The 115,343-nt window shown below is 44.0% G+C and carries 99 protein-coding genes, 2 tRNA genes and 5 pseudogenes (1 of these 106 running past the window's edge); 52 read left to right on the top strand and 54 right to left on the bottom strand.

Annotated features, from left to right (window positions below):
• Nucleotides 1-90: 90 nt before the first annotated feature.
• From tet to NGM44_RS03885, 4 genes and pseudogenes are all read left to right on the top strand, one after another.
• Nucleotides 91-2,010, top strand: a complete 1,920-nt coding sequence (gene tet / locus NGM44_RS03875) for a TetM/TetW/TetO/TetS family tetracycline resistance ribosomal protection protein (RefSeq protein WP_253224322.1) — start codon at nt 91-93, stop codon at nt 2,008-2,010.
• Between the two features lie 51 nt (nt 2,011-2,061).
• Nucleotides 2,062-2,235: a cysteine-rich KTR domain-containing protein gene (locus tag NGM44_RS03880; RefSeq protein ID WP_002779755.1), complete on the top strand. Its 174-nt coding sequence runs from the start codon at nt 2,062-2,064 to the stop codon at nt 2,233-2,235.
• Between the two features lie 490 nt (nt 2,236-2,725).
• Nucleotides 2,726-2,920 (top strand): annotated as a pseudogene (locus NGM44_RS10885) (sigma-70 family RNA polymerase sigma factor); the annotation flags it as partial.
• Nucleotides 2,921-2,964: 44 nt separating this feature from the next.
• Nucleotides 2,965-3,096 carry a multicopper oxidase domain-containing protein gene (locus tag NGM44_RS03885; protein ID WP_371923539.1) on the top strand — a complete coding sequence of 44 codons (132 nt, stop codon included), beginning with the start codon at nt 2,965-2,967 and terminating at the stop codon, nt 3,094-3,096.
• A 319-nt stretch (nt 3,097-3,415) separates the two neighbouring features.
• On the opposite strand, the pseudogene NGM44_RS03890 reads toward NGM44_RS03885, so the two are convergent.
• From NGM44_RS03890 to NGM44_RS03900, 3 genes and pseudogenes are all read right to left on the bottom strand, one after another.
• Nucleotides 3,416-4,748: pseudogene (locus tag NGM44_RS03890) on the bottom strand (IS3 family transposase).
• Between the two features lie 53 nt (nt 4,749-4,801).
• Nucleotides 4,802-4,966 (bottom strand): alcohol dehydrogenase catalytic domain-containing protein, encoded by a 165-nt coding sequence (locus NGM44_RS03895; RefSeq protein WP_013746103.1) that lies wholly within the window; start codon nt 4,964-4,966, stop codon nt 4,802-4,804.
• Between the two features lie 452 nt (nt 4,967-5,418).
• Entirely contained in the window at nt 5,419-7,494 is a 2,076-nt protein-coding gene (locus tag NGM44_RS03900; protein WP_253224621.1) for a copper-translocating P-type ATPase, read from the bottom strand.
• 195 nt (nt 7,495-7,689) lie between these two features.
• On the opposite strand from NGM44_RS03900, the gene NGM44_RS03905 reads away from it, so the two are divergent.
• On the top strand, nt 7,690-7,842 hold the full coding sequence (locus NGM44_RS03905) for a hypothetical protein (RefSeq protein WP_157019751.1): 153 nt from the start codon (nt 7,690-7,692) through the stop codon (nt 7,840-7,842).
• Between the two features lie 75 nt (nt 7,843-7,917).
• Here the strand turns inward: NGM44_RS03905 and NGM44_RS03910 are convergent, their stop codons facing one another.
• Nucleotides 7,918-8,661, bottom strand: a complete 744-nt coding sequence (locus NGM44_RS03910) for a DUF305 domain-containing protein (RefSeq protein ID WP_253224324.1) — start codon at nt 8,659-8,661, stop codon at nt 7,918-7,920.
• Between the two features lie 392 nt (nt 8,662-9,053).
• Between NGM44_RS03910 and NGM44_RS03915 the strand changes: the two genes are divergently transcribed.
• Nucleotides 9,054-9,458, top strand: coding sequence for a Cu(I)-responsive transcriptional regulator (locus NGM44_RS03915; RefSeq protein ID WP_253224325.1), 405 nt, complete (start codon nt 9,054-9,056; stop codon nt 9,456-9,458).
• A gap of 200 nt (nt 9,459-9,658) precedes the next feature.
• Here the strand turns inward: NGM44_RS03915 and NGM44_RS03920 are convergent, their stop codons facing one another.
• From NGM44_RS03920 to NGM44_RS03935, 4 genes and pseudogenes are all read right to left on the bottom strand, one after another.
• Nucleotides 9,659-10,069: a DUF411 domain-containing protein gene (locus tag NGM44_RS03920; protein WP_317485588.1), complete on the bottom strand. Its 411-nt coding sequence runs from the start codon at nt 10,067-10,069 to the stop codon at nt 9,659-9,661.
• A gap of 159 nt (nt 10,070-10,228) precedes the next feature.
• Nucleotides 10,229-11,833 (bottom strand): multicopper oxidase family protein, encoded by a 1,605-nt coding sequence (locus tag NGM44_RS03925; protein WP_078318301.1) that lies wholly within the window; start codon nt 11,831-11,833, stop codon nt 10,229-10,231.
• Nucleotides 11,833-12,069, bottom strand: a complete 237-nt coding sequence (locus NGM44_RS03930; RefSeq protein WP_025235801.1) for a DUF2933 domain-containing protein — start codon at nt 12,067-12,069, stop codon at nt 11,833-11,835. Before NGM44_RS03930 ends, NGM44_RS03925 begins: the two co-directional genes overlap by 1 nt.
• Before the next feature lie 132 nt (nt 12,070-12,201).
• Nucleotides 12,202-12,447: pseudogene (locus NGM44_RS03935) on the bottom strand (copper-transporting ATPase); the annotation flags it as partial.
• Between the two features lie 5 nt (nt 12,448-12,452).
• Between NGM44_RS03935 and NGM44_RS03940 the strand changes: the two are divergent.
• Nucleotides 12,453-12,629 (top strand): annotated as a pseudogene (locus NGM44_RS03940) (arsenical-resistance protein); the annotation flags it as partial.
• A 52-nt stretch (nt 12,630-12,681) separates the two neighbouring features.
• On the opposite strand, the gene NGM44_RS03945 reads toward NGM44_RS03940, so the two are convergent.
• On the bottom strand, nt 12,682-13,437 hold the full coding sequence (locus NGM44_RS03945) for a zinc-dependent alcohol dehydrogenase family protein (RefSeq protein ID WP_253224327.1): 756 nt from the start codon (nt 13,435-13,437) through the stop codon (nt 12,682-12,684).
• A gap of 4 nt (nt 13,438-13,441) precedes the next feature.
• Here NGM44_RS03945 and NGM44_RS03950 point away from each other — a divergent pair, with 4 nt between their 5' ends.
• The gene (locus tag NGM44_RS03950; RefSeq protein ID WP_233437163.1) at nt 13,442-14,140 is read left to right on the top strand and encodes an efflux RND transporter permease subunit; all 699 of its coding nucleotides are present in this window, start codon (nt 13,442-13,444) and stop codon (nt 14,138-14,140) included.
• Between the two features lie 49 nt (nt 14,141-14,189).
• On the opposite strand, the gene NGM44_RS03955 is transcribed toward NGM44_RS03950, so the two are convergent.
• The 11 genes from NGM44_RS03955 to uvrA form a co-directional block, all read right to left on the bottom strand.
• The gene (locus NGM44_RS03955; protein ID WP_253224328.1) at nt 14,190-14,600 is read right to left on the bottom strand and encodes a hypothetical protein; all 411 of its coding nucleotides are present in this window, start codon (nt 14,598-14,600) and stop codon (nt 14,190-14,192) included.
• A gap of 1 nt (nt 14,601) precedes the next feature.
• Nucleotides 14,602-15,549 (bottom strand): hypothetical protein, encoded by a 948-nt coding sequence (locus NGM44_RS03960; protein WP_253224329.1) that lies wholly within the window; start codon nt 15,547-15,549, stop codon nt 14,602-14,604.
• 425 nt (nt 15,550-15,974) lie between these two features.
• The gene (locus NGM44_RS03965; RefSeq protein WP_371923540.1) at nt 15,975-16,838 is read right to left on the bottom strand and encodes an IS3 family transposase; all 864 of its coding nucleotides are present in this window, start codon (nt 16,836-16,838) and stop codon (nt 15,975-15,977) included.
• On the bottom strand, nt 16,799-17,122 hold the full coding sequence (locus tag NGM44_RS03970) for a transposase (RefSeq protein WP_253222813.1): 324 nt from the start codon (nt 17,120-17,122) through the stop codon (nt 16,799-16,801). The genes NGM44_RS03965 and NGM44_RS03970 overlap by 40 nt, the downstream gene beginning before the upstream one ends.
• A gap of 138 nt (nt 17,123-17,260) precedes the next feature.
• Complete coding sequence (aph(2'')-If, locus tag NGM44_RS03975) at nt 17,261-18,118, bottom strand: APH(2'')-If/Ih family aminoglycoside O-phosphotransferase (RefSeq protein WP_253224623.1); 858 nt, start codon at nt 18,116-18,118, stop codon at nt 17,261-17,263.
• Nucleotides 18,119-18,137: 19 nt separating this feature from the next.
• Nucleotides 18,138-19,001 carry an IS3 family transposase gene (locus tag NGM44_RS03980; protein ID WP_371923540.1) on the bottom strand — a complete coding sequence of 288 codons (864 nt, stop codon included), beginning with the start codon at nt 18,999-19,001 and terminating at the stop codon, nt 18,138-18,140.
• Nucleotides 18,962-19,285: a transposase gene (locus tag NGM44_RS03985; protein ID WP_253222813.1), complete on the bottom strand. Its 324-nt coding sequence runs from the start codon at nt 19,283-19,285 to the stop codon at nt 18,962-18,964. The genes NGM44_RS03980 and NGM44_RS03985 overlap by 40 nt, the downstream gene beginning before the upstream one ends.
• A gap of 97 nt (nt 19,286-19,382) precedes the next feature.
• The gene (locus tag NGM44_RS03990; RefSeq protein ID WP_162857400.1) at nt 19,383-19,547 is read right to left on the bottom strand and encodes a hypothetical protein; all 165 of its coding nucleotides are present in this window, start codon (nt 19,545-19,547) and stop codon (nt 19,383-19,385) included.
• Nucleotides 19,534-20,820, bottom strand: coding sequence for a site-specific integrase (locus NGM44_RS03995; protein ID WP_253224330.1), 1,287 nt, complete (start codon nt 20,818-20,820; stop codon nt 19,534-19,536). The genes NGM44_RS03990 and NGM44_RS03995 overlap by 14 nt, the downstream gene beginning before the upstream one ends.
• Nucleotides 20,821-20,963: 143 nt before the next feature.
• Nucleotides 20,964-21,686 carry a single-stranded DNA-binding protein gene (gene ssb, locus NGM44_RS04000; protein ID WP_305884157.1) on the bottom strand — a complete coding sequence of 241 codons (723 nt, stop codon included), beginning with the start codon at nt 21,684-21,686 and terminating at the stop codon, nt 20,964-20,966.
• A gap of 188 nt (nt 21,687-21,874) precedes the next feature.
• Nucleotides 21,875-24,769: an excinuclease ABC subunit UvrA gene (gene uvrA, locus NGM44_RS04005; RefSeq protein ID WP_253224332.1), complete on the bottom strand. Its 2,895-nt coding sequence runs from the start codon at nt 24,767-24,769 to the stop codon at nt 21,875-21,877.
• 193 nt (nt 24,770-24,962) lie between these two features.
• On the opposite strand from uvrA, the gene NGM44_RS04010 reads away from it, so the two are divergent.
• The 4 genes from NGM44_RS04010 to NGM44_RS04025 all read left to right on the top strand — a co-directional run bounded on the left by NGM44_RS04010 (nt 24,963) and on the right by NGM44_RS04025 (nt 26,630).
• Entirely contained in the window at nt 24,963-25,313 is a 351-nt protein-coding gene (locus tag NGM44_RS04010) for a hypothetical protein (protein WP_253224333.1), read from the top strand.
• Nucleotides 25,314-25,316: 3 nt separating this feature from the next.
• Nucleotides 25,317-25,937 carry a nicotinate (nicotinamide) nucleotide adenylyltransferase gene (gene nadD, locus NGM44_RS04015; protein ID WP_253224334.1) on the top strand — a complete coding sequence of 207 codons (621 nt, stop codon included), beginning with the start codon at nt 25,317-25,319 and terminating at the stop codon, nt 25,935-25,937.
• 54 nt (nt 25,938-25,991) lie between these two features.
• Complete coding sequence (gene rsfS / locus NGM44_RS04020; RefSeq protein ID WP_253224335.1) at nt 25,992-26,360, top strand: ribosome silencing factor; 369 nt, start codon at nt 25,992-25,994, stop codon at nt 26,358-26,360.
• A gap of 114 nt (nt 26,361-26,474) precedes the next feature.
• Nucleotides 26,475-26,630 (top strand): hypothetical protein, encoded by a 156-nt coding sequence (locus NGM44_RS04025; protein ID WP_253224336.1) that lies wholly within the window; start codon nt 26,475-26,477, stop codon nt 26,628-26,630.
• A gap of 2 nt (nt 26,631-26,632) precedes the next feature.
• Here NGM44_RS04025 and NGM44_RS04030 read toward each other — a convergent pair whose 3' ends face one another.
• Complete coding sequence (locus tag NGM44_RS04030; RefSeq protein WP_253224337.1) at nt 26,633-27,385, bottom strand: CoA pyrophosphatase; 753 nt, start codon at nt 27,383-27,385, stop codon at nt 26,633-26,635.
• Nucleotides 27,386-27,473: 88 nt separating this feature from the next.
• On the opposite strand from NGM44_RS04030, the gene NGM44_RS04035 reads away from it, so the two are divergent.
• From NGM44_RS04035 to NGM44_RS04045, 3 genes are read left to right on the top strand one after another with little or no spacing between them, the layout of a single operon-like run.
• Nucleotides 27,474-28,061, top strand: a complete 588-nt coding sequence (locus NGM44_RS04035; RefSeq protein WP_253224338.1) for an NUDIX hydrolase — start codon at nt 27,474-27,476, stop codon at nt 28,059-28,061.
• A 24-nt stretch (nt 28,062-28,085) separates the two neighbouring features.
• Complete coding sequence (locus tag NGM44_RS04040) at nt 28,086-28,505, top strand: DUF6884 domain-containing protein (protein WP_253224339.1); 420 nt, start codon at nt 28,086-28,088, stop codon at nt 28,503-28,505.
• Nucleotides 28,506-28,508: 3 nt separating this feature from the next.
• The gene (locus tag NGM44_RS04045; RefSeq protein WP_253224340.1) at nt 28,509-29,210 is read left to right on the top strand and encodes a hypothetical protein; all 702 of its coding nucleotides are present in this window, start codon (nt 28,509-28,511) and stop codon (nt 29,208-29,210) included.
• A gap of 104 nt (nt 29,211-29,314) precedes the next feature.
• Here the strand turns inward: NGM44_RS04045 and dtd are convergent, their stop codons facing one another.
• The 7 genes from dtd to NGM44_RS04080 form a co-directional block, all read right to left on the bottom strand.
• Entirely contained in the window at nt 29,315-29,767 is a 453-nt protein-coding gene (gene dtd / locus NGM44_RS04050) for a D-aminoacyl-tRNA deacylase (protein WP_253224341.1), read from the bottom strand.
• An 86-nt stretch (nt 29,768-29,853) separates the two neighbouring features.
• Entirely contained in the window at nt 29,854-30,534 is a 681-nt protein-coding gene (bioD, locus tag NGM44_RS04055) for a dethiobiotin synthase (RefSeq protein WP_253224342.1), read from the bottom strand.
• A 69-nt stretch (nt 30,535-30,603) separates the two neighbouring features.
• Nucleotides 30,604-31,362, bottom strand: a complete 759-nt coding sequence (gene bioC / locus NGM44_RS04060) for a malonyl-ACP O-methyltransferase BioC (protein WP_253224343.1) — start codon at nt 31,360-31,362, stop codon at nt 30,604-30,606.
• 26 nt (nt 31,363-31,388) lie between these two features.
• Nucleotides 31,389-32,588 (bottom strand): 8-amino-7-oxononanoate synthase, encoded by a 1,200-nt coding sequence (locus tag NGM44_RS04065; RefSeq protein WP_253224344.1) that lies wholly within the window; start codon nt 32,586-32,588, stop codon nt 31,389-31,391.
• A 28-nt stretch (nt 32,589-32,616) separates the two neighbouring features.
• The gene (gene bioA / locus NGM44_RS04070; protein ID WP_253224345.1) at nt 32,617-33,915 is read right to left on the bottom strand and encodes an adenosylmethionine--8-amino-7-oxononanoate transaminase; all 1,299 of its coding nucleotides are present in this window, start codon (nt 33,913-33,915) and stop codon (nt 32,617-32,619) included.
• Nucleotides 33,916-34,148: 233 nt separating this feature from the next.
• Nucleotides 34,149-34,239: transfer RNA gene (locus tag NGM44_RS04075), tRNA-Ser, on the bottom strand.
• A gap of 46 nt (nt 34,240-34,285) precedes the next feature.
• Nucleotides 34,286-34,675 carry a YbaN family protein gene (locus NGM44_RS04080; RefSeq protein WP_371923541.1) on the bottom strand — a complete coding sequence of 130 codons (390 nt, stop codon included), beginning with the start codon at nt 34,673-34,675 and terminating at the stop codon, nt 34,286-34,288.
• A 192-nt stretch (nt 34,676-34,867) separates the two neighbouring features.
• Here NGM44_RS04080 and asd point away from each other — a divergent pair, with 192 nt between their 5' ends.
• Both asd and dld read left to right on the top strand, forming a co-directional pair.
• Nucleotides 34,868-35,701, top strand: a complete 834-nt coding sequence (gene asd / locus NGM44_RS04085; RefSeq protein ID WP_253224347.1) for an archaetidylserine decarboxylase — start codon at nt 34,868-34,870, stop codon at nt 35,699-35,701.
• Between the two features lie 9 nt (nt 35,702-35,710).
• The gene (gene dld / locus NGM44_RS04090; protein ID WP_253224348.1) at nt 35,711-37,390 is read left to right on the top strand and encodes a D-lactate dehydrogenase; all 1,680 of its coding nucleotides are present in this window, start codon (nt 35,711-35,713) and stop codon (nt 37,388-37,390) included.
• A 74-nt stretch (nt 37,391-37,464) separates the two neighbouring features.
• On the opposite strand, the gene gltS is transcribed toward dld, so the two are convergent.
• From gltS to NGM44_RS04110, 4 genes are all read right to left on the bottom strand, one after another.
• Nucleotides 37,465-38,736, bottom strand: coding sequence for a sodium/glutamate symporter (gene gltS, locus NGM44_RS04095; RefSeq protein ID WP_253224349.1), 1,272 nt, complete (start codon nt 38,734-38,736; stop codon nt 37,465-37,467).
• 343 nt (nt 38,737-39,079) lie between these two features.
• Nucleotides 39,080-43,024 carry a phosphoribosylformylglycinamidine synthase gene (gene purL / locus NGM44_RS04100; RefSeq protein WP_253224350.1) on the bottom strand — a complete coding sequence of 1,315 codons (3,945 nt, stop codon included), beginning with the start codon at nt 43,022-43,024 and terminating at the stop codon, nt 39,080-39,082.
• Between the two features lie 170 nt (nt 43,025-43,194).
• Entirely contained in the window at nt 43,195-43,983 is a 789-nt protein-coding gene (locus NGM44_RS04105) for a bifunctional 2-polyprenyl-6-hydroxyphenol methylase/3-demethylubiquinol 3-O-methyltransferase UbiG (RefSeq protein ID WP_253224351.1), read from the bottom strand.
• 206 nt (nt 43,984-44,189) lie between these two features.
• The gene (locus NGM44_RS04110) at nt 44,190-45,470 is read right to left on the bottom strand and encodes a transposase (protein WP_253224352.1); all 1,281 of its coding nucleotides are present in this window, start codon (nt 45,468-45,470) and stop codon (nt 44,190-44,192) included.
• Nucleotides 45,471-45,618: 148 nt separating this feature from the next.
• On the opposite strand from NGM44_RS04110, the gene tnpA reads away from it, so the two are divergent.
• On the top strand, nt 45,619-46,098 hold the full coding sequence (gene tnpA, locus NGM44_RS04115; protein WP_253224353.1) for an IS200/IS605 family transposase: 480 nt from the start codon (nt 45,619-45,621) through the stop codon (nt 46,096-46,098).
• 85 nt (nt 46,099-46,183) lie between these two features.
• Here the strand turns inward: tnpA and NGM44_RS04120 are convergent, their stop codons facing one another.
• Nucleotides 46,184-46,771 (bottom strand): DUF2799 domain-containing protein, encoded by a 588-nt coding sequence (locus NGM44_RS04120; RefSeq protein WP_253224354.1) that lies wholly within the window; start codon nt 46,769-46,771, stop codon nt 46,184-46,186.
• 96 nt (nt 46,772-46,867) lie between these two features.
• Nucleotides 46,868-49,786 (bottom strand): ATP-binding protein, encoded by a 2,919-nt coding sequence (locus NGM44_RS04125; protein ID WP_253224355.1) that lies wholly within the window; start codon nt 49,784-49,786, stop codon nt 46,868-46,870.
• A gap of 175 nt (nt 49,787-49,961) precedes the next feature.
• Here NGM44_RS04125 and NGM44_RS04130 point away from each other — a divergent pair, with 175 nt between their 5' ends.
• Entirely contained in the window at nt 49,962-51,425 is a 1,464-nt protein-coding gene (locus NGM44_RS04130; RefSeq protein WP_253224356.1) for an NAD-dependent succinate-semialdehyde dehydrogenase, read from the top strand.
• A gap of 89 nt (nt 51,426-51,514) precedes the next feature.
• Here NGM44_RS04130 and NGM44_RS04135 read toward each other — a convergent pair whose 3' ends face one another.
• Together NGM44_RS04135 and NGM44_RS04140 are read right to left on the bottom strand one after the other, a co-directional pair.
• The gene (locus NGM44_RS04135; RefSeq protein ID WP_253224357.1) at nt 51,515-52,420 is read right to left on the bottom strand and encodes an OmpA family protein; all 906 of its coding nucleotides are present in this window, start codon (nt 52,418-52,420) and stop codon (nt 51,515-51,517) included.
• Nucleotides 52,421-52,574: 154 nt separating this feature from the next.
• Nucleotides 52,575-57,224, bottom strand: a complete 4,650-nt coding sequence (locus NGM44_RS04140; RefSeq protein ID WP_253224358.1) for an ESPR-type extended signal peptide-containing protein — start codon at nt 57,222-57,224, stop codon at nt 52,575-52,577.
• Nucleotides 57,225-57,980: 756 nt separating this feature from the next.
• Here NGM44_RS04140 and cysM point away from each other — a divergent pair.
• Both cysM and NGM44_RS04150 read left to right on the top strand, forming a co-directional pair.
• Nucleotides 57,981-58,904, top strand: a complete 924-nt coding sequence (gene cysM, locus NGM44_RS04145) for a cysteine synthase CysM (RefSeq protein ID WP_253224359.1) — start codon at nt 57,981-57,983, stop codon at nt 58,902-58,904.
• A gap of 6 nt (nt 58,905-58,910) precedes the next feature.
• Nucleotides 58,911-59,687, top strand: coding sequence for a 3'-5' exonuclease (locus NGM44_RS04150; RefSeq protein WP_253224360.1), 777 nt, complete (start codon nt 58,911-58,913; stop codon nt 59,685-59,687).
• A gap of 281 nt (nt 59,688-59,968) precedes the next feature.
• On the opposite strand, the gene ahpC is transcribed toward NGM44_RS04150, so the two are convergent.
• Nucleotides 59,969-60,535: an alkyl hydroperoxide reductase subunit C gene (ahpC, locus tag NGM44_RS04155; protein ID WP_253224361.1), complete on the bottom strand. Its 567-nt coding sequence runs from the start codon at nt 60,533-60,535 to the stop codon at nt 59,969-59,971.
• Nucleotides 60,536-60,738: 203 nt separating this feature from the next.
• On the opposite strand from ahpC, the gene NGM44_RS04160 reads away from it, so the two are divergent.
• Entirely contained in the window at nt 60,739-61,638 is a 900-nt protein-coding gene (locus NGM44_RS04160) for a hydrogen peroxide-inducible genes activator (RefSeq protein ID WP_253224362.1), read from the top strand.
• Between the two features lie 103 nt (nt 61,639-61,741).
• On the opposite strand, the gene trxA is transcribed toward NGM44_RS04160, so the two are convergent.
• Nucleotides 61,742-62,062, bottom strand: coding sequence for a thioredoxin (trxA, locus tag NGM44_RS04165; protein WP_078317257.1), 321 nt, complete (start codon nt 62,060-62,062; stop codon nt 61,742-61,744).
• Nucleotides 62,063-62,234: 172 nt separating this feature from the next.
• Between trxA and NGM44_RS04170 the strand changes: the two genes are divergently transcribed.
• Nucleotides 62,235-62,963 carry an RluA family pseudouridine synthase gene (locus NGM44_RS04170; RefSeq protein WP_253224363.1) on the top strand — a complete coding sequence of 243 codons (729 nt, stop codon included), beginning with the start codon at nt 62,235-62,237 and terminating at the stop codon, nt 62,961-62,963.
• A 99-nt stretch (nt 62,964-63,062) separates the two neighbouring features.
• Here NGM44_RS04170 and NGM44_RS04175 read toward each other — a convergent pair whose 3' ends face one another.
• From NGM44_RS04175 to NGM44_RS04195, 5 genes are all read right to left on the bottom strand, one after another.
• A complete protein-coding gene (locus tag NGM44_RS04175; RefSeq protein WP_253224364.1) occupies nt 63,063-63,395 on the bottom strand; it encodes a beta-lactamase hydrolase domain-containing protein in 333 nt (110 codons plus the stop codon).
• A 122-nt stretch (nt 63,396-63,517) separates the two neighbouring features.
• Entirely contained in the window at nt 63,518-65,215 is a 1,698-nt protein-coding gene (locus tag NGM44_RS04180) for a SulP family inorganic anion transporter (protein WP_253224365.1), read from the bottom strand.
• Nucleotides 65,216-65,383: 168 nt separating this feature from the next.
• The gene (locus NGM44_RS04185; protein WP_253224366.1) at nt 65,384-65,779 is read right to left on the bottom strand and encodes a hypothetical protein; all 396 of its coding nucleotides are present in this window, start codon (nt 65,777-65,779) and stop codon (nt 65,384-65,386) included.
• 94 nt (nt 65,780-65,873) lie between these two features.
• Nucleotides 65,874-66,194 carry a BolA family transcriptional regulator gene (locus tag NGM44_RS04190; RefSeq protein WP_253224367.1) on the bottom strand — a complete coding sequence of 107 codons (321 nt, stop codon included), beginning with the start codon at nt 66,192-66,194 and terminating at the stop codon, nt 65,874-65,876.
• 38 nt (nt 66,195-66,232) lie between these two features.
• Complete coding sequence (locus NGM44_RS04195; RefSeq protein WP_253224368.1) at nt 66,233-67,051, bottom strand: M48 family metallopeptidase; 819 nt, start codon at nt 67,049-67,051, stop codon at nt 66,233-66,235.
• 308 nt (nt 67,052-67,359) lie between these two features.
• On the opposite strand from NGM44_RS04195, the gene pstS reads away from it, so the two are divergent.
• The 8 genes from pstS to NGM44_RS04235 all read left to right on the top strand — a co-directional run bounded on the left by pstS (nt 67,360) and on the right by NGM44_RS04235 (nt 75,271).
• Nucleotides 67,360-68,499, top strand: coding sequence for a phosphate ABC transporter substrate-binding protein PstS (gene pstS, locus NGM44_RS04200; protein WP_253224369.1), 1,140 nt, complete (start codon nt 67,360-67,362; stop codon nt 68,497-68,499).
• 199 nt (nt 68,500-68,698) lie between these two features.
• The gene (gene pstC, locus NGM44_RS04205) at nt 68,699-69,661 is read left to right on the top strand and encodes a phosphate ABC transporter permease subunit PstC (protein WP_253224370.1); all 963 of its coding nucleotides are present in this window, start codon (nt 68,699-68,701) and stop codon (nt 69,659-69,661) included.
• Between the two features lie 37 nt (nt 69,662-69,698).
• The gene (pstA, locus tag NGM44_RS04210) at nt 69,699-70,571 is read left to right on the top strand and encodes a phosphate ABC transporter permease PstA (RefSeq protein ID WP_253224371.1); all 873 of its coding nucleotides are present in this window, start codon (nt 69,699-69,701) and stop codon (nt 70,569-70,571) included.
• An 85-nt stretch (nt 70,572-70,656) separates the two neighbouring features.
• Entirely contained in the window at nt 70,657-71,463 is an 807-nt protein-coding gene (gene pstB, locus NGM44_RS04215) for a phosphate ABC transporter ATP-binding protein PstB (protein WP_253224624.1), read from the top strand.
• 301 nt (nt 71,464-71,764) lie between these two features.
• On the top strand, nt 71,765-72,457 hold the full coding sequence (gene phoB / locus NGM44_RS04220) for a phosphate regulon transcriptional regulator PhoB (protein WP_253224372.1): 693 nt from the start codon (nt 71,765-71,767) through the stop codon (nt 72,455-72,457).
• Nucleotides 72,458-72,486: 29 nt separating this feature from the next.
• On the top strand, nt 72,487-73,524 hold the full coding sequence (gene phoR, locus NGM44_RS04225) for a phosphate regulon sensor histidine kinase PhoR (RefSeq protein WP_253224373.1): 1,038 nt from the start codon (nt 72,487-72,489) through the stop codon (nt 73,522-73,524).
• A 1-nt stretch (nt 73,525) separates the two neighbouring features.
• Entirely contained in the window at nt 73,526-75,016 is a 1,491-nt protein-coding gene (locus NGM44_RS04230) for a Ppx/GppA phosphatase family protein (protein WP_253224374.1), read from the top strand.
• 179 nt (nt 75,017-75,195) lie between these two features.
• Nucleotides 75,196-75,271, top strand: a tRNA-Gly gene (locus NGM44_RS04235).
• Between the two features lie 277 nt (nt 75,272-75,548).
• Here NGM44_RS04235 and NGM44_RS04240 read toward each other — a convergent pair.
• Complete coding sequence (locus NGM44_RS04240; RefSeq protein WP_049237014.1) at nt 75,549-75,770, bottom strand: helix-turn-helix transcriptional regulator; 222 nt, start codon at nt 75,768-75,770, stop codon at nt 75,549-75,551.
• Between the two features lie 182 nt (nt 75,771-75,952).
• Between NGM44_RS04240 and NGM44_RS04245 the strand changes: the two genes are divergently transcribed.
• From NGM44_RS04245 to NGM44_RS04270, 6 genes are all read left to right on the top strand, one after another.
• Nucleotides 75,953-76,168: a hypothetical protein gene (locus NGM44_RS04245; protein WP_076555708.1), complete on the top strand. Its 216-nt coding sequence runs from the start codon at nt 75,953-75,955 to the stop codon at nt 76,166-76,168.
• A 15-nt stretch (nt 76,169-76,183) separates the two neighbouring features.
• A complete protein-coding gene (locus tag NGM44_RS04250; protein WP_253224375.1) occupies nt 76,184-77,365 on the top strand; it encodes an Arm DNA-binding domain-containing protein in 1,182 nt (393 codons plus the stop codon).
• A gap of 29 nt (nt 77,366-77,394) precedes the next feature.
• On the top strand, nt 77,395-77,694 hold the full coding sequence (locus tag NGM44_RS04255; RefSeq protein ID WP_253223572.1) for a hypothetical protein: 300 nt from the start codon (nt 77,395-77,397) through the stop codon (nt 77,692-77,694).
• Between the two features lie 224 nt (nt 77,695-77,918).
• The gene (locus tag NGM44_RS04260) at nt 77,919-78,473 is read left to right on the top strand and encodes a hypothetical protein (RefSeq protein WP_253223571.1); all 555 of its coding nucleotides are present in this window, start codon (nt 77,919-77,921) and stop codon (nt 78,471-78,473) included.
• Nucleotides 78,474-78,672: 199 nt separating this feature from the next.
• Nucleotides 78,673-80,760, top strand: coding sequence for a hypothetical protein (locus tag NGM44_RS04265; protein ID WP_253224376.1), 2,088 nt, complete (start codon nt 78,673-78,675; stop codon nt 80,758-80,760).
• A 292-nt stretch (nt 80,761-81,052) separates the two neighbouring features.
• Nucleotides 81,053-83,788 (top strand): site-specific integrase, encoded by a 2,736-nt coding sequence (locus NGM44_RS04270; RefSeq protein WP_253224377.1) that lies wholly within the window; start codon nt 81,053-81,055, stop codon nt 83,786-83,788.
• 530 nt (nt 83,789-84,318) lie between these two features.
• On the opposite strand, the gene NGM44_RS04280 is transcribed toward NGM44_RS04270, so the two are convergent.
• The 5 genes from NGM44_RS04280 to NGM44_RS04300 form a co-directional block, all read right to left on the bottom strand.
• Nucleotides 84,319-87,531: a type I restriction endonuclease subunit R gene (locus NGM44_RS04280; protein ID WP_253224378.1), complete on the bottom strand. Its 3,213-nt coding sequence runs from the start codon at nt 87,529-87,531 to the stop codon at nt 84,319-84,321.
• 58 nt (nt 87,532-87,589) lie between these two features.
• Nucleotides 87,590-88,417, bottom strand: a complete 828-nt coding sequence (locus NGM44_RS04285; protein ID WP_253224379.1) for a BRO family protein — start codon at nt 88,415-88,417, stop codon at nt 87,590-87,592.
• A 23-nt stretch (nt 88,418-88,440) separates the two neighbouring features.
• Nucleotides 88,441-89,631: a restriction endonuclease subunit S gene (locus NGM44_RS04290; RefSeq protein WP_253224380.1), complete on the bottom strand. Its 1,191-nt coding sequence runs from the start codon at nt 89,629-89,631 to the stop codon at nt 88,441-88,443.
• A complete protein-coding gene (locus NGM44_RS04295) occupies nt 89,628-91,184 on the bottom strand; it encodes a class I SAM-dependent DNA methyltransferase (protein ID WP_253224381.1) in 1,557 nt (518 codons plus the stop codon). Before NGM44_RS04295 ends, NGM44_RS04290 begins: the two co-directional genes overlap by 4 nt.
• A gap of 68 nt (nt 91,185-91,252) precedes the next feature.
• Complete coding sequence (locus NGM44_RS04300) at nt 91,253-93,007, bottom strand: N-6 DNA methylase (protein ID WP_253224382.1); 1,755 nt, start codon at nt 93,005-93,007, stop codon at nt 91,253-91,255.
• Between the two features lie 538 nt (nt 93,008-93,545).
• Between NGM44_RS04300 and NGM44_RS04305 the strand changes: the two genes are divergently transcribed.
• The 12 genes from NGM44_RS04305 (at nt 93,546) to NGM44_RS04355 (ending at nt 108,664) form a co-directional block, all read left to right on the top strand.
• Nucleotides 93,546-94,196 carry a LexA family transcriptional regulator gene (locus NGM44_RS04305; RefSeq protein WP_253224383.1) on the top strand — a complete coding sequence of 217 codons (651 nt, stop codon included), beginning with the start codon at nt 93,546-93,548 and terminating at the stop codon, nt 94,194-94,196.
• Nucleotides 94,197-94,303: 107 nt separating this feature from the next.
• Nucleotides 94,304-95,575 carry a Y-family DNA polymerase gene (locus NGM44_RS04310; protein WP_253224384.1) on the top strand — a complete coding sequence of 424 codons (1,272 nt, stop codon included), beginning with the start codon at nt 94,304-94,306 and terminating at the stop codon, nt 95,573-95,575.
• A 37-nt stretch (nt 95,576-95,612) separates the two neighbouring features.
• On the top strand, nt 95,613-95,714 hold the full coding sequence (locus tag NGM44_RS10890) for a transcriptional regulator (RefSeq protein WP_371923530.1): 102 nt from the start codon (nt 95,613-95,615) through the stop codon (nt 95,712-95,714).
• Nucleotides 95,707-95,865 carry an addiction module antidote protein, HigA family gene (locus tag NGM44_RS04315; protein ID WP_253224385.1) on the top strand — a complete coding sequence of 53 codons (159 nt, stop codon included), beginning with the start codon at nt 95,707-95,709 and terminating at the stop codon, nt 95,863-95,865. Before NGM44_RS10890 ends, NGM44_RS04315 begins: the two co-directional genes overlap by 8 nt.
• A 37-nt stretch (nt 95,866-95,902) precedes the next feature.
• On the top strand, nt 95,903-96,115 hold the full coding sequence (locus NGM44_RS04320; RefSeq protein WP_253224386.1) for a hypothetical protein: 213 nt from the start codon (nt 95,903-95,905) through the stop codon (nt 96,113-96,115).
• Nucleotides 96,116-96,147: 32 nt separating this feature from the next.
• On the top strand, nt 96,148-96,669 hold the full coding sequence (locus NGM44_RS04325) for a hypothetical protein (RefSeq protein ID WP_253224387.1): 522 nt from the start codon (nt 96,148-96,150) through the stop codon (nt 96,667-96,669).
• Between the two features lie 304 nt (nt 96,670-96,973).
• Nucleotides 96,974-98,929 carry an anti-phage ZorAB system protein ZorA gene (zorA, locus tag NGM44_RS04330; protein ID WP_253224388.1) on the top strand — a complete coding sequence of 652 codons (1,956 nt, stop codon included), beginning with the start codon at nt 96,974-96,976 and terminating at the stop codon, nt 98,927-98,929.
• A 2-nt stretch (nt 98,930-98,931) separates the two neighbouring features.
• Nucleotides 98,932-99,618, top strand: coding sequence for an OmpA family protein (locus NGM44_RS04335; RefSeq protein WP_253224389.1), 687 nt, complete (start codon nt 98,932-98,934; stop codon nt 99,616-99,618).
• Nucleotides 99,619-99,625: 7 nt separating this feature from the next.
• Complete coding sequence (locus NGM44_RS04340; RefSeq protein WP_253224390.1) at nt 99,626-101,095, top strand: EH signature domain-containing protein; 1,470 nt, start codon at nt 99,626-99,628, stop codon at nt 101,093-101,095.
• 14 nt (nt 101,096-101,109) lie between these two features.
• Nucleotides 101,110-104,217 (top strand): SNF2-related protein, encoded by a 3,108-nt coding sequence (locus NGM44_RS04345; protein WP_253224391.1) that lies wholly within the window; start codon nt 101,110-101,112, stop codon nt 104,215-104,217.
• Between the two features lie 162 nt (nt 104,218-104,379).
• On the top strand, nt 104,380-104,811 hold the full coding sequence (locus NGM44_RS04350) for a hypothetical protein (RefSeq protein WP_253224392.1): 432 nt from the start codon (nt 104,380-104,382) through the stop codon (nt 104,809-104,811).
• On the top strand, nt 104,762-108,664 hold the full coding sequence (locus NGM44_RS04355; protein WP_253224393.1) for a hypothetical protein: 3,903 nt from the start codon (nt 104,762-104,764) through the stop codon (nt 108,662-108,664). Before NGM44_RS04350 ends, NGM44_RS04355 begins: the two co-directional genes overlap by 50 nt.
• Nucleotides 108,665-109,096: 432 nt before the next feature.
• Here NGM44_RS04355 and NGM44_RS04360 read toward each other — a convergent pair whose 3' ends face one another.
• Nucleotides 109,097-110,347 carry a Fic family protein gene (locus tag NGM44_RS04360; protein WP_253224394.1) on the bottom strand — a complete coding sequence of 417 codons (1,251 nt, stop codon included), beginning with the start codon at nt 110,345-110,347 and terminating at the stop codon, nt 109,097-109,099.
• A 216-nt stretch (nt 110,348-110,563) separates the two neighbouring features.
• Here NGM44_RS04360 and NGM44_RS04365 point away from each other — a divergent pair, with 216 nt between their 5' ends.
• Together NGM44_RS04365 and NGM44_RS04370 are read left to right on the top strand one after the other, a co-directional pair.
• Nucleotides 110,564-111,775 carry an ATP-binding protein gene (locus NGM44_RS04365; protein ID WP_253223553.1) on the top strand — a complete coding sequence of 404 codons (1,212 nt, stop codon included), beginning with the start codon at nt 110,564-110,566 and terminating at the stop codon, nt 111,773-111,775.
• A 20-nt stretch (nt 111,776-111,795) separates the two neighbouring features.
• A pseudogene (locus tag NGM44_RS04370) lies at nt 111,796-111,879 on the top strand (IS3 family transposase); the annotation flags it as partial.
• 27 nt (nt 111,880-111,906) lie between these two features.
• Here NGM44_RS04370 and NGM44_RS04375 read toward each other — a convergent pair.
• From NGM44_RS04375 to NGM44_RS04385, 3 genes are all read right to left on the bottom strand, one after another.
• Nucleotides 111,907-112,176 carry a transposase gene (locus NGM44_RS04375; protein WP_253224395.1) on the bottom strand — a complete coding sequence of 90 codons (270 nt, stop codon included), beginning with the start codon at nt 112,174-112,176 and terminating at the stop codon, nt 111,907-111,909.
• 297 nt (nt 112,177-112,473) lie between these two features.
• Nucleotides 112,474-112,791 carry a type II toxin-antitoxin system RelE/ParE family toxin gene (locus NGM44_RS04380; protein ID WP_078255047.1) on the bottom strand — a complete coding sequence of 106 codons (318 nt, stop codon included), beginning with the start codon at nt 112,789-112,791 and terminating at the stop codon, nt 112,474-112,476.
• The gene (locus NGM44_RS04385; protein ID WP_253224396.1) at nt 112,791-113,099 is read right to left on the bottom strand and encodes a hypothetical protein; all 309 of its coding nucleotides are present in this window, start codon (nt 113,097-113,099) and stop codon (nt 112,791-112,793) included. The genes NGM44_RS04380 and NGM44_RS04385 overlap by 1 nt, the downstream gene beginning before the upstream one ends.
• A 589-nt stretch (nt 113,100-113,688) precedes the next feature.
• Here NGM44_RS04385 and NGM44_RS04390 point away from each other — a divergent pair.
• Entirely contained in the window at nt 113,689-114,855 is a 1,167-nt protein-coding gene (locus tag NGM44_RS04390) for an ATP-binding protein (protein ID WP_253224625.1), read from the top strand.
• A 363-nt stretch (nt 114,856-115,218) separates the two neighbouring features.
• Here NGM44_RS04390 and NGM44_RS04395 read toward each other — a convergent pair whose 3' ends face one another.
• On the bottom strand, nt 115,219-115,343 hold the final stretch of the coding sequence (locus NGM44_RS04395) for a helix-turn-helix transcriptional regulator (RefSeq protein ID WP_253224397.1). 148 nt of this gene lie beyond the right edge of the window; the window shows 125 of its 273 coding nt (coding positions 149-273); its start codon lies beyond the right edge, outside the window — the gene reads right to left on this strand; it ends in the stop codon at nt 115,219-115,221.

Here is a 115,343-nt window from a genome sequence, read left to right on the forward strand (position 1 = left end):
GAGCTATTGGAGTTATTTACCCAGTGATAGGAGTATTTATCACTGGGTATTTTTATGCCCTTTTTTGGGTGTTGATAGGAGGAAAATCACATGAAAATAATTAACTTAGGCATTCTGGCTCACGTTGACGCAGGAAAGACAACATTAACGGAGAGTTTATTGTATACCAGTGGTGCAATTGCAGAACCAGGGAGCGTAGATAAAGGCACAACAAGGACAGATACAATGAATTTGGAGCGTCAAAGGGGAATCACTATCCAGACAGCAGTGACATCTTTTCAGTGGGAGGATGTAAAAGTCAACATTATAGATACGCCAGGCCATATGGATTTTTTGGCGGAAGTATACCGTTCTTTATCCGTATTAGACGGAGCAGTATTATTAGTTTCTGCAAAGGATGGCATACAGGCACAGACCCGTATACTGTTTCATGCACTACAGACAATGAAGATTCCGACAATTTTTTTCATCAATAAAATTGACCAAGAGGGGATTGATTTGCCAATGGTATATCGGGAAATGAAAGCAAAGCTTTCTTCGGAAATTATAGTGAAGCAAAAGGTTGGGCAGCATCCCCATATAAATGTAACGGACAATGACGATATGGAACAGTGGGATGCGGTAATTATGGGAAACGATGAACTATTAGAGAAATATATGTCAGGGAAACCGTTTAAAATGTCAGAACTGGAACAGGAAGAAAACAGGAGATTCCAAAACGGAACGTTATTTCCCGTTTATCACGGAAGTGCTAAAAACAATCTGGGGATTCGGCAGCTTATAGAAGTGATTGCCAGTAAGTTTTATTCATCAACGCCTGAAGGTCAATCTGAACTATGCGGGCAGGTTTTTAAGGTTGAGTATACAGAGCGGAAAAAACGGCTTTCTTATTTACGCCTGTATCATGGGACGCTCCATTTACGGGATACCCTGCTGCTGTCAAAAAAGAAAAAAATAAAGATTACAGAAATGTGTATTCCGTCAAATGGTGAAATCGTCCCGGCTGACCATGCCTGTCCGGGAGAAATTGTTATTTTAGCTGATGATACTTTGAAACTGAACGACATTCTGGGAAATGAAAAACTCCTGCCTCACAAAACACGGATTGATAATCCCATGCCATTACTTCGGACAACGGTAGAGCCGCAAAAGCCGGAGCAAAGGGAAGCCCTGTTAAATGCCCTCGCAGAGATTGCTGATACAGACCCTCTTTTGCATTTTGACATTGATACTGTTACACATGAGATTATACTTTCTTTTTTGGGGAATGTGCAGATGGAAGTCATTTGTGCCATCCTTGAGGAAAAATATCATGTGGAGGCAGAAATAAAAGAGCCTACTGTTATATATATGGAAAGACCGCTTAGAAAAGCAGAATATACCATCCACATAGAAGTCCCGCCAAATCCTTTCTGGGCTTCTGTCGGGTTGTCCATAGAGCCGCTCCCTATTGGAAGCGGAGTGCAGTATGAAAGCAGAGTTTCACTTGGATATTTAAATCAATCGTTCCAAAATGCGGTTATGGAGGGGGTTCTTTATGGCTGCGAGCAGGGGCTGTATGGATGGAAAGTGACAGACTGTAAAATCTGTTTTGAATATGGATTGTATTATAGTCCTGTAAGTACCCCCGCAGACTTTCGGCTGCTTTCCCCTATCGTATTGGAGCAGGCTTTAAAAAAAGCAGGGACAGAACTATTAGAGCCATATCTCCACTTTGAAATTTATGCACCGCAGGAATATCTCTCACGGGCGTATCATGATGCTCCAAGGTATTGTGCAGATATTGTAAGTACTCAGATAAAGAATGACGAGGTCATTCTGAAAGGAGAAATCCCTGCTAGATGTATTCAAGAATACAGGAACAATTTAACTAATTTCACAAATGGGCAGGGAGTCTGCTTGACAGAGTTAAAAGGATACCAGCCAGCTATTGGTAAATTTATTTGCCAACCCCGCCGCCCGAATAGCCGTATAGATAAGGTTCGGCATATGTTCCACAAGTTAGCTTAACAGCTTGCAAAAGTCATATAAAATGAGATTTGAAAGGATTAGAGACTAATTATGATGAAATGCGAATGGATATTGTGTCCTGTTTGTGGGAGCAAAACCCGTAATAAAATTAGGAAGGACACTGTTTTGGAGAATTATCCCCTTTATTGTCCAAAATGCAGACAAGAAAGATTGATTAAAGTTGACAACTTGAAGATAACTGTCATCAAAGAGCCAGACGCTTAAGACGCAGAGCCGATGAAATTGTGGAACAATTCACGAATCATCGGCTCTTTTTGTTTCGTATTTGAAAGAACAAACTCACCAAATAAAAAAAACGATATTCGGGTGGGTTATTTTGTTATACCCTAAATTACCCTCTGAATTTGTTTTTAAATTTGGAGGGATTTTTTTATGTCCTTTTTTCGGGCAGTTATCTATCTGCTCATACGAAGCAAAATTTATCAATACATAGCATATCAGAGAACGGCAGGAAACCAGTTAAAAAAATTTCTGCCAGTGCAACGGTACTTCTCACCTTGAAAGTAGAAGTACAATCTCCATACAATAGAATTACTATTTCCTATAACCGTAAAGGTCACAGAGCCTTTGCGGTTTTTCTTTTGTCGATTTTTGTTGGAAAGTGCCGTAGGGCTGTTTCTGATATGCGGTGTCGTTCTCCGCCTCTCCATCTGGATTTTTTACATTTCAAAAATTCAGATGGGAGGTATTTATGGTGAAATATGCACCAAGAAAGGTATATATCAGAGAAAGTGGCGGCTATGTGGAATTATCCTACACGGAGTTCTGCCGTTGCAGGGAATCCGACCAGACCTATATGGACAAGCTGTTTATCCCCATTCAAGGCTGTCTGCTTGAAGTCGTGAGGGAGCAATACACAGACTTCTACCGTGACAAGGAACGGTGGCGTTAAACGGTAAAACCTTTAAGCCAGAAGGCAGAGCGTTAAAAGATGTGGTTAATTTACGCCCTTATGAAAAAGTGATTATTCGCTTTAAGCAAGGACATACTGGGTTGAAAATGTACCATTGCCATATTTTAGAACATGAAAATCTCGGTATGATGGGGATGTTTAAAGTGGAATAGTGGTATCTAACTATAAAAATAGAGGGATTTTCGTGAAAATTTGTAAATTGCGAAAATCCCTCTGCTTGTCATTATTTATTCCAACGGTTTAACAACGCAACAAGTGAGAGCATCACAGGCACTTCAACCAATACACCGATAACAGTGGCTACATATGAACTTATTTAATAACCTATCTGGTAATTCACTTTCCGGTTATATAGATAATATTTTATGGTCTTGATGCTTTAATAAAAGTGAGTATTTTCTTCTCTTGGTTTTTTATGATTTATTTTTACAAAATTTAATTATTGATCTGCCCCCAAAAAGTTAGACTACGTTAATTCAAGGACTGAGTTCTGTATTGCACAGGGCTTAGCCCTTTTAGTCTCACTTGAATACGCTCGTGATTGTAATAATGAATATATTTGTGAATAGTTTGTTCGAGTTGCTCAAATGTTTCAAATCGTTTACCAAAATAACATTCCGTCTTCAATCGCCCGAAAAAGCTTTCCATCGCACTGTTATCCAAGCAATTTCCTTTTCTTGACATACTTTGCACGATGCCATTTTGTTTCAATATCGCCTGATAACCTGCCATCTGATATTGCCATCCTTGGTCGGAATGTAAAATCGGGCTTGCTCCTTGCGGGAGCTTTGCGACAGATTGTTTCATCATTCGCATTATTTGCTCAAAGTTTGGGCTTCGGGCAAGGTCATAGGCGATAATTTCGCCATTAAATAAGTCCTTAATCGGCGAAAGATAAAGTTTTCCTTCCGCACATTTAAACTCGGTAATATCCGTGACGAGCTTTTCATTTGGAGCGTTTGTGTGAAAATCCTGTCGCAATAAATTCTCGGCAATTTTACCCACTTCGCCTTTGTAAGAACGATATTTTCTCTGCTTACATTTTCCTTTTAAATCAAGCTGTTGCATTATCGCTTGCACACGCTTATGGTTAATTGCACCGAACATTTTTCGCAATGCTAACGTAATACGACGATAGCCATAATTGCCGTCATTTTTGCGATAAATCTCAACAATTTCCTGCCTAATTGCCACATTTTTATCAATTTTAAGCTGTAAATGATAAAAGAATGAACAGCGTTTTAAACCTGTCAAATGGAGTAATATTTCCAAGGAAAAATTTACCCTCAACATTTTCATGATGGCTACTTTTCCGCATTTTTGCTTGGTTGAGTTCCCGCAACTTTTTTAGGTAAGCATTCTCCGCTTCCAGTTCCAAAATCCGATAACGCAAGCGTTCTTCTTCGGTTTTGGGTGGGGGAGGCATTTTCGGGTATTTCGGTTTCATTGCTGGTCGTCCTTTCGGCTTTGGAAATAAGCCGTTTATACCTTGTTTTTCAAAGGCTTGCAACCACTGGCTAATCACCCCTGAATTAGCAATACCAAAATGCAGACAAGCACTTTCTGCAGAAAATTGCCCCTTTTTGACTGCTTGTATGACGGTTAATTTAAATTCTGGGGAATATTTTTGCTTCTTACCCAGTACGGCTAAACTATTGATTCCATTATAGTTATATTGCGAAATCCAACGACGTAGCGTGGAGGCTTTAAGCTGAAATTGCTGGCGAGTGAGTGAGCAATTTTTCCCGTTTTGGAGAAAAAATGCGATCACTTCTTGTTTGAAAGATTGGTTGTATTTCGTCATAAAAAATCTGCACCTTAATCAGTTGGTTTTTAGTCCAACTTTTTGGGTGCAGATCAGACGCTCACTTTGTCGCCGATTTGAAATTCGCCAGCGTCATCGCCCACCGCCACGACCACGCCTGCCCCTGCATAACCCAAAGTCGCAGGGAACACAGGGTCAATCACATACGCCCCTTCCCGATACATCATCTCGGCACGGTTTAGTCCCAAAGCGTGCATTTGGATTTGCACTTCGCCCGATTTTGGGCGGGGATTTGTACATCAACGATTTGCAGGACATCAGGCGAACCTGTTTTTGTAAATTGGATTTGTTTGCTCATTGTTTTGACCTATATTAAAAATGGGCGTATTTTAGCGTTTTAAAATAACAATAAGAATGGCGAAAAATGGGAAGTTGGTTTTTAAAAATGGAAAGATTGGGCGTTTTAGTCCGTCTGAAAAAAATGCCGTCTTAAAAAAGCATCAAAGATGTAGGGTGCAACTTGTTGCACCATTTTCCTGATGAAATATTGGGTTGGTGCAATGACGCACACTGCGAAACTGTTTGAAAAACACAATGCCGTCTGAAAAAGTATTAAAGACCTTTTCAGACGGCATAAAAAACACCGCTTTATCAAAAGCGGTGTTTTTGAGGTCGTTTTGTCATTGGAAGAAGCCTGCGGGGCTGTGGTCTACAACTTGCTTTTGCGCAGCCGCAGTGCGTTGCCGACCACGGATGCCGAGCTTAGGCTCATCGCCAGTGCGGCAATCATCGGCGAGAGCAGCCAGCCGGTAAAGGGGTACAGCACGCCGGCGGCAACGGGAACCCCCAGGCCGTTGTATAAGAAGGCAAATAACAGGTTTTCCTTCATATTGCGCACGGTGGCCTCAGACAATTTGCGTGCGGTGGCAATACCCCGCAAATCGCCTTTGACCAGCGTGATTTGCGCACTGCTCATTGCCACATCGGTGCCGGTACCCATTGCGATGCCGACATCGGCTTTGGCCAGTGCGGGGGCATCGTTGATGCCGTCGCCTGCCATTGCGACCACCCGCCCTTCGTTCTGAAGCCGCTCGATCAGTGCCAGTTTGTCGGCGGGCTTGACTTCGCCGTGCACTTCGTCGATGCCCAGTTTTGCGCCCACGGCGTTTGCCGTGGTCAATCCGTCGCCGGTTGCCATAATGATGCGCAGGCCGGCTGCTTTGAGCGAGGCCAATGCTTCGGGGGTGCTGTCTTTTACAGGATCGGAGACGGCAAGCAGTCCCGCAAGATGTCCGTCCGCAGCCAGATATATCACGCTGGCACCTTCACTGCGCAGGGATTCGGCCTGCTCGATCAGTGGTTCGACGCTAAGCCCGTTCTGCTGCATAAACGCCGTGTTGCCCAGTGCCAGCGCACGCCCTTCAACCACGCCGCTCACGCCGATGCCGCTGCCTGAATCAAACTGTTCGGGTTTGCTCAGCTTCAGCTGTTGTGCCCGTGCGGCCTGCACAATGGCGTCGGCCAGCGGGTGTTCGCTGCCCTGATCCAAGCTGGCGGCCAAACGCAGCACTTCTTCGGCGGAAAAGCCTGCTGCCGCAACGGCACGGTCAAAGGCGGGTCGGCCTTCGGTGAGTGTGCCGGTTTTATCAATCACCAAAGTGTCTACTCGCCGCAAGTTTTCGATAGCGGCGGCATCACGGAACAATATACCCCTGCCTGCCCCGCGTCCTGTGGCGACCATCACCGACATCGGCGTGGCCAGTCCCAGTGCACAGGGGCAGGCGATAATCAAGACCGCAACGGCGTTGATCAACCCGAACACCCAAGACGGTTGCGGGCCGAACACGCCCCAGACAAAGAAAGTGGCAACGGCGACGGCGACAACCGCCAGTACGAAATAGCCTGCCACCCCGTCAGCCATACGCTGCATCGGTGCTTTGGAGCGCTGCGCCTGGGCCACCATCTGGACAATCTGCGAAAGCACGGTTTCCGAACCGATGCGCTCGGAGCGGATGACGAGCGCACCGCCGGTGTTGAGCGTGGCGCCGATGACTTTGTCGCCGGTGGCTTTGCGCACCGGCAGCGGCTCGCCGGTCAGCATCGATTCATCTACCGAGCTTGCGCCCTCAACCACCACGCCATCGACAGGCACTTTTTCGCCGGGGCGCACACGCAGAAGGTCGCCGATGTGGATGTGGCTGAGCGGCACATCTTCTTCAGCACCGCCCGAGCCGATACGCCGTGCGGTTTTGGGCGCCAGTCCGAGCAGGGTCTTGATTGCCGCCGAAGTCTGCGACCGGGCTTTGAGTTCGAGCATCTGGCCGAGCAAGGTCAGCGAGATGATGACGGCCGCCGCCTCAAAATACACGCCGACCCGCCCCATCGATACAAACGATGCCGGAAAGATGTCGGGTGCAGCGGTGGCAACAACGCTGTAAACGAAGGCTGCACCCGTTCCCAGTGCAATCAGCGTCCACATATTGGGACTACGGTTTGCCAGCGACTGCCAACCCCGTGAGAAAAACGGCAGCCCCGCCCACAGCACGATCGGCAGCGACAGCACCAGCTCTACCCAGCTTTGTGCGGCCATATCCATCAGGTTCAGACGCTCGCCGAACATCGCCAGCACCAGCACTGCCGCCGTCAGGGGCAGCGTGTACCAAAAGCGTCGGGAAAAATTACGCAGCTCCGGATTGTCGTCGTCCAATTCAGGCATCAGCGGCTCCAATGCCATACCGCAAAGAGGGCAGTTGCCGGGGCGGTCTTGCCGGATTTCCGGATGCATCGGGCAGGTGTAGCCCGAAGCAGCCGCTGCATCGGACGGTGTCTGCACAGGGCGGTGCTGTCCGTGTCCGTGTCGGCACTCGTGGTGTTTGGGCGGTTTGTGTGTTTCTTGCTTCATCACAATTTCTCCTGTTGGGTTCATAGGGTCATCACCGGTCGTTTACCGAAAAAGCAGGTACGGATTGGGCCGGTCAGAATGACGGTTTTTTCAGGCTGCCTGCAAATACCGATGCCGTCTGAAAAAGCAGAAGGTTCAGAACATCGCTTGCCGATGTGTCCGACAAGTCGGCATCATCATTTCCTTGGGGCTTGTTTTAAAGGCTGCCTGAAAACCCCAAATGCCGTCTGAAAAAGCCTTAAACCTGTTTTCAGACGACCTCAAAAGCACCGCTTTATCAAAAACGGTGCTTTTGCCTTATTGCCCCTACTGTTTTAGCCAGTCTTGCATCAGCTTGATTTCAGGTTCTTGGGCTTTGATGATGTCTTGAGCGAGCTTTTTCATTTTTTCGTCTTTGCCGTATTCTAATTGCACTTTTGCCATATTGACCGCTCCCTTGTGGTGGGGAATCATCGCTTTGGCAAAGGCGACATCAGGGTCGGTCTCATAAATTGCCGTCATCATTTCGCTGTGTGAATTGTCCAAGGCATAGGCTTTGGCGTGTGGGGCGTTGGCGTTTTGGGTGGTCGTGTCTTTGCCATTCAGCCAGCCATTCATCAAGTCAATTTCGGCTTGTTGTCCATCAATAATCGCTTGGGCAAGTTTTCTCATTGTTTCGTCTTTGCCAAATTCAAGCTGTACTTTTGCCATCTCAACTGCTCCGATATGGTGCGGAATCATACCTTTGGCAAAAGCGGTATCAGCATCAGCAAGATTGCCCGCTTTGCTCATCTCATCGCCCATCTTGTTCATCATTGCAAGATAGGCTTGGGTATGGGGCGGAGCATTTTGAGTGTCCATCGCCATAGCAGAGTGGTTCATATGGGCGTGGTTCATCTCTGCGTGCCCGTTTTGGTTATTTGGGCTGTCGTGGGTGGTTTGGGTGTGGTTATTGTCGCCTACCATCGAGTGCGTCGGCACTTCGTTTTTGCCGTCGGCACAAGCGGTTAAAGTCGCCAAAATAAGGGCAAGAGCAGATAATTGTACGGCACGGTTTTTAAACATTTTCATTACAGTTTTCCTTATCAAAATGGGATTTGGCAAACATTGGGCAAACATAAGTCCGCCCAATGTTTTAGCTAATCAATTACTTGCAATCACAATCGCCACAAGTGCAGTTTTGACAAATGCACGGCTCGCCATTTTGGCAGTTGCATTTTGGATTGCAATTTTGCCCTGTGCAAGATTGGCAACCGCAGTGGGCGTTTGGGTTTTTGATGATGTCGTTCATAACAATTCTCCAAATTAAAGGTTGATTATCAAAACAAAAACCGTTTTTAAACCACTAAAAACATTGCTTTTTTGTTTTGATGTGCGTATCATAAACCATAACCTTGCGTTAGGGTCAAGGGTTATTTTTACGGATTGACAATTTTTTACAAACGCCAAAACAAGGAGCAACAATGAACATCGGTCAAGCGTCCAAAGCCACAGGGCTATCCATCAAGCAAATCCGTGATTATGAAAAGTTGGGTTTGTTATCAAACACTTCACGCACATCATCAGGCTATCGCATTTATGATAATGAGACACTAATCCGCCTAAAATTCATCGCCAAAGCAAGGGGCGTGGGCTTTTCGCTTGCCCAAATTGGCGAGCTTTTGGCACTGCAAGACAATCCACACCGCAAAAGCTGTGAAGTTAAAAGCCTGACGGGCGTGCACATTGAATTTTTGACCCAGAAAATCGAAGAACTGACACAGATGAAAGCCACCTTGCAGGCGTGGAGCGACGCCTGCACCGGCGACAACGCCCCCGACTGCCCGATTTTAAAAGGCTTGGCGGAGGGCGGTGAGGATAAGGGCTGACAAAGTTTTTTGGCGGTTTTTTCAGGCAGGGTTAATTTAAGAAGGCCGTCTTAAAAAACACAATTTGTCGTTTTACCGCTGTTTTTTACCGCAAGAAGCACTTATCGGTGGTAAAAAACAGCGGTTTTTGACGCTTTGATGAGAAAAAATTCAGCCTGAAAACCGATGAGCGTTTTCAGGCTGGTTTTTTTGCCGAGCGTTCAAGGATAACTTTGGTACACGCTGTGCGTGCCGTTTTTGCCCAGCAGCAGCACATCGTAGGGGTCTTTTCGGCCGCCGTACGCTTCGCCGTCCATTCCCGGCGAGCCAATGGGCATTGCGGGCACGGCGATGCCGACGGCGTCGGGGCGTTCGGCAAGCAGGCGTTTGACTTCTGATGCGGGCGTGTGCCCTTCGACGGCGTAGCCGTCAATCACGGCGGTGTGGCAGGAGCCGTATTTGGGCGATATGCCCATTTGTGTGCGGATTTGGCTGTTGCCGGTGTCGTGGATTTTCACGCTAAAACCGTTGTCCTGCATATGCTTGACCCATTCGCCGCAGCAGCCGCAACTTGGGCTTTTGTACACTTCCAGTACGGGTTTGGCCTCTGCGGGGGCGGGGTTGGCGAGCATCCAGCCTGCGCCTGCCACGCTTGCCAAGACGGCTGATAGGGCCAAGGTTTTGCCAAAAAAGGATTTGTTCATTGTTTTGCCTCGTCGTGGGTTAAGTGGTTTGGGGATTTTTCAGGCAGGCTTAATCAAGCAAGGCCGTCTGAAAAAGCGGTTCGGGGTTTATTTCACTTGCAACATTGCCATCATTCCCAGATTTTCGTGTTCCAAGATATGGCAGTGGAACATTTTGAGACCCTTGTTTCCTTGGATAAAGCGGATGACGGCGGTTTCGCCTGGGCGCAGGTTGACCGTGTCTTTGCGGGCGCGGTAAGGCGCGGGGGCGGTGTTGCCGTTCAGGCTGGTTTGCAGCACTTCAAACTGCGTGCCGTGCAGGTGGAAGGGGTGATCCATATGGCTTTGGTTGGCCAGCGTCCATTCTTCGACATCGCCTTCGTTGCCGACAAAGTCCACGCGCTTCATATCGAAGGTTTTACCGTTGACCAAAAACACGCCTACCATATCTTGGGGAATGGTGTTTTGCATCGCGCCCGCCATTTCACCCGCCATTGCGCCGTGATCCATTCCCTGCATACCGCCTTGGCTTTGCGTGTTTTGCATCGGCTTCATTTGTTCGCTGAACACCACTTCACGCTTGACCACAGGCGCAGGCAGCGCAGGCAGTGTGCGCAAGGCGGCAGGCAGGGCGGCATCGGCGGGGGTGAATTGCACTTCGCCCAGGTTCAGGTCGGCGGCTTTTTCCTGCACCATCATTTTGCGGCGGTCGTAGTACAGGCTGGTGAGTTCGGCCGTGGTCTGCGCCTGACCGACGGCGAACACTTCCACCCGCTCGGCGGGGGCTAAAAACAGCTCGTCGGCGGGGGCAAGCGGTTTTTCCAAGAGGCCGCCGTCGGTGCCGACCACAATCCACTGCACACCTTTGATTTTCAGGCGCAGGTAGCGGGCGCTGGTGGCGTTCCAGATACGCAGGCGCTCGTTGCCGGAGAGCTTGATTTTCGGGCGGTATTGCCCGTTAATCAGCACGAATTCGCCTTCACGCCCGTTCATCCAGTCGAGCATTGTGTTGGGCGGAATGCTGCCGTCTTCATTCAGGCGCAAGTTGGAAATCAGCCAGTGCTGTTCGCTGTGGGCGAGCACATCGTTTTTGGCTTTGACGATGAGCGTACCGGCCAGCCCTTTGTAGACCTGCTCGGAAACATAATTGTGCGGGTGCGGGTGATACCAGTAAGTGCCGGCGCTGCCCTCGGGCAGGGTGAAGCGGTAGGTTTTGCTCTGCCCCGGCTCTATCGGGTCTTGTGGGTTACCGTCGGCGTCGTTGGGCACATCCAGCCCGTGCCAGTGCACGGTGGTGGGCTGCGGCAGGCGGTTGGTTACGGTGATTTCCACCGTATCGCCCTCGTACACTTCAATCTGCGGCCCGGGCAGCTGCCCGTTATACGCCCAAAACTCAGTTTCTTTGCCGCCCGCCATTGTGATTTTCACCGGCGCGGCCGTAATGGCTGCCTGAAACACGCCCGCCTGCGATGAAGCGTTGGCAAGCCTAGGCAAATCTTTAAGCGGCTGGCCCGAAGGCATCATTTCAGACGGCATCAGTTTTCCCGTTCCCTGCATATTGCCCATACCGCCCATCGTGCCGGACGCCATTTGGTGCCCTTGGCCGCCCATATCCATAGGCTGCCCGTTCATTCCGAAGCGCGACAAGGCATACCAAGACGCGCCCGCCGCACCGATGCCGATGCCGTAGAGTAAAAATTTTCTGCGATCCATTATTTGTCTCCTGTGTCAAGATTGGGGCGGTGTGTTATCTTCACCGCTTCGGTTTTGGCATTGTGCGTGCCGTGGCTGCCGTGTCCGCCGTGCATAAACAGGTGCATCAGGGGGCAGAGCATCAACAGGGCGAAGGGCAAAAGTGCGGGCTTGGCAAAGGCGATGACGGCGAAGGCGGCAGCCGCCAATACCAACAGGGCTTTTTTGTTTTTTGCCAGTTTGCTTAGGGTGTTCATCGTCGGTCTCCTTAAAGGTTTGGGTGAAACGGTTTTTTGAAAACTTGGGCTCAGTGTAAGCCCTTACCCTGCGTTAGGGTCAAGGGCTTTTTTGTGGGCGCCGGGTAAAGTTTTCTTGCCGTTTCTTTACGCTCATAGCCTGCTGTTGTTCAGCCGCAGAGCGTTGGCAATCACCGAGGCGGAGCTCACGCTCATCACCAAGGCGGCAATCATCGGCGAGAGCAGCCAGCCGGTAAAGGGGTACAGCACGCCGGCGGCAACGGGAACCCCTAGGCCGTTGTATAAGAAGGCAAATAACAGGTTTTCCTTCATATTGCGCACGGTGGCCTCAGACAATTTGCGTGCGGTGGCAATACCCCGCAAATCGCCTTTGACCAGACGAAATTTCCGCCCCTGCGTGCTTGATTGGCACGAGTAATTTTTTTGAATTGGCGGTGGCGGTGGCAATTTCTTTGTTCGGTTTGCACTCGGGGGCGGCATTGGCAACGGTGGTCGGTGTGCTGGTGGAAGTGCCTGTGATGCTCTCGCTAATGTGGTGGCTTAATCGGCAGGTAAAATAACGATGTGCCGTCTGAAACTTATTTTTCAGACGGCATATTTACCTTAAAACAATCAAACCTTTACCAAAATCTTCCCAATCTGTGCATTGCTTTCCATATAACGGTGAGCTTCCGCCATTTCATCAAAAGCAAAAACTTTGTCAATTTCTGGTTTTAATTGACAGCTTGCTAAGCCGTCAAACACGAATTTTTTCGCTTGAGCGGGTTTTTCTGGTACGGTAGTGATTTCAAACAATTCATAGCCTCGCACGGTTAAGTGTTTGCCTAAAATTGGGAACACAGGCACGGCGATATCATCGTGGCTTAATGCACCGTAGATGATGTATTTGCCGTCTTGTGTCATTGCGTTGATAATTTTTGCTGCTTCTTTGCCACCCACAGGGTCGAACACTAAATTCACGCCTTTGCCGTTTGTAATTTCTAGTAATTTAGCCGTAACGTCATCTTCTTTGGTGGCAATCACAAAATCCGCCCCTTTCTGTAAAAGCACATCGCCTTTGGCGTGCGTGCGAGACAGAGCAATCACGTTTGCCCCTTGCATTTTGGCGATTTGAATGGCGGCAATGCCTACCGAGATGGTCGCTCCGCCCAATACAACAAAATCGCCTTTTTGCACCTTGCCAAATTCAATCAAACCGCCGTATGCGGTTACAAACATCATCCAACTGGCAGCCGCTTGCTCCATCGTCAGATTTTCAGGGTGTTTTACCACTGCGTGAACAGGCATATTCACGAGCTCGCCATAAGTGCCGTATCGTTGCCGATATTCATCGGCAAGTTTAGAGCGTTTCGACCGTGAACGCTGCATTGCAGTGGAAGCAGATTTAGCCTTAGGGCAAACCATCGGCACCGCATTATCTCAAATCAACGAGCTACAGATAATGCAAAACCTGCCTGACGGCGTGCGCGTGCCATCATCGGGCGATGCGGAAATGATGGACGAAATGTTCAGCCAATTCGGCTTTGCTATGGCGTCTGGCGTAGCGATGGTGTTGTTAGTGCTGGTATTGTTGTTCAAGGATTTCTTGCAACTGCTTACCATTTTGACCGCACTTCCGCTCTCTATTGGCGGCGCAGCAGTTGGCTTGCTCGCCTACGGTGCAGCGTTGGATATGTCTTCTGTGATCGGCATTTTGATGTTAATGGGCATCGTAACTAAAAACTCCATTTTGCTGGTGGACTTCGTGATAGAAAAACGTCAACAAGGAATGATACGCCATCAAGCCTTAATTCAATCGGGTTCGGAACGTGTCCGCCCGATTTTAATGACCACCATTGCAATGGTAGCGGGAATGATCCCGGCCGTGTTTGCCAGCGGTGCAGGCGCGGCATTTAGAGCACCTATGGCAATCGCTGTCATTTGTGGTTTAATCGCCTCAACCTTGTTGAGCCTAGTATTTGTGCCTGTAGTTTATTCCTTAATGGATGACCTCAGAGAATGGCTAGCCCCGAAATTAGCCAAATTAACATCAGTAACACCGGAGGATAGAATCCCAAGAAGAGAAGGATAATCTTTTTGAAAAAATACTGTTTGAAATTTAAATTTCAAACGGTATCTCTTTATCGATGCTGGCGATTAACTGCAATAAGTGGCTTATTTAGCTTATCTTCTGTCATTCCATGCATATATGCATTATACTGCCATACAATAAATTGCTGTTTATATCGCTCATTAATTTCTTCCAAACGTTGTACTTGAGCTTTTAAATTCTTAACTTGCTTTTGCAGATAATCCATTGTTACATTCGGTTCTGGATTAGCTTTAGCACTTTCTTTTATTTTTTGTTTTCGTCTAGTAAAGGCTGTTTGAATATCTGAATAATTTGCAAGAGACTGTCTCTCAATACTTTTAACATTCAGTAGTTCTGCCACTTTATGACAGAGTAAATCCCATGTTAATTTACCCTCCCAAGTATTAATCAACATGATTATATCTTCTAAATTTTCTTCTGTAATAAGAATTTTAGGCATACTATAACTCCATTAGTCTATATAAATCATCGTCTAACTTAGCTGTTTCTTTCTTCTGTATATCTAGATCCATTCCTCTTTCCAACAAAGCTAATTTAATAGGGGAAGGATCATACTCATCAGGCATCCTTAATAAGGAACCATTTGGGATGCTCTCATTTTCTAAGAATTTAATTTTAGTTTTTATGTGAGTTAGTCTCCATCCTAAATTACTTATCCAGCGATCTGCACCAAAAACACCTATTTTATGGTGTTCTTTAGCTTTATTAAATTGTTCGGTTATCTGGGCTTCACACACCTTTAAGATTTCTAAGGAGTGCTCTAAACCTTTAATACAAACAAGCTCTTTACATGTTTCACAATCTCCATGACGAGAACATGGAGACATTGCATAATCATGTTCACAGATCCCTATTTCTGTTACCGTTGCGATTCCAATTCTATCTTTCCCTAAGTCTTCATAGGTAATAGGAAGATTCAAATGAATTTTATCTAAGATAGAAATATCTTCGGGAATGAGTAAATTCCTAACTGATTCACTTTTTTCTTCTTCTGTTCTGTGATCATAAGCCTTGTTATCTGCAACTCTTGCTCGTCCTGCCCAATTAGCTAAAGTTAACTCATCCATTCCTCCTCGTTCAGCTTTTGTACTTAACCAATGTCTTGCATTGTGTGATGGTAATCTTATGAATTCTCCTTTGGATGTGCCTATACAATGTTTTTCCCATAATGATGTTTTAGGACGAGTTTCAGAATAGCAAAACCTATCATTAATTTGATTCACCGTTGGTAACACAAAAGAAAAACTTTTAGGGGAAAAGTCATCATGAAATTCATTTTCTCTAAATAATAATAAAGCTTCAGAAACCTTAACATTTTTATGTTTATCAACATAAGGCCAATTATGAAATTTTGATGTATATTTTTTATATAAAAATTTTCCTAACACCTCATAAGTTATAATTCCATCATTTTCACTTATTAAATTTTTAAACCATTTAGTATTAGTGCTATTTTTGTCAATATCTAGTACTTCAACAATTTCACTTTTAGTTAAAGGCTTTTGGTATAAAGAACGGGATGGCGCAGCCTCTTTATTGTGTAGTGGTTCTTTCCAAAGGCATTGTAGGTCTTGCAGGAGTAAATCTGCTGGGGATATTTTGCGTTTGTGTAGCGTACCGTCAGCGACTTCCCAAATCCCATCATTTATCTTATCAGCACCTGCAACTCCTATAACTTTTCCATCTTTAAATGCACAATATGCAATATCTGATACACACTTACCATTTTCAAAAGTTATAATATTTCTTTAACCCACTCATTAACTTGTTTCATTAAATCATATATATCCATTTGTACCACTGTAGTGGTCAACTAATTCAACAGTCCCTGATAAGTTGATTTTGCTGGAACTGGTGCCAGACCTTGATTGTATTGATGTGGACGAATGTGATTATAATACATCACATAGTCTTTGACATCATTCATTGCACTTTCAACATCACGATAACCGCCTTTTGGCATCCACTCATGTTTAAAACTACGAAACCATCGCTCCATTGGGGCATTATCCCAACAATTGCCTCGGCGACTCATGCTTTGGACTAGCTTGTGTCTGTTTACACAAGCTGTAAACTTGTCACTGCCATAAATACTGCCTTGATCGGAGTGAAAGATCATGTTTGGTGTGTGTTTGATGTTTAGCATGGCATGGTTTAATGCATCAATCACTAAATTTGCATCATGACGATTACCAAGCTTCCAGCCCACTACTTGACGATTGGATAAATTAATAACCACTGCCAAATAATGCCACACGCCGTTAACCTTCAGATAGGTTGTATCACCACAAAGCACCGTTATATGAGGCTTAGGACTAAACTGTCGCTCCAGAATATTGTCAAATATTTGGCCATTGTCTTTGTCTTGATAACGCCATTTTTGCGGTTGTTTGCTAAATAAGCCTTGCTGCTTCATAAGCTTACGCACTAAATACAAGCCAACTGTGATACCTTTTGCTTGCAATCGTGCTTTGATACTGCGTTTACCTGCTGAGCCTCTGCTTTCGTCAAAAATGGCTTTTATGTGAGTGGCGATACCAACATGCTTAGCTGGTTTATTAGCCTGTCGTAACTGGGTATAGTAAGCACTTTCACTGACGCCAAATAACTTACATAAACGCTTGATGCCGTGCGATTTTAATGTCTTAATTGCTTGGTATTTTTGCTCTCGAGAGATATTAAAATCGCTGTAGCCTTTTTTAGAATCAGCTTGTCCTCTTCTAGCACTCTGATTCTATCTTCTAGCTCACGAATACGTTGTTGATCAGGACTGATTGGTTTTGAGCCTGCAAGTACATAGCCTTGATGTTCTGCTTTGACTTGGCTTAACCAGCGTCTAAATGATGTTTCACCAACATCCAATTCCTGACAAGCCTGGGATATGCTGTAGCCTTTGTCTGTGACTAATTTTACTGCTTCTAATTTAAACTCTGCACTAAAGCTTCGTCTTGGTCGTCTCATGGTTTATCCTCATTTTTATGATATTGTACCACTTATTGAGGACTGCGGGATTAGTGTACCACTACACACATTTATAAAACTTTCTTTATTTTATCAACTTGTTCTTCTACTTCTTCCGGATAGTTTTTAACCATATCATCACTTCCTTAATTTTTCATCTTTGCGAGTTCTTATATAAATCTCTTTTCTACCTTTTTCTATAAAATCAGGTCTATTATTTTTAATACCATATACAATAGTTTCTATTGGATAATATTGTTCTACAACATCTTGATATTCCTTTGCTTTTGAAATATCAATATTTCCGTATAATCTTAATATATCTTCTCCAAAAGACACGCCAATTTCTTCTTCACTATCTTCTAGCAAATATATGAAATCACAGTATTCATCTATAATTCCAGAATCTCCAAAATCTATTACACCACATAATCTATTTTCATCATCAAGTAATAAATGATTACAACTAAAATCATTATGGCATAAGCATTTTTTACCATCAAATATAGTTGTACTATTTAATCTTTGCATAAATTCTTCTACATATTGTTTTTCAATATCAGTAAGACTATCATATATTGTTTCTTTAAGTAATTGATATTCTTCTAAAACATTTTGTTTATTGTCTATCGTATATGAACTTATTTCACTATAATCTAAATCGTGCATTTGTCTTAAAAACATAGCAATATCTTGCTTTAATAATTCTTGCTTTTCTTTTGATAAGGCAAAATATATTTCTGGTGTTAAAAAAGTTCCTTTAATTTCTTTATATCCTAAAATAGATAATTCTTCACTTATATATGAATATTCTATATTTGGTATTTTAATATTTGTATTTAATTTTTTGTTTAGAAAATCATATATTGCTTTTTCTTTTTCATACCCTTTTTTCTTATTAGCACTAAATTTGATTTTGAAAACATATTCATTATTTACAATGTATGCTTTGCTGTCATAACCCTCACCAATCAACTTTATACTATCAACAACTATATTGCATTGTAGTGGTCAACTAATTCAACAGTCCCTGATAAGTTGATTTTGCTGGAACTGGTGCCAGACCTTGATTGTATTGATGTGGACGAATGTGATTATAATACATCACATAGTCTTTGACATCATTCATTGCACTTTCAACATCACGATAACCGCCTTTTGGCATCCACTCATGTTTAAAACTACGAAACCATCGCTCCATTGGGGCATTATCCCAACAATTGCCTCGGCGACTCATGCTTTGGACTAGCTTGTGTCTGTTTACACAAGCTGTAAACTTGTCACTGCCATAAATACTGCCTTGATCGGAGTGAAAGATCATGTTTGGTGTGTGTTTGATGTTTAGCATGGCATGGTTTAATGCATCAATCACTAAATTTGCATCATGACGATTACCAAGCTTCCAGCCCACTACTTGACGATTGGATAAATTAATAACCACTGCCAAATAATGCCACACGCCGTTAACCTTCAGATAGGTTGTATCACCACAAAGCACCGTTATATGAGGCTTAGGACTAAACTGTCGCTCCAGAATATTGTCAAATATTTGGCCATTGTCTTTGTCTTGATAACGCCATTTTTGCGGTTGTTTGCTAAATAAGCCTTGCTGCTTCATAAGCTTACGCACTAAATACAAGCCAACTGTGATACCTTTTGCTTGCAATCGTGCTTTGATACTGCGTTTACCTGCTGAGCCTCTGCTTTCGTCAAAAATGGCTTTTATGTGAGTGGCGATACCAACATGCTTAGCTGGTTTATTAGCCTGTCGTAACTGGGTATAGTAAGCACTTTCACTGACGCCAAATAACTTACATAAACGCTTGATGCCGTGCGATTTTAATGTCTTAATTGCTTGGTATTTTTGCTCTCGAGAGATATTAAAATCGCTGTAGCCTTTTTTAGAATCAGCTTGTCCTCTTCTAGCACTCTGATTCTATCTTCTAGCTCACGAATACGTTGTTGATCAGGACTGATTGGTTTTGAGCCTGCAAGTACATAGCCTTGATGTTCTGCTTTGACTTGGCTTAACCAGCGTCTAAATGATGTTTCACCAACATCCAATTCCTGACAAGCCTGGGATATGCTGTAGCCTTTGTCTGTGACTAATTTTACTGCTTCTAATTTAAACTCTGCACTAAAGCTTCGTCTTGGTCGTCTCATGGTTTATCCTCATTTTTATGATATTGTACCACTTATTGAGGACTGCGGGATTAGTGTACCACTACACATTTTTCTTCTATTATCTTTTTTATATCCATTAGTTTTTCTCCTTAAAATCATACACATAAATAATTTCATCATCTACTTTATTTATTCCTCCTGCTTTTTCATAACATTTACAAGCAGAAATATGCCAAGAGTTTTCATTTTCATCAAATACATACCCATCTCTTGACTGTCTAAGACGTTTATTCTGATTCATAATTATCAACCTTTTTTTGAAACTCAATCTGAAGATCTAATAATATCTTGTTAGCTTTTTCTCTTATATAACGTTGATTATAAATATTTCCTGATTTCTCGGATGTATGTCCCATAAGATGTTGTCTCATCTTTGCTTCTTTTTCAGGAGAAATAAAATCTTTATGAGAAGAATCATGATTTATATTTTGATTATTTTTATCCACCTTTCGTGAAAAATCTAAGTTCCATTCATGACGAAAAATATGCGGACGAATAATAGAAAATTTAGGATCTATCTTTTTCATTGTTGGTACAATAACGTTATCAAAAGAACTGGTACTAATTGGGTTTCCTTGCGTTTTTCCTTTTCGATGGGTTACAAATAAATATGGATGTTTATTAGCGTTAGGAATCTTAGAGCGATAGTTCATAATATAGTCATTGATAAGTTGAGCTATATTTTGTGAAATAGGAAGTCGCCTTTCTTTCGTTTTACTTACAGCTTGCTTCTTCCTTGTGTCAAATTTATCATCATGCGTTCGTCTAATTGTAATTGAGGATTTAGCTGTTCCTATATCAATAAATGGGATTTGAATTGATAATAGCTCTCCTCTTCTAATCCCTAATTCCTTTAATAAGATAAACATCAAATGGTTTCTTTTTCTAATTCCAATATCTTGAAATGGATTATTAGGATTAGAAAAGTTCGCAATAGACATAAACTCATCTAACAATCCATCAGGTAGCTCACTTTCTGGTTTGATAGATAATGTTTTATGATTTTTAGGTCTTGACTCTTTAATTAACGTAATTAGTTTCGTCAATTTTTCAATATATTCATTAGGTACATTAATTACTTTAGATAGAAATAATATGTATTCTGAAAGCGTTGTTAGTCTATTATATTGATGACTAAGAGATACGGCAGAATAAATATCAATAAATTGAGTCCTACCTTTCATTAACACACTTTTTTTTGTATTGATTACATTCTTTCGCTTTTTTACATTTATTCTCATATGTTGGATAAGAGATTCTAATTGGTTTTCTGTTAAGAGTACTTTGTTATGAATTAGATCACTAATAACAAGATTATTCTGTTTTTCCCAATTCATTATCCACTGTATAGTTCCCAGCTTATTTCTAATTGTGTTTACTGCGGATTGATTACGTAGTTCTACAGTTACCCATAAGGTTGAATAAAAATCAGGAATACCAGTTTTAACATTAACCAATATAGGAAAACGTTCTCCATTTGAAAAAAGGACTGTTTCTAATCTATGCATATTCATTTAATTTACAAAAATATCATATATAAATACTATCAAATTAAAGATGTTTTGTCAAAATTAATGTAAAAAAAGAGAAGTCTTATTTTATAAGGCTTCTCTCTGGTTTCTACGATGTATTTTTACATAATTTCTGTATATGGAATTCAGAATGGAATATCATCATCGGTGACATTCGCCGCCGGACTGATTACCGCTGCTTGCGGGGCAGGTTTTGGCTGTGCAGGCTGCGGTGCAGCTTGTGGTGCAGGCTGCTGAAACGAGTTATTTTGCGCCATATTATTCTGTGGTGCGCCGCCCATCGACGGCTGACCGAACGCATTATTATCATAACCACCCATTGGCTGTGCCATGCCTTGCTGAGCTTGGTTGTAGCCTTGGTTGTTGAACTGATTGTTATTTGGGTAGCGCGGTTGGTTGTTTTGGTAGCCACGGTTTTGGTTATTATAGCCGCCTTGATTTTGATTGCCATAATTACCTTGATTCATGTAGCCGCCCTGATTGCCTTGATTACCTTGATAATCGCCGCCATTGTTGCGGTTGCCAAGCATCTGCATATTATCCGCGCGAATCTCGGTACTATAACGGTCTTGTCCTGTCTGTGGGTCTTGCCATTTGCGCGTGCGTAGGCTGCCTTCGACATAGACTTGCGAGCCTTTGCGCAAAAAGTCGCGCGCAATCTCAGCAAGGCGATTATTAAACACCACGCGGTGCCACTCTGTCTGCTCGCGCTGCTCGCCTGTGCTGCGGTCGCGCCATCTTTCGCTGGTGGCGATGGAGACTGTGGCGATCATACCGCCGTTATCGAACTGCTTCACTTCTGGGTCGTTACCTAAGTTACCCACAAGAATGACTTTATTTACACTCATGAACATCGTTCCTTAGTTGTTGTTAAAACTGATAAAATTCTTGTAATTTCAATCACTTGGCAAAAATTTCACTCAATGCGCTTATTTGATCAATGCAGCAAATCGTATGCCAAAAATTGCATAAATTTAGTGCATACTTTACGCAATTTAACTCAAAATTGCTAGCGATTTTTGATGGCGTTTACAAATTATTTTGCCGCATCGAGCATCGGTTTTAAAAACCGTCCTGTATGCGATTTATCATCCATCGCCACCGTCTCAGGCGTGCCGACAGCGACGATTTCACCGCCACCGCTACCACCTTCATAACCCAAATCCACGATCCAATCAGCGGTCTTGATCACATCCAAATTATGCTCGATCACCACGACGGTATTGCCGCGATCGCGCAGGGTGTGCAAAATGTGCAAAAGCTTGGCGATGTCATGAAAATGCAGGCCTGTGGTCGGCTCATCCAAGATGTACAAAGTCTGCCCCGTGTCGCGCTTGGACAGCTCTTTGGCAAGCTTGACGCGCTGCGCTTCACCACCTGATAAGGTCGTCGCCGACTGCCCAAGGCGGATATAGTCCAAGCCCACTTCGTGTAAGGCTTCAAGACGGCGATGGATCACCGGAATCGCTTCAAAAAACGCCATCGCTTCTTCGACGGTCATGTCCAGCACATCTGAGATTGATTTGCCTTTATATTTGACTTCCAGCGTTTCGCGGTTGTAGCGTTTGCCATGACAGACATCACACGGCACATACATATCTGGCAAAAAGTGCATCTCAACTTTAATCAAGCCATCGCCCTGACAAGCTTCGCAGCGACCGCCTTTGACATTAAAGCTAAACCGCCCTGCCTTATAGCCGCGCGCACGCGCTTCAGGTGTCTGTGTGAACAGGTCGCGAATCAGTGTAAATACGCCTGTATAAGTCGCTGGATTGGAGCGCGGTGTGCGCCCGATCGGGCTTTGGTCGATGTCCACCATTTTATCCAGATGCTCAAGTCCGCTGATTTTGTCGTATTTTTCTGGTGATAAAGTCGTCGCGTTATTGAGCATGGTAGCAGCAAGCGGCATCAAGGTGCGATTGATCAAAGTTGATTTGCCCGAGCCTGACACACCTGTGATACAAGTCATCACACCGATGGGGATGGCCAGATTGACATTTTTTAGATTATTGCCACACGCGCCATCGAGCCTAATGTATAAAGGCTCTTCGGTCGTGGTTTTGCTCTTACCCTTACCACTTTCGATCAAGACGGTCTTGGGCGTATGGCGCACGCTTGGCACTTCGATTCGGCGCTTGCCTGATAAGTATTCGCCAGTCAATGAGCCTTTGGTCTTAGCAATGTCTTTGGCTGTGCCTTGGGCAACCACACGACCGCCATGCACGCCTGCACCGATGCCGATGTCGATGATATGATCAGCTTGGCGGATGGCATCTTCGTCATGCTCGACGACGACGACCGTATTGCCCAGATCGCGCAGATGCGTCAAAGTCGAGAGCAAGCGGTCATTGTCGCGCTGATGCAGACCAATGGACGGCTCATCGAGTACATACATCACACCCATCAAGCCTGCACCGATTTGACTTGCCAAGCGAATACGCTGCGCTTCACCACCCGACAGCGTCTCAGCACTGCGCGCAAGGGTTAGGTATTCTAGTCCCACTTTGGTCAAAAAGCCCAAGCGTTCGCGAATTTCTTTAAAAATCTTATCTGCCACTTCACCTTTTGCGCCACCGATGTGCAGATTTTCATAATACTGCCACGCATCACCGATGGGCATGGTGATGATGTCGCCGATGACTTTATTATCCACTTGCACATGGCGCGCGATGTCGTTTAGGCGCACGCCATCACAGACATTACAGGCGGTATCGGACAGATATTGTGCCAATTCATCACGCACAAGGTTGCTTGTCGTCGTCGCATAACGCCGCTCAAGATAAGGCAAAATCCCTTCAAATGGCACGGTTTTGCTGCTTTTGCGACCATTTTCAAAGACAAAATCAAACTCGATTTTCTCTTTGCCTGAGCCGTGCAAGATGATGTCTTGGTGTTTTTTTGGCAAGTCTTGCCACGCGGTATCCATATCGATGGCAAAGTGGCGACATACGGTGGTCAAAATACCAAAATAATACGCATGGCGTTTATCCCAACCATGAATCGCCCCTTGGTTGAGCGACTTCTCAGGGTGAGTAACAATGCGATCAGCGGCGAAATACTGGCGTTTGCCCAAGCCATCACAAGCAGGACACGCTCCAGCAGGGTTGTTAAAACTAAACAGGCGTGGCTCAAGCTCGCTCACCGCACGATCACAGACTGGGCAAGAATGCTTGGCAGATAAAATCTGCTCATCATCACCATTTGGGTTGCCATCCATGTGGTGTAAGATAGCAATGTCATTGCCAAGCTTCAATGCCATCTCAAGGCTCTCAGCGACGCGATTGCCCAAATCATCTCGCACCTTGAAGCGATCCACCACCACTTCAATGCTGTGCTTTTTATTTTTCTCAAGGCTTGGCAATTCATCGGTATCATAAATCACGCCATCGATGCGCACCTTCGTAAAGCCCTGCGACGGCAACTGCTCAAGCAGCGCGGTATGCTCACCCTTGCGCTCACGCACCACAGGGGCAAGGATCATAAGCTTGGTGTCATTTGGCAGCGCAAGCACGCCATCGACCATCTCGCTCACCGTCTGCGCCACCATCGGCTCGCCGTGCTCAGGGCAATGCGGCGTACCAACGCGCGCGAACAGCAGGCGCAGATAGTCATACACTTCGGTGATCGTGCCGACGGTCGAGCGCGGGTTGTGGTTGGTGGATTTTTGTTCAATAGCAATGGCAGGTGATAAGCCATCGATGCTATCAACATCAGGCTTTTCCATTTGGCTTAGAAACTGGCGCGCATAGGCAGACAGACTCTCGACATAGCGGCGCTGACCTTCGGCGTACAAGGTATCAAAGGCAAGGCTTGATTTGCCCGAGCCTGACAACCCTGTGATGACGACAAATTTATCGCGGGGAATATCGACATCGATGTTTTTAAGATTGTGCGTGCGTGCACCACGGATACTGATTTTGTCGTGTGCCATGAGAGTGCCTTTTGCTTTTTTATTGGGGAATTTTAAAGGCTTATTATAAGGCATTTGCAAGGTGAATTGGGGGATTTTACGGTGAGAAATTGTAAGAAAACCAGCCATCAGATTACAAAACAGCCATCGTAACTGCATAAAAATTATGCTACCATGCCAATTGATATTTTTATAAACAATAAGAATTAACGCCATGTTTTTTGTAACTTTTGACACCAAAGATTTTTCGGTAGCATACGCCAGACAAGTGGTCGAACGCATCATTCATTTTGATGACAAACATAACATCTTGACCGCTGAGCAACGCCAAGGATGCTTGCAAATCCTGCGTCCAACTTTATCAAACAATGAAACAGAAGTAAAAAAACTGTGCGATCATCTGGTTGATACACTTGTGGTGAAAGACGACAAAGGCGTGATGCGTCGTTTTTATCGTGATAATGATGCAGGTCTGGTATATTTTGGCGATGAAGAAGGCTGGAAAACCGCCCAAAAACTGCACCGCCACCCTGATCTTGACCCGACACACCTACATCAAGACTGATCCGTGCAGTACCACATCATCTTAGGCGGCTCATTCGATCCTATTCATCATGCGCATCTGCAGATGGCGATGGCAGCGTATGAGCAATTATCCGCGCGGCAGTTACCAGTTACGGTGACGCTCTTACCCACCGCAGGCAATCCTTTTAAGGGTGCGCCCACGCCTGCCATCCATCGCCTAACTATGATGCGCCTTGCTGCTACAGGCTTGCCAGTTATCATCGATGAGCGAGAAATCCACGCACCACCGCCTGTGTTTACCATCGATACCGTGCAAGCGTTGCGCGATGAATGCGCCGATGATGTGCTGATTTATCTGATCGGTCAAGACAGTCTCAATAGCCTGCCACGCTGGAAAGGTGGTGATGCGCTGCCTGATTTGGTGAAGTTTTGGGCATTTGATCGCGTGGGTGAAGTGCAGCAAGTTGATGATGATATTAAGGTGCGTCTGACCGATGATTTGGATCGGTTTTTATCTTGTGATGGCTTGATTTATCAAGATTCTACGCCAATTGCACAGATGTCATCAAGCCAAATTCGCACACTGATTCGTGATGGCGGTGATGTGACAGCGTATCTGCACCCTGCGGTGATTGAATATATTGGCACACATCAGCTGTACTAAGCCTGCCAAAGTATGTTATACTTACAAGTTTACTGATTTTATATATTTAATTTTATGACTACCCTAACTTTAGAGCAGACCCTAGACCTAGTCGTCGCAACGCTTGACGATCTAAAAGCCAAAAACATCACCACCCTTGAGATCGCGCACCTGACTGAAGTCGCTGAGCGCATCGTGATCTGTGAAGCCACTTCTAAGCGTCATGTTAAAGCCTTGGCAGATAAGCTGGGTGCAGCGACCAAAGAAGCAGGCTTGATGCCGCTTGGTCGCGAAGGTGATAAAGACAGCGACTGGACGCTGGTGGATCTAGGCGCGGTGGTCGTGCATGTGATGACGCCGCAAGCGCGCGAGTTTTATGATCTTGAAGGTCTGTGGTCGTCGCCAGACGCCCTAAAAGCTTTGGCAGTTGCTCCAAAAGACTGATTAAGATAAATGATAAAAACGCTCAATGTGATATTGGGCGTTTTTGTTCATTAAACGATATGCTTGCACAACATACCAGTATTTTGGATTTTGTAATTCTAAATCATAAATAAAATGAACTTCATTGAATCAGCACAATCTACACAAGTAACCTTGTCACGCTTACAAGAATTTCGCTCAGGTCAAGCCAAAACAGTGCCAATAGCTACCGCAAAAGCTCGCGGCAAACAAAAGCTGCTTGCCAAAGCAAAATCTATGATTGTAGCTTAAACCTACGCTAGCCGATAATACCACGGATAATGCCTCCCAAAGCCAATCTCAGCCAAATTTGCCAAGATCCGCGCCGTCAAGCCCCATACCACCTGCTCACCTACGCCATCACAGCCAAGCCATGCAGGGGTGCGCAAAATGTATCGCTGATCGCCCACTTGTCGCATCATCTGATGATCGATAGGTGGTGAGAGAATATCAGCAAACGGCAGCCAAAAAATCGCGCCAATCTCATCTTCATTGGCGACCAACTGCCCCATCGCCGCCGCATCGATCGCCATCACCACAGGACGCACAAGTAAGCCTGCACGCGACATCTGCATGGGCAGATAGCCAATCAGCGTCGTATGCACTTCCATCAGTCCCACTTCTTCATGTGCTTCACGCAGTGCTGCAGCACGGCTTGACGCATCCGTCTCATCAACCTTACCACCGACGAACGACACTTCCCCTGCATGACTATTCAAGGTCGCAGCACGCTGCGTCAGCAAAATACGCGGCACAGCTTCATCGGTGATGGCGACCAGCACGCAGGCATCGGGCTTGGGCGTATTCAGACACGCTTGCTCGGATTTGGTGGCGACACTGGCTGAGACCAGCTGATTATCGCCTCTGGATAAAGGCAGCACATCACTACCGCCATCTTGCCAGTATTGATGAATTTTCTTGGCAAGTGTGGCAAATTGCCCATCGATCGGCGGTGGTGTGTCACGATCGATGAATGACTGCGGTGGTGTGTGGATGGTCGTGTGCATGGTGTTTATCGGCGCAAATTTTGATTTGTAATTGTGGATTATTTGATTTAAACTAAATCATACCCCTGCAAAAGTCAAGAGCCAAACCATGCCTTATTGCCTACAGTGCGGCACTCAAGCCCAAGAAACCATCCCTGCTGGTGACAGCAAAATCCGCATCGTCTGCCCTGCTTGCGGCTACATTCATTATGACAATCCCAAACTGATCTGCGGCTCACTCGTGCGTCACAAGGACCAAATCCTAATCTGCCGCCGTGCCATTGAACCACAATACGGCAAATGGACGCTGCCCGCTGGCTTTATGGAAATCGGCGAAACCATGCTTGAAGGCGCACTGCGCGAAACCATCGAAGAAGCCGCCGCCATCGCCACCGACGCGCGGCTGTATTGCTTATTTGACATTCCTTATCTGGGGCAAGTGCATGCGATGTATCTATCGACACTGTCCGCCGATGGTCGCTATGGCGTGGGCGTCGAAAGCCTTGAATGTACACTGGTCAATGAAAGGGACATTCCGTGGGATGAGCTTGCATTTCGTACCATTCGCTTGACGCTTGAGCATTTTTTGGCGGATAAGCAAGCCATTATGGATAAAGGGCTTGACCCTGATGATTATGCCAATTATCCACTGCATCAAATCACACTGGATGAGATTGTGGTGGATGAATTGACTTAATGGCATATTAATTTGAGTATTATTATGAAAAATATTGTATTAATCTCTTGTGTATCTAAAAAACTCAACACAAAAGCACAGGCAAAAGATTTATATCAAAGCGCTTTATTTATCAAAAGCTTACAATACGCTCAAGGCTTAAAACCCGATGCCATTTATATTCTATCCGCCAAATATCATTTGCTAAAACTCGATGCAGAGATTGGGCCTTATGATCAAACTCTAAACTCAATGAAAAAAACCGATAGGCTAACATGGGGCGATGTTGTTGCCGATCAATTATCCAAGGTTGCCGACCTAAAGAATGACCAATTCATCATTCTGGCGGGCAATAAATACATTGAGCCACTACAAAGTCATCTAGAAAACATCCAGCTCCCGTTGCAAGGGCTAAAGATTGGCGAAAGACTCAAATTTTTAACCGGCCATCAAAAACAAGGCTAAAATATGGACTTTGCATTAAAATTACACGAATTATTTAACAAGCAGGCTCGCTACTGCTTTTCCCCTAATGGTAAGCAAACCCATCCTTGCCTCCCCTTTGATGACAAACAAATTCCCAAAAATGGTATTTATATCATTTTTGAAAATGGCGAAACCGTTCAGGGCATGGCTAGAATTGTGCGTGTTGGCACTCATACTGGCAACAACCAATTGCGCTCAAGGCTAAAACAACATTTTATCAATAAGAATAAAAATCGCAGCATCTTCAGAAAAAATATCGGTCGCTGTTTTTTAGCACAAGAAAACCCAGAATATTTGCCTATTTGGGAACTTGACATCACACCAAGACTTGGTAGAGAAGAGAAGCTCAAAAAAATTGATAAAGATTACGAAAATAATCTTGAAGAAAAAATCAGTGAATACATCCAAAACAATCTGTCATTTTGTGTATTTGAAGTGCCAACAAAGGATGATAGACTGTACTGGGAAAGCAAAATCATTTCAACGCTTGCCAAATCAAGTGAAACCAAGCCATCTGACACTTGGCTAGGAAACCATTCCACCAAATTAAAAATCAGACAAAGCGGTCTGTGGCAGGTTAATTCATTGAATAATGAATGCCTGGATAAAGAAGATTTTGAACTACTATCACAATTGGTTCAACAAACCGCAAAACCAAACGAAATGGCGTCAGTGTTGATGTGATATGAATGCTTTGATTTTATGGTGAATTGATAAAAATAACATATCACTCACCTTATGGCATGCGATATGTTATTGGTTGCGGTTTTGGATTTATTATCGCAAAATCAAACTTCCAAAATAAAATTAATCGGTCCATCATTTTGGGCGATGACCTGCATATTTGCACCAAACTGCCCTGTAGCAACATTAGGATGCTTACTTTTGGCGTATTCGACCAATTGCTCAAATAATGCACTTGCTAGCGCAGGCGGCATCGCTGGCGCAAAGTCAGGACGGCGACCTTTATCAGTCTTCGCCATCAAGGTAAACTGCGACACAAGCAGCAAGCCACCACCGACATCGGCGACACTTTTATCAAGTTTTCCTAATTTATCCACATCGGTGACATTCTCAAAAATCCGATAAGTCAAAATCTTATCAATCAATCGGCAAGCTGTGCCAAAATCATCATCATGTCCAATGCCGATATAAGCCAATACACCTGCATCAATCGCGCCGATGGTCTGTCCATCGACATCGACCCTAGCAGTAGTGACACGCTGAATTAGGGCTTTCATAGATTTATCCTTTTTATTTTAATTTCAAAATCAAAAATAAAATCCGCTCATCCTGATTTTGTCAAAGGATGGCGGTTTTTTATCATTTATGCCACCACAGGGATTTCCCACCACTGAGTCTGTGGATGATACTTGTGCAGATAGTTTTGTAAATAACGCTTGCTGTCGGTCGCGATCACGGTATCTTGGCTATCATCAGCAAGATTATAAGCGATAGCATGAATAATGATACCTTTATTTTTTAAAATATCTAAAGTAAGTAGCGTGTGATTGATACTGCCAAGCCTGCCTGAAGTCACCACGATCACAGGATAATCGTGCGCTGCGATATGATCAATGGTCAGCACATCGCCCTGTCCATTATTCTGCTCATTATCCAATAATGGCACCATCACACCGCCTGCGCCTTCGAGCAGCACCACCTGATAACGCTTAGCAAGTTCATCGGTGCAGGCGGCAATCTGATCAAGATCAACTGCCACACCATCAAGGCGACTTGCCAGATGTGGTGATGCAGGATAACTTAATAATAGCGGCATGGTCAGCCGTACGCCATCTTGATTGGGCAGATCATCGGGCATCAGCGCCACACTCATCAGCTCTCTGTGCTTGACGATGTCATCACTGATGGTAGCATTGCCTGTCTGCACAAGCTTCTGCGTGATCACCGAAACGCCATCATCCATCAGCCGACGCGCGATCACGCCTGTGGCGATGGTCTTGCCAATGTCAGTATCAATACCCGTCACAAAATAAACGCCTTTCATGGCTTATACCTATAAGTTTTATTAAACAATTAATCTTAAATTTATGATACGATAAATCACGCACGCAGCTTACTTACGCGCGATCACCATCATCGGATGATAAGTCAGCGGCACGCCTTGCTCAGTACTAAGTGACTGATATGCTTGATAAAATTCTTCCAAAGCAGCGCGCGTCCAGTGAAACCCATCACCCGTCGCCGTCACGCCCGTCGCCTTAAGATGTCTTAGCACCGCCATCGGATGCTCAAAATACAGCACCTGCTGCCACTCATCCACCAGTTCGATCTGCCAGCCTTGCGCCGCGACGCATTCTGTCAGCGTATCTTTGGTATAATAGCTCAGCCCCTGCCCTGTCAGCTGCCTGATTTCACTTAGGTTATTCACGCCAAAGGTGCTAAAGGCAAGTATCGCCCCTTGTCGGCTGCTGTGATACAGTTTATTAATTAGATTATCTAATGGATAAATCCACTGTAAACTTGCCCCAGACAGCACCAAATCCACAGTATCAAGCAGCGGCTGCGTGCTGATATCACCGATCAGATAGTGATAATCTGCCTGCGCCATATATCGCGGATTGTCCGTGATGTGCTCGTACAAATCATTCAAAATCAGCGTATTTGCCGTGCAATGGTGAGCAAATTTCTCACTCAACAGACCACTACCACAGCCAATCTCTAGCACCGTATCGTAATGCGTACCACCATACCCCACAAGCTGCGCCACAAGCTTATCCGCCATCTGCGCCTGCACCAGTGCCGCGCCTCGATAGCTGTCATAAGCTTTGGCGAAACGCTGGGCGATGTGTTGGGCAGAGACATTCTTTGGCATATCAATCACTTAGATAAACTTAAAATTCAAGCAATGGTCTTTAGCACTTGGCAAAACTGGGTAAATTCATCATCACTAATGGCAGTATTTAGACAAATACGCAGTCTAGCCTGCCCCACTGGCACGGTCGGTGGTCGCACGCCCAGCACCAAAAATCCCGCCGCCTGCATCTGATCGGCAAGCGCAAGCACGCGATCATTATCATGGACAATCATCGGTACGATCTGACTTGCCGATGGGCAGGCATAGCCCATTGCAGTGATTTGTTCTCTGAGCATCTGACTGCGCTGCTGCAGCTGCGCACGCTCATCACTCATGCCAATGATACGCTCAAGCACAAACTGCGTCCACGCGATATTCAATGGTGGCAGCGCGGTGCTAAAAATCAGCGGACGCATAGTATTGATTAGATAATCTTTAATAATATCATGACAAATCACATAGCCACCGACCGATGCCATTGCCTTGCCAGATGCTCCGACAATCAGCTCAACATCATCAATACAGCCAAACTGCTCAGCACAGCCCAAGCCCATCTCGCCACATACCCCAATCGCGTGCGCTTCGTCGATGTACAGCATGGCTTTGTCATAGCGATTTTTCATCTGCACCAATGCTGGCAAATCAGTGACATCACCATCCATACTGAAGATACTCTCGGTTAAGATGACAATGCGATGAATGCTATCATCGTCTTGGTATTTGGCAAGTAGTTTGTCAAGCTGTGCTAAATTTTGATGTTGATAGCGCACACACTTCGCCCCTGCTGCGGTAGCAAGGCGAATGCCATCGATCATACTGGCATGCACCAATTTATCCGCCAAAATCATCGTGCCGCTATCACAAATCGCAGGAATGATACCGACATTGGCATGATAGCCGCTGTTAAACAGCAAGCAAGCTCGTCCAAACAGCGTGCTCATGCGCTCTTCTAGTGCGGTATAGCTTGTAAAATTGCCTGTCAGAAGCCGTGATGATGACGAAGTCAGCAGTAAGTTTTCGCCATAATTTTTGCTGATTTTATCAATATTATCTAAAAATTCTTCTTGTAATTGACCCTTTTGAGCGATGCCCAGATAATCATTACTGGCAAGATTAACCAGCCGCGTATCTGCCATTTGCACTTGAGATTGATCATGAATCAAAGCGCGAAAAGCACGATGATTGTGCTTGGCTTTGAGCATATCCAGATGATCGCTAAAATGGGCTAAGAGCTTATCATTCATTGAATTTGTATTTTCCTTAATAAATTCATCAGTCCAATTTTAAACCGTTATTTGGTAAATCTTTAATCAATTCAACCAGTTGGCTAAGCAATAATATCAATTCATCATCACTGATGACAAAAGGCGGCATCACATAGACCAGCTTACCAAATGGACGAATCCAAATACCACGAGCAACGCACTGCGTCTGAATCCATGCCATATTCACAGGATGGATCAGCTCCACCACACCAATCGCCCCAAGAACGCGCACATCAGTGACATGGTCAAGATTGATAAGATTGGCTAATTGATCATGGCACATCTTCTCAATGCGACGAACAGCAGCTTGCCAATCGCTATCGAGTAGCAGCTGCGTGCTTGCCAGAGCGGTGCGGCACGCCAAAGGATTGCCCATAAAAGTCGGACCATGCATGAACACGCCCGCATCGCCGCGACTGATGGTATGAGCGACTTGGCTTGTGGTCAGCACCGCCGACAGCGTCAGATAGCCGCCTGTCAATGCCTTGCCAAGACACAAAATATCAGGCGTGATGTCCGCGTGCTCATAAGCAAATAGCTTGCCTGTACGCCCAAAACCTGTGGCGATCTCATCCAAAATCAAAAGCACGCCATACTCATCGCACAGCTTGCGGATTTCACGCAGATAATTGGGATGATAAAAGCGCATACCGCCTGCACCTTGTACCACAGGCTCGATGATGAACGCGCCGATTTGTTCATGATGCTCCGCAAACGCTGTGCGCACCGCCATCATCTCATCATCGCGCCACGGCTCACCGGGGCGAATCGATGGCGCAGGCACAAAAATCCGCTTAGGTAATGCCGTGCCAAACAGCCCATGCATCCCCGTGACAGGATCGCAGACACTCATGGCATTCCAAGTGTCGCCATGATAGCCTGAGCGCGTGGTGATGATATTGGTTTTGTTAGGTTTGCCAAGCGCGTGCTGATATTGCACCGCCATCTTTAGCGCGACTTCCACCGCTACCGAACCTGTATCAGCGTAGAAAATATGCTGCAAAGGCTTGGCTGTCATCTCAAGCAAGAGCTTACCCAATGCGATCGCAGGCTCATGCGTCAGCCCACCAAACATAATGTGTGACAGCTGCCCGACTTGCTCGGTGATCGCCGCATTGATCACGGGGTGATTGTAGCCATGCAGCGCGCACCACCAAGACGACATCCCATCAATCATCACTGTGCCATCAGACAAAGTGATGCGACAGCCGTCCGCGCGAGCCACTTTCAGCGCAGGCAAAGGGTTGATCATCGAAGTATAAGGATGCCACAAATGGGCGGTGTCAAAATCATCCGTGGGTAGCATGGTGGTATCTGTTCGGCAAATAAACACAGATTATAGCATAAGTTCGGCGGTGAGATGGGCGGGAATTGGGGTGGTTTTCAAAGAAAGTCTTGGGGTGGGTTTTGGGCGGATTTGATGAAGGTTTTTTGGAAAAAAAGGCAACAAAAAACCCCTTGAAAGCTAATATTTTCAAGGGGTTTATGGGTTTTTGTACCAGTTTGTCGTTCTTTGCAAATCCTTGCAAAAATCATGTATGGCGGAGACGAAGGGATTTGAACCCTTGATGCGCTATTAACGCATACACACTTTCCAGGCGTGCGCTTTCGACCACTCAGCCACGTCTCCAAAGAACCGCTATTATACGGATTTTACGCCCAAATTGCAATCACTCTTAAGCATCAGGCAGCCTTGCCATCCATATCGCCACAGCCAATAATAGCACTGCCACCATGCTAAGCACCCAAAGCGGTGTGCCACCGATCAATAAAATCAGCACCGATACCGTCATCATCGTCCACGCCAAATATTTGGCACGGCGGGGAATGGCACGGCGCGTCTGCCAATCAATAATCATCCGCCCAAAAGTCGGATGCGTGAGCAGATAATCAGAAAATCGCCGCGAGCTTTTGGCGAAACAAAATGCCGCCAATAAAATAAACACCGTCGTCGGCATCACAGGCAGCACCGCACCGATCACGCCCAAAATCAGCGATACCACGCCCAGCACAAAGTACATCGCGCGAATCGCTGGATTTTTGGGCAAGGTGGGCGGCGTTGGCATGGTCATGGTATTTCTAAATTTAAGCATGATGATTAAGCATTTTGGTCTATTGTAGCGGATTTACCCAAAATTTCTAATCAAAAAATTTCAAAATCCATCGTCGGTTTTATTGAATATACGCAACATTTTTCTTCTGTACGCCCCATCGTTCTGTGCTACAATGAGTGCAATTTCATCAGTTTATGGATCGTTATGAGTCTATTTACCCTACTACAAAACATCGTCCCACAGCAAGCCTTAAGCGAAGCGGCAGGCGCACTTGCCAAAAGTCAAAACCCTTATGTCAAAAAAGCCCTAATCCACAGCTTCGCCAAAGCCTATGGCATCACGCTCGATGAGTATGAGCGTGGCTCACTCGATGACTATGCCAGTTTTAATGACTTTTTTACTCGTGAATTAAAAGACAACATCCGCCCGATTGATGGCGATGAAAATAGTATCATCTGCCCTGCTGATGGTACGGTGTCGCAAGCAGGCGACATTCATCACCAAGCTATCTTACAAGCCAAAGGCCGTGATTATGAAGTCGGTCAGCTCTTGGCTGATTATGACGATGGTCAGTATTTTATTGATGGCAGTTTTGCGACGATTTATCTAGCACCGAGCAATTATCACCGTGTGCATCTGCCGTTTGATGGCAAGCTGATTGCCACTCGCTATGTGCCGGGTACGCTATTTTCGGTGAATAATACCACCGCCAATGCTGTGCCTGATTTGTTCGCGCGCAATGAGCGCTTGGTATGTCTGTTTGAGACTGAGTTTGGTCGTGCTGCGGTGGTGCTGGTCGGTGCGATGATTGTGGCGGGGATTGAGTGCGTCGCGACTGGTCAGATTCGCCGTACGCCGTACATTCAGTATCGCACGCATGATATGGATATGAAAAAAGGCGATGAGCTTGGCAGATTTTATCTGGGCTCGACAGCGATTGTTGTATTGCCAAAATCAGCAGGCAACACTTGGCTTGATGGCATCACTCATGGTCAAAAAGTGGTGATGGGTCAAGCCATCGGCAAATTAGCAAAATAAGGATAAGTCATGACAGCGGTACTGATTGACACCCTAAAATCCATCGTCGGCAAAGACAATGTCCTAACCCAAGATGGTGATATGCGTTGGTATAATCAAGGCAGACGTTTTGGCAGTGGTAAGGCGTTGTGCGTGGTTATTCCTGCAACTTTATTAGAACAATGGCAAGTGCTAAAAGCCGTGGTTGAAGCGGATTGTATTATCATCATGCAAGCGGCAAATACAGGTTTAACAGGCGGTTCAACGCCCTATGGCGACTATGACCGTCCTGTGGTGATTTTAAGTACTCGCCGTTTAACAGGTATTCAACCGATTTTAAATGGTGAACAAGTCGTATGTTTACCGGGGGCAACCTTAGATGCTTTGGAAAAAACGCTTGCGCCCTTTAACCGTGAACCACATTCGGTGATTGGTTCATCGTGTATTGGTGCATCAGTATTGGGCGGTGTGTGTAATAATTCAGGGGGTGCACTCGTCCGTCGGGGGCCTGCCTATACCGAACTTGCCCTATATGCCAAAGTCGATGAAGATGGACAATTACAGCTAATCAATCATTTAGGGATTGATTTAGGAGAAACACCTGAAGAAATCCTAACACGATTACAAAATAATGATTACCAAGTGCATGAGTGCTGTCAAAATCACGGACGCACAGCATCTGATAAGCGTTATGCCCACGATGTCCGCCAAGTCGATGCAGACACCCCTGCTCGTTTTAATGCTGACCCAAGCCGATTATTTGAAGCATCAGGTTCTGCAGGGAAAGTGTGTGTGTTTGCGGTGCGTTTAGATACCTTTGAAAAAATTGCTAGCCGAGTATTTTATATTGGCAGTAATGACCACAATGATTTAACCGAAATTCGCCGTTATTTATTAACCGAGTTACCACGCTTGCCGATTGCAGGGGAATATATTCACCGTACCGCCTACGATATTGGGGCAAAATATGGCAAAGATACCTTTTTATTTATTGAAAAATTTGGTACAGCCAAAGTCACACACGCCTTTGCTTTAAAAGATAAAGTCGATGGCATTTGTGAAAAATTACATATTCAAGGGCTAACTGACCATACGTTACAAGCGATTACCAGTTTAATGCCTTCGCATTTGCCAAAACGTATGAATGAGTTTCGTGATTTATACGAACATCATTTAATTTTACGCATTGAACACCAAGATGTCGAAACGGTCGGACATTTTTTAACAGAATATTTTGCCAAACATACGACAGGCAATTATTTTTTATGTGACGATGAAGAAGGTCGCAAGGCATTTTTACATCGTTTTGCGGTTGCAGGGGCGGCGATTCGCTATCGTGATACCCATCGCAATGAAGTGGAAGATATTGTTGCTTTAGACATTGCTTTACGCCGTAATGACCGTGATTGGGTCGAAACCTTGCCTGAAGAGATGGAAAAAAATATTATCCATAAATTGTATTATGGGCATTTTATGTGCCATGTGTTCCATCAAGATTATATTGTGAAAAAAGGCATAGACCCACTGGCAATGGAGCATGAAATGTGGAAATTGTTAGATGAGCGTCGTGCAGAGTATCCTGCTGAACATAATGTTGGACATTTATATGTGGCAAAACCAAGCCTAAAACAGCATTATCAAGCCCTTGACCCAACCAATCAATTTAATGTGGGCATTGGACATACGTCTAAGAAAAAACATTGGGCTTAAATCCACCCATGCAATGTTGCAATAAAAATCACCCGATGGTAATGCGATCGGGTGATTTTTATTGATGGAAGTAATTAGCTAAACATGCCCAAGAAACCTTGCAAGATGGCGACGTTCATCAAATCCACAAAGAATGCACCCACCATCGGCACAATCAAAAACGCCTTATGTGATGGGACATAACGGTCGGTGATGGCCTGCATATTGGCAATCGCTGTCGGTGTCGCCCCCATGCCAAAGCCGCAATGACCTGCCGCCAACACCGCTGCATCATAGTCCTTGCCCATGATACGGAAAGTAACAAAGTAAGCATAAGCAATCATCACCACTGTCTGTACTGCCAAGACCACGAGAATCGATGGGCCCAAGTCCGCCAATTCCCACAGTTTCAATGACAATAAAGCCATCGCCAAGAACAATGACAATGCCGCATTACCAAAGACATCGATGGCACGGTCAAACATATCAAAGTTAAAGAAAGTGGTCAAAGTATTACGAATCACCACACCGCCAAATAACGCCCATACGAAGGTCGGTAGCTCAAACCAAGTGTCCTTGGCGATGCCTGTCATGATATCGGCAAATGCCAAACACGCTGCAAATAGTGCCAGCGTCTCAATGGTCGATGATGCAGTAATCAAGCGGATATTATCAGGACGCTCGAACATCTCTTTGTGTGCAGTATCATCATCAATATTATGCTTGGTGCTATATAGCGACTGACTGTCTGCTACTTCTTCGACGGCTGAGCGGTTTTCTTTGTCTTCGCTTGGCTTGATACCCAAATTGGTAATCAATCGTTTGGCAACCGGGCCACCAATGATACCGCCCGCCACCAGACCATAGGTCGCACAGGCGATGCCCAGTGTGGTTGCGCCGATGACACCGTATTTATCTTCAAAGGTCGTGCCCCACGCGCCTGCCGTACCATGACCACCAGTCAAAGAAATCGAACCTGCCACCAAGCCCATCAATGGATCTAGCCCCAGTGCCGATGCCACACCGACACCGACAGCGTTTTGGACAATGATGAATCCTGATACCACCACCAAAAACACGAGCAGCGGCTTACCGCCTGCTTTTAGGCGACCGAAGTCCGCCGACAGACCAATGGATGCAAAGAACATCAGCATACACGCCGTTTGTAGCTCTTTTTGAAAAGTAAAACTATAGCCAAACACTGCATTTAGCGTATAAACAATCGCTGCCGCAATCAAACCGCCCGCCACAGGCTCAGGGATGTTAAAATCTGACAAAAACTTGATACGCTTGACCATCGCTTTACCAAGCAATAGCACCATCGTCGCCAAAATCAGCGTATAGTAGCCGTTGAGTGTAATTTCCACACAGCCCTCCTTCAAAAACCCATCACACGCCTGCCAGTCTTCACCAACAAGCCATGATTAATAAGAAAATCAGAACAATTATTGCAAAACTCATAACATCATGAGTAAACCTTATCATTATAAGTGATTTTTTGGATAAATTGGGCAAAATTTCCGCTAATATCTTATTGATTTGTAAATTATTTTTTTATAGCTTAAAATTGTGTAAAATTTAATCAGACTTATGCAAATTTTCTCTACACTTATTCATAGGATATTCATATAAATGATAACAAGCCAAAACAAAACCCCAAACCACCATGAGTGATTTGGGGCAAGTTGTTATTCGGCTATTAACCTGTGATTAACGCAAGAATGCTCGAGCGTTGCGGAATAGACGCATCCACGCACCGTCGTTTTGCCATTCATCAGGCTTCCATGAATGATTCACCGCACGCAGATTACGCTCTGGATGTGGCATCATCAAGGTCACACGGCCATCATTACTACAGATACCCGTCACACCCTCTGGCGAGCCGTTCGGGTTCAGCGGATAATGCTCAGTTGGATTGCCTTGACTATCGACATAACGCAGGGCAATCTGGCCATGACGCGCCAGTTCCGCCATTGATTTGTCATCCAAATCAGCATAGCCTTCACCATGAGCGATGGCGATTGGCAAGATGCTGTCTTGCATCCCTTTTAGCAGGACGGATTTGGTACGCTCAACACGGACATTGACCGTGCGTGCTTCAAAGCGAGCTGATTTGTTCGCTCTAAAGCGTGGGAAATGCTCAGCACCGACCATCAAGTCCTTGAGCTGACTCATCATCTGACAGCCATTACATACGCCCAGCGCAAAGGTCTCAGGACGATGGAAGAAGCGAGCAAACTGCATACGCAGCTCATCATGGAATAGCACCGAGTTCGCCCAGCCCGAGCCTGCGCCCAGTACATCGCCATAGCTAAAGCCACCGCACGCCACCAAGCCTTCGAAATCACGCAGATTGATGCGACCGCTCATCAAATCGCTCATATGCACATCGATGGCATCAAAGCCTGCACGCACAAAGCCTGCACCCATCTCAAGATGACCATTGACGCCTTGTTCACGCAAGATGGCGACTTTTGGTAGGCTCGTACGGCTGTTGATATATGGCGCTTCGACCGCCAAATCTAGGTCAAAATTAGCATCAGCAATCAAGCCATGATGATTGATGTCACTGATTAGGGCAAATTCTTGGTCGGCACAGGCAGGGTTGTCACGCAGACTTTGGATGGCATGGCTGACTTTTGCCCATTCTTGTTGTAGCTCACTGCGATCAAAGGCAAGCTGTACCGTTGGCGTCGTGATGGTCAATTTATCCACGCCTGCACCACCTGCTGGTGTCGCCTTGGCATCACCAACAAGGCTTGTCAATGCTGATACACCATGCTCATCTGCCAATGCGACAAAGGCATCAACATCTTCAGGCAATACCTGTACCACCGCACCCAACTCTTCGGCGAATAGCTGACCAAGCAGATTGTCATCGCTTAGAGCAAGATTGATCGCCATACGGCTGGCAAACTGCATTTCAGCCACTGCCGCCACCAAACCACCATCACCGATGTCATGATATGCCTTGATCACGCCTGCTTTGGCAGCCGCTTGGATAAAGGCAAAGAAATTGGCAAGGTCGGCTGCCTTGTCCAAATCAGGGCAATCATTACCCAATTGGCTCAAGGTCTGTGCAAAAATCGAACCGCCCAAACGCAGCTTGCCGCCTGACAAATCAATGCGATACAGCACTGAGTCACTATTGACAAGTGCTGGCGTCAGCGTGCCTGCGACATCTTGGACAGGTGCAAAGGCAGTGATGATCAGGCTCATCGGTGAGCTGACTGTCTTGTCCACGCCATCATCTTGCCAGTTGGCTTTCATTGACAAGCTGTCTTTGCCCACAGGAATGGTGATACCAAGCGCAGGGCACAGCTCTTCGCCGACTGCGTGCACCGCGTCAAACAGTGCAGCATCTTCTTTTTCGTCGCCACAGGCTGCCATCCAGTTGGCTGATAGAGTCACATCGCTGATTTTGGCGATGCGTGCTGATGCGATATTGGTCACCGCTTCACCGACTGCTAGGCGTGCTGATGCCGTTGGGCTAATCAATGCCACTGGCGCACGCTCGCCCATCGCCATCGCTTCACCCGTGGTGGCGGTTAGGCTCGTGCTGGTCACCGCACAGTCTGCCACGGGCACTTGGTAGCGACCGACATACTGATCTTGGGTCACCATGCCAGTGATTGAGCGGTCACCGATGCTGATTAGGAATGACTTGCTGGCGACCGTTGGATGGCGTAGGACATCTTTGATACTCGTTGCCAAATCCACTGATGAGACATCCAAGGCACGCAGCTCAGTGTCACGACGACTAAAGCTACGCTTCATCTTTGGCGTACCACCAAGCAGCACTTGCATTGGCATATCAACAGGTTGCTCTGGTAATAGGCTGTCATCGACTTGTAGCTGACGCACCGCAGTCGCTGTACCCAAGATAGCATATGGGCAGCGTTCACGCGCACAAATGTCATCAAATAGCTTTTCGCTCTCAGGACGGATAGCCAGCACATAACGCTCTTGGGCTTCGTTTGACCAGATAGCCATCGGCGACATACCCGCTTCTAGTGATGGCACTTTACGCAGATTTAGGTGTGCGCCCAGCTCATGATCATCGACAAGCTCAGGCATGGCATTTGACAGACCACCTGCACCGACATCGTGGATTGAGATGATTGGGTTGTTATCATTGCCATCTTTTGCCATCGCCCAACAGGTGTCAATAACTTCTTGGCAGCGACGCTCCATCTCAGCATTATCACGCTGTACAGATGCAAAATCCAAGCCTTCGTCCAACTCACCACTATCCACCGAGCTTGCTGCACCACCGCCCAGACCGATTTGCATCGCAGGGCCACCGAGTACGATGAGCAAATCCCCTTCTTGGATGGCATTTTTTTGAACCAAATTACGCTTGATATTACCATAGCCACCAGCAATCATGATTGGCTTATGATAGCCACGCATTTGGCTGCCGTCTTGTTCGGCGGATGTATCCAGCTGGAAGGTACGGAAATAGCCGTTTAGGTTCGGACGACCAAATTCGTTAGCAAAAGCCGCACCGCCCAATGGACCTTCGATCATGATATCCAGTGCCGATGCCATGCGTGATGGCTTGCCATAGTCAGCTGCCGATACCTTGCCTGATGTTTCCCATTTTTCATGCATCGTTGGCAGGTGCAGATGTGAGACGCTAAAGCCTGTCAAGCCAGCTTTTGGCTTACCGCCACGACCTGTCGCACCTTCGTCACGAATCTCACCGCCAGCACCTGTCGCTGCACCTGCAAATGGAGCAATCGCCGTTGGGTGGTTGTGCGTTTCGACTTTCATCAAGATATCGACTTGTTCATTATGAAAACCGTACTGTGCTTCACCTGCATCGTTTTTGGTTGGATAAAAACGCTCAGCCACAAAGCCTTCCATCACCGCTGCGTTATCCTTGTAGGCCGATAGGATGCCTTCAGAATGCTTTTCGTGGGTGTTGCGAATCATCTTGAACAGTGATTTTGGCTGTACTTCACCATCGATCGTCCATTCGGCATTAAAAATCTTGTGGCGGCAGTGCTCAGAGTTGGCTTGGGCGAACATCATCAGCTCGACATCGGTCGGATTGCGGCCAAGCTTGGTGAAGTTTTCGACCAAATAATCAATATCTTCGCTCGATAACGCAAAGCCAAATTCAGTATTGGCAGACACCAGTGCATCACGGCCTTTGCCCATGATATCCACTGTGCTTAGGTGTGCAGGCTCGCCATCGACGAACAAGGCTGACACATCACCAAGCTCATAAACCAAGCTTTGGGTCATGCGATCGTGCAAGATGGCTTCGGCAGCAGGTGGCAGACGGCTTGGCAGATTTTCGCCTGTCAAGGTATAAACCACCACACGCTCAACACGGTGAATATCCACGCCACAGTTATTAAAAATATCGGTCGCCTTCGATGCCCATGGGCTAATCGTGCCAAAACGCGGTGCAACCACCACTTGCACTTGATTTGCACCTGCTGTGCTAAGGCTTGGCGTCTGACCTTGGTTCAATAAATCCAAAGCCTTCTTATGATCGGCATCAGATAATGGCGCATCAAAGACATAAACCTGCTGGCTGTCAAGCTTGCTGATGGCAAGCCCTGCCTTTTCTTTAAGTTGGTCTGCCAATTTCTTGGCTTGAAAATCGGTCAAAAATCCCAAACCTGCGATGGTGCTCATCATGGTGTTTACCCTTGCAAAAGTCGTCAGTTGATTGACAAAATGAAATGCTGATTATTATAACAGAAAATTAGGGCGAAATTTTGGGCAATAACAAAAGAAGTTGTAGATAATGATAAAAAAGGCTGAAAATTTCGTGATTTTCAGCCCAATGCTTGGATACTTGGGAGTGGTTAGCCACCGAACGCGAAGGTTGGTGGGTATTCTGCACTCATCCAGTGCCGCTCCCCCTCCTCCACTTGACCGCGATGCGGGGTAAGATGATACAGATTTTGAACAGCGCACAGTCTAAGCAAATCATCAACACTCTCAACTTGCACCGACAGTTTATCAACCGTCACCTGCGTTGGGAAAGTCGCCGTTTTGAGCTGATGATAAATCTCAGCCGCCATGCCAAAGGTACTCATCTGCATTTGCTTGACGCGAAAACCTGTTTGATAAAACATTTTGCGCGCATCAAAATCAGTAAAATATCGAATGTGCGTAAAATCCAGCAAGCCATAGTTTTGGTAACGCCAATGACCACGCACTGCGTCGAGCAGCACCAACAAATTGGACGCATTGGGCAAGCTGACCAAGACCTGCGCATCGTCACTGACTTTATCTTGCAGATCTTGCAATAACTCCCAAGGATTATAAAGATGCTCTAAAACATCAAATAAACACACCATATCAAACGGTGTATCAATGCCATAACTGCCCAAATCTGCTTTGGTCACATCTTCTTGGATAATCAAGTGGTAATCTTTGGCGGCGATTTCGGCTGCTTGGGCATTAAATTCACAGCCAACCAAATGCACATCAGGATAGCGGCGTTTCAGTTCGCGACCGACCGAACCGACATTACAACCAATGTCCAAAACGCGCATCGGCGCACGCTCAAGCAATGCCAAGCACTCAGGGCGCGGATTATCATCATAAGTCAAGCCATTGCTCGCGCGCTGCCAAACATACTGTGTCATACCATTCTCTTTATGTGAACTACCACCCCCTAAAGGGCGTGGCTTCCTAAGTCAAAGACTTATTCTTTTTTGACGGTTCTTATGTCAGTAACGCTTAGTTACTGACACAGGGTATCCTTACCCTCGGGGTTGCGACTTTCGCAGGGCTCCAGTCGTCTTATATCCCCTCCACGCTCCTTGCTCGTCCAGTAGATGGTTTTACTGAGTTAGGCTTTCTGCGTTTGCCTTTTTTTGGCTAGTGCATCTTCTGTAGTCAGCAAGTTACCATCCAACACCGTTCCAGTGTCTTTAATGAGCTTAATTGCTCGCTTGGCAATCACTTTCGCTGCATTGGTGTCAGCGTTCTCAGCGTGTCCACAGCTTAGACAAACAAATTTGTCTTGTGTTTGTCTGTTATCTGGGTGAGTGTGGCCACAGAAGGCACACTCTTGAGAAGTGTGATGCGCAGGGACTTTAAACACCGCTTTATTAAGTTTAGCGGCTTTATAAGTCACAAACAGACCGATCCTGTACCAACCAGCATGTAAGATCGCTTTGTTTAAACCTGCTTTCTTACTAGCACCGTTGTATAAAAACTTACCTGTCTTTTCACAACGCTTTGGCTTTGGGCGTTTGGTCATGTTTTTGGTTTTTAAGTCTTCTAACACAAAGACTTGATTATCACTATCCACAATCTTTCTTGAAGTTTGATGTGCAAACTCAATACGGATGTTGGCTATTTGTTCATGCGCTTTGGATAGATGAAATTTGGTTTTGTTGTAGCGATTTGAGCCTTTGACTTGGCGTGATAGTCTGCGCTGCAATCGTTTTAGTTTGGTTTGCAACTGTTTAAATCGCTGTAATTGCTTGTCGGAGTAACTAAAATTACCGTCATTGCCCAAACCTTTATCATTGGTCGCACAAGTAATGGCAACACCCCGATCCATGCCAAGGGTGAGTTTATCCAAATCTTCTGCATCTAATGTGCGTAATTGTTCTAGCTGTTGTTCTAAGCTTAATATCATAGCATCATCAATCAGTGGATCTGTGTAATTAAATGACACTGACCAGCGACCACGACGCTTACTAACCGTAATTGAGCGTGGAAACTCATAATCTCGATGTGCGCTGAATTTAAGCAACCCAATGGGCTTGGATTTTGTGCCAAGCTCAATACAGGTTTCACCTGATTTTGGGTGTTTAACGAACCGAAACAATTCACTGGTGATATAAACAGAGGCTTTGTCTTTCTTAGCGTGAAATCTTGGACGACCGCAGACACCACGCAGAAAGTTAATAAAGGTTTGATACCAACGGACAGCACCGTTTCTTAGAATTTGACTGGGAACATCATAGAACCACGGTGTTAATTCTTTGTCTTTATACTGAGAATAGCTTTGATCATGTAATCCATAGGCATATTCTTTGGGGAAGAATTTACGACATAAGCCACGGTAGTAAACATCTTCTTGTGCTTTGGCATTCCAGATAGCACGCTGACAGCCCATCCATCAACTTAGGATGAGTCTTAATTCATCTGTCGGGTGTGCTTGGAATTTAACGCCAGTGAGCATAAGAAACAAGAAATACCAGTGGTTGATTATGTGGTGATTATAGCATATAATATCAGGTAAAACAATCTAGTGAAAGCATATTATGTACGAATGGCGAACTGGAAAACACTGCGTTTTTAAAAATACCTATCATCTTGTGTTTGTCACAAAATACCGTCGTGGCGTGTTTGATGATGAGCTGCTAAAACACTGTGAGGCGGTTATCAAAGAAACCTGCTTACAGATGGACTGTGAATTGCATGAGTTTAATGGTGAAGACGACCATATCCACATACTAATCAGCACCCCTCCAAAGCACGCTGTCAGCAATGTGGTGGGTAAACTTAAAGGCAAAAGCGCCTACAGTTTAAAAAAGCACTATCTGGATAGAATAAAACCCTATCTATGGGGTCATCATTTCTGGTCTGGTAGTTATTGCTGTGTATCGGTGGGTAGTGCAACCTTAGACACTGTTAAACAGTATATAGAACATCAGCAGCGACCAGTCTCAGAGGACGCTGCCAAGCGCTCACAAAGGGCTGCTAAACCGAACAGAAAACAACGCCCCTTGACCCCGACCTAAAGGATGGGGAATGCGGGGCGGGGGTGTTCAATGAACAAAAAGTGCATGATATCAAACCATTAACAAACCATCTATAAGCAAATTGTTAATATACCAAAAAGCGTCTGTCTCCGATGGCTTTGACACGGTTTGCCTCGCTCTCATAGTGGCTGATGTCGTTCTCAAGCTTGCGGATTTTCTCTGGCAGCTCAAGCATATAAGCGCGCGCTTCTTTTTCGCTCTTAAATTCCAGATTGTCGCCTTCTTGAAGTTTCTTAAGCTGATCTTGTAGTTTTTTTAAGTCGCGTTTGCCACTATCGACCATGTTGCGCAGCTTATAGATGTTATGACCATATCGGTTGGCGATGTTCAGATCTTCTTGGATCTCGACTGGGCAGACATCGTTCAGATAGTTGCCGCTAAGCCCACGGCGATAGGCATTCGGCATGGTGCAATAGGTCTTTAGGCCCTTTTGTCGTCCTTGCTCCCATGTTTTTTGGTCAGGTACGACGCCGACACGGGCGCAGGCTTTGGCATGGTCTGCGATACGACCCCAGTCATAGCCTTGATAGCCATCGCGTTCGCCGATCTGTAGCCAGTCTGCGACTTGGCATTCTGCCTTGGACAAGGACGCACACCCTGCCACTGTCGCCATCATCGCAAGAGCTGTCGCATAAACCACCACTTTCATCATATCCATTCCTTAGCAAAAGTTCTGAGTATCATTAACTTTACTACGCATCATTGTAGCAAATTTTTGGGGAAAATCCCATCGATTTTTAAGCCAAAGTTACTGATCGATCGCCTGCAAATCCACCGCTTGCAGGGCATCGAGCGCATCGATGAGCGCGCGGTATTCTGGGCGCATGGCGATGAACTGACTTGCACTGACCGCATCGACATCAGCGCGGCATTTACTTTCAAAGGCTTCTGCCGCCGCACGCAGTCGTGGTACGCCCGAATAGCGCGACGCACCGACCATGCGATGGCTGATTTGTGCCAATTTATCACGCTCGCGATCCGCCCATGCGCGCTCTAGGGCTTGTTTTTCGCTATCGGCGCTGTCGATGAGCATACCCAATAGCTTCATCGCAAGCTCAGGCTTATTCGCCGAACGCGCCAACGCATCTGCCCAATCGACATCCGCCAGCGCATGACTTGGCGGTGTATCTTGGGCGACGATCGGTTCTTGGGGCATCGCACCAAAAATATCTGCAGCATCGTCCAGATCGTCGATTTCACTGGCATGACGCGACAGCCATTTTTGCAAAGTCTGCACCAGTTGTACCTGCCCGATGGGCTTGCCGACATAGTCATTGAGTCCCGCTGAGACCAAGCGGTCTTTCTCATCGGACAGTCCATGCGCGGTCAAAGCCACGATCGGCACAGGCTCAGACAGATGCGCCTGCTCGATCTTGCGAATCTGAATCGACGCTTCAAGCCCTGACATTCTCGGCATCTGCACATCCATAAACACCAAATCAATCGGCGGGCTGGCACCTGTGATGCTATTGGTCATCATTTCGATGGCATCAAAACCGCTGCTTGCTGTCACCACTTCGATGCCAAGCTCACCAAGCAGTGCATCGAGCACCAGCAGATTTGGCAAATGATCATCGACAGCGAGCACACGACAGCCATCAAAGCGCGCTTGGCGAGTGCTTTGGCTGATGGCGGTGTCGATTTGATTGCTAAATAATGCATACAACTGACGCGCATCCATCGGCTCATACAGCCCGTGAGTTTTATATTTTTCTAATAAATCTGCATCCATGCCGACTTGATAACCATAGCTAGCAAGCTTACCTGTATAACGCAAGCGAATCTGACGCAGAATCGCACCGACATCATCTTTGGCGGCATCTTGACCGAAATAATCAACCAACACCCAATCAAACCGCACTTCTTGTTTATCAAGTTGTTCTAATAAGTCAGCCAGACCAATGGCAATGGTGATATTCACCGGTGTCTCTGCCAAGCTTGCGCGTAAGACTTGCAGCGCTGGCGCATGGTTGATCCATACAAGCACATTCATCGCAGGCAAAGTCGGCACGCAAGATAACAAGGTCGTATCACCTTGATCACCTGTGCCACCGATGTCTGTTGGCATCTCGAACCAAAAGGTCGCGCCTGCATTGGCGATGTTTTCGCTTTGATTATCAAAAAACCCAATCGAGCCACCCATCAGTAGCGTCAGCTGCTTGGAGATCACCAAGCCAAGTCCCGTGCCACCATAACGACGCGTGACCGACAGATCGCCCTGGCTAAAGCTTTGGAACAGCTGCGCTTTATCACTTTCGCTGATGCCCTTACCCGTATCTTCGACCGAAATGTGCAACAAGCCTGTTTTCTCAGACAGCCCAACACGCACGATCACACCGCCCATATCGGTGAATTTGATGGCATTGCCCACCAGATTGGTTAAGATTTGCTTCACACGCAGGCTATCACCGACCACCGTCGTCGGCACATCACGATAAAACAGCACCGCCAAGCGCAGCCGCTTTTCTAATGCGGCAGGTGACAGCATATCAACGACATCATAGACCACCGAATACAGATCAAAATCATGGCGATCCAATTCAAGCTTGCCTGCTTCGATCTTCGAAAAATCCAATACATCATTTACCAAGGCCAATAAATGCGCGCTGGATTTTTTGATCGTTTGCACATACAGATCCTGCTCACTTGATAGACCTGATTTGCGCGCAAGTAAGTTGATAAAACCATCAATACTGTTCAGCGGTGTGCGCAGCTCATGGCTGATATTAGCAAGAAACGCGGTCTTGGCTTGGCTTGCTGATACGGCGGCGTCGCGCGCATTACGAATGGAGATGTTCTGCATTTCCATCTCATCAAAGGCCTGCTGCAAGTCGCGTTCGGTCTCTTCGGCGTGGGTTTTTAGCTCAGTAAAACTGGTGTCAAGCCGCTTAATCGCGCGTGAAAAATCATCAAGCAGCAGCGCAAATTCGCCATTGGTCTTAAGCTTGGGTTTTTTGGATAATTGATCGGCGGTGAGTCGTTGCAGATACAGGCGCATCTCATAAATCGGCGCGATCCATCGCTTAGAATAGATATTCAAAATCAACAGCAGCAGCAAAATCGTTAAAAGCCCTGTCGTCGCAAGCGCCAGTGCCACACGATAATACGCGATGATCAAAGGCTGCTTGTCCATATCCACGAACAGCCAGTAGCGCTTATTATTAAAAATAATCGGCGTGCCATACGCTGTGCCGACGACGGTCGGATGGCGCATGATTTTCTTGGCGTGCGTATCGAACGCACCCCACGAGCTGTCCGACTGCATCCCTGTGGTGATCAGCACGCGCCCAACTTCATCCATCACCGCGACCCTAAGCACATGCTGACTGCGCGATTGTTGCAGCTGATTGAGCCAATGCTCGGTCGCAACCGTGGGGCTTGGCATCGGTGTGATGGTGCTGAGCGTGCTGCTTTGGTTCATCTCTTCGATCTGTAGATTCAGCAGGGCTTGTGCTTTTTCCAGATCCATCAACAGCGGACGCACGATCGGCTCATAGCGCACCAACGCCGCCTGCGCCAAGGCATCTTGCTCGGACAAAATCGCGCGCCGCGTCTCGCTCATCACCAGATACGAACCCACCAACGCCAACACCACAATCGGCAAAAACACCAATAAAATCAGCTGTCCATAGGCGCTTTTGACGCCATAACTTTTCTCAATCGACATAATCGCGCTACATTGATTATTTGTAAGCACTATATCAAAAATTTGTAAAAAAAGCATCATTTTACTGATCGTGGCATCACAGCTTTTTATTCTGCCAAGATGTGACATAGATTTGATATAATGCCTGTAGCGGCTTATGCTTAGCAAGACCACTTTTTATAATAAGGAATGCGCCATGACACTTGCCAACCACCTAAACAACCCCACTCTTATCCGCGAAGCCTGCCACATAGATGGCAAATGGACAACCGCCCAAAGTGGCAAAACCATTGACATCACCAATCCATTTGATGGCTCGTATCTTGGCTGTGTGCCTGATTTATCCGCCGATGAAGTGCGTATTGCGGTTACTGCTGCCGATACTGCCCAAAAAACATGGGCAAGACTCACCCCCAAGGCTCGTGGCGAGATTTTGCACAAATGGGCAGATTTGATTGATGCCAATATTGATGATTTGGCGATCATTATGACGCTTGAGCAAGGCAAGCCGCTGAGTGAAGCTCGTGGCGAAGTGGCATATGCCAACAGCTTTATCCGTTGGTTTGCCGAAGAAGGCAAGCGTGTCTATGGTGATGTCATGGCAGCCACCAACCCTGCCTTACGCTACACCATCCTAAAGCAGCCTGTCGGTGTCTGTGCTGCCATCACCCCGTGGAATTTCCCAGCGGCGATGATTACTCGTAAAGCCGCTCCTGCACTCGCAGCTGGCTGTACTATGATTGTCAAGCCAGATAGCCAAACGCCATTTTCTGCCATCGCCATGATGGTACTTGCCGAACAAGCCGGTCTGCCCAAAGGCGTACTGCAAATCGTCACAGGCGATGCCCCAACCATCGGCAGCGTGCTAACCAAAGATGAACGCATTCATAAGCTATCCTTTACAGGCTCGACCGCTGTCGGTCGCCTACTGATGGAGCAATGTGCCAGCACCGTCAAAAAACTCTCACTAGAGCTTGGCGGTAATGCCCCATTTATCGTCTTTGAAGATGCTGACCTTGAAAAAGCTGCTACTGGCTTGATTGGCTCAAAATACCGCAACGCAGGGCAAACTTGCGTCTGTGCCAACCGTGTCTATGTCCAAGACAGCATCAAAGATAAATTCTTAGAAATTTTTAAAGAAAAAGTTGATGCCCTAACAGTCGGTAACGGCATGACATCAGGCGTGGAAGTCGGGCCGCTCATCAATGATAAAGCCTTGCAGAAAGTGGAACATCTATTAAACGATGCTTTGGATAAAGGTGCAACACTCATCACCGGTGGCGACAAAAATGATGCCAGTAAATTAACCTTCAACCCAACCATCATCAGTGATATCACCCCTGAGATGGACATCTACCGTGAAGAGATTTTTGGCCCAATTGCGCCCGTATTCACCTTCTCAAGCGAAGAAGAAGTCATCACTATGGCAAACGATACCATCTATGGCTTGGCAGCATACTTTTATACCAATGATCTGGGTCGCTCGTGGCGAGTATCTGAAGCTTTGGAATATGGCATGGTCGCCCAAAACACAGGGCTGCTATCCACCGAAGTTGCCCCCTTTGGCGGTGTCAAGCAGTCAGGCTTTGGGCGTGAAGGCTCAAAATACGGCATCGAAGAATACATCACCATCAAATATTGGTGTGCGGATATTAGTTAGTATTCACCACACAAACAAAACCCCAAATCATCGATTTGGGGTTTTGTTTTAAGACCGCTATGTGTCTTGGGTTTGCATTTGTGATTGCCTTATGGGCGAATCACTGGTGCAGTTTCACCTGGATTTAGGATACCTGAACCATCTACATCGACAGTCACACGGCGGTTAGGCTGTAGACATTCGATCAGTTGTGGGCGTGGTAGTTTCATATCACAGGCTTTGATTTGTTCAGTTTCGCCTGCACCGTATGAACGGATTAGGTTCGCTGGGATGCCTTGGCTGACTAGGTAGTTCACCACAGTCTTAGCACGGTTTTGTGATAGGCGTTGGTTGTACGCATCAGTACCTAGTAGGTCAGTATGACCAGTAACGACCAGACCGTTTAGTTGGTCGAAAGTCTTCAGACGAGCTGCTAGCTCATCTAGGTCGCGACGACCTGCTGGTAGCATATCGTTTAGAGTGTGCTTGTCGAAAGCAAACAGAGCGTCAGCATTTAGCGTGTAGCGTTGTAGGCTTGGTGCTTTTGGTGCTGGTGCAACTGGTGCAGGCACTTCTTTTACAATGACTTCTGGCGCTGGTTGTGCTGGTGGGCAAGCACCATCCACAGGATCTACTGGGTTCCAGTAGAAGGTACGGGTGAACTTGTCTTTATCAAATAAGACTTTGAATTGGCAAGTGGTCACATCATCGGTACCCACACCTGGGGTATGGAAGTGGAATAGATAGTTCCACTCGCGTGGACGCCATACTTCATCATAGTGTGGACGGCCAAGTAGTTGGTATAGTTGGTCTTTGGTCATGCCAGCTTTGACTTCTTTTAGGCTGGCAAGATTTGGGAAAGTACCACGGTTTTTGTCAAAGGTGACAGAGTCCCAACGAGGCCATACTGGGTTATCAGTTGTACCTTCAGCGGTGACTTTGGTTGGGGTAGTACCACAAGCAGTCATGGCAGCAGCTAGTGCTGAGACTGCTAGGGCTTTGTAGATGGTTTTCATAAAAAAATTCCTTACAATGGAGGATTGGGCATCAAGTCATCTAAAAGACTAAGATGACCTGATACGATTATACAATTATTTGGCAGAAATATTCAAGAAAATATCTGTAAGATTTCTGCAATTATACAAAGTGATTACAAGTAATTACAAATAATTACCAGAAGTAACCCAAGCCTAAGTTACCCGCATTTTCATTTTGGGTATTGGTTGAGTACGCACCACGGAATAGCCACTTACCATTATCCGAGATCGATGTGAAGCCTACTGCCACACCAGTTTCACCTTCGTACTGACCGACAGCCGCTACGAAGCCTGACTGACCTTCACGGTATGCCTGTGGCAAGCCCGCTGCTGCCATCGCTGATGCCGAGCCCGCCTTACGGTTCGAGTCTAGGTCATCGATACGATTATTGACAGCGCCGATTTGCTGATTGAAGTTGTTCTGTACGGCATACAGCTGGCTACCATTGATCGCATCAGTCGATGATGGGCTGATCGCACCATTTGCGACATTGGTAATTTGGCTACCGCCGACGCTTAGGGCTGGTACAGCAGTATCATCGATCTTCTGACCTGCGCTGTTGTAGTTGCCGCCTGCGACCGTGGTTAGAGCTGTGTTGCCTGCATCACCACCGACATTGACTGTTGGTGCTGTGACTGACTGTCCAATGGTAATATTTTTTGCTAAATTAAACTCAACATCATTACTATCAGCAGCTTTAGTGATGACAACATTACCATCTGTGTTTTTCAGATCAACTGTGTCGCCTGGATTGACCGTGCTTGCATTCGTGCCATTTGCCAATAGACCAAAGCCCGAATTATTGATTACATCGACGATATTACCCACAGTTGCAACTTTATTGGCATTATTCGCATCAGCGATTGCCTTGCCTGCTGGTACTGTTTTGCCATCTGCATCTTTTGCAGCGCCATCACTCACTGATGCAACACCTGTCTCAACCTTGACTGAAATATTGCCCGTCGTTGGGTTGGTTACGATGGTTGCTGTTTCAGTGTTTTCAAAGTTCAGCGTGCCATCTTTGGTGATGATGGTCGGTGCAGGCATATCTACATACAGTGTACCATTGGTATCTGCTTTGATGGTCTTGCCATCAATCTTGGTGGAATAAGTCACAACGCTTGTCTTGCCATCTTCTGAAGTGACCGTAACTTGAGTGCCTGTACCTTGTTTGAACTGTACATTGTCAGCAGGATTGACACGATCGACACGCTCACCTGCATTATTTAGGACATTCCAGCCAGTTTGATTAATGGTAGTTGTGATATCACCGATAGTCGCTATACGACCTGCATCCACCGTTGTATTTGGTACAGCTTTACCATTTTCATCAACTTTTGATGTACCCGTATTGACATTTACCGAGACATTACCTGTGGTTTGATTGACTTCAATTCTTGTCGTATTGGTATTCTCAAGGTTGATCGGACCTTCTTTGGTGATAATCACTGGCGCAGGTGTGATGGCGGTTAGCTTGCCATCTTCGCCGATGGTGATGGTCTTGTCATCGACATTGATATCAAAGGTAACATTGCTTTGAGTGCCGTTGGTGTAATCAATACGAGCAGTTGTACCAGTACCGTTGACAAAAGCAACGGTGTCGTATGGCTTAACAAAGTCCACAGCTTCATCATTGACTTTTAGGTTCCAGCCTGCATTTAGGACATCACCTAGGGTTGCTGCATTAGTGCCTGAAGTCTTGGCAAGATCTTGCGCATCTTGTGCGGTGAATGGCGAACCATCATCTTTTGTCGGCGTCTTGGTTGGATTGTCACCAATACTTGTCGTCGGTGGCAAGACAGTGGTCAAGTTATTGATCACATTCTTACCTTCAGGCGTAGTCATGATGGTGATTGGGCTAGTAGTGATCAGCTCGCCTGCTTCATTCGTATAAGAACCACCGATGGTTGTGCTATTCAGCACAAGATCATCTTTGGTTGCATAGGTATAAGAAATCACGCCTGTAGTCGTATTGATCTCTTGAGTAACTTGCATATTGTTACCAGCTTCGAAGTTCACCTGATCGCCTGGGTTAACCAAAGTATTTTTTGCACCACCTGTTGCTGTGGTTGAGTTGGTATTCCAGCCTGATGCATTGATCATATCAGCAACATTTTGAGCTGTCGCAACTGCATTACCTGCGTTTGTGATCGCAGCTTGTGCCGCATCTACGGCATCTTGAGCTGCTTTCTTCTCAGCTTCAGTTGCAGTATCAGGTAGTGCTGCTAGAGCTTCTTCAGCTGCTTCTAGAGCTTCAGTCAATGCTGGAGTTACAGGACCTGTAACTTTACCAGTTTGTACACCATCCACTTCTTCAGGGTTGATAACACCTGTGTTCACATCTACGGTGACATTGTTACCATCAACTTTTACTGAGGTTGTTGGTGTATTCACAAAGTTCAGACCTGATGTGGTTGCATTTGCTGGATCTGCGTTAGCGGTAAATGTTGGTGCGATTGCAGAAATACGACTTACCACATTTTCAACCGGTTTTGCATCAGCTTTTGGTGTACCATCTGCATTTAGATCAGCTGGGTTGTAGAATTTATCACCAACTTTTGTCACAGTATTACCAGCGGCATCCACATAAGTGATTTCGGTGGTGGTGCCATCAACATTGATGTCAAAGGTAATATTGCTTTGAGTGCCGTTGGTGTAATCAATACGAGCAGTTGTACCAGTACCGTTGACAAAAGCAACGGTGTCGTATGGCTTAACAAAGTCCACAGCTTCATCATTGACTTTTAGGTTCCAGCCAGCATTTAGAACATCGCCCACAGTCGCTGCATTATTGTACATCGCAGCAGCTGTGGTCGCATTTGGACCTGTTTGTGACTTGGTGTATTCCGTTGATGCAACATCACTAGGTACTCCAGTTGTTGCATTGATTGTCATGTCGCCCACATTATAAGTCGGCGTCAAGTTGCCTTTGACATTAGCCAAAGTTTTTGGTGAATCTGCAACATTATCACCATCATTCATCGAAGCAATCACATCACCTGCATCGACTGGGGTCGCTGGCGTCGCTGTGCCGTCTGCAACTTGCTCTGGCGTTGTACCTCGTGGGTAGTATTTACCATCGATCAATACAGTATCTGCTGGGTAGAAATTACCATCCGGTGCTTTGACCAGTTTATTGCCATCAGCATCGGTATAGATCACTGGGAATTGATCCAATGTACCTTTTGTCACTAGATACAATTGCGAGCCGTTGATTGCATCAGTTGAAGTGGCAGAGATTTCACCTGCAGCGACATTTTGGATACGGCGTTCTGCACCTGACGCACCTACAGTGACAACACCATTTGCTGTTGCACCTGCAAAGCCACCATAGGTTACACCACCAACAGTTGCATTAGTTACAGTGCCTGTATCACCTGCTGTAGTCGTTGTGCCACCAGCTTCTTGGTTAATTTTTAACAATGTCGTACCAACAGCTTTACCCGCAGTCGCTTCTGACTCATTGCCTAGATAGACAGAGTTTGCTACTGTGCCTGAGCCATCTGTGGTCAAATCTGCACCACGGTTGATACCTTTACCTAGTACAAAAGTATTGGCAGTTGTAATGGTATTGTTGTTACCTACGATGATTGAGTCATTGCCTTTGGCAAGGCTGTGTGAACCAATAACAATCTCACCTTTAGTTGTTGTAGCAGCTGCAAGGGCAGAGCGTGCGGCATTTTCAGCACCGTGAGCAGCGTTACGTGCAGGGCGATATTGGTCTAGGTAAGTTTCACGCGCTGCCCCTGTCAAGCCTTGGGCATCTGCATCAGCAACGGCTTTTGCCCAAATTTCATCTTGCTCTAGACGAGCTTCGTGCAGAGCATTTAGATTATCCCATTCGGCACGGGTAACACCTGTTGCAGAATTAGTACCGATTGCCACTGCTTCTACTGTAGGCGTATGTGTAAAAGTACCAACTGCAATACTGTCAGTTTTCATTGCATTGGCAAAGCGACCGATAGCTGTTGCATTGACAGCTGATGCATTAGCAACCGAACCAAGCACCGCTGCATCTAGCGCTTGTGCTTTTGAATAATAACCGACCGCTGTTGCACGCTCAGCACCCGCACCAGTTTGAGCACCGACAGCAACTGAGTTTTTTCCTGCTGCATTTGCATAATAACCATTTGCAATGCTGTATGCACCCGATGAAGTAGAGTTACCAGAAATAGCAACCGAATAATCACCAGAAGATGTTGAGTTCGTACCGAGTGATAAAGACGATACGCCTGATGCCTTCGCATTCCAGCCCATTGCAGCTGCTTGCTGAGCTGTCGCTTGGGTTGCGACACCCACTGCTACTGAGCGGTCAGCAGATGCGTTGGCATTCGTACCAATTGCGACGGCTTGTTGTCCATTGTCTGCTTTAGCATTTAAGCCCAATGCAGTACCTGAATCAATAGCACTAGCATCTTGACCAATTGCGATAGCTGGCAGCTCACCACCTCCGGCCAAAAGAACGCCTTTTGCTGTTGCATTTTTACCAATTGCAATTGATCCCCAAGCATTATCACCTGGTGCTAAGGTTTTAGCACCAGCACCAATCGCAATTGCACCTTCTGGAGAAGTATCGATAAGTGTTGTGCCAGATTGTGGCGTATCTGCAGTTGCTGTTGCCGCTTGTGCAGTGCCACTGATTGCTACAGTGGTAATTGCTGCCGCTAGGACAGTTTTGGCGGTTTTTACCGATTTAGTTTTGCCCTTGGCACGCGCGATTTCCGAAACTGCCGTCCAGCTTTGGGTGGCATGGTTCCAGATAACTTTAAAAGCTTTGTTCATAAATTCACTTCCGTCAATAAAGAAAAGGTGATATTGCTGCTCGGTGATGATAGCGACATATCAGCTTAATATGCTTACTACCGTGTAACCCCCCAAGCGTCCCAAACTAACGATAACATGGCTTAAAATATCGCTAGTGTAATGTCTTCATTATAGCATTACAATTTATTATTACCACACCCCCCCCCTGCGGAAAGTATAAAATTGGTACGACATAACATATATTTTTAATATTTTATTATTATGTTTTATATCAATAAATTATGATATATTTGTATAAATTTTGTTCAATTTTTTATTGCCAAAATTTTACACAAAGTTACATAATTTACATAAAAACAACTTAATCTAAGCCTGTTTTACTGATGAGATTTGATTAAAATTCACTCAATTCAAACATAATAAATACGCTGTATCTGTGTAACCGTGATGTCATTATAAGTACATAATTATTTACAAATGATTGATTTTTGGCAAGTTTTGATGACTATGAGTAAGATTGGGTGGTGTGGTGATGGGTGGGGATTTTTTTGGTGAAATGATGAACAAATGGCATGATATATTTTATCAAATGTAATCATTGGGAATATTAATCAAAATCTACAAAAAATAATGTATCGAAATATGAGAATATGACATCTGTATGACAAGATGACGGCTTGTGGGGCGATTCCTAGCTGATGAGATGGGCGACAGACTGCCTTTTTTTATCATGGATATGCTATAATCTGCCATTATATCGACAGAGCAAAGCTTATGACAGACTTTATCCATCACACCACCACGCTATCTGACTGCGTGGGCAATACACCACTGGTCAAGCTATCCGCACTTGGCAAGAACACAGGTGCGACACTGCTCGCCAAGCTAGAAGGCAACAACCCAGCAGGCTCAGTCAAAGATCGCCCTGCCTTTAATATGATCTATCAAGCCGAACAGCGTGGCGATATCAAACCAGGTGATACACTCATCGAAGCCACCAGCGGCAATACAGGCATTGCCCTAGCGATGGTCGCTGCCATGCGTGGCTATCAGATGACACTGCTGATGCCTGCCAACTCCACCCAAGAGCGTAAAGACGCAATGACCGCCTATGGTGCCACACTGATCGAAGTCGCTGACGGTATGGAAGCAGCACGAGATCTGGCACTACAGATGCAAGCTGAAGGCAAGGGTATCGTGCTCGATCAGTTTAACAACGCTGACAACAAGCAAGCCCACTACCTAACCACAGGCCCTGAACTGTGGGAGCAGACTGATGGCAAGATTACACACTTTGTCAGCAGCATGGGCACCACAGGCACCATCATGGGCGTGAGCCAATATCTCAAAGAACAAAACCCTGCCATCCAAGTTATCGGACTACAGCCAGATGACGCTTCAAGCATCGCAGGGATTCGCCGTTGGCCTGCCGAATATCTGCCAGGGATTTTTGATGCGTCATTGGTCGATACCATCATGGATGTCAGCCAAGCCGATGCCGAACGCTATATGCGTAAGCTGGCTCGCGAAGAAGGCATCTTCTGCGGTGTATCATCAGGCGGTGCGGCGTGGGCAGCACATCAGATCGCCAAAGACAATCCTGATGCCGTGATTGCCTTTATCGTGTGCGACCGTGGTGATCGCTATCTATCCACAGGGCTGTTTGGTGTCGTCGATGCACCATCAGAGTCAGAGTAAGCCGATATGAATAGCCAATCGCCGATACTGGTCTTTGACATTGAGACCATCCCTGATGTTGAGACGGGTCGCCGTCTGTATCCGACACTCAAGGACTTGGACGATGCCGATGCACTGTCCGCCTTGACCGCACTGCGTCAGGCTGAAGCAGGGACGGATTTTATGCGTCTGCCCCTGCACAAGGTGGCGTGTCTGTCGTTTTTGTGGTTTGATGGGATGAATTTTCGTCTCAAATCCTTATCGCTTGAGACGATGAGCGAACAAGAGATTTTGGCGACTTTTTTGCGTGCCTTTGACAAAAAACCCGTGCTCGTCAGCTGGAACGGTGCAGGCTTTGACATCCCTGTCATCATGTACCGAGCCATGCACCACAGACTGTCTGCCCCTGCGCTGTTTAATTCTGCTCACAAGCCTGATTATCTGTATCGCTATGGCGAGATGCATATTGATCTGATGGACAAGATGTCCTTGTACAACGGCTATCAACGCCAAAAGCTCGACACCATCGCAAGCCTATGTGGCTTTGCTGGCAAAGGCGATATCGACGGCTCGCAAGTCGTGCCGATGGTACAAGCAGGCGACTGGCAAAAGCTCACTACCTACTGCGAGTCAGATGTGCTGAACACTTGGCTGATTTATCTTAGATGGCTGATATTGACTGGCAAAATGGACACGCCTGCCGCTGATGGACTGATCGATGCGACTTATGGCTTTGTGGAATCACTGCATAATGCCGATGGCTCATTGCGTCATCAAGGATTCTTGGATGCGTGGGTGCGGTGAGTAACGGTTTGTTGCAATCACCATGCACAGCCTGCCCGTATGTCCTACGCTTACGAACAACAAGCCCGTCGATGATGGGCTTATTTTTTATCCGAAATTAACACACAAAATCCCCAACTTACAAAGTCAGGGATTGTAAAAAATCAACGCAATGCGTGAATTTTTATCGGCAAATTAGCCAATACCAGTTGGGATTTTTTGCTAAGCCAAGTGAGCGATGATGCATATGAAATACTTCGAGCAAACTTGGCGACACAAAAAAAACCAATTGGGGAAGGCTATTAGATTTTACCAACTAGGTCTAGGCTTGGTTTTAGCGTCTCTTGACCTGCTTCCCAAGCTGCTGGGCAGACTTCGCCGTCGTTTTCGCGGACATATTGTGCTGCTTTTACTTTACGAACCATGTCTTTTGCGCTACGGCCGATGCCTAGGTCGTGGATTTCAGCAACTTTGATTAGACCGTCTGGATCTACTAGGAAAGTACCGCGTAGTGCTGCGTGCTGACCTTCGATCATGATGTTGAAGCCACGAGTGATTTCACCAGTACCGTCACCGAGCATTGGGTATTGTACTTTTGAGATCGCTGGAGAAGCGTCATGCCATGCTTTGTGTACGAAGTGAGTGTCAGTAGATACTGCATATACTTCTACGCCTAGGCCTTTTAGCTCATCGTAGTGAGCAGCCATGTCTTCTAGCTCAGTTGGGCATACGAAAGTGAAATCGTGTGGGTAGAATAGGAAGATTGCCCACTTGCCTTTTACATCAGCAGTAGAGATGGTTTTGAATTCGCCGTTTACATAGGCTTGAGTTGAGAACTCAGGAATGTGTTGATTGATGATAGCTGCCATGATGACATCCTTTTATGTTGATTAAATTTACAAACAACTAAGAAAAACCAAACAATGCAAGCACCGCCTCTTTTTCCTTAGCTCACCCCCTATAATACAACAAAAAAACATAATTTCAACAGTTAAAACTTTCAATTCTATTGTTTTATTTTATCAAACTTGGGTAAAATAGCAGGATAAAATTATCAATCATAAGGATCGCCATGATTACGCTACGCCAACTGGAATTTGCCCTAGCTGTCGCCAAGCATCGCCACTTTAAACGCGCTGCTGAAGAGTGCAACATCTCCCAATCCGCCCTAAGCCTTGGCATCGCCGAGCTAGAAAAGCAGCTGGATACACAGATTTTTGAGCGCAATAACAAGCAAGTGCTGATCACGCCGATCGGCGAAGAGCTGCTTGAGCGCGCCCAACGCGTGTTCAGCGAAATCAGCGATCTGACCACGCGTGCGCACAGCCATCAGATTCCGCTTGCCTATCCGATGACCATCGGCATCATCCCGACCATCGCGCCTTATCTGCTGCCAAAGGTACTGCCTGCCCTACGCGAACAGTACCCAAGCTTTGAGCTGTCCGTGGTCGAAAAACAAACCGAACGCCTGATCGATCAAGTACGCTATGGACACATCGACACGGCAATCATCGCGCTGCCTTATCCGCTAGAAGGCTTGCACGCGTTTGAGTTTTGGGCGGAAGATTTTTTTGCGATCTTGCCCGAAGGTGATGCACACATCGAGCTTGGTAAGATTCACAGCGATGATTTGTCCAAGACCAATTTATTACTGCTTGGCGAAGGGCACTGCCTGACCGATCAAGTACTGTCGGTGTGTTCGCTGAATAAAAATGAGATCAAATCTGGCTTTTCAGATGCCAGCCTAAACACACTGATTCAAATGAGCCTTGCTGGCATGGGCACGACGCTTGTGCCGAAGATGGCACTGGATCAAATCAGCGCAACCAACAAAGTGCGCGCCGTCGCCCTAGCCGAACAAGGCCCGCACCGCAGACTTGCCTTTATCACCCGCCTAAACTATGCGCGCGTCAATGATGTTAAGCTGTTGAGCGAGATTTTTGGGCGAGCATTGGCACAGACTGAGCAGTGATTTTTGGCAAATAAGCTGCCTAAACCGCTTAAAAAAAATCACCCATTGCTGATACTTTGGGTGATTTTTATTTTAAATTATTAATAAATTAAATTATCAATAATTACAGATGCTTATCTAGCAATGCCGCAAATTCTGACTTTGGACGGCCGCCAACGACCGCTTCAACACGCTCACCACCTTTGAAGACAAATAGCGTCGGGATGCTGCGGATACCAAAGCGCGCTGCTGATTCTGGGTTGGCATCGACATCGACTTTGACGATTTTGACTTTGCCCGCATAATCATCAGCAAGCTCTTCTAGGATTGGCGCGATTTGGCGGCATGGACCACACCAAGTTGCCCAAAAATCTACCAAAACCACTTCATCAGAGCCTAGTACTTCAGCATCAAAGCTGGCATCAGTTGCGTTTACGATTGACATAATGTTCTACCTTTTAACTGTATGAATGAACGGAATGTTCATTAGATAAGGATATGCAGCGAAATTTCAAGGGTTGATTCACCACAAGTCATGCTATAATAACAGGCTTTATCGCCAATGGCATAGCCTTGGTGATTGATTTTATCAAAGATACCAATTGACTGAACCGATTATGACCTTAACCGACGACGCCATTGCTCAGATGAATGCGCTTGAAGACACCCAAGCCATTGAATTTTTTCAAGATTTTGCCAAATCGATCACCATCTATGAAGATGATGACATCTGGGTGCTGGATAAGCCTGCGGGTCTATTGAGCGTCGATGGTCGCCTGCTCAAGGTCAGCTTACAGTCTCGCCTGCTGCGCGTCAATCCTGAAATCAAGCTCATTCATCGGCTGGATATGGATACTTCAGGTTTGATTATTTTTGCTAAGCACAGTGATGCACAGACGCACATCAGCAAACAGTTCATCGATCGCCTGCCCCAAAAAGAATATCAAGCCGTGGTGATGGGCACAGTCCAGCACGATGACAAAAAAGGCATCATCGATGTGCCTGTGCGCTACGAGCCAAGCACCAAGCCGCGTCATATTGTCGATCACGACTGGTCAAAGCGCGCGCTGACGCATTATGAAGTCCTACACCATGAGCTGCGCCGCGACACATCAGGCAAGGCGCACCCTGTCACGCGCGTGGCGCTAAAGCCAATCACCGGCAGAAGTCATCAGCTGCGCGTGCATATGGTGCATATCGGTCATGTGATGATCGGTGATCCGATTTATGCTGAAGACACTGCGCTTGAGCTGTCACCACGGCTGAATCTGCACGCGCATAAGCTGCGACTCAAGCATCCTAGACATGGCGTGTGGATGGAATGGGAAAGCAATGTGCCGTTTTGATTTAAACTAAAAATCTCAAAACCCTGCATAATAAAGGTGCGTATAACGCACCCAACTTTTTATTTTATAAATATTTTTATTATTAATATTAAATAATTATCAAATCAATCCAGAAATCAGCGCGCATTGATACAAGCGTTTGGCGCGCGCACCTGTACCGCAAAATACCATCACAGGCTTAGGCAGCTCGCTGACCAGCTTGGCAAATTCATGCACCACTTTTTTGTCCACGCACGCGCTGCCATCGATCGGCAGATGCGCATAGCGAATGCCTGCTTGCTTGGCACTGCGCTCGATGGTTTGGCTGCTTGGCTGATGATCGATCTCATCATCAAAACGCAGATTGATCAGGCTTTGAAAGCCAAGATTGGCAAGGGTTTGGCACTGTGCAGGATGGATTTGCTTGTATAAGGTGATGGCTTGATGGTTCATAATACACTCACTGAATTTCGCAATTATATATTCCAAAAATGACTTTATAGTCTTGATGATTTGCAATTTTTGAATATATTAGCGAAATCCATCACACTTTGCAATGGTGATTTGGCATAAGCTTATGACCGTTTAAGCGCCTGTACCGCCAAATTGACACTCAAAAACACCTGCCCTGACAGCGACTGCATCACAGGACTGCCTGCCAAGACATCCATCACAGGACCTTTGACTTCGGCTAAGTGCAGGCATTTGTCTTGCTGTCGGCATTCTTGGTTAAGATCTTCTAGCATCTCTTGGGCGGATAAATCAATGTGATTGACCGCGGTCATCACCAGCACCACATCGCGCACATCAGGTGATTCGATGAGCTTTAATAAATCATCATGCACTGTCTTAGCATTACCAAAATACAAGCTCTCATCAATACGCAAAAGCAGCACGCCATCAAAAGTCGTCACCTGATGCCGCTCGATATTGCGAAAATGCTCACTGTCACCGACGCGCCCAAGCGTGGCGATATGCACCTTGTGCGTGCGATACACCATCAAGGCAAAACTGGCAAGCAGACCTGCCACCAAGCCCATATTCAGCCCAGAGACGATACAGATGATAAAAGTGATGATAAAACACAGAGCGTCAATCTTATCAAGTCGCCATGCTTGCTTGAGCGTCTCGATATCCACCATCGAGATCACCGAGCTTGTGATGATCGCTGCTAAGATCGCATAGGGCAAGCCAACGAGCATCTTTCCTAAAAACAGCACAATCAGCAGCACGCCAAAGGCGCAGACCATCGATGACAGCTGAGATTTTGAGCCGACAGACAGATTTAGCCCCGTGCGCGAGATGCCACTTGCCACAGCAAAACCACCGAACAAGCCGCTTGCGACATTGGCAAGCCCAAGCCCGAGCAGCTCTTTGTTGTCACTATACGGCTGTTTTCGAAGGCGCGCTTGCTGACTTGCAATGGTCGAGCTTGAGATGAACGCCACCAGTGCGATCAAAAGTGCCGATGGTAACAGCTCAAGTAAAGTTGAGATGGATAAAGTAGGCAGGGTAAGACTGGGCAGCCCTGTCGGCAGATCGCTTAGGACATTCACCCCTTGTGCGCCAAGTTCCCAATGATGACTGAGCCAAATCGATGCTGCGACCAGCACGATGACAAAAAATCGATTGGCAAAACCTTGATACTTAGCAGGCAGCCATCCCCACACAATACGGCTACCATAGCGGCTGATAATCAATAGCAATAATGCGCCCAATCCTACGATGATGGTCGCTGTATGCACAGGCTTGGTGTTGGTCATGCCAGTGGCAATCAAGGTCATCAGATTATCACCAACAAGTGGAATACCAAGCAAATGCTTGACCTGACTGAACATAATCAGCACCGCCGCCCCACTGATAAAGCCTGCCGATACGCCGCGACTGACAAACTGCATGATCCAGCCTAGGCGCATGATGCTACTTAGGCACAAAATCACCCCGACCATACACGCCAGTGTCACCGCCAGCTGAATATACTGCAAGCTGCCACCAGCATAGTTCGACAGCGCACCTGCGGTCATGATCGCGGTGATCGCTACAGGTCCAACCGATGATGTGCTGCTTGAGTTGATCCACGCATAGACCATCACAGGCACGATGGCGGTATATAGCCCCATGATCGGCGGTAAGCCCGCCAATGCAGCATAACCTAAGCTCTGCGGAATGACCAATATCGCCATCATCACGCCTGCTTGCACTTCGCTCATCGCTAGGCGTACATCACCCATTGCATCAAAAGCCCAAGTCGGTATCAAGCTGCGCCATTGCATGGTTGTTTTTCCGTTGTTGTTATTTTTACCAAACTGGTATTATGAGTAAAAATGTGCCAATTTGCAATGTTTTCACCCATCTGTATGCTTGAGTTTGTCTTTTTCTTGAAAATCAACCAATAAAAAAGCCTGCAACGCGTGTGCAAGCTTTTTTATGGATGACTACGATTATTCGCCGTAGATTTTCATACCTTGGGCGAATGCACAGCCTTTTTGGCGTGCAGAAACAACCATCGCGTCATGCTCGCCATATAGGCGTGACAAGGTGTTTTGCTTAGCGGCGCGCTGACCACTGCCTGCACCCATGCCTAGGCTGATGCTTGGGTAGATGCCATGGCGACCACCGGTCAGACCGATGCCGATGCCTGATGCTGACAAGCCCACTTGTTGGTTTTGGGTTTGTTCCACAAGCTTGGCAATACGGCTGACTTCTGATTGCAGACTTTGGCAATCATAGCTTTGGTAGGTGTTTGGGTTGATGTATTGTGGTGCGACTTTGCCAGTAGATGCACAGCCTGTCAGTACCGCGGCAGCAGCGGCTGCACCGAAAATTAATGCTTTCATAACAATCCTTACAATAAGGGATAACACTCAAGGAAAACAGCTTGACACACATACATCAAGCCAACTGATGGTCAATGACCTAAAATTCTCAACTTCAAGTACGACGCGACGCACACAGCGGACTGTCAGGTGCGGCACTCATATTCGCCCACTCATCAGGCGTATAAGCATGGATCGCAAGCGCGTGCACCGTACCGCCATTTGTCATCAAAAATGGATTGGCGATGGCATAGACCTTTTGGTGGCGTGCTGCCAATCTTAAGCCTGTGAATGCATCACTGACGATGGTCAGCTTAAAATGGCTTTCTTTACCTTCAAAATAGCCTGCGTGCATATGGCTTTCGTTCTCTAGGCTGATATGCGTCGGTGCAAGTGCTTGTAATGCGTGCTGTAGTGCGTCAGCGGTCGTTGTCATGGTATTATCCTTATTGGCTGATAACTGCTTAACGCTTATTAACGCTTGGCGGCTTGGTACAGCGGCATGACTGTCGGAATCAGCGCTTGCATATTCTTGATACGCGTGCCACTGCTTGGGTGCGTACTCAAAAACTGCGGCGGCGCACTTTGGTTGGCAGCGTTCATTTTTTGCCATAAAGTCACAGCGGCATTTGGGTTATAGCCTGCGCGCGCCATCAGCTCAAGACCAATCTTATCCGCTTCAGCTTCTTGGGTGCGCGAATGTGGCAAATCCAAACCAAGCTGCTGCGCCAAACCCACTAGCTGCTGCTGACCGCTTGATAATCCTAAAGCACTGGCAGCAATGCCAAGCACACCTGTGGTTGCCATCTGACGGCTCATCTTCTCACGCGAATGCTCGCGCAATGCGTGCGCCATCTCATGCCCCATGATCGCTGCGATCTCATCATCGGTCAGGTTCAGCTTATCGATGATGCCACTATAAAATACGATCTTACCACCTGGCATGACATAGGCATTGACTTCATTTGACTTAATCGAATGCACTTGCCAACGCCAATTCACCGCATCAGGACGATAGATGCTCGTCTGTGGAATCAGACGATTGGAGATATTTTTTAGGCGGCGCACTTGGGCAGCATCGACATCGAGCGTGCCTTTTTGGCGAGCTTCGCTGATGGTCTCAGCATACATCTGACTGGTCGCTTGCATGATCTGATCGCTCGATACCAATAACAGCTGCTTACGATCAGCACCAACCACCCCTGACTGTGTCGAGCTACTGCAGCCCACGACTGCTGTGGCACTGGTGGCGATCAGTGCCGTTGCGATCATGTGTTTTTTTAGTGTGCGCATACCTATCTCCTTTTCTTATTAAAATCATCAATTGATGACGATTATAACCAAAGCTTGTGCTTTCGCCTAGCCCATCAACACAAAAAGCTACAATTTCACAAACCAAACTGGACAGTTTCATAACACGCATTACGCACCATGACGCGTCATCACGGCGATTTGATATGCTATGTCATCAAACTGTCACACAATATTCATCAAATTGTCATCATTTTATCATCAAACTGTCATCAAGAATACCTAAAATGACAGCCATACAAAAGCACTGTTAGATGTTTTATTTTTCACTTTTCAATAAGGAAAACCCAATGAAATTGTCACTAAAAACCCTAATCATCAGCATGGCGACGGTCACTGCACTTGCCGCTTGTAGCAAACCTGCCGAGAAGCAAGCAGCCGCTGCAGACACCGCCACAACCACCACCAGTACCGCTGATAATACCGCTGCTAGCATGGAGCAAGTCGGCATCAACATCACAGGCGCTGGTGCTTCTTTTCCACAGCCGATTTATGCCAAATGGTCGGCTGACTTTAAAGCTGCCAATGGCGGTCAGGTCAATTACCAATCAATCGGCTCATCAGGCGGCATCAAGCAAATCATCGCCAAGACCGTCGATTTTGGCGCATCAGACGCACCGCTTAGTATTGAGGAGCTGAACAAAGAAGACCTAATCCAGTTCCCAACTGTCATCGGTGGTGTCGTTCCTGTGGTGAACATTGACGGCATCGAAGCAGGCGCACTAAAGCTTGACGGTGAGACTTTGGCAAATATCTATCTTGGCAAAATCACCACTTGGGATGATGCTGCGATCAAAGCACTAAACCCAGATTTGAACCTGCCAAGCGACAAAATCACCACCGTGTTCCGCTCAGATGGTTCAGGCACGACCTTTAACTTCACCGATTATCTTGCCAAAGTATCATCAGATTGGCAAAGCACTGTGGGTGTAGATAAATCAATCAAATGGCCAACCACTGCAACAGGCGCAGCAGGTAAAGGCAACGAAGGCGTGGCAAGCTATGTCGGCCGTATCAAAAACTCAATCGGCTATGTCGAGTACGCCTACGCTAAGCAAAATGGCATGGCGCATGTTTCGCTAAAAAATGCTGCAGGCGAATTCGTACAGCCATCAGCTGACAGCTTTGCTGCTGCAGGTGATATCGAGTGGAATAAGGACAATGGCTTTAACCAAGTCTTGACCAACTCAGCAACCACAGGCGCATGGCCAATCGCTGCAGCGACCTTCATCCTAGTACACAAAACCCCACAAAACCCTGAACAAGTGGCAAATGTACTAAAATTCTTCGACTGGGCATATACCAACGGCGACCAATCAGCCATCGATCTTGACTATGTACCATTCAGCGACAAGGCGGTAGATATCTTCCGTCAAAGCTGGGCGGACATCAAAGATGGCAGCGGCAACGCCGTCTATCAAGCGCAGTAATTCTGCACTGATCTGTGGTAATCGTTCATGGCATCGCACCATGAACGATTTGCCCATCAAGATTTCGATAATTATTATCATCAAATTTTATCACTAATTTATAACCACAATGCGATCGTCAGACAAATCCGTCGTTGTTATACATTAGTCATAATACACAGATCAATAAATACAGATTAATAATTTTGGAAAAAGTGTCATGATCAGTCAAAATCCCACACTCAGTGCCAAATTAAACCGCCAAAAACGCCTAGACACCGCCTTTGTGTGGTCCACACGCCTATCAGCTTTACTTGTGCTATTGACCTTAGGCGGCATCATGCTGTCTTTGGTCATTGGTGCACTGCCGAGTATTCAGGCATTTGGGCTAAATTTCTACACCAGCAGCAACTGGGACCCTGTGGCGGGTGAATTTGGCGCGCTGGCACCGATTTACGGTACGCTTGTCACATCAATCATCGCTGTGGTGATCGCTGTGCCGGTCAGCTTTGGGATTGCGGTATTTTTGACCGAATTATGCCCAACTTTTTTAAAACGGCCGCTTGGCATCGCCATTGAGCTATTGGCAGGCATTCCATCAATCATCTATGGTATGTGGGGCTTGTTCGTGTTCGCGCCGTGGTTTGGCGAAACGGTGCAACCGTGGCTGATTGAGAATCTTGCTCGCCTGCCGATCATCGGTCAGATGTTCGTCGGCGCACCGATTGGTATCGGTCTATTTACCGCAGGTCTTGTACTTGCCATCATGATCATTCCTTTTATCACCGCGACCATGCGCGATGTGTTTTTGGTCGTGCCAAATATGCTCAAAGAATCTGCCTACGGCATGGGTGCGACCACTTGGGAAGTGATGACCAAAGTCGTGCTGCCTTATACCAAAGCTGGTGTCGTCGGCGGTCTGATCTTAGGCTTAGGTCGTGCGCTTGGCGAGACGATGGCGGTGACTTTCTTGATTGGTAATACCTTTAATATCAATGCAAGCCTATTCACATCAGGCGTCTCGATCACATCAGCACTTGCCAATGAATTTGCCGAAGCATCCAGTGAGCTGCACTTATCATCGCTCCTGCACTTAGGTTTAATCCTGTTTGTCATCAGCTTTATTGTGCTAAGCCTATCGAAACTGATGCTGATGAAACTTGACAAAAACGCTGGTAAATAATTGTAAATCTAAAAATTTTAAAACAATGGAAAAACCCATGACGCAAAGCACTGCCATCACAAGCCGCATTCATCTACCGAAGTACCAACGCCGCAAAGCCACGAACCGCATCGCCATGACCGCGACCATCTTGTCTGTCATCTTTGGTTTGTTTTGGTTGGTGTGGATTTTGATCACTTTATTTGGTCATGGCTTATCAGGCATGATGTCGATGCCGATTTTCACCATGGACACGCCTGCACCAATGACAGACGGCGGTCTGCGTAATGCCATTGTCGGCTCAGCATTGCTGTCGTTTTTTGGTTTGCTGATCGGTACACCGATTGGTATTTTGACAGGCGTGTATTTGGCTGAGATCGACCAAAAAAGCTGGCTGTCTCGTTCTACGCGCTTTATGACTGATGTACTATTGTCCGCGCCATCAATTGTCATTGGTTTGTTCGTGTTTGCCTTGATGGTGCATGGTCGCGGCTTTTCGGGCTGGGCAGGCGTTGTCGCACTTGCGATCATCGTCATTCCTGTGGTCATTCGCACCACCGAAAACATGCTGATGCTGATCCCGAACCACTTGCGCGAAGCAGGCTATGCCCTGGGCGCACCAAAATACAAACTCATCGGTAAAGTCACCCTAAAATCAGCGCAAGCAGGCATCATCACAGGTGTGCTACTTGCCTTTGCTCGCATTGCAGGCGAAACCGCGCCATTATTGTTCACCGCCTTGAATAACCAATATTTCAGCACCGATATGTCGCAAGCCATCGGTAACTTGCCAAATACCATTTACCAATTCGCCATGAGTCCGTATGACAACTGGCACGCCCTAGCGTGGGCGGCGGCACTACTGATCACCTTTGCGGTACTGACGCTCAATGTCATCGCGCGCATCATCTCAGCACGCGCCGAGAAATGATAGATTTGCTTAATAGATGTTGCTATAGAAATTCACTTAAATTGAAGTACAAGGATACGCCATGCTAAACTTTAACTCAGCCACCATGCCACAAACCATGAACACCACCAACGAACGCAGCCAAGCACAAGCCACCACCGCCGCCAAAGTACAAGTCAAAAACCTAAACTTCTACTACGGCGATTATCACGCGCTCAAAAACATCAATCTTGACATCGCTGACAAAAAAGTCACCGCGTTCATCGGTCCATCAGGCTGCGGTAAATCAACGCTACTGCGCACCTTCAACCGTATGTACGACCTGTATGACGGCATGAAAGCCACAGGCGAGATCATCCTTGATAATCACAACATCCTAGATGGCAATGTCGATGTCAATCTGCTGCGTGCGCGTGTCGGCATGGTCTTCCAAAAACCAACGCCATTTGCCATGTCAATCTATGACAATGTCGCCTTTGGCGTCAAGCTGTATGAAAATCTTTCAAAAGCTGAGCTGGATGAACGCGTCGAATGGGCATTGAAAAAATCTGCACTGTGGAATGAAGTCAAAGACAAGCTGAAAAAATCAGGTCTGTCACTGTCAGGCGGTCAGCAGCAGCGTCTGTGCATCGCGCGCTCTGTCGCCACACGCCCTGAAGTACTGCTATTGGACGAGCCGACTTCAGCACTTGATCCGATCTCAACAGGCGCAATCGAAGAGTTGATCCACGATCTGAAAAAAGACTACACCATCGCCATCGTCACGCACAATATGCAACAAGCAGTGCGCTGCTCAGACTACACTGCATATATGTATCTGGGCGATATGATCGAGATGGGCAAAACTGAGCAAATCTTTAACGCACCAAAAATGCAAGCCACTGCCGACTATATCGCTGGTCGTCACGGCTGAGATTGGTCAAGCCATTAAAATAGTGCAGCTGTCACAAGCTGGGTGAATAAGCTGAATATTGATAAGTTTAAGTTTTTGATATTGTTTGGTTTTTATCATTTTAATCCCAGTTTGGCTGCACGATTTTAAAATCCATTTAGCAAAGCAAGATTAAGCATTTAATCATACCAAGTGGCAAAATCTTGCAAAAACACGCTTTGACAGCCACAAACATTTGACATCAGCCCAAAAACCATTAGACTATAAAGACATCGCCAAAGCATTGTTGGACGCATACAACGACGCACGCACAAGGAATTTTATGAGCACGCCCACCATTTTAGTTGTCGAAGACGAACCTGCCATCAGTGAGCTGATTGTCAATACCTTAGAGTTGTCGGATTTTCAAGCCGTTCAAGCCTTTGACACCCATGCTGCTGCCGTGGCGGTGGTCGATACCAAGCCTGCTTTGATTTTACTTGATTGGATGATGCCATTTGGCGAATCGGGCATTGACTTTGCCAAACGCCTAAAAAAAGACGCCACCACCGCCGACATTCCCATCATCATGCTCACCGCAAAAGGCGAAGAAGACAATAAAGTGCTTGGCTTTGACATCGGTGTCGATGACTATATCACCAAGCCATTTAGCACGCGCGAGCTGGTTAGCCGTGTCAAAGCAGTGCTGCGCCGCGTGCATGGCGTCGGTAATGAGCAGCGCACCAGCATTGGCAATCTTGTCATCGATACCGCAGGTCAGCGCGTGATGGCGAATGATACTGAGATCGCCATGAGTAGCACCGAATATCGCTTGTTGTTATTTTTCGTCAATCACGCCGAACGCGCCTACACCCGCGCACAGATTCTCGATGGCGTATGGGGCGGCAATGTCTATATCGATGAGCGCACGGTCGATGTGCATATTCGCCGTTTGCGCAATTTGCTCAAGCCTTATGGCGCGGATGCTTATATCCAAACGGTGCGCGGCACGGGCTATCGCTTTTCGGATAAATAGGGTTTGCCCCAGTTTTATACAGAGTAATCATGACAATCCAGCCCATCCATCCCTTGCTATTAGAACACATTGACGAAGGCGTGGTGCAATTAAAAGACCAACAAATCGTGTACCAAAACACCATCGCAAGCACGCTTTTGCACCAGACAAGCACCGCCATCACCGTGCCAAAGACGCTGTTTGGCACGCAGATTTTTGACACCATCACCCAAAAAATCCACGAAAACACCGCCATCAGCCACGAATTTCGCGCACCATCGCCAAGCGTGGCAGGTGATGTGTTGCGTATTCAAATCAAGCCTTTGTCCGATGGCTCGCACCTGATTACTTTACAAGACTACACGCAGCAGCAGCACCTTGAGCAAATGAAGACAGACTTTGTGGGCAATGTCTCGCATGAGCTGCGCACGCCTTTGACGGTGATTTTGGGTTATCTTGAAAATTTCTCACACGCAGATGATATCAAGCCTGCATGGGCGCGCGGCATTAAGCTGATGCAAGAGCAAGCGGTGCGTATGAATGATTTGATCAATGATTTATTGATGTTATCGCGCCTAGAAAGCGATGAGACCAAGCCTAAAGTCGCGGTCGATATGCCGCGGCTGTTGATGCAGGTTTTTGACAATGCCCAAGCCAGTAATCAGCAAGGACATCTGATCGATGTGCATCTGGATACCAATAAAAATGTACTAGGCATCGAAGGCTATCTGTACAGCGCGATCTTAAACCTTGTGACCAATGCCATCAAATACACCCCCGCTGGCGGCGAGATCGACATCATCTGGGAAGAAGTCGGCGATGAAGCGCATTTGAGCGTCATTGACAATGGCATCGGCATCAGTCATGAACATCTGTCGCGGCTGACCGAGCGGTTTTATCGCGTTGATAGCGGTCGCAGTCGCGCGACAGGCGGCACAGGGCTTGGACTTGCCATCGTCAAACATGTGCTCAATAAACACGACGCACGCCTTGAGATTGATTCTAAAGAAGGACATGGCTCGACTTTTCGTATCATTTTCTCAAAAAGCCATCTGATCGACCCACACGCACACAGACAGGCGCACTGATATGCTTGAAAATACCGAAAAATTAGCATCGGTCGATATCGGCTCGAACAGCATCCACCTTGCCATTGCCGAACGCCACGGCGATAAACTCAAAAAAATCGCATCGATGAGCGAAAAAGTGCAGCTGGGCGCAGGGCTTGATGAATACGATCAACTGTCTGATGATGTGCAATTGCGCGGATTGGACTGCTTGGCGCGCTTTGCTGAGCGGCTGACCGACATCAATGCCGATCATGTGCGCGTGGTCGCCACCAATGCTCTGCGCCGCGCGATCAATGGCGATCAGTTCATCCAAAAAGCCAATGCTATCTTGCCAAGCCCCATCGAAGTCATCTCAGGTCGCGAAGAAGCGCGTCTGATTTATCTTGGTGTGTCGCACACTTGCCCAAGCAGTCGGCAGCGACTGGTGGTGGACATCGGCGGCGGCTCAACCGAGCTGATCATCGGCAAACAAGCCTTACCGATTCTCACCGAAAGCGCGCAGATGGGTTCGGTCAGCTTTACTCAGCGGTTTTTTAAATCAGGTCAAATCACTGCACTGGATTTTGAAAAAGCCATCTACGCTGCCCAAAAAGAGATCATCCACCACGCCAATCGCTACAAGAAAACAGGCTTTGATGAAGTCATCGGCTCATCAGGCACGATCAAGACCATCAAGCAGGCTTTGGCAGGCTTTGGCATGGGTGATGAGATTACCCTAGCAGGCGTTGAAGCACTCAAAGACGCACTGATCCGCTGGCAGCATATCGATGAGATTGACCTAGATGGTGTCAAGGCTTATCGCAAGGCGATTTTTCCTGCCGGTGTGGCGATTTTGCTTGCGGTGATGAAAGTCTTTGGCATTCGCCGAATGCGCTATTGTGATGGCGCGCTGCGTGAAGGCGTGATGTATGATATGCTTGCGCGCTTTGGCAATGATGATGTGCGTGATGACAGTGTGCAGGCGCTGATGACGCGGTTTAATGTCGATAAAAAACAAGCCAAACGCGTCGCCAAAACCGCGCAATCTCTTTTTGAGCAAGTCGAAAGTACGCTAAAACTTCCGCTTGGTGCTGAGCAGATGCTCAGACGCGCAGCTTTTTTGCACGAAATTGGGCTTGCCATCGGTCACGGCAGCTATCATCAGCACAGCGCTTATATGCTCAAGCACGCTGATATGGCAGGCTTTAGTCGCACCGACCAAGAACAGCTGTCACATCTGGTGCGCCACCATCGCCGCACAATCACCAGTGTCGATTATGGCGTCATCACCAAAGCTGGCGGTGTTGCTTTGGCGCATCTGGCGCTGATTTTGCGCCTAGCGGTCGTTGCTAATCACACGCGTACCGAGCTTGGCAAGCAGCAGCTGCGCCTGATCATCACTGACAGCGATCACTGGCACATCCAAGTGCAGATCGATAAGCCTGAGCATCAAGCCTGCGTCATCGACATTGGCGATGAAACGCCGTGGTTCGCCAAATGGGGGATTGATTTGTCGGTTGCTGGGGTGTGAGTTTTTAAAATTTATTCATCACAAGATATTGATTTATATGATAATTTTTAAAAATCTCAAAAATTTTCGCAAAAATCGCAAATTTTTTGAAAAAAGTGCTTGACGGAGAAATTTAATCCTGTATAATACGCACCCATACAGCGATGACTGCTAAGCAATAAAGCACAACGCTGAACCATGCGGGAATAGCTCAGTTGGTAGAGCACAACCTTGCCAAGGTTGGGGTCGCGAGTTCGAATCTCGTTTCCCGCTCCAAATTTTAAAAAGTCCAAATCGAACGGTTTGGACTTTTTTGTTGTTTAAAATCAAGGGTTTGGGTGGTTGTTTATTTGTATTATTGTGTGACCACTTTTGATAAGTTGGGCACATGCAAATTTTTGTGTGCCCAACTTGTGCCTAAAATGTGCCCATTGGCTCTTTTTCAATAAGTCAAAATATTGGAAAAATTACCCCAACTCAATTTTAAGCAGTAAGCTACATTATTAAGCCAAAATATACATCGATTGATTATAAGCCAGGCTTTGACCTAAACCTATTTTGATTGCGACAAATCATCAGGCTTATACTCAAGCAAATCCCCAACCTGCACTTCCAAGAATCGACATAGTTTATCAAGCGTCTCAAAATCGATACGTGATGAGTCGTCGTTATATAACTTATGCAACGTCGTCTTGCTCATCCCTGTCGCCCTGACAACATCAGCCACTCGAAGTCTTTTTTCTGCCAAAATTACTGGAAAACGATTAATAATCATAAAATTACCTTTTTTATGGTAAAAAAGCTTTACTTTGTGATAATTATCATGTATATTACGCACATAAGGTAAAAATTACCATCTAAATGGTAAAAAATACAACCTTATACAGAGATGCTATTTTGTTATAGTACAAATAGCTAATGATAGTTGAACTAAATCACATGATAAAGGTAATCATTATGACACAAACCTACCTCACCACTCAAGAGCTTTCGCAGATGATTAAATATGATGAGCGTACCATTCGCAATCAGCTAAAGGATTCTGTATTGATTGAAGGCATTCATTACTTTAGACCATTTGGTGGTCGCAAGATCTTGTATATCTGGGAGCAGATTGAAAAAGATATGCGTACTGGCATTATGGGTAGTATTAATGGTATGGCACTACAGTAAAAAAGGAGGCTGAATATGGCATCAATCAGAACCAGAAAAGGTAGTAGTTTGCTTTTTGTTGATTTTCACTATATGGGCAAACGCTGCCGAGAAACAACCAATCTGACTGACACACCGGCAAATCGTAAAAAGCTTGCTAAGGTGCTTGAGAAGATGGAAGCGGAGATTTTATTGGGTAGCTTTCGTTATGAGCAGTATTTCCCAAAGAGTGATAAGGCTGCCTATTTTGATGAGCTCAATAACCGACGATTAAGCCTACAAAGCGATACGCCGTTATTTAAAGAGTTTGCAGAGCTGTGGTTTGAAGAAAAGCAGATTGAATGGCGTAAAACTTATCAGGAGAAAATTATGATTATTCTAAACAAGTATTTATTGCCTAAGTTTGCAAATCGGGCTTTATTTATGATTGAAAAGTCGGATGTCTTGGCATTTCGTAGTTCCCTCGCCAAAGTGACCTACAATAATACCAAGAACACCCTGTCTGCAGCCAGAATCAATGCAATTATGACCACATTGGCTATGATACTAAAAGAAGCGTCAAAACGCTACAACTTTAACAATCCTTGTGAAGATATTAAGAAGTTAAAGACGTCAAAATCACAGATTGAGCCGTTTAGTATTGATGAAGTGTGGCGATTCATCCACGGTGTGCGCGCTGATTATAAAAACTACTATATCGTGCGATTCTTTACCGGTATGCGCACCAGTGAAATTGATGGATTGACATGGGAGCATGTGGATTTTGAAAGAAAAGAAATCTGTATCAGACAAGCATTGGTCAATGGCGTGATGGGTGAGCCTAAAACAGTAGAATCCAATCGTGAGATTATGATGTCGCCATTTGTTTTTGAAGCACTCAAAGCACAGTATCAGGTGAGCTATGGTAAATCCAAATTTGTCTTTTGTTCGCACACTGGAGAGCCGCTTGACTATCACAATGTCAATCGCCGTATTTGGCATCCAACCCTAAAAAACCTTGGGTTAAAGCCAAGAAGTGCTTATCAGACCAGACACACAGCTGCGACATTGTGGCTATCAGCAGGAGAAGCACCTGAATGGATTGCACGGCAAATGGGTCATGTCAATACCATGATGCTATTTAAGGTGTATAGCCGTTATGTACCAAACGCCACTCGTCGTGATGGCAGTGCTTTTGAGGCATTACTACTAAACAGCCAACTTGAACAAGCCAGCTAACTCAATGACTGATTTTAAGGAATGTATTTATGAACAATCTATTTGCAAGCACTCAACCAAAGAGCAATCAATCACTTAACTCAATGACAGCCATGCAATTGACCAGTAAGCTGACCAAGCAGCTGATTATCTCACTCAACATCCAAGAAGGGCATGGCCTGTGTTATTTTCTTGGTGTCAGCCCATGCTATCAAAACTACTTGGCAATCTGGCGATGGGTGATGGGTCAAGTAGAAGCATTAAGTGCACAAACACTTAATGACTACACCTTTGATCAGCTGTATTATGATCTAGAATCTTACTTTGTACATCAGTTCCCATCAGGATGAGTGATACAAATGTGTTAGATTTAATATATATTTTAGAAAATTTACATACCGTCTGGAAATATTCAGGCGGTTTTGTTATTTTGTGTCATTTAAGGTAACGCTCAGCAAACTATATTTGCAATTAAACTAATAAATATTTTGAGATTTTTATAAATTTTATTGTACAATCAAGATGATTTAATTATTTGTTAAATCAAAATAATCAACAATATAAAGGAATCACTATGAAAGTTGAAAATAAAAAATCTGTGCAAATACAAAGACATTTTATCCGTATCCATCCCAAATGCATCCCTATGGCTGAACTGATAGGTAGGTACGGCGCGACTATGCCTATGCCTGTGCTAGATATCGACCCAGACCAACACCCACCTGTTGTTGTCAAGCTTTCAGCTACCGAATATCGATTGGTTAAAAATTATCTGGCTTTTATCCGCCAAATAGATCAGCCAAGCATCAAGGTTCAAATTGATAAAACCAACGAGGCTGTATCGGATAAGATGCTAATGCGCACCATAGGTTTAGAATTATGCGACTTGTTTGTTAGGCGGGGCAAAATAGAGCCTGATATTGAGCAAATGCTTTTTGAACAAAGCGAAGTAATTTTTGATGGAAAGAGAACACATCAATATATCTGCGCCTTAGGTGGTTGGAGCTACGATGACCTTAAGAATGCTCGAAGGCTGCAACGAGTAAAAACCGATCTACCAGCGTTTAGTTTGGTTGATTATCTATACGCTAGTGGCTTGCCTACTAAGGGGGTTTACAATGAGCTTTGATCGCTACTTGACACTCAATGATAAAAATACTGATTTAAGCTCACCAACTCAAGATGATCTGACATACCTGAGAAATTGTCTGTGCACTCTTGCATCTTGTGTACCACGCATCGCAGATCATATTCACATCCCTACACATGAGCCATGTATTGTTAGTAAAGATAAACTTCATCAGATATTTCGCAAATATAAAGGAAGAATGACTCAGGATGAATACCATGAGCTACAGTCTGCTTTAGCCAGTTTATACCATGTCAATAGTGAGTTTGATGCCAATCACCCTGATGGGCAGTGGCAATTAATCGGCAAACTGTGCCAATGTCTGTGTTATTTTATCGCTCAAAATGATCGCATCCGCATCAAAAGCACCAGCCAGTTTCTACGGGTTCGCAGCAATCCAAGGTCAAATCATTATAGCGTATGGACGGCAAGTACTGATCTATTAAAAGCTGATTCGCTAAAGCTTATGCTGGATCGTATGCAGGATTTTGAGCAAAACGAAGCACACCGCTATGACTCATCAGAGCAAGCGATGTACCATGACTTGCTTCTCATTCTTCAGTCTTGCTACGAACAAAAACTTACCTCAGGGCGCAGCAAGAGTGCTAAAGAGCGCGGGAAAGATAAAAACGCTCGTAAAGCCGCCCAGTTTGAAGTCATTCCCCACGACTACGATGCTGATATTGATGCGATCGAGCTGTCTGAGATGTTAATCTGGCAGCGTGACAGTAGTCGAGAAAGCTTTGAGAAAATACCACTGGATGAAAGGCAAACCCGCACTGTCATTGGCATTAACAATAAACAGCTTAGTAGTGCAGAAAAATATGACATACGGTTGGTGATCAAACGCACTCAAGCCGCCCATAATCACGCCAATCTGAATGAGTTTATGTCCGATACCAGTTTGCGAACTATGCCGATTGAGCTGGCTTATAAAGTGTGCAATCAGCTGCTATGGTTTTTTAATGCCGGTGGGCGTTATCAAGACGCGGCTGCATGGCTACTGCTTGTCATTTGTACAGGTCGATTATTTGAAGAACTGATTGCAGATTTAACCTCTTGCGAGAAAACACATAGACTCATGGATCGCAAATCACCAAGGTTTGATGTCATAGTCACAATCAGTCCACAAGCATCTAATGCACTCACTCAAAAATTCGACATGCTACAAAACGGTAGCAATACGCTCTCATTACCCTTGCCAGATGCTATTCATCAGCATATCATCAGCCAATACAAACACATCAATAAAAATGAAATGCAAGCACAAATCATTGAATTGATTGGTGTGCTAAAAATCGAATGCAATTTACCCTTATTAACTGAAAATCGGCTAAAAAATCTGCTTTACAAAACTTTAATTTCTCAAACTGCTGATATACTGCTGGCATCTGTCATCACAGGACGTAATAACAAAAAGATGGCAAGCTCTTTTTATTGTAGTCTGCCGAAACAGAAGATATTAGACAACTACCTAAGTGCCATCAAACAAATTTCACCAGCATTGCATCAATTGCTATCCGTAGATATGCTTGATGCAGATGAACAAAGCCAAACAATCGGCAGTTATCATGTAGTCACACCACAGGCTGTAAGCAAGATCATGCAAGCACTTCGCGAAAACGCTATACAGCTCAAACAACGTTATGACAACGATCATAGTAATGATAGCTTTATTGCATATTTTAATGCCTATGCAGCTTGGCTGTGGCAATTATCCTTGCTATTGACCAGTGTGCGCCCTGTGATTGGCTCACCGGGCGCTTTATCTCAATACGATCTTGATTTGGGCTTATTGCGCGTCAGTGACAAACAACAGCGCAGCCATGGGAATGCCCGAATAGTGCCATTGTGTCCATTTTTAATCACGCAAATCAAGCAATATGTCGCGTTTTTACGCCATGTCAAACAAAGTATTGGGTTTCGCTCTTCAACGCTTGCTACCGCCATTGATCAAATTTTGTCGGGTGATCGAGCATTACTCAATACTGTCGATGAACATTTGCATCTAAGCGAAATCAGCCCATCAGCCATGCAGTCTATTGGCATCAAAGACTGGACGATGCCGGATAACTGGGCAAGGCATTTTGTGCGAAGTTATTTAGCCGAAAAGCTGGATGTGTCCGAAACACTCATACTGGCGATCTATGGTCATGAACTGGCGGGACAAGAATTGTTACGCACGACAAGCTCACTGGGACTGGGTTCAATAAAAGGTGTCGCAGATGCTTTTGAGGTAATGGCAAAACAACTTCAGCTACAGGGGGTGATAGCGTATGGCGACTAATAAAACCAACACCAAGAAATTACGATTCCTTGTAAAAGAAGCCTGTCAAATTCATTATGACAAGCTTCTTGCACGCTCTGCTGAACTTACTGATGATTCATATTATCAAATGTATCAGCAGATTTATAATGATATTATACAAAATCATCAAAATAGTGATCGCGTTAAGGTTCAGCAATATATTTTTCAGTATTTTTACAAGCTTAAAAAGGCGCTTGGTTTACCAATACCTCTACCGAATTTATATATCAAGCCCAAACGAGAGAAAAATTCGATTGAGTCAGAAGACATCATGGCAAAAATCCGTGAGTCAAGCCTGATGGGAAAGCGGTTGCAACAAGCTTGGCGAGAAAATTTACATCAGATGAGTCCAGCTCAAGCATTTGCTGCATTGCACGCCAGTCTTTGGATATATTCTGGTGTGCAAGATGAGCAGCTTTGGCGGCAAATCTATCAGTATATCATTGATCAAAAGCCACTACTTAGGCTAGGCAATGCGCTAATACTGACTGTAGAGATCCCCAGCAAAAGCTATGGATATCATCCCAGATTCAGCACGTCCATGCTGGAAGATGTGGCAGATAATGCCGACGCTTTGTTATTTATCACTCGCCATATCGCCATTGATGATGTCAGCTTGATGTGGATTGCTTATATCAACCGCCATCTCCAAGGCAAAATGCCGACATTTGAACAAACCCAGAAGGCGTTCGATCAACTGATGCAGACCTGTCTGCAAATCGACAGGCCAAAGCCCCATCACTTTAGTACAATACAAAAGGGTTTGTATCTTGCCAGACAAACCTTTAAAAATTCACAGCTGGATATGCAAATGTCTGCCATTGTCAGCGATCAGCAAAAACACACGAGCATCAGTAGCGATCAGTGGAACAAATACCACTCACCAAGCTTTAAACCACTGATATTGGCACCATCCGATGAGCTGTTTACCACGACTTCGCCCATCAAAAAAGGTAAGGCAGAGCCAACCGATAAACCAGCTGTATATAAATCCGATCTAGTGCGTGAAATAAGAAATACCCTAAATCAAACTAACGCCACAGCCATCGAATCGCTTAAGGTGCTTGCCAGTCAGACACAAATAAGTGCCCAGTTGGGTCTGATTTACTGGATAAGCGATCTACTTGACGGCGTAAAATCTGCAGGTATCAAACGTCATCAATCTACAAGTGCCAAACGCTATTTAAGCGAGGTTGGCGATTGGTTTTTACATGTTGTGCAAGATCAAGACATAACCACTTGGAATGACGATGATTTTATCAATTTGTATGAAAACATTATTTATCATTCCAATAAGAAGAAGATAGGTTACACAGCAACTGTACTCAGATCCTTACATCAATCTTTGCAAAGGCATTTTGTGAGCATTCCCGGTGTCGCAATTGCAAGTAAAAGCGATGGCATGGTGGTTGAGCCCGTCCTTGTCGCACCTATTATGTATCAGCATATCCGCAATCTGATACACTTATCGACACTCAGTGAGCATAATCAAAAAATATTGGACATCATCTTTATTCTTTTGTATCGCACAGGCATGCGGATCAATGAGCTCTTGGGACTTAAACTTAGGGATTTTGAGTATGATTACAAGCAAGAACAAACAGTCATCCTAAATATTTTGGTACGTCCCAATGGTTATCGTAGTATTAAATCTGATGATGGTCGTCGCAGGTTTTGTCTGCAAGCATTGCTCAAGCCATCCGAACTACAATTGGTGCATGAGTGGTATTTGTTACGCAAACAAAGAAATGAGACTTACTTTTTGACGCTAGAGCACAAATCGAGTGCGCTTGAATATCATGAAATCCAAAAGCCAATCTCGGTGATATTGGATACTTTGCCTTATAAGGTGACCCCGCATGGCTTTCGCCATAATGCCATCAGTGTGATGGCGATGATTTTGGGTGGTGCGGATGCGCTCTTACCATATTTTAGTGATTATAGCAGCGATGAGATATTGGCGATTAAGCGCAAGTTTTTGGGTGAATGTCATCAGATATCGACAACAGCATGGAGCGTCTTGGCAGAATTTGCCGGCCATTCATCGCCCGAAACGACATTTTCTAGCTACATTCATGTGGCTGATTTGATTGCGTATAGTCAAATGGCTCATGCAACAATAGAAATGCCTGCACCTTTAGTGGAGGCATTGACAGGACTTCGTCGCCAAAGTTTTAGCGACAATGGACGTCGTGCCTATGATAAAGTTAGCGGCATGGTGAATCTAAATGATATTCGCACATTGATAATCAGGCAATTGGGTGCCAATTGTTATCGCAGACCTGCTCGTGTTACACTACCTGCCATCAAAATCACGTCACACAAAGCACCAAGCAAAAATCAGATGCCTGATATTTTAAGGATTGATGTACATGCAGCTGTGATGAAGTTTTTGGAGAGTCTGCAAGATAATTACTCATTTGAGCACGCCAAACCCGAAGGCTTGGATTCGATCAAGGCTGAGAAGATTAAGAGTTATATTGACACGCATCGTAAACAATTAACATCCTATTTTGGGGATAAAGGCAAAAAGAATCCAAATCAATATCTACCGATCACGCCCAAAATCAAGCAGGAAATCACTTTACTACACAATTTACTTAAAAAATTGGGTGATTTATATCAGGCAGATCGCAAAGCATTTGATGATTTTGTGGTGATTTTACGCGGTGCAAGCTTTGTGAGCGGTCAGATGCGAATGCCTTTTAAGAATCGCTCGCAAGTTTATCGATTTGCACAAATCGCTGTCAAGCTACGCGACAAAAAGTATTGGCGGATAGAAGTTGCTGCTAGGTCTGATGTTAAAAAGCCTATCAATCTAAAGCAAGAATTGGTTCAATTAAAGCAAGAAACCACAATCATTGCCAAAAAATCAACTCGTGCAAATAGCTCTTATACGGGATTTTTGATATCAAATACCTATACCATCGATAACAAGAAGCATAATGGCGTTGCCATATTGCAACATGTATGCTTTTTATTGGTGGTGGGGATTGATGCTTGTTAAAAGGCGCTTGGTTTAGCTCTAGAAGTTTAGTGATTATTTCAAATTCTTTGAGACGATTCATTCTAAATTATTTAAAATCACTCACATCTCAAGCATTATAGCTTTGGTGGCTGCTAGTATGAAATTTAACCAGCTTGATTTGCTTGTAATAATTAGCATGAGAGTATAGGTCATGGCATCTTTAACAAAGGCAGTAAAACTTCACCACTTATCTTTAAAAAACCAAACACAGCAGTTTTACCGTTGCACCTCAAGTTCATTTCACCACCTAAGAATTCTTATGGCCTTTTGAGCAAGATGATATTCTATCGCAAGCCTAATCTTGCGATAGAATAAGGCAAATAAATTATGCTTAATATTAAGTAAACCACTTGCTGTTCTAGCAGTAACTTGCGCTACAAAAAATTCAGGCAGTCTTACCTATTTGAATAATCATGCAATTTAATATATTCTGATAAATTTATAAATATATTGCAAGGTGTCATTAATATTTTTAACAATATATTGACATATTGATCAAACTGGTATGTTCACGCTATATCTTCCGCCAGCATCTCTGCCTGTTTTAGAACCGTTTCTGTTGCCAGCTTTTCCATATCAGGTGGATAGCCGTATTTTTTTAACAAGCGCTTAACCAACACTCGAATTTTCGCTCTAGCATCTTCCCTACTCCACCAGTCCACTGTTACACTATTGCGTATTTGCGAGGTCAGTACTACCGCTAATTCGCGCAATTTATCTTTACCCATCAGATCCTTTGCGCTGTCATTAACGGCAACAGCAGAGTAAAAGGCAAATTCAAAGTCGCTCAACCCCATTTCTTGAGCCAATCGATCAGACTCATGAATTTCTTTTGCTAGCTTAATTAACTCCTCAATAACTTCTGCTGCAGTCAAGACTTTATTTTGATAGCCTTTAATTGCATTATCCAACATTTCGGCTAGCTTTTTACTTTCGGTAAAGCTTTTTCGACCCCGAGCCTTAATCTCGTCGTTCAAAAGTTTTTTTAGCGTTTCCAATGCGATATTTTTATGCTGATAGTCTCGCATCTCCTCCAGAAATTCATCAGACAAAATACTGATGTCGGGCTTTTGAATGCCTGCTGCATCAAAAATATCCACCACTGATTCGCTGACTAGAGCTTGGTCAATGGTTTGGCGGACGCGTTGCTCCAAATCGTCCTGAATATTTTGACCGCCCGTTCCTGCGGTAAATTTGGCTAAACGCGCTTTTACCGCCTGATAAAATGCCAATAACGGCGCATATTCCATTGCGGTATCATGTGGTACTGCCAAGGCAAAGGCTTTTGATGCAGCCAAGACTGCGGTTAAAAAGCGTATTTTGCCTTTGCCTTGGTCAAGCCCCAAAATGAAATCTTCAGCCTCCAAAATAATAGCAAGTTTGCGTGCGGTATCGGCGGTAAAATATTCTGCAACATCAAAACCATGCAACATATCTTCCAACACTTCCATTTTTTCACGCAACACCAGCACGGCTTCATCTTGTACCAGAGCAGGTTCACCCTTACCGCCAGCTGAAGCATAAAAACTTAATGCATTTTTCAAATCAGCAGCAATACCCAGGTAATCCACCACCAAACCGCCTGTTTTATCTCGGTGTACACGATTGACACGCGCAATAGCCTGCATCAAGTTGTGCCCTTTCATTGGTTTATCAATATAAAGTGTATGCATACATGGTGCATCAAAACCCGTCAGCCACATATCACGCACAATCACCAGCTTAAGCGGGTCATTCTCATCCTTCATACGCAACGCCAATGTCTGGCGCTGTTTCTTGGTGGTATGATGCTTTGCAATAGCTGCACCGTCAGAAGCTGCAGAGGTCATCACTACTTTGATAACACCTTGATGCAAATCATCGCTGTGCCATTCTGGCTTAATTGCCACAATTTCATTATATAGGTCCACCGCGATGCGTCTAGACATCGCCACAATCATTCCTTTACCCTGACCTGCATTGGCTTTTAGTCGAGCTTCAAAGTGCTGAACGATGTCTTTAGCAATTTCTTTAATGCGCTCACTACTGCCAATAATCATTTCAACACGCGCCCATTTACGCTTTTCACTTTGAGTCAGGACTGCTTCATCCTGCTCTTCCAATTCCTCATCCAGCTGATGTACCAGCTGACGCCCCTGTTCATCTAAGCGGATTTTTGCCAAACGGCTTTCGTAGAAAATTCGCACCGTTGCACCATCTTCTACCGCCTGTGAAATATCATAAATATCGACATAATTACCAAATACCGCAGGCGTATTAATATCATGACTTTCAATTGGAGTGCCCGTAAAGCCTAAATATGTTGCATTAGGTAAAGCATCTCGCATATATTTGGCAAAACCAAATACCGTGCGCTTACCTATCACCTTACCATTTTTGTCTTTTACATCCACCTCTTTGGCAGAAAAGCCGTATTGTGAACGGTGGGCTTCATCAGCAATCACAATAATATTACTACGATCGGACAGCTGTTCATAAACGCCATTGTTATTTTCAGGTTGAAATTTATTAATCGTTGTAAATACAACACCACCAGACTTGACCGACAACAATCTCTTCAAATCCTCACACGAATCAGCTTGCTTTGGTGTTTGGCGCAACAAATCTTTAGCTGCAGAAAATGTGCTAAATAATTGGTCGTCCAAATCGTTACGGTCAGTAATAACAACAATTGTTGGATTATCCAATGCCAATACCATTTTTCCAGTATAAAATACCATGGAGAGCGACTTGCCAGAGCCTTGCGTATGCCACACCACGCCTGCCTTTTTATCCCCGAATTTTGCTTCGGCAACCTCTTTATACTTGGTCTGCATGACTGCAGATGCTGGCATATTCACCCCTACTGCGCGCAAAGTAGACCACACCGCCGCATTCACTGCATAATACTGATGGTATGCCGCCATTTTTTTGACAGGTTTAATCGTAATTGTTCCGTCTGACGCCTCATTCTTATCATCCTCAAAGACAATAAAATGACGCAACACATCGAGTAGTACCGTGGGATTGAGCAAACCTTTGATTAATACATTTAATTGTGGTTCGGTGCGCTTGGCTTCGGTTTGTCCGTTGTGGCTTTTCCATGTCATATAGCGTGATAAGTCGGCTGATAATGTGCCAACTCGTGCCTCCAAGCCATCTGATATGACATTAAACGCATTAAAGGTGTATAAATTGCTTAATTGCGCTTGATAAGTTTGGATCTGGTGAAAGGCAGATGTAACGGTGGCATTTTCATTGACTGCATTTTTTAGTTCAATCACAACCAAAGGAAAGCCGTTAATATACAGGATAATATCTGGTCGGCGTTCGTGTCCATTTTGTTTGATGGTTACTTGATTAATCACCCAAAATTCATTGGTGGAAACATTATCAAAATCTACCAAACGCACCACTTCTCCGCGTGCTTCACCGTTAATTTGTCGCTCCAAGGTAACACCCTGGGTCAGCAGTTGATGAAAACGGCGGTTATTAGCGAGTATATCGGGCGAGATGGTATCGTTGATTTGTCGCCATACTTGCGCTTTGTCGCTGTCGCTTAATTGGGGATTGAGACGCTGTAATGCTTGTTCTACTTGCTCTTTGAGCAACACTTCGCTATATGTCCGCAACGGTGTTGTGCCGTTTGGTTCAATATCTGCACCGTAGCGGTAGTCCCAGCCCAATGCTTGCAATTCGTTGATTGCCATTAGTTCAATGTCATTTTCGGTGAGTTTGATCATAAGGTTTTCCTTGCGAATAATTTTAAGGCTGTCTGAACATTAAATTTGGTATGTCACTTTAATTTTTATCTTCTTTTTTACTTAGTGCACGCAACGTTTGAGCATTCTCGCTACTCACTACACTTCTTCCTGTTTGCTTTTCCAATTCTTCGCGTGCCACTTTGGCTACATTACCACCTTGTTTGGCAACCTCTTGGCTTTGTTTAAAAGTTTCAGGATTAACCGCTTGCGAAATGTCTTTGGCAGAGGCTTCAGCCAGCATATTCAAAATTAATTCGGTACTGGTCATATTGTCGCGCAGATTTTCTTTTTTCAAACCTTTGTATTGCTTGTATTCTTTAACTGTTCTACCTGACCATGTTTTGCTGATGATATTGGTTAAAATGGCAAATTGTTGGTCTTGCACACCCACGCGTTGCCATTCGTCTGTCAGCTCTTTGCGGATTTCGATACTTTTTAATCGCTGATTTATCCAATCGTCTGAATAGCCAAGATTGCGATAATCCTGCAAGGCTTGCTGAATGCCCAATTCAGGGTCTTGGATTTGGTCTAAACGCTCGCTCCCCACTTGAGCAAGCCAGATTTTGAATGGTTCGGCTTTTTTGCTAGGTATGGATTGGATAAGGCGTAAAATATGCTCTGCCGTTCCCGCCAACGTTTTGCGTTTTACACCACTTGTAGTTTCCATGGCTACCTGGGGACAATTTGTCCCCAGGTAGGCGTTAAGTTCTTCATCACGTTTGCGAATTTTTTTGAGATAGTCGGTTGGATTAACCGAATCGGTCAATACGCCGACCACATCAACAATAGAAAAATACCATTTTTCCTGTTCGCTATCCCAATGGGAACGCACTTGATATTGCTCGAATAATTGGATATTGCTCATAAGTTTTTCCTTGCGAATAATTTTCAGGCTGCCTGAACATTGACGCGCACTTCGCCGCTAATAAGTTTAGGCAGTAAGGTATCGCGTAGGGTTTCTAGGGTTTGGATTTGCTCTAAATTAAATATTTTTTTCTCAAAAAAAGAATAAATAATCTCAGAATATTTCAACATATTCTCTTGTTTAATAACTGGAAATGGGCATTTCTCTATTAAAGATGAACTTATATTAGGTTGAGCACTCCCTGTTGCTGAATTATTTATATAATCTTGACCTTCTTCCCCTTTTAATTGAAGGTATGCTAAATAATTTGCCCCTTTAAATTTTTCTTTAAGAAGCCCTACTCGTTGATTTAGTAATAATATTTTTTTGTTTTTTGGTACAACTCCTAGCTTTCCAATTTCAGCACCTGTCATTGCAATTAACACATCGCCACTTGATATTAAAAATTTTTGTGGTATTTGAGCAAAAATACTATCATCAACATAATCAGTATTATCTAAATCCACATAATCACCATTAATATTTTTAATTTTTATAACAGAGTTTTTTCCATCTGAAAGAAAATCTTTACTTTTAAAAGCATATCCACTTTGTAAATTAACTAAATCACCAATTATTCCTACATTTTCGTTAGCCTCTTCCACAAACCATTGGCGGAATAGGGTTTCTGCCATTTGTTCTAGTGTGTAGTTTTGGCGGTGCAATAGGTCGATTTTATCGTCTAGTGCAGATAAAACATCGGCAATCGCTTTTTGTTCGGGAAGTGGGGGGAGATTGATTTCAATATTGCCAAAATCAGTTTTATTTAGTATAGGTACAGCACTTCCTGAACTTCCAAGAGATTTTAATAAATATTCATTATCTTTAAAATAATAATAGATAAAATCTATGATAACTTCATTATTTGGTATAAATGAGTTTATTTGTTGATTTGTAAAACATTCTTTTCCATTTATAACAACTTTTCCCATATCAGAACCAATACAGGTAACTAAACAAGAATTTTTAGGGATTATTCTTGTGTTATGTCTATTCATACCAATCTCAGATAACATTCTAATACTGGTATTGGCAAATTTGTTGTAGTTTGCATAATCCGTTGGGGTAATAAACATATATATATTACCCCATTCATTTGGATTATCTTTCGATGGCGTTTTTCCTGTAATAATTACACCAAGAGTTGAAAGCCTTCTTTGTACCCACTCACTCATTCCGCCACCTCATTTAAATGAATTTTTGCCAACTGTTCGGCAATTTGGGCATTGAGTCGTATTTCTTCTGCCAGTTGCCCGTTAAGTTCCTGTTGCAGTTGGGCGAAGCGTTCAACAAAGTTAAATTCGTCTTCGTCTTCAGGTAGCCCCACATAACGCCCTGGAGTCAGCACATAGTCCAGTTCGGCAATTTTACTGCGCGGCACGCTGGCACAAAAACCTGCGATGTCTTGATATTCGCCGTCTTGATTTCGCCAGTTGTGGTAGGTGTCGCTGATTTGGGCGATGTCGTCTGCGGTTAGGATTTTGTTTTTGCGGTTAATCAGTTGCCCCAAATTTCGCGCATCAATAAACAGCACTTCTTCGCTACGGTCGCGGTATCGGCTACTGTTGGCGCGGTCTTTTCGCATAAACCATAATGCAGCAGGGATTGGGGTATTTAAAAACAGTTTGTCAGGTAAATTTACAATACAATCAATCACATTGGCATCATTCACCAAGGCTTTACGAATGTCGCCCTCGCCCCCTGTTTTGCTGGTGAGTGCGCCTTTTGCCAATACCACGCCAGCTTGTCCTGTTGGGGAAAGATGGTGCAAGAAGTGTTGTAACCATGCAAAGTTGGCGCTGCCCTCCGGCGGTGTACCATAACGCCAGCGTGCATCGCCTGCCAGTTTTTCATTCCACCAATCATCATCATTAAAAGGTGGGTTTGCAAGAATAAAATCAGCTTTTAGATCGGAGTGAGCATTGCGCACAAATGAACCTTCGGTATTCCAGTACACATGCTCGGCATTGATACCGCGAATGGCAAGGTTCATTTTGCAAAGTCGCCATGTGGTTTGGTTGCTTTCTTGTCCGTAAATGGAAATATTGTCAATGCGTCCTTGATGCGCTTCAACAAAGGCTTCCGATTGAACAAACATGCCGCCCGAACCGCAACATGGGTCAAATACTCGTCCTTGGTATGGCTCAATCATATTGACCAATAGGCTGACAATGGATTTGGGCGTATAGAATTGTCCGCCCTGTTTGCCTTCAGCAAGGGCAAATTCACCCAAGAAGTATTCAAACACATGCCCTAAAATATCAGCAGACCGTTCTGCGGTATGCTTAAGATCAATAGTATGAATCTCATCAATCAGTTCGCCTAATTTGGTTGGGTCTAGATTTTGTCGTGCATAAACTTTGGGTAATACGCCCTTGAGTTGGACATTGTCATGCTCAATATCCTCCATCGCTTGGTCCACCAATACGCCGATATTGCTCTGTTTGGCGTTGCTCACCAGTTTTTGCCAACGAGCATTTTCAGGAACAAAGAAGATATTGTCGGCTAGATATTCGTCTCGGTCTTCAGGGTCAGCATATTCTTCTTGTTGTAATTGTTGGTATTTTTCTTCAAAGCTATCAGAAATGTATTTGAGAAAAATTAAACCTAATACAACGTGCTTATATTCAGCCGCATCAATGTTGTTGCGTAATTTGCAAGCAGATGCCCAAAGCGCTTTTTCTATTGGCTGAGCCTCGGTAGCTTTAGATTTTTTCGCTTTTGCCATGTTATTTTCCTAATTTAAATCGTGAAAGATGGAAGCGGCCGCAACCGCTTTGGTTAATTTAAATAAACTTATAGCCAAATATAATTATCCAATTGTTGCATTTGCTGCTGCTTTTGGGCAATTTCTTGCTTAAACGCTTGCTGTTTGGCTAAATTTTCGGCTGATTTTCTATGACTTTCAGCAGGCAGTATTGCCACAGGAAACTCTTTTAAATCCTTAATAGAGATACCCGCAATGACCGTACCTGACGCCAATAATTTTAGGCGCGCCTGTCCAAAACCAGAACGCAGCTGCATTAATAAGGCCGAGCTACTCATAGGGCTATTTGCTTTGACACGCAGTACCATACTTGCCTGACCGGCAATTACCCTACTCTGATAGCGATCAATCAAGTCCTGTGATACTATCCCAACCTTGCCTACACTACCTCTAATAATAATGATAATATCATCGTTTTGCAAAATGTAAGCATCAAGCTCTTCGATCACCTCTTTACTAACAGATGAGCTCTTACTGACCGTATCAATATAGCCAAAATCTGGTAAATCACCGCCTTGTATCTCAAACACCAGCTCACCACCCCCTTGTTTTAGTTTACCGATAGCGATGGGACGTAAAATGTCAACCAGTTGGCCAAGTGGCAATGTCTGATGCTGCTCAATCACATCCATAGCCTGCTTGGTTTCTTCATTGACAACATATCTCTCAGGATCTAGTACATAGCCCTGTTTGGTAATATCTGCATGACTAACAGTAACCTTATTATCACTATCTTCATCTGATAGGATAATAGAAGTTAGCCGATCAATATCCACCAAGCCAAGATCTCTACCTTTGCGGTGCAAAAATTTACTATCTTTTAATGTGATAAAGGATACTGTATCATACTGCTGACTCATATCAAACACCATCAACACGCTGTTGATAGATGCGTTTTTTATCATGCCAGAAGGTAAAGATATTACTGCTTTTAGATGTTTTTGCTCTAACAACCATTGACGCATCACCAATTCACTCGCAACAGACGATGTCATAGCACCGGTTGGTGTTACCATCATCAACAGACCTGTCACCTGCTGCATTGCGTGCTGGATTAGATAGTTTTCGTAACTATTGGTATGGACTGCAAAGCGGGAATCAAGCTTTAGTTCCTTGTCGACACCATGACAACCCAAAGGATCAGCGATAAAACCAGCATCAAACTGTTGCAACTTACCATTTTCAATAAATGCTGGATTTAATAAAGCATTACCATGATGATAATACACGCCACCAAGAATTAAATCAAATAAATGCGGCACTACGCTACTCTTCAAACTTTCTGCATACACCGATCTAGTACGTCCAAGCATTAAAGTGTTGCTAAATCTTTCTTCAAATGGAATGTACAAAGTATCCGCACCGCGCTTGCTGAGTAGTGAGTGCAAAAGCTCATAAAGATCATCCTGCAATACAAACCCTGGGCTGTCTTCAGAACCACCGACTGTTGGCAGCAAAGCACGTACCCACTCTTGCTTATTGTCTTTATTCAGCAAGCCTTTAACCTGAGCGTCACTCAGGTAATTAATGAAACGCTCTAATGCGCTGATGTCTTGAATCCGACTTAGTGAATTATTGCGATAACCGACAAAAGCTTGAGGATGTTCCTGCTCTGCCATTTCAATGGCCTGTTTCAGATCTTGCTGTACCAAATCTGGGTAAGTAACCACTAAAGCAGTTGCCTTTAATGCAATTTCCTTAATATCGTTTCGAGACATGCTATCTTTTAGAGCATCGGAGAATTGATGAATTTCTTTCTTGTTTAGAGCAATATGTTTATTCATATAGTACCTCGTTTTGGATCGTGTTGTTCAACTTGGTGTTACCCAAATTGCAAATATCAAGTCATTCAACTCTCATATCATTGACACAATTATTGAATATCTCTGGCTATGTGTATAATAATATCTTATGTTTTATTATATGTCAACATTTTTTATAAAAGTACTATCCACATTTTTATAAAAAATTGCTTATTCTTTTGACTTTTGGTTGTTATTGCTGAAAAAAAATCCACCTTACAACCTTACAGTTAATCGCTTCGTATATTAAAATAGGCTCAGAATAAATTTGTGGGTCGGATTAGAGTAAGACAAAATAACACCTTTAGACAGCTCCTATCTTGAGAAATCCTACTTCAACAAACTAATTGTCATAATTGAACAGCAAATAAATAAGATGGGCATTCTGTTTGTGCATTAAATGACCCAGCCAACACTACCTTTTCGCAAATCATAATCGCATCACAGCCTAAAACAACCCACCCTTGACCCCATCCACCTTTTCATATATGATAACCGAAACCTTTTTCAAGACACCGCCATGACCCAATCAGATGACACCAAACCCGAATCTCGTCCCAAATCTACTCATGGCGGTCGCCGTGCAGGCAGTGGTCGTAAGCCATCGCCATTTGGTAGTCCTGTGGCAAAGAAGATTCCTAGAAACTTATTACCGATGGTAGAGTCTTTAATTCAAAAGAATAAAGCAGGGAAATTGGGTGTGGTATTGACTACAGGCTCTGTACCATTAGATGCACTAGTCGTACATCCTAATCCAACTAAGCTTGACTTACCCATCGCCACAGAGAAAATCCCTGCAGGCTTTGCTTCTCCTGCTGAGGGTTATATCGAAGATTATTTGGATTTTAATGAGTATTTGGTACGCAATCCTTCGTCCACCATCATTGCTCGCTGTGGTGGCTATTCGATGCTAGATGCTGGGATTGATAAAGATGATTTATTGGTCATTGATCGTGCCATCACCCCAAGCCATCGAGATATTGTCATGGCGGATTTGGGTTCTCAATACACCATCAAGCGATTGCATATCTTAGATGATGGATGTGTCGAACTACATTCTGAAAACAGTCGTGGTGATGAGCGTTATCCTAACTACACCTTTAGCGATGGCGATGAACTTGCCATTGTCGGTGTGGTGATGCATGTGATTAAGGATGTGCGTAAGCGATAAGCCATCAATAACAATCTATCAATATTGAAAAGAGTTACCAATTTCAAATTGCAATCTGATAAACTTTACAGTATCATATCGGTAACTTTTTTCAAGATGATGATTTGATGTACGCACTGATTGATGGCAATAGCTTTTATTGCTCTTGTGAGCGAATTTTTAACCCTAAGCTTAAAAACAAAGCTGTGGTTGTTCTATCAAATAATGATGGCTGTGTGGTGGCTCGCACGGCTGAAGCCAAAGCACTTGGCATTAAAATGGGTGTGCCGTATTTTCAGATCAAAGAGCTGGTTCATCGCGGTAAAGTCATCGCCTTTTCAAGTAATTATGAGCTATACGGTGATATCTCTGCTCGAATGATGAATACCATTGCAAGCCTTGTACCTGCTGTTGAAATTTATTCAATTGATGAATGCTTTGCGGATTTAACAGGGATTACACAGCATCAATTATCTGATTTAGGCAAATCCATCAAAGATAGAGTCTGGCAATGGGTAGGTATCCCTACTTGTGTCGGTATTGCACCAACTAAGACACTGGCTAAATTCTGCAATCACCTTGCCAAAAGCTACCCACAGCACTTTGGTGGTGTGGTGGTTTGGGATGATTGGCCAAAAGACATTCAACACAGAGCCTTAGCAAGTCAAGCGGTGGATGAAATATGGGGCATTGGCAGTCAAACAGCACTACAGCTTAAGCAGCTAGGCATCACCACCGCCAAAGACTTCGTCGATGCTGACAGACATCTTATCAAGCATCATTTTAGCGTCACCACCCAAAGAACATGGCAAGAGATGAATGGCAAACCCTGTGCAGGACTTGAAATTGAAGAGCCAAAGAAACACATCATTAGAAGCAGAAGCTTTGCTAAGGCAATTAGTGAGATTGAGCCACTGCAATCAGCCATCGCTTATCATATCGCTAGTGGTGCCCAAAAGCTCAGAGAACAAAACACTCTAGCTCATACACTGACCGTTATTATCCGAACCAATCCATTTGGTAATCATCAGCAGTACTATGGTAAAAAGACCATTGCTCTTACCAAAGGCAGTAACGATACTCGAGTGTTAAACCAACACGCCCAAAAACTGCTTAAAATCCTATATAAACAAGGCTATCACTACAAAAAGTGTGGCATTGAATTGGGTGGGATTGAATCCATCCATCGTGTGCAGTATGATTTATTTGCACAACAAGATGAATTTGAGCATTTAGAAAATCAACATCTGATGCAAACACTGGATGCCATCAATAAGCAATTTGGCAAAGGCAAGCTGATTTTAGGCTCGCAAAAGCTGTCTGATGACTGGCAGATGAATCGGGGCTTTATGAGTCAAAGGTTTACCACGCGTTGGGATGAGTTGCTGCCAATTCATTAAGTGCTTTAAAATGGAGAATAATATGCCCAACAACAGCATGAGACCAATTCATGTGGGTGAGATACTGCGTGAAGAATTTTTAAAACCTTTGGGGTTGTCAGTAGCGACTTTGGCTGAGTTTTTTGGGCATTGTGCCTGATCATGTTCATGATATTATCAGTGGACGGTGTGGTATTAGTGCAGACACTGTCGTGCGTTTGGCACAGTATTTTGGCAACAGCCCTATTTTTTGGCTGGACTTACAAAATACCTATGAGCAACAACTTACCAAAACAGCCCATTTCAAATAACCTTAGAACCATCACAGCATAAAAAAAGGAAACTCATATGGAACAAGCAAGCACCCAAAAGCTGACACTTCAAGACTATGCACCTAAGCACTACATCAAAATATCAGAGTTAGAAGAGAACTTTGATTACTGGATGGAAGTTGTTCAAAAAGATGTGATTGCTATCATAAAAGATGGAGAGCCTAAATTTTGTATGGTGCCTGAATTTATTTATGCACAAATAACAGCTTATACATCTTTGAATGATTAATAATCAACGATAATTGTCATAAGCCAAAACCCATGAAAGATCGACCAACGCGTATCTTTGATGCCTTTTGTGAAGGGATATTGGATACTGCTGTGTTTTATAGCAGTGATGATGCGTATTTGTATCGATTGGATGAATATAGACAAGTCTTTGAAAGACTGGCTAAAGATACTGACATCCAGGTGATTTATTATGACTTTACTGATGTACAAGCATCCATTTATCAGCATTTTATGTCACATATGATTGCAGCTGTTTGCCCCAATCAAGCAGATAGCTGTTATTCTTTAAGAGTTGTATTTGAGCAAATTATTTCAGGTAATCAGCGATATTTGTTAATACTGGATAATATTGAGTGCTTATATCAACCATTCTATCTCCAATCATCTGAAATCAAAGACTTCATTGGCTCATTACGCACCTGCCTAGATGTCTATCGAATGAATATTCGCACGGCTATGCTTTGCCGAGATACAGCAAATTTAAGAAAGCTGTACCATGATTACCATGAGCCATTTTATCGTTTTGGGTATTTGCAGGATGTGGGGAGGTAGCTGTCGTTTTTTTAACAGTGTTGGGCAGAGATTAAATCTGTGTAGTCTTATTTAACTGCAGCAGTAAAGAATATAACTTGCCACATTCACTTTGCCGATAGATATTATCATAGCAATGCACTGATACGATTCCGACCAGCCTTAGATTTGCCACAACCTGCACCTGCCGCTAATGTTATTAAGGCGTGCGAGATTGGTTCATAGTCACAAAAATACAATTATCTCTCTAATGTATCTGATAGTAAAATTAATGTATAATACCTAATTTAATCTATTTTTTATCAATTTCCGGTGAGTGTGTTCAATGCAATTTAGCGATGTGCTACTTAGGCTAATTCCCTTCACTTCCAGCAAAGATGGCGAAACCGTATTTTTTAGCAATATGCAAGGTGGTGACTGGATTATTACAGTATTCATCTTGATGCTATGGTGCATCTTTGGTTACTTATTTCTAAATAGAAAGTTTAAGAAAGATAAGAAAATTTTGACTCAGTTGACAAGTGATTTGAAGTCAATTGACCAAAATAGCAATCATTCTGAGCTGATTGAACTAATTTCCGACAAAACTCGCGATACTGATGCTTGGTATGCTTGGAATGACTTTAAAAAGAATCTAATCCAGTCAAACGACCAAGGGCAGATTTCTTATTACCGCATTTACGACAGTAAGGCTTTTTTCAACCAACAGTCATTGCTTGGCTATATCGGAAAATCTCTATTTAATTCCGGTTCATCATTTTTGCTCAGCATTGGTTTGTTGGGTACTTTCTTTGGCTTATTCTACGGTCTAATTCAATTAAATCTAGATAATGCAGATACACTGCAAGACTCGATGCGCATTCTAATCAATGCTTCGGGTGCAAAGTTCTCATCATCGATTTGGGGACTTGGTCTAGCCACGCTTTACTCATTTCTGGAAAAAGGCATATTGAATCGCACTTCAAAAGCGATTGCCGACATTCAATTTATCCTAAATGATCGCTTTCCACTACTGATTGCCGAACAATTGCATCAGTCGTCGCTGGATGTGCAAAATATATCCAAAGAAACTCAGTATTCGATATTGGATGTTAATAAAAGAATTCTACAAATACAACAAGATAGCTACGGGATATTAAATACCCTTTCTTACGACATTGGTATGGCTGTGGGCAGCCAAATATCTAGCACCATTATTGAGGGTATGAAAGGCGCTATGCAGGAATTGGTTGATAATGTTGGTGGAAGCAAAGAAGACACCCTGCATCATGCACTAACTGAACTTAAATCTGGTGTGGGCGGTGACTTTTCTCAAAAGTTAGAAAAAGTTTTAAGTAATTTTATGGATGAAATTAAAAAATCTACAGGAAGCGATGTAGAAAATCTCCAAACCCAAATTGAGTCGATTAGTGGATTGGTGAGCACTCTTACAACGCAAATCAGTACGCAAACCACCAAACTTGATAATTTTATCAAATTACTAGATGGTAAAATTCAGACCATTACCGATAACACACAAGCTTCCAAGGATGCGATCTCTGAGGCTGCGGTAAATGCTGGACAGACAGTTGCCAATGCTGCAAAGCCTATTGTTCATATCGTTGGAGATTTTAAGGAATTTGCAGACAAGCTATCAAGCATCAAAGAGCAAGTTGAGTCATTTGAAAGATCAACACTATCTCTGAAAACTGCTTCTGCGAACACTGTAGAATCAACAAATAAGTTTGACACAAGCATAGGTACCCTAAACAGTGCCAGCAGTACTATGCGGAGCGCAGTAAAATCATTTGGGACGAATCTTGATAAATTACAAGAACTCCCAACAAAACTTAATGAAATCACCATCAAAGCTGGCGAGATATCAAACGAATCAGAAAAAACTTATAAAGATTTGGCAACGGCTTTTGGTGATTTGACAGAGGTCAATCAGCAAAGCGTAAATTCATTGAAAAAAGACCTAGCAGCATATCAACAGACAACCGAAGGTTTCATCAAGCAAATACTTGACGAGGCGAAAGCTGAAACGACGGGAGTGTTAGATGCAATGTCGGCAGGTGTTACAGCTTACAAAGGATCTAGTGACGCACATATTGCCAGCAACCTTGAAGCCCAAAGAAAAGAAATGGAAAAATACATCGAAAAAGCAAATGAGTTGCTCAAAACCACAATTTCCAATTATGATAAACAGTTGGAAGTATTTGTAAACGGACTTAGCTCTGCCACTGCAGAACTAAGTGAATCTATGGAAATGTTAAGTTCAAAATTAAACAGAGGTAAATAATAATGCGACGCACCCCAATGGAGCAGAACAATCAGTCGCATGATGAGGGTCATTATTGGATTTCCATCTCAGATCTGATGACTTCACTACTGTTTATTTTTGTTATTATTTTGGCTTATACGATTTATTCCTTTAGTGCCAAATCAGAGGCTTTTGAGGAGAATTTCAATAACCGTAGCGAGATGCTAGTCAGTCTACAGGAAAACCTCAAGCATAAGAATATCAATGTGGATATTGACCCAAAAAATGGCAATATGCGCATCAAATCCGATACTTTTTTTGCTGTTGGTTCAGCTGAGCTGAACGAGCAAGGCAGACAGACGATTACGAGCATTGCGGCTGAAATCAAACAGGAAATGTCCAAACCGAAATACCAGCAAGCGATTGATACAATCTTTATCGAAGGTCACACGGACAATGCACCACTGAATAACAGCTTCGGCGCTGGTAGACGCTGGACAAATATGGAGCTATCAGCACAGCGAGCCATTAACACATATACCACAATGGATGAAGGCGCACAAATTTCGATGATGAAAAATAAAAATGGTCAACATCTATTCTCGTATAGCGGTTATGCTGATCAACGCCCCGTGGTGGATAATACCACCGAACAAGGGCGCGCCAAGAATCGACGCATTGAGATTTTCTTTGCCCTAAATAGCCCTCAAGCCCATTTGACCCAGTAGGTGAGCGATGAAAATTAAATTTCAGCTACCTGACTTCAGTCAATTCCCAAGTGCCGAACTGGATGCATCACTAACCAAATCCAGTGAAATATTTCGCAACATTGGAATGGGCAAAGAAGCTGGGCAAGAGTACGAAGCCATCAAACAACGCTTGATTTTATTCGCAATATATCAAGAAACTGAGTTTCGAATCGATAAACCTGCCGATGCGTATCGCGTGTTTTCTGTCCTGATTCAAGAATCCGCACCTGATGATGTGCTTGATATGCTTCTTCAAGAGAATGGCTTTTATCATCTACTCCAGAGCATTATCCCAAACATTAACGAATCAAACTGGGAGTTAATTTGCAAGAAGCTATTAACACTGTATTATAGTAGATATTATGATTTGAATCAGTTGCCTTCAGAAAGTCGAGAGGTATTTGATAACCTATTGCAGGATCTGATGGATGAGTATGATGGCAAAAATCGCATGGTACTACAAGCCATACCAAGAGTTAAACCTATTTTACAAAGCGCAAAATACATACTTAAAAGCTATCCCAAAGGAACTGAACTTCGGGACATATACGATGATTTGTTTTTGTTGTCTCATTTTGAGATATGGGAAGCGCTACAAATTGCTTACTTTATTGAGCGCGCAAAGACATGGCATGCAAATCAGTATGATGAATCTGTTAAATTAATATTAAAAGAAGTTTTAATTCATAAGGATAAAAGTATCGGTGGGCCACGCTCACTACTCGAAGAGGTGGCATATATTATGCTATCAAAATGTCATGTCATCGGCAGAATTAGTGACGAATGGCTTGAGTGGTTGCGAGAACATATTGGTGATCCGCGCCTGTCCAGAAATGAAAACGCATGGCTTCGTATCGATGCTTCCCTATATCGTTGGGTGCGTGGATTATTATCACAACAGGATGTTAAAGAATTCTTAACCATCATGACAGATGGCAATAATGATGAAATTTATCAATATCGTCAGCAATTTTGGATGCAATATGTCAATCGTGTGCAGTTTTCGAAGGTAATGCTTGGTCAGGATGCTCAGGCTGAAGTGAGAAAAACCCGGCCAGAACTGTTTAAGCGCATGAAAAACAACCGAGAGATTTACAGTGATCTTAATGAAAAGAAGAGATCATGCATCTATATGGACTTTGGGGATTTTTGTGTTATTGAAGGCACGCACAATGCTATGGTTCGATTCTATAGGGAGTCACCCATTAATCTCACCAGGGAATCATATGAATACCAGGATTTCTATAGCACAAAGAAAGCTGACAACGCTATAATCCGTGAGGAGCCTCATCATCGTTCGCATAGATACCATTGGCAAAATAAGCTTAGAAACTATCTTTCTAATGAATTTAGGCTACATGTATCGCTTGACAAAATTTTCTTGCCAGATCTGAGTGCAGGAGCAAGAGAGCGAATTAAACAAGATTTATACTTAAGTGGCCAATCAATTGATTAACTAGGGTGTTAGCAATGTTAAAACTCAAACTGACGGGTGATTTTCAAAAATCAATCGCTGAACAATTGGAGCTAGATGGTCTTGGTAGCATCAAGGATGGATACCTGTTGGTGTCAGATAAGGATGTTTATCAACTTAGCACTGCTGAATTGGGGCAATTGGACGCACCTGATTACTTTGCAGGCACACTAACCGTAACGCTAGTTGGTAGAGGTGGATGCCGAATTGGGTTTGATGATGAGTTTGCCAGAGCGATCAGTGCATACTCCCATGACGGCTGCATACTTCGATATGATGGCCTCGATTACATTTTGCCCTATGATATGTTTTGCGTGCTTTGCAAAGTTCATGACTTCATTGAAACACAAAACAGCTCAATTATGTTTGAAATCATTGAGCTAATCCGTTCTTTTGAGAGTGGGCGTATTAGACTGGTCGGCTGGAACAACAGTGAAACGATTATTGCAGTTCCTAAGATTAAAATCGATATTCAAATTGGGCAGGGTGGCAGTTCACGAGTGAAGCCTTATCTAGAAGGTGTATCAGAGCATGAGCAAAAGGAGCGTCTACACGCCATCTTGGAGGCCAAAGACACCGAGAGCATTTTAGAAGTTCGCCAGACCGAAAATGGGCAAACCCGAGTGCGCCATGTTATACATAGCAAAGAACTCGAAGCTTATAAGCGCATCTTTGAAGTTGGTACATTAAGCCCTAGCGATACCGAAAAATTTCTACGCAATCCTACTGCCTTTATTTTAGATGGCGATGAAAGCGTAGATGATGTCGCAATCAATTTTGACAGCTATCGAATTCTGGGGATGGATAAGCCGTATCATGGGTACTTTGGCTCAAATCCCCTAGACTCCCCTATTGCGGAGGCATTGAAGCAAGATGGGGGTGTGGAAGCTGTTAAGAGTGCCATCAGAGGATTTTGCAACAACAAACCACTTGAAGAAATTGAAAAAATAAAAGACGGTCTTTGGAAGGCAATAGAGAATCGCAACCCAAGCTATGAGCTTGAGCCAGGCAATATTATCCCGAATTCAAAATTTCATCAGGCGTTAGAATTCCTTAAAAAGATTATCAAGAAAGCAAAAGAACAAGTAGAACAAGTAGGAGGACCTGTCCGAGATGATCCGCCTGGCACAAAAATTGTCATCAGTATTGCGCCTAACGATGAGATAAGCGTACAAGCTGTTACTAGTCATCTAAAAACTCTCGACAAGATCAGAGTGGATGATTTGGAAATGGGACAGTTGTTTGATGACTTTAAATCAGGCTTTCATCCAAAATCTTATCAAATCCAAGGTGTGAATTGGCTTGTTGATTTGCATAGAAACCGCTTTCATGGCGGCATCTTAGCTGATGACATGGGTCTGGGTAAAACATTTCAGCTGATTGCTTTTATCACATACTTGATTAATCGTAGCGATGATTTTGAAGGCAAGCGAATTCTAATCGTTACCCCAAAAGCGCTTTTAGATAACTGGAATAATGAATTTGAAAAGTTTTTAAAACCAGAAGTGCTGGAGAATGTCGCTATTCGGGTACTGCGCGGCCGAGATTTATCCAGAATTAAGAAGTCAGAAACGGAAGGTCAAGGTCACTATAACACCTTTGATGTTAAGCAATTTTTAAGCAGTCCATTGAATATTTTGCTGCTTTCTTATGAGACACTTTCTAATTATCAGTTTGCTTTTGCTGATCCGCAATTTAATTGGGGCTGTATCATCTATGATGAGGCACATAAGATTAAAAACCCAAATGCTCAAACTTCTCAGGCTGCTCGTGCAATCAGTAGTTTGTGTCCATTTAATGTCTTACTTACAGGTACACCAATTGAGAATGAATTAAGAGATTTGTGGGCATTATTCGATGTTTTTGCACCCGAACATTTTGGTAGTTGGAAGACATTTAAAGACTCCTATGTCAAAAATCAAAAAAACGATCCATCTACAGAAGATCGGCTGCGTACACACGCATCAAAATACCTACTTCGTCGACTAAAGAAAGATTATCTAAAAGAACTTCCAAATAAGCATGAAATTGAGCATACTGTGACCCTGACTGAGCCAGAAATTAAAGACTATCTAGAGCTCAGAGACATGGATGAACCCACCTTAACTCGACTACATAAATTAAAAATGTTCTCACTTGTTGGAAAGACACTTAGCCCTGAAGATATTTGCAACTTTAGCAAATTTAAAAAACTAACTGAGCTTTTAGATGATATTCAACAAAAACAAGAGAAGGTTCTCATCTTTATTGTAAGAAAAGAAGCGCAAAATATATTAAAACATGCTATTCATAAGCGCTACGGTATTGAGGTAAATATCGTCAATGGTGAAACTACGAATACTCAGCATTTAATCGATCGCTTCCAATCCAAAGAAGGATTTGGAGTAATCATCTTATCAACCGTTGCTGCCGGCGTAGGATTAACCATCACAGCGGCTAACCATGTATTTCATTATGAACGCTGGTGGAATGCCTCTAAGGAGGATCAGGCCAGTGATCGTGCTTATAGAATTGGACAGGCAAAAGATGTGTATATTCACTATTTGCTGACTGATATCCCAAAACAGGGAGGGCAAACCATCACCACTTTGGACATGGCCATTCATGAACTAATTAGCAATAAGAGAGACACTGCAGGGTTCTTAATCCCTCCAAAAAATATTACGACTGACGAGGTTGTTAACGGAACAGGCTTGGGAACATTTGAGTCCATACTAAAGCAGCTTGATTGGAAAGAATTTGAGCAGCTTGTATTGGAACTCTATCAAGCTCAAGGATATCAAGGCAAACTAACCCCTATTGGTGATGAAGACTATGGTGCTGATGTTATCGTGCAGCAAGGAGATGTTAGAATTGCTGTGCAGTGCAAGCATAGCTCAAAGGGTAGAATTCAGGATGATATGGCCATACGAGGTTTGGTACAGCAATCTAGGACAGTTTGGAACGTAAATAAGCTTGTTGCTGTCACCAATACAGAATTTAGCCGTACAGCAAAACAGGCTGCCGAAGAACACGGGGTTGAGCTTATTGAAGGTTTGGAGTTGATAAAGCTTATCAGGGAATATAAAGATCGGATTCCAGTGTTGCAAGCGGAGGGTCTGTAGTGAAAAGCATCAATCTCCTATAGAGGTTAGAATGGTTAGTAGAACATCCTACTAACCATTATCCAGTTTGCCATGTTAAATATATCTTGGTTTTGATTTTTATTTCTTCAGTGATACTGATGCGTTTTTCACAATATTTAAGTGTTAATTTATTAATTTTTTATGAATAATTTTTATCTAACACGCCAACTGCACGAACAAGACAATAAAGAACGATTGATTGAACAAAATCAACTCTTAACCGCTGAACACAAACTCATTATTGTACTGGCGGAACCGGGGGCTGGGAAAACGTGTTTATTGGATGATTTAGCCAATCAAGCAGGTGTTCAAAAACATACAGCAAAAGCTTTTGCGTATAGCAAACATGTCAATGAAACCGATACATTGATTATTGATGGCTTTGACGAATGGGCAAATAATCAAAATCATGATATTTATGAATTACTTGCCAAAATCCAAGATTGTCAACCTGAAAAAATCATCTTATCTAGTCGTTCTGGCGAATGGTTGGCACAACACACACAGGCTTGTCAAGAGATACTTGGACGAGACAAAACTACTTACAAAAAAAATTATAGAACAACATACTAATAATTTTAAAAAAATATTAACACTACATTCTGCGAATTATCTTTCTGAAGATTGCATAGAAATATTGAAAAAATATATTTCTGATAGTGAAGAAATTCTTAAAAAAAATACATCCAAAGAAATATTGGATAAGCATATAAATATTTGCACAAAGACATTAAATCAACATGATGATATTTTTTCCCACATGATAACTTACAAAAAAATTCTAGAACAGCATGTTGATATTTGCAGAAAAATGCAGATACCCGAAATCCAAATCTTCTATTTATCTGCATTTGTGGAAACCGAGCAGGCACAAATTTTCCAACATCTTCACGCAGAACACGATTTCAAACAATTTTTACAGGCAACCAAACGCATTGAATTAAGTCCATTATTAGGCAACCCTTTGTTTTTCAAATTATTTGCTAATGCTTATGCTGAACAAAATGGGCAATTTACAACTAAACGTGCCGCATTTGAAAGTGCCATGAATTATTTGGCGAAAGAAGAAAATCTGAACTACAGCAACACATTGCCATATAAGGAAAAATTGGCATTAATAGAAAATTTATTCGCAAAATTATTGTTGTCAGGTTCTGAAGGTGTGGCATTATCGGATAAAGCAGAAACTAAATTGTTTCCGCGTATTGAAACGATTGTTGATAATCCTGATATTCGGCAAATTTTGCATACCCGTTTTTTTCAAACAGCTGATGAAACAGAACGCCACCGCCCAATTCATAGAATTGTTGTGGAATATTGTGCTGCCAAAAATTTGCTGGAACGAATCAATCAAAAAATCAATCCATTACGTTTATCGCAATGCTTGTCAGTTATTGCACCCAATGGCGTGGTGCGTGAAGATTTACGCGGTTTGGTTGGCTGGTTGGCAGCATTGAGTGAAAGTCGTGAAATTCAAGAACAGCTTATTGAGTTAGACCCATACGCCGTGATTGCCAACGGTGAGCCATCTTTACTTTTGCCAACTTCCAAACGTAAACTATTGTCTAAATTACAACAACTTAATGATGAAAATTCTTATTTCCGTGGTAGCGATAGATGGTGTTCATTGAGTATATCTGGATTTTTTAACGAAGAAATAGTTGAAGAAGTAAAACAACTTTTATTGAAAAGTGAAGGCGATTTACAAGGATTATTGCTCGAATTATTGGTGGACACGCCAATTTTGTCTGCATTAGCTCAACCTTTGCAAGACATTGTTCGCTATACCGATGATAAAAGAAAAGATTGGTACGTTCGCACACTAGCAGGAGAATTACTGTGTGAAATTCTCGACTATCCACATAAAGATGAATGGCGGTTTTTACTAAAAGCTGGCGATACCCGATCGCTAAAAATTGCTGCCAATATAATGACAAATTTTCCCAACATTTTTCAGCCCACCGATTTTGAAGAATTATTACGTGAATGTGCCAAATTGTATCCTGCTGATAAATATGGGTTTCATCTAGTAATCGGCGAGCGTTATTTCATCCATGAATTCATCGAAAGTTTGACCTTGCCAACAGTAGAATTTTTGTTAAATAAACTATCTGCTGATTTATCTTGCACTTGCAGTAAAAAAATACACGATTGCGATTGCCTACATGGGATTAGCAATATTATCAGTATGTTGTTGGATAACTTTTTTGAGCATACACCTGAACCTTATAATCCTGAACAAATCTGGGATTGGCTAAAAAATTTACATTTCTTGCGCAGAAGTCCAAGTAACAAAACGCTCTCTATGCAGATTTTGCAAGAAAACATCTCCTTGCGAAAAGAAATTTTAAGGTTGGCATTTGAGCAGGCTACGGAAGGAGAAGTTATTCACCAAATACGTTTGCAGAAATTTGATTGGTATGGGCACATTGGCTTACGTTTACAGCCGACAGATTATTGGTATTTAGTAGATTTGGCTTTTGAAAAAGATAATGTTGAATTATGGCGATATTTTAGACAAATTCATGTTTATGATAAAGAAAATGAAAATAAAGAAAATCCTTTACGTCATCATATGCGACAACAAGCAATGCAGAAACCAAATTTTTTAACGGCTTGGTATTTGACAAAAGAAAGGAAGCAATATAAAGATAATTTCCAAGCAAAATACGAAAGAAGACAGCGGAGAAAGAATTCAAAAATTAAAAAGCGCAATATGCAGTATGCACTTGAAAATTATCAACAAATCAAGCATGGCCAAGATTTGAAATTTTTAAAACATTTTGCTTATTTACTCTTACAAGACTTAAAACTTTTTAAGGAGAGTTTTGATAATGAGGAGTTGGTTAAAATGTCGCTCTTTAATAGCATCAATTTTATTGAGCAATATATTCCCAATCTTGATGAATTGATCGATTTAAAACGAAAATCTGAATTTTCAAATATTCAAACCGTTCTATATGCTGCAAGTTTAGAGATATTAAAACGAGAAAGAAATTTGAATCGCTTATCCAAAAAAGCATTAACAGCATTAAGAGTGCATTTAGATGTGCATTACTCTGATGTATCTAGTGAAGAACGAACCGCACTACAGACAGAATGCAATCGCCTTCTTTTTTCAAATCAGGCAAGCATTGAATCATTTTTGCGAACCTATATTGAACCACAATTAGTGGATTCTCAATGCAAGCATCCATGTGTTGGTTGGCTGTCTTATGATGAGATATTTAAACCATTCCAAAAAACTTTATCTCTGGAATGGTTGCAACGCTTTGATGATATGCCTGAATATGCTTACACCGAATTATTCAAGCAAGCAGCGTTACACGGTGATTTAGCTCAACTTAAAGCATTGATTGCACAAAAATGTACAGCGTTGGCTAAACAACATCCTTACAAAACAGATAATGCAGAATTGGAACAAAAGCGTGAATTTTGGTATTTACAAGCGTTCTATTTTTTGGATTCAGGATATGAAAGTTATTGGTATTGGTTACAACAAGATAGTGATTTAATTTTTAAAATAGACAATAATGTGGGTAGCCTGAAAAATAATGATTATGTGGTGTTATCAGCAGAAAAAATTGAGCTTGTGTTGAATACGTTTATTGATAAATGGGAAAAAGTAGATTTGCCTAGTGGACATAGTAGCAGTAGCCCAAGAGAAGAAAAAGCATACCGTTTATTGCGTGATTTGGTTTATAAAATAAATGATTCGCGCAATGGTAATCCTATTCCTGTACTCAAACGCTTATTGGCAAATGAAAAATATCAGGATTTCTATCCCATATTGAAAAGCCAATTATTTCATCATGTTCATCAGCAAAAAATTAAAAATATTGCTGTACCAACAATGAAAGAAACGGTTGATTTATTGGAAAATCATCAGGTTATTAGTGTGGAAAGTATGCGTGCGTTGATTTTGGAAGAATTGGCAGCGTATCAAGCAGATTTAAATGGCAGTGAATTCACCAGCAAAGATAGTTTTTATAATGGCGATAAACACGTTGATGAAAATCGTGCTACGCAAATTGTCGGTGAACGCTTGCGGTTGAAATTGGAACGCTACGGTATTGATTGCAATTTAGAATACCTGATGAGTGACAATAAACGCTGTGATTTTACTTGTTCCAAACGCATTCACGATAGACAGAGATTGCTTGTAGTAGAAGCAAAAGGTCAATGGCATAAAGAACTTTATTCAGCGATTGAAAACCAACTGGTTCGCCAATATACCACTCATCCGAATGCAGAAAAGCAAGGGATTTTCTTGGTTTATTGGTTTGGTATGCAGGAAAAGTTAGCAGGTTTAAAAAATACAATGTCTAGTGCGAGCGAATTGCAACGCGATATTAAAAGTAGAATGCCTGTTGAATTACAAGGCTTGATTGATGTTTTTGTGCTAGATGTTTCGGTGGATGCTTAAACCAGTTGTACCGGCACAATATTCCTAGACACCCTATAAAAGCTTATACCCCAAGCTGGGAGAGTATTCTCTCATGACAAACGGTATCAGCAGTACAGTATCGAGTATAAGCTGAGAATAGCAAAGCTTATCATATAAAATATTACAATATATGAGTGGGATAATCAAACTATTGAGTACTCAGCGCTAAACTGAATTAAATCAGTCTTGACCTATTTCAAAAGAAGAATACGTAAAGATGATTTTTTCTTGTTATAACCCTAATAATATACAAATAATTAAAGTTTTTATGGTTATACCCATAAACAAATGATGAAATTGGCTTAACATTTGGCATATAACCAAAAAAACTAGAGAGATTAATTAAGTCACCAAAATCTCAAACTATGCAAAACATGCCTTTAATTAAAGTACTGAAAGGCAACATTCGCCCTACTTCACCAACAAATACCCCTTACCACGACCATTACGCACAGTGGTTGCTAATCCCATGCTCTCAAGTTCATTGAGTAACTTGCGAGCGGTACTGTCTGAGATGCCAAGCTCATTAGACACTTGTTTGGCGGTCAAAACTTGATTAGATGGCGAATTTGTGAGTAGCTGATACTGATGGATGCTAAGATTGCCATAATCAACAGCTAGATTTGCAGGTACGGATTTTGGCATAGATTGCGGCACTTGGTTAATCGACAGTAGTGCTTGTAAATCGTTAATGGCACGATCAATGATGGTGAGCTGATAAGCAATAAAATAAGTCATATCCAATTCATCAGTTTCTACATCAATATAGCTTTGCGCATACTGCTTGGGTGCTTTATGCAATAAGCGACTGATGGAGATATAATCAAAATGCGTATAGCCTGATTTTTGTAGTGACCAATAAAACAAAGCGCGGGCAGTTCTACCATTGCCATCACCAAAAGGATGAATAAATCCAAGCAGAAAATGCAGAATAATCGCTTTGACAATCGGATGGATAAAGTCATCTCCCTGATGATCTGCATTGGCAAATTCGCAATACGCCTGCATCAAGGTCGGTAGCGTCTGCCATGTAGGAGGCTGGTGAACAATTTGCCCGTCATAATCAGCAATGACAATCTCATCATCTTGGCGAAATTCACCCGAAATCGCATCATTGTCAATCGCACCCTCTGTAGCGATTCGGTGCAATTGCAAAATCATAGTGATATCAAGCGGTTGATTTATTTGTTGTTTCACCGCTTGCATCAAGTGATAATTATTGACAATCATCACCTCGCTTTTATTCATAGGTGCACGGCGACTGCCGAGTAGCTCTTTAGCAACCTTGCGTGTGGTAGATGCACCTTCAAGCTGAGCACTGGTAATCGGCTCTTCAAAGAGCAGCTCTTCGGTATCAATAGGCCATTGCCATTGCTGATAGTGATGCTCAATGTGATATAGCTTGGCTTGTAGGCTTTGTGGTAAGCAATACGAGAATTGATAGCCACCAATATGCATCGACTGCATGATGGCGTGACGGTTGAGTTTTTGGGTAAGCCAGCGCCGTTTGCTGTCAGCTGGGTGACGATAGAAAAACTGCTCCCATGACAAATAACGCCCCTTGGCATCTATCGGTGGATGCTCTGCCAAATACCCCAAAAGCACAGACGAAATATCCCCCGCTTCTAGTTCTGATAAAGTAGGTGGCTTGGGTAATTTCATCGTTATTTTCCATAAAATGTCGCAATTTATCGTATTTTACCTTATTTTATCGTAATTTGTCGTAAATTATCGTATTTTATCTCAGTTTGTCGCTAATTGACTTTATGGTAATTAGTTTATACTTGAAACTTTTGTATATATAGAAAAAGTTTCAAGTATAATTGAAACTTTTTCTATATTAAGCTAAAATAGCAATTATAGTTTTAGGATTTTACCGTGAAAAAAGATTTAGTTTATCGCCAAAAATACCTTGAAATGGTACGCCCGTTTATCGGAAAACGTTTGATTAAAGTGTTTACTGGGCAACGCCGTGTAGGCAAAAGCTATTTGCTGTTTCAGATTATGCAAGAGATTCAAACAGTGGATGAAAATGCCCACATTATTTATATCAACAAAGAAGACTTGGCATTTAGTCACATTACAACCGCAGAGCACCTGAATGATTTTGTGCAAGAGCAGAAAAAGAGCGGTCAAAAAAATTACATTTTTATCGATGAAATTCAAGAAATTACAGATTTTGAACAAGCGTTGCGTTCGCTTTTATTAGATGACGAATTGGATTTGTATTGCACGGGTAGCAATGCTCATTTGCTTTCACGGGATATTGCAGGTAGCCTGAGTGGGCGAGCGATTGAAATTAATGTCCACTCCCTGTCCTATTTTGAATTTCTTGAATTTATGAAACTGGACGATAGCGATAAATCGATGTCACTGTTTTTGAAATATGGCGGTTTGCCTTATTTGAAAGACTTGCCGTTGCAAGACAACATCGTGTTTGAATATCTACGAAATATTTATTCCACCATTGCCATTCGGGATATTGTGAACCGTTATTCATTGCGAAATGTGCAATTTTTAGAGCAGCTTACGCAATTTTTAGCAAGCAATATTGGCAATTTGTTTTCTGCTAAAAAAATCTCTGATTTTTTAAAATCGCAGAAAATTACCACATCAAGCATGCAGGTACAAAATTATGCGGAATATCTTGCCAACGCCTTTTTAATTCACAAAGTACCACGCTATGATATTGAAGGTAAACGCATTTTTGAGATTGGCGAAAAATACTATTTTGAAGATTTAGGTTTGCGAAACGCCCTGATTGGCTATCGGGTACAAGATCGTGGCAAATTGCTTGAAAACTGCATATTCAATCATCTTCAAATCGCAGGTTATGATGTCAAAATCGGCGGTTTAAATAGCCAAGAAATTGACTTCGTGGCAGAGAAGGATGGTGAACGTATATATGTGCAGGCGGCGCTGACCATTAATGAAGAAAAAACACTTGAGCGAGAATTTGGCAACCTGCTGAAAATCCAAGACAACTACCCGAAATATGTGGTGACAATGGACGAATTTGACGGCAATACTTTTGAAGGGATACAGTGTTTGAGTTTGAGGGTATTTTTGAGAGAGATTCTGGGTGGATGATGCACTGGTACACCAAAGTGATTGATGAATACATTCACTACTACAATCATGATAGAATAAAAGTAAAATTAAAAGGACTGAGTCCTGTACAATACAGAACTTAGTCCTTCATTAAACCTTAACCGTTAATCTTAGTGTCTAAGAATTGGGGGTCGGTTCATTAGCTGGGCATTTTCTTTACGAAGTCGCTCAAGCTCTCGTTGTTCTGGTGTTAGGGCATGACCTGTGGGCAATGGCTTGCCTTGAAGTTCAAGACGATAACGCTTAAGCCAGTTTTCTAAAGTAGATTTACCGATATCATATTGCCTAGCAACATCAACAACACGCTGATTTTGCTCTTCAATGAGTTTGACCATTTCTAGTTTAAATTCGTTGCTGTACTGCTTACGCTGTTTTGTCATGAGAGATTACTCCTAGTTTGGGGTAGTATAACCTCTTATGGGGTGTCTGGGGATATTATACCGGTACAACCACTACATAAAGGCATGGGGCTTCCTTGTGGTGGGGTTGGTGAAACTCACCTACCCCCTAGAGAAACCCCGCCATTTCTGGTGGGGTTTTTTGTTTTCAAAAGAAAAAGCCCACCATTATCTTATAATGGCAGACTCTTTCAGTGGTGTGTCTTGAGGGTCGTGATACAATCACGAACAATCCCCAAGCTCGCTCTGATATTTTAGCATAAAATGTTCATCACTTGTTCAAGAACCAAGTTTTTGCTTCAAAAATGCCAAATCTCTTCGCCCATCCAAAACTTCTAAGATATGTACCGTATCTTCAATGATGGTGTAGTACACCAAAAATGGCAGTTTTGGCACAACCATTTTTCTTATATTGGGCGAAAAATCAGCCATAGGACAGCGTTCAGGAAAATATTCAAGTGAACCGATTGCTTCTTGAATGGCTGTAATGTTGGCTTCAGCCACAATATAGCTGGCAACATCCACATAGTATTCATAAAGCGACATCAGTGCTTGCTTGGCATCATCAGAGATGGCAATGTTATAAGCTTGACGCATTATAACTTACCCTTGGCTTGCGCATATTGTTTGCCATGTTCACGAACAGCAGCAAAGCAATCATCAACCGAAGTGCCTTTTTTGCCATCCAGCACATTTTGATATGCCTGCATGACGCGCTTTTCGACATAAGCTTCGTATTCTTCCTGCTCTTTGACTTCCTGCAGGGCTTTATCCACCAGTTCACCCATCAGATAATTCAGTGTGCGGTTTTGACGCTTGGCAAGTTGCTCTAGTGCTTGCTTTTTCTCAAAATCCATCACAAGTGATACTCTGGATTTTTGTGTAATTGTATTAACTGCAGCCATCAGCTACCCCATTATTATTAACTTATCATAACAGTTAATAATATATACTACTTAGGTAAAAAAGTCAATAAAATGCATATTCCACTCCAAATGATCACCCATTCCACTTTTCACGTGACCACTCATTCCACTCTTATTTGACCACCCAATAAAAAACCACCAGCCAAGCCAATGCCCAACTGATGGTTTGATGTCGTTTTTTATCTGTCTGTTTATTTTAATAAACCATTTAGTTAAAAACTCATCCCTAAACTCACACCACTCACCCAATCTTTGTTTGAAAAGCCTTTGGGCTCACTGATTGCTTTTGAAGTAAAGATTGTAGTGGTACAATATGAGTGGGATAATCGAACTATTGGGTACGCAGTGCCAAACCGAATTAAATCAGTCTTGAGCTTTTCAAAAGAAGAATACGTAAAGATGCTTTATTCTTGTTATAACCCTAATAATACACAAATAATTAAAGTTTTTATGGTTATATCCATAAATAAATGATAAAATCATCTTGATATTAAGGATACAACCAAAAAAGTGATTCAAGATGATTAACCGCCCAAACTATCTCAAGCAACTAAAACCCTTTATCAATATGCCTTTAATCAAAGTGATTACAGGCATTCGCCGTTCAGGAAAATCAACGGTCATCAAGCTGTTGCAAGCACAATTATTGGCACAAGGCATTGCCGAGCAACAAATTATTCATATCAACTTTGAAAGTTTTGCCTATGCTGATTTTAAAACTGCAGACAAGCTTTATACCCTTGTGAAAGAGAAAATTCAGACCGCTGAAAAATACTACCTTTTGCTTGATGAAATTCAGCAAGTGGCTGATTGGGAAAAAGCTGTTAATGCCTTTATGGTGGATTTCAATCTTGACCTTTATATCACAGGTTCAAACTCGCATTTATTGTCGTCTGAACTGGCAACTTATCTTGCTGGGCGTTATGTAGAAATCCCGATTTTTACCTTATCGTATCAAGAATTTTTGGATTTTAAGGCAGGCTACTCACAGCAAACTATACAAAATCCCACCGCGCTTTTCACAGAATATTTACGCAAAGGCGGTTTTCCGATGGTGCATACAGCAGAGTATGAGCAGGAAACTGTCTATAAAATCGTGCAAGATATTTATGCATCTGTGATTTTGCGAGATACGGTGCAACGTCACAAAATTCGTGATGTGGAGCTGCTCGAACGTATCGTTAAATATGCTTTTGACAATATCGGCAACACATTTTCAGGCAAAAATGTAGCGGATTATTTCAAAAGCCAACAGCGAAAAGTGGATTTAAACACCGTTTATAACTACTTAAAAGCCTTAGAAAGTGCCTTTATTTTACACCGTGTTGAGCGGTTTGATATTAAAGGTAAAGAGATTTTGAAAACCCAAGAAAAGTTCTATTTAGGCGATGTGTCCTTACTTTACGCCACAATGGGTTTTCGCACAAGCCTAATTTCAGGTATTTTGGAAAATCTGGTTTATTTAGAACTCAAACGCCGTGGCTATCAAGTGTATATTGGTAAATTGGGTACACAAGAAATTGATTTTATCGCCCAAAAGCAAAGCGAGAAAATCTATATCCAAATAGCGTATAAATTAGAAAGCGAACAAACCGTCCAGCGGGAATTCTCGCCTTTGCAGGCCATTGCGGATAATTATCCAAAATATGTGATTACAATGGATGATTTTTGGCAGGAAAATATTGATGGGGTCATGCATCAGCATATTGGTGAGTTTTTGTTGGGTAATTCATAAAAAGAGGTCAAAGCGTGTAGTGGTACACTAATCCCTCATTTCCAGCTCCAATAAAGTGGGAGGCTTAGACAACTTCATCGTAATATGCCGTAAATTATCGTATTTTATCTCAGTTTGTCGCTAATTGACTTTTGGGCTATTATTTTATACTTGAAACTTTTGTATATATAGAAAAAGTTTCAAGTATGATTGAAACTTTTTCTATATTAAGACAAGTTTTCAATGATCATTTTAGAAAAGTTTAGCCTTGAATTGTCAAACCAACAAACTCTTATTTTGTTGATATATCTCATCTAAATGCTGAGCAATCATTGAAATGGTATATGCCAGTACAAAACACTCAAATACCGAGTCGGCTGATAGTTACTTATCATAAGCAAGCACCTCGGCGATGGTTTTGGGTTTGATTGCTTTAGGTTTGGTTAATTCCATAAACCGAGCAATGTCATCCAAAATCATCCACAATAACAAAAAGTTCTTCAAAGAAA

The sequence above is a fragment of the Moraxella sp. FZFQ2102 genome (assembly GCF_024137865.1).
Taxonomy (GTDB): domain Bacteria; phylum Pseudomonadota; class Gammaproteobacteria; order Pseudomonadales; family Moraxellaceae; genus Moraxella.

What these genes read in the sequence shown, in the direction of transcription:
- tet (WP_253224322.1), top strand. Translation starts at nt 91, where the DNA reads ATGAAAATAATTAACTTAGGCATTCTGGCTCACGTTGACGCAGGAAAG.
- NGM44_RS03880 (WP_002779755.1), top strand. Translation starts at nt 2,062, where the DNA reads ATGATGAAATGCGAATGGATATTGTGTCCTGTTTGTGGGAGCAAAACC.
- NGM44_RS03895 (WP_013746103.1), bottom strand. Translation starts at nt 4,966, where the DNA reads ATGCACGCTTTGGGACTAAACCGTGCCGAGATGATGTATCGGGAAGGG.
- NGM44_RS03900 (WP_253224621.1), bottom strand. Translation starts at nt 7,494, where the DNA reads ATGCATCCGGAAATCCGGCAAGACCGCCCCGGCAACTGCCCTCTTTGC.
- NGM44_RS03905 (WP_157019751.1), top strand. Translation starts at nt 7,690, where the DNA reads ATGACGGTTTTTTCAGGCTGCCTGCAAATACCGATGCCGTCTGAAAAA.
- NGM44_RS03910 (WP_253224324.1), bottom strand. Translation starts at nt 8,661, where the DNA reads ATGAAAATGTTTAAAAACCGTGCCGTACAATTATCTGCTCTTGCCCTT.
- NGM44_RS03915 (WP_253224325.1), top strand. Translation starts at nt 9,054, where the DNA reads ATGAACATCGGTCAAGCGTCCAAAGCCACAGGGCTATCCATCAAGCAA.
- NGM44_RS03920 (WP_317485588.1), bottom strand. Translation starts at nt 10,069, where the DNA reads ATGCTCGCCAACCCCGCCCCCGCAGAGGCCAAACCCGTACTGGAAGTG.
- NGM44_RS03925 (WP_078318301.1), bottom strand. Translation starts at nt 11,833, where the DNA reads ATGGATCGCAGAAAATTTTTACTCTACGGCATCGGCATCGGTGCGGCG.
- NGM44_RS03930 (WP_025235801.1), bottom strand. Translation starts at nt 12,069, where the DNA reads ATGAACACCCTAAGCAAACTGGCAAAAAACAAAAAAGCCCTGTTGGTA.
- NGM44_RS03945 (WP_253224327.1), bottom strand. Translation starts at nt 13,437, where the DNA reads ATGCAGCGTTCACGGTCGAAACGCTCTAAACTTGCCGATGAATATCGG.
- NGM44_RS03955 (WP_253224328.1), bottom strand. Translation starts at nt 14,600, where the DNA reads ATGCCTAAAATTCTTATTACAGAAGAAAATTTAGAAGATATAATCATG.
- NGM44_RS03970 (WP_253222813.1), bottom strand. Translation starts at nt 17,122, where the DNA reads ATGAGACGACCAAGACGAAGCTTTAGTGCAGAGTTTAAATTAGAAGCA.
- NGM44_RS03985 (WP_253222813.1), bottom strand. Translation starts at nt 19,285, where the DNA reads ATGAGACGACCAAGACGAAGCTTTAGTGCAGAGTTTAAATTAGAAGCA.
- NGM44_RS03990 (WP_162857400.1), bottom strand. Translation starts at nt 19,547, where the DNA reads ATGAATCAGAATAAACGTCTTAGACAGTCAAGAGATGGGTATGTATTT.
- NGM44_RS03995 (WP_253224330.1), bottom strand. Translation starts at nt 20,820, where the DNA reads ATGAATATGCATAGATTAGAAACAGTCCTTTTTTCAAATGGAGAACGT.
- ssb (WP_305884157.1), bottom strand. Translation starts at nt 21,686, where the DNA reads ATGAGTGTAAATAAAGTCATTCTTGTGGGTAACTTAGGTAACGACCCA.
- uvrA (WP_253224332.1), bottom strand. Translation starts at nt 24,769, where the DNA reads ATGGCACACGACAAAATCAGTATCCGTGGTGCACGCACGCACAATCTT.
- NGM44_RS04010 (WP_253224333.1), top strand. Translation starts at nt 24,963, where the DNA reads ATGTTTTTTGTAACTTTTGACACCAAAGATTTTTCGGTAGCATACGCC.
- rsfS (WP_253224335.1), top strand. Translation starts at nt 25,992, where the DNA reads ATGACTACCCTAACTTTAGAGCAGACCCTAGACCTAGTCGTCGCAACG.
- NGM44_RS04025 (WP_253224336.1), top strand. Translation starts at nt 26,475, where the DNA reads ATGAACTTCATTGAATCAGCACAATCTACACAAGTAACCTTGTCACGC.
- NGM44_RS04030 (WP_253224337.1), bottom strand. Translation starts at nt 27,385, where the DNA reads ATGCACACGACCATCCACACACCACCGCAGTCATTCATCGATCGTGAC.
- NGM44_RS04035 (WP_253224338.1), top strand. Translation starts at nt 27,474, where the DNA reads ATGCCTTATTGCCTACAGTGCGGCACTCAAGCCCAAGAAACCATCCCT.
- NGM44_RS04040 (WP_253224339.1), top strand. Translation starts at nt 28,086, where the DNA reads ATGAAAAATATTGTATTAATCTCTTGTGTATCTAAAAAACTCAACACA.
- NGM44_RS04045 (WP_253224340.1), top strand. Translation starts at nt 28,509, where the DNA reads ATGGACTTTGCATTAAAATTACACGAATTATTTAACAAGCAGGCTCGC.
- dtd (WP_253224341.1), bottom strand. Translation starts at nt 29,767, where the DNA reads ATGAAAGCCCTAATTCAGCGTGTCACTACTGCTAGGGTCGATGTCGAT.
- bioD (WP_253224342.1), bottom strand. Translation starts at nt 30,534, where the DNA reads ATGAAAGGCGTTTATTTTGTGACGGGTATTGATACTGACATTGGCAAG.
- bioC (WP_253224343.1), bottom strand. Translation starts at nt 31,362, where the DNA reads ATGCCAAAGAATGTCTCTGCCCAACACATCGCCCAGCGTTTCGCCAAA.
- NGM44_RS04065 (WP_253224344.1), bottom strand. Translation starts at nt 32,588, where the DNA reads ATGAATGATAAGCTCTTAGCCCATTTTAGCGATCATCTGGATATGCTC.
- bioA (WP_253224345.1), bottom strand. Translation starts at nt 33,915, where the DNA reads ATGCTACCCACGGATGATTTTGACACCGCCCATTTGTGGCATCCTTAT.
- NGM44_RS04080 (WP_371923541.1), bottom strand. Translation starts at nt 34,675, where the DNA reads ATGCCAACGCCGCCCACCTTGCCCAAAAATCCAGCGATTCGCGCGATG.
- asd (WP_253224347.1), top strand. Translation starts at nt 34,868, where the DNA reads ATGAGTCTATTTACCCTACTACAAAACATCGTCCCACAGCAAGCCTTA.
- dld (WP_253224348.1), top strand. Translation starts at nt 35,711, where the DNA reads ATGACAGCGGTACTGATTGACACCCTAAAATCCATCGTCGGCAAAGAC.
- purL (WP_253224350.1), bottom strand. Translation starts at nt 43,024, where the DNA reads ATGATGAGCACCATCGCAGGTTTGGGATTTTTGACCGATTTTCAAGCC.
- NGM44_RS04105 (WP_253224351.1), bottom strand. Translation starts at nt 43,983, where the DNA reads ATGACACAGTATGTTTGGCAGCGCGCGAGCAATGGCTTGACTTATGAT.
- NGM44_RS04110 (WP_253224352.1), bottom strand. Translation starts at nt 45,470, where the DNA reads ATGGGCTGTCAGCGTGCTATCTGGAATGCCAAAGCACAAGAAGATGTT.
- tnpA (WP_253224353.1), top strand. Translation starts at nt 45,619, where the DNA reads ATGTACGAATGGCGAACTGGAAAACACTGCGTTTTTAAAAATACCTAT.
- NGM44_RS04120 (WP_253224354.1), bottom strand. Translation starts at nt 46,771, where the DNA reads ATGATGAAAGTGGTGGTTTATGCGACAGCTCTTGCGATGATGGCGACA.
- NGM44_RS04125 (WP_253224355.1), bottom strand. Translation starts at nt 49,786, where the DNA reads ATGTCGATTGAGAAAAGTTATGGCGTCAAAAGCGCCTATGGACAGCTG.
- NGM44_RS04130 (WP_253224356.1), top strand. Translation starts at nt 49,962, where the DNA reads ATGACACTTGCCAACCACCTAAACAACCCCACTCTTATCCGCGAAGCC.
- NGM44_RS04135 (WP_253224357.1), bottom strand. Translation starts at nt 52,420, where the DNA reads ATGAAAACCATCTACAAAGCCCTAGCAGTCTCAGCACTAGCTGCTGCC.
- NGM44_RS04140 (WP_253224358.1), bottom strand. Translation starts at nt 57,224, where the DNA reads ATGAACAAAGCTTTTAAAGTTATCTGGAACCATGCCACCCAAAGCTGG.
- cysM (WP_253224359.1), top strand. Translation starts at nt 57,981, where the DNA reads ATGACAGACTTTATCCATCACACCACCACGCTATCTGACTGCGTGGGC.
- NGM44_RS04150 (WP_253224360.1), top strand. Translation starts at nt 58,911, where the DNA reads ATGAATAGCCAATCGCCGATACTGGTCTTTGACATTGAGACCATCCCT.
- ahpC (WP_253224361.1), bottom strand. Translation starts at nt 60,535, where the DNA reads ATGGCAGCTATCATCAATCAACACATTCCTGAGTTCTCAACTCAAGCC.
- NGM44_RS04160 (WP_253224362.1), top strand. Translation starts at nt 60,739, where the DNA reads ATGATTACGCTACGCCAACTGGAATTTGCCCTAGCTGTCGCCAAGCAT.
- trxA (WP_078317257.1), bottom strand. Translation starts at nt 62,062, where the DNA reads ATGTCAATCGTAAACGCAACTGATGCCAGCTTTGATGCTGAAGTACTA.
- NGM44_RS04170 (WP_253224363.1), top strand. Translation starts at nt 62,235, where the DNA reads ATGACCTTAACCGACGACGCCATTGCTCAGATGAATGCGCTTGAAGAC.
- NGM44_RS04175 (WP_253224364.1), bottom strand. Translation starts at nt 63,395, where the DNA reads ATGAACCATCAAGCCATCACCTTATACAAGCAAATCCATCCTGCACAG.
- NGM44_RS04180 (WP_253224365.1), bottom strand. Translation starts at nt 65,215, where the DNA reads ATGCAATGGCGCAGCTTGATACCGACTTGGGCTTTTGATGCAATGGGT.
- NGM44_RS04185 (WP_253224366.1), bottom strand. Translation starts at nt 65,779, where the DNA reads ATGAAAGCATTAATTTTCGGTGCAGCCGCTGCTGCCGCGGTACTGACA.
- NGM44_RS04190 (WP_253224367.1), bottom strand. Translation starts at nt 66,194, where the DNA reads ATGACAACGACCGCTGACGCACTACAGCACGCATTACAAGCACTTGCA.
- NGM44_RS04195 (WP_253224368.1), bottom strand. Translation starts at nt 67,051, where the DNA reads ATGCGCACACTAAAAAAACACATGATCGCAACGGCACTGATCGCCACC.
- pstS (WP_253224369.1), top strand. Translation starts at nt 67,360, where the DNA reads ATGAAATTGTCACTAAAAACCCTAATCATCAGCATGGCGACGGTCACT.
- pstC (WP_253224370.1), top strand. Translation starts at nt 68,699, where the DNA reads ATGATCAGTCAAAATCCCACACTCAGTGCCAAATTAAACCGCCAAAAA.
- pstA (WP_253224371.1), top strand. Translation starts at nt 69,699, where the DNA reads ATGACGCAAAGCACTGCCATCACAAGCCGCATTCATCTACCGAAGTAC.
- pstB (WP_253224624.1), top strand. Translation starts at nt 70,657, where the DNA reads ATGCCACAAACCATGAACACCACCAACGAACGCAGCCAAGCACAAGCC.
- phoB (WP_253224372.1), top strand. Translation starts at nt 71,765, where the DNA reads ATGAGCACGCCCACCATTTTAGTTGTCGAAGACGAACCTGCCATCAGT.
- phoR (WP_253224373.1), top strand. Translation starts at nt 72,487, where the DNA reads ATGACAATCCAGCCCATCCATCCCTTGCTATTAGAACACATTGACGAA.
- NGM44_RS04230 (WP_253224374.1), top strand. Translation starts at nt 73,526, where the DNA reads ATGCTTGAAAATACCGAAAAATTAGCATCGGTCGATATCGGCTCGAAC.
- NGM44_RS04240 (WP_049237014.1), bottom strand. Translation starts at nt 75,770, where the DNA reads ATGATTATTAATCGTTTTCCAGTAATTTTGGCAGAAAAAAGACTTCGA.
- NGM44_RS04245 (WP_076555708.1), top strand. Translation starts at nt 75,953, where the DNA reads ATGACACAAACCTACCTCACCACTCAAGAGCTTTCGCAGATGATTAAA.
- NGM44_RS04250 (WP_253224375.1), top strand. Translation starts at nt 76,184, where the DNA reads ATGGCATCAATCAGAACCAGAAAAGGTAGTAGTTTGCTTTTTGTTGAT.
- NGM44_RS04255 (WP_253223572.1), top strand. Translation starts at nt 77,395, where the DNA reads ATGAACAATCTATTTGCAAGCACTCAACCAAAGAGCAATCAATCACTT.
- NGM44_RS04260 (WP_253223571.1), top strand. Translation starts at nt 77,919, where the DNA reads ATGAAAGTTGAAAATAAAAAATCTGTGCAAATACAAAGACATTTTATC.
- NGM44_RS04265 (WP_253224376.1), top strand. Translation starts at nt 78,673, where the DNA reads ATGACTCAGGATGAATACCATGAGCTACAGTCTGCTTTAGCCAGTTTA.
- NGM44_RS04270 (WP_253224377.1), top strand. Translation starts at nt 81,053, where the DNA reads ATGGCAAAAATCCGTGAGTCAAGCCTGATGGGAAAGCGGTTGCAACAA.
- NGM44_RS04280 (WP_253224378.1), bottom strand. Translation starts at nt 87,531, where the DNA reads ATGATCAAACTCACCGAAAATGACATTGAACTAATGGCAATCAACGAA.
- NGM44_RS04285 (WP_253224379.1), bottom strand. Translation starts at nt 88,417, where the DNA reads ATGAGCAATATCCAATTATTCGAGCAATATCAAGTGCGTTCCCATTGG.
- NGM44_RS04290 (WP_253224380.1), bottom strand. Translation starts at nt 89,631, where the DNA reads ATGAGTGAGTGGGTACAAAGAAGGCTTTCAACTCTTGGTGTAATTATT.
- NGM44_RS04295 (WP_253224381.1), bottom strand. Translation starts at nt 91,184, where the DNA reads ATGGCAAAAGCGAAAAAATCTAAAGCTACCGAGGCTCAGCCAATAGAA.
- NGM44_RS04300 (WP_253224382.1), bottom strand. Translation starts at nt 93,007, where the DNA reads ATGAATAAACATATTGCTCTAAACAAGAAAGAAATTCATCAATTCTCC.
- NGM44_RS04305 (WP_253224383.1), top strand. Translation starts at nt 93,546, where the DNA reads ATGACCCAATCAGATGACACCAAACCCGAATCTCGTCCCAAATCTACT.
- NGM44_RS04310 (WP_253224384.1), top strand. Translation starts at nt 94,304, where the DNA reads ATGTACGCACTGATTGATGGCAATAGCTTTTATTGCTCTTGTGAGCGA.
- NGM44_RS10890 (WP_371923530.1), top strand. Translation starts at nt 95,613, where the DNA reads ATGAGACCAATTCATGTGGGTGAGATACTGCGTGAAGAATTTTTAAAA.
- NGM44_RS04320 (WP_253224386.1), top strand. Translation starts at nt 95,903, where the DNA reads ATGGAACAAGCAAGCACCCAAAAGCTGACACTTCAAGACTATGCACCT.
- NGM44_RS04325 (WP_253224387.1), top strand. Translation starts at nt 96,148, where the DNA reads ATGAAAGATCGACCAACGCGTATCTTTGATGCCTTTTGTGAAGGGATA.
- zorA (WP_253224388.1), top strand. Translation starts at nt 96,974, where the DNA reads ATGCAATTTAGCGATGTGCTACTTAGGCTAATTCCCTTCACTTCCAGC.
- NGM44_RS04335 (WP_253224389.1), top strand. Translation starts at nt 98,932, where the DNA reads ATGCGACGCACCCCAATGGAGCAGAACAATCAGTCGCATGATGAGGGT.
- NGM44_RS04340 (WP_253224390.1), top strand. Translation starts at nt 99,626, where the DNA reads ATGAAAATTAAATTTCAGCTACCTGACTTCAGTCAATTCCCAAGTGCC.
- NGM44_RS04345 (WP_253224391.1), top strand. Translation starts at nt 101,110, where the DNA reads ATGTTAAAACTCAAACTGACGGGTGATTTTCAAAAATCAATCGCTGAA.
- NGM44_RS04350 (WP_253224392.1), top strand. Translation starts at nt 104,380, where the DNA reads ATGAATAATTTTTATCTAACACGCCAACTGCACGAACAAGACAATAAA.
- NGM44_RS04360 (WP_253224394.1), bottom strand. Translation starts at nt 110,347, where the DNA reads ATGAAATTACCCAAGCCACCTACTTTATCAGAACTAGAAGCGGGGGAT.
- NGM44_RS04375 (WP_253224395.1), bottom strand. Translation starts at nt 112,176, where the DNA reads ATGACAAAACAGCGTAAGCAGTACAGCAACGAATTTAAACTAGAAATG.
- NGM44_RS04380 (WP_078255047.1), bottom strand. Translation starts at nt 112,791, where the DNA reads ATGCGTCAAGCTTATAACATTGCCATCTCTGATGATGCCAAGCAAGCA.
- NGM44_RS04385 (WP_253224396.1), bottom strand. Translation starts at nt 113,099, where the DNA reads ATGGCTGCAGTTAATACAATTACACAAAAATCCAGAGTATCACTTGTG.
- NGM44_RS04390 (WP_253224625.1), top strand. Translation starts at nt 113,689, where the DNA reads ATGCCTTTAATCAAAGTGATTACAGGCATTCGCCGTTCAGGAAAATCA.